The following is a 105,168-nucleotide window of genomic DNA, read 5'->3' on the forward strand; positions in this document are numbered from 1 at the left end:
AGGGTTAAACACTTCCCTCTTTTTCAAACGCCTTGTGGCGTTTAATGTGAGTTATGTTTATAGTTTTTAGGGGGGTAAATGCTTTCAAACGCTCTTTTGATTGAAGAAATCGCTCGCTTAGTCAATGTTTCTCATAGCAGCGTGCATAATTGGATCAAAACCAATCTTTTAGAGAAACTAGAAATTGATCATAAAATTTATGTGAAAACGAGTTCTTTTTTAGATTTTTGCCGCAACCATTTAGGGAAAAACAAGCTTAACAAATACGCTAACAAATCCTTAAAAGGCGCGCACAACCATCAAGAATTGATTTTAAAATACCTAGAAATGTTAGAAAATAGCTCTGATTTAGAAAAGTTGGGTTCTTATTATGAAGAAGAGCTTTCTAACACCACCAGAAATTTAGAAGGCATTTACTACACTCCTAATAGGATAGTAGAACAACTTTTCACTCTCCCTAAAGATTTTGATACCTCCCAAGCGATTTTTTGCGATCCGGCTGTGGGGATCGGGAATTTTGTCATGCATGCTTTAAAACTGGGTTTTAAGGTTGAAAATATCTATGGCTATGATACAGACGCTTTTGCTGTCGCTTTGACTAAAAAGCGTATTAAAGAGCGTTATCATTTAGATTGCCCTAATATTGTGCAAAAAGATTTTTTGAGTTTAAAACATGCCCCGCAATTTGATTGCATTTTCACTAACCCGCCATGGGGTAAGAAATACAACCAAAACCAAAAAGAAAATTTCAAACAGCAATTCAACCTCTCTCAAAGCCTAGATAGCGCATCGCTCTTTTTTATAGCGAGTTTGAATTGCTTAAAAGAAAACGCTCATTTGGGGCTATTATTACCCGAAAGTTGTTTGAATATTGATGCGTTTAAAAAAATGCGAGAAATGGCTTTAAAGTTTCAAATTAGAAGCCTGATTGATTTTGACAAACCTTTTAAAAATCTAATGACTAAGGCTGTGGGTTTGGTGCTTAAAAAAACCCCTAACAAGGATCAAAAAATCTCATGCTTTTATCAAAATAAACTATTCAAACGCTCACCCTCTTCTTTTTTCAACAACCCTAAAAAGATTTTTAATATCCATTGCTCTCACCAAAAAAATAAAATTTTAGACCACCTTTTTTCCCTTCCTCATATCACTTTAAAAAATAACGCTCATTTTGCTTTAGGGATTGTTACAGGCAACAATAAAGAAAGATTACACTTCAAACAAGAAAAAAATACCATTCCTATTTTTAGGGGTTCAGATATTTTAAAAGACAGATTAAAAGCCCCTAGCCAATTCATTAACGCTGATTTAAAAGACTGCCAGCAAGTCGCTCCCTTAAGCCTTTATCAGGCTAGAGAAAAAATCGTGTATAAATTCATTTCTTCAAGGCTTGTCTTTTTCTATGATAATGAGCAACGCCTTTTTTTAAACAGCGCGAACATGTTTGTTTTAAAAGAAAATTTCCCTATCAACGCTCATGCGTTAAAAGAATTGTTAAACAGCGATTTAATGCAATTTATTTTTGAATCGCTTTTTAAAACGCATAAAATTTTAAGAAAAGATTTAGAATGTTTGCCCCTATTTGCGCAATTTATCAACAATAGTTTTGATGAAAAATTTTATTTAAAAAATTTAGGGATAGAAAAAAAAGACCCTAAACATTTCACCATCAGGAAAAACCATGCATGTTGCTTGTCTTTTGGCTTTAGGGGATAACCTCATCACGCTTAGCCTTTTAAAAGAAATCGCTCTCAAACAGCAACAACCCCTTAAAATCCTAGGCACTCATTTGACTTTAAAAATCGCCAAGCTTTTAGAATGCGAAAAATATTTTGAAATCATTCCTGTTTTTGAGAATGTCCCCGCTTTTTATGACCTTAAAAAACAAGGCGTTTTTTTGGCGATGAAGGATTTTTTATGGTTGTTAAAAGCGCTTAAGAAGCACAAAGTCAAACACTTGATTTTAGAAAAACAAGATTTTAGAAGTTTTCTTTTAGCCAAATTTGTTTCCATAACCACTCCAAATAAAGAAATTAAAAATGTTTATCAAAACCGCCAGGAGTTGTTTTCTCAAATTTATGGGCATGTTTTTGATAACCCTTTATATCCCATGAATTTAAAAAACCCCAAAAAGATTTTGATCAACCCTTTCACAAGATCCATAGACCGAAGCATCCCTTTAGAGCATTTAAAAATCGTTTTAAAACTCTTAAAACCCTTTTGTGTTACGCTTTTAGATTTTGAAGAACGATACGCTTTTTTACAAGATGAAGTTACTCATTATCGCGCTAAAACCAGTTTAGAAGAAGTTAAAAACCTGATTTTAGAAAGCGATTTGTATATAGGGGGGGATTCGTTTTTGATCCATTTGGCTTACCATTTAAAGAAAAATTATTTTATCTTTTTTTATAGGGATAATGACGATTTCATGCCGCCTAATGGTGGGAATAAAAATTTTCTAAAAGCTCATAAAAGCCATTTGATAGAACAAGATTTAGCCAAAAAATTCCGCCATTTGGGGCTATTATAATATTGTGTTATACTTCTAATTTCAATTTTGCTTGTTAGGACATTCATGAAAAATATTAGAAATATCGCTGTAATCGCGCATGTTGATCATGGGAAAACCACTTTAGTAGATGGCTTACTTTCTCAATCTGGCACATTTAGTGAGAGGGAAAAAGTGGATGAAAGGGTGATGGATAGCAATGATTTAGAAAGAGAAAGAGGGATCACTATCCTGTCTAAAAACACCGCTATTTATTACAAAGACACTAAAATCAATATCATTGACACTCCCGGGCATGCTGATTTTGGGGGCGAAGTGGAGCGCGTTTTAAAAATGGTGGATGGGGTGTTGCTTTTAGTGGACGCTCAAGAAGGGGTCATGCCTCAAACTAAATTCGTGGTTAAAAAGGCTTTGAGTTTTGGGATTTGCCCTATTGTGGTGGTGAATAAAATTGATAAGCCTGCCGCTGAGCCGGATAGAGTGGTGGATGAAGTTTTTGACTTGTTCGTAGCGATGGGGGCTAGCGATAAACAATTGGATTTCCCTGTGGTCTATGCCGCCGCACGAGATGGCTATGCGATGAAAAGTTTAGACGATGAAAAGAAAAATTTAGAGCCTTTGTTTGAAACGATTTTAGAGCATGTGCCAAACCCTAGCGGGAGTGTGGATAAGCCTTTGCAAATGCAAATTTTCACGCTTGATTATGACAATTATGTGGGCAAAATCGGTATCGCTAGGGTGTTTAATGGCTCGGTTAAAAAGAATGAAAGCGTGCTGTTGATGAAAAGCGATGGGAGTAAAGAAAATGGCCGTATCACTAAGCTTATAGGTTTTTTAGGGCTGGCTAGGACTGAGATTGAAAACGCTTATGCGGGCGATATTGTAGCGATTGCCGGGTTTAATGCGATGGATGTGGGCGATAGCGTCGTTGATCCCACTAACCCCATGCCTTTAGATCCCATGCATTTAGAAGAGCCTACGATGAGCGTGTATTTTGCTGTCAATGATTCGCCCTTAGCCGGGTTAGAAGGAAAGCATGTTACTGCTAATAAGTTGAAAGACAGGCTCTTAAAAGAAATGCAAACCAATATCGCTATGAAATGCGAAGAAATGGGCGAGGGCAAGTTTAAAGTGAGCGGGCGTGGGGAATTGCAAATCACTATTTTAGCTGAAAATTTGCGCCGTGAAGGGTTTGAGTTTAGCATTTCACGCCCTGAAGTCATCATTAAAGAAGAAAATGGCGTTAAATGCGAGCCTTTTGAGCATTTAGTGATTGACACGCCCCAAGATTTTAGCGGGGCTATCATTGAGAGATTAGGCAAAAGAAAAGCCGAGATGAAAGCGATGAATCCCATGAGCGACGGCTATACAAGATTGGAATTTGAAATTCCTGCAAGAGGGCTTATCGGCTATAGGAGCGAGTTTTTAACCGACACTAAGGGCGAAGGCGTGATGAATCATAGCTTTTTGGAATTCCGCCCTTTTAGCGGGAGCGTGGAATCGCGCAAAAATGGGGCGCTAATCAGCATGGAAAATGGCGAAGCGACCGCTTTTTCCCTTTTCAATATCCAAGAAAGAGGCACGCTTTTTATCAACCCCCAAACGAAGGTTTATGTGGGCATGGTCATTGGCGAGCACAGCCGGGATAATGATTTAGATGTCAATCCTATCAAATCCAAGCATTTAACCAACATGAGAGCGAGCGGGAGCGATGATGCGATCAAACTCACCCCACCTAGGACTATGGTGTTAGAAAGAGCGTTAGAATGGATTGAAGAAGATGAGATTTTAGAAGTTACCCCCTTGAATTTAAGGATCAGAAAAAAAATTCTAGACCCCAACATGAGGAAAAGGGCGAAAAAATAAATAAAACTTTTTGGAATGCATGCCAATTTATTCAACCAAAACGCTAGCAAAAAAGATGTTTTTTTGCACAATTTGCGTTCTAATAATGGGCGTTACAAACGCTATGTAAAAGCCCCTTTAAGATATGGTGGGGGCAAGTCTTTAGCTGTAGGGTTAATAGTGGAGTATATACCTAATGGTGTGCGTAGGGTTATTAGCCCTTTTATAGGTGGGGGGAGCGTAGAAATTGCATGCGCGACAGAGCTAGGTTTAGAAGTGCTAGGCTTTGATATTTTTGATATTTTAGTGAATTTTTATCAAGCGTTACTCAAAGACAAACAAGCTCTTTATAACAGCTTGCTTTCTTTAGAACCTAATCAAGAAACTTACAACACCATCAAGCAAGAGTTAAAAGCCCATTATAAAAAAGAATGCGTTTTAGACCCTTTGATTTTGGCTAGAGATTATTACTTTAACTTTAATTTAAGCTATGGGCCGGGATTTTTAGGGTGGATGAGTAAAATTTATACCGATAAACAACGCTATCTAAACACCCTTTTAAAAATTAAAGATTTTAACGCCCCTAGTTTAAAGGTGGAATGCTCTAGCTTTGAAGAAGTGTTGCTCGCTTATCCTAATGATTTTTTCTATCTTGACCCCCCTTATGTGTTAGAAAATTCTAAAATGTTTAAGGGGATTTACCCTATGCGTAATTTTCCTATCCACCACAATGGTTTTAAACATGAAGTATTGGCTCACATGCTAAAAAGGCATAAAGGGCCATTTATTTTAAGCTATAATGACTGCGAATTTGTAAGGAATGCTTATAAGGATTTTAAAATTTTAGAACCATCTTGGCAATACACTATGGGACAAGGCGAAACCAGAATGGGTAAAAACCGCTTAGAAAGAGGCGATAATAATCATGTCAAACAATCTCATGAGTTATTGATTATCAAGGAGTAAAAATGCATATTAGCGGAGTCAAAACTGCCTTTAAAATCGCTGATGTAGAATACGTGAAAGACAGCACAAAGTTAAATTTCAACTATCTTAAGGATTTAAAAGATGAAAACAATCAATCTTTATCTCAAAATATTTTAACTCAAAATGTGGCTAGAGTGTATTTAATTGTAGTGGATGGTGAGATTAAAAAAATCGGTGGCTCTCAAGCAGATGGTGGGATAAAAAGCACGCTCAATATTTATAAAGATGGAGGAGTTAAAGGGAGGCCTAGTATTAGAAGTTTTGGTGTGTGGTATTTTCTTTACCATACGATACTTACAGGGGCTAAAATAGAATTTTACATGATTTATCAGCCTAATTTTGAAACTCAAGTGAAAGGCTTGTTTGGTTTTTGTGCAATCAAAGACGCAAGCATCAGTTATAAACTTTTAGAGCAAGCTTGCCTGACGGATTATAGAAACAATAGCCATGACGCATTACCCGAATGGAATGTGCAAGAGCAAGGTAAAGATTGGCCAAACGATATTAAAGATGAGCATGCCAATATCACTCAAAAAGCTCAAAACAGAGAAAAAGCCGTCCATAGAAAAGCGATTGACAAACCTAGCAAAACTTAAAAGATTGAATAAATGGTTTTAACCCAATCTTAAAAAAGGGCTTTAAGTTTTACTCCATTCAAAAAGTGTGGGTCTAGGTGAAAGGAAGAAATAAAACTTGTATAAAGTAGCCGATATTTTTTGTGGTGCTGGAGGGTTGAGTTATGGCTTTTCTGTGCATCCCCATTTTGAATTAATATGGGCCAACGATATAGACAAGGACGCTATTTTAAGCTATCAAGCCAATCATAAAGAGGCACAAACCATTTTATGCGATATTATGCAACTTCATTGCCACAACTTGCCATGCATTCCAATTGACATTCTATTAGGCGGACCACCATGCCAGAGCTATTCTACCCTTGGCAAAAGAAAAATGGATGAAAAAGCGAATCTGTTTAAAGAATATTTGCGGATCTTAGATTTAGTGAAACCAAAAATATTTGTTTTTGAAAATGTGGTGGGTTTAATGTCTATGCAAAAAGGGCAATTGTTCCAACGAATCTGTAACGCTTTTAAAGAGAGAGGTTATATTTTAGAGCATGCCATTTTAAACGCCCTAGATTATGGTGTGCCTCAAATAAGAGAGCGAGTGATTTTAGTGGGTGCGCTTAAACGCTTTAAACAAAAATTTTACTTCCCTAAACCCATAAAAACGCATTTTTCTCTAAAAGACGCTTTAGGGGATTTACCACCCATTCAAAGCGGTGAAAATGGCGATGCTTTAGGTTATCTTAAAAATGCGGATAACGTTTTTTTGGAATTTGTGCGAAATTCTAAAGAATTAAGCGAGCATAGCAGTCCTAAAAACAATGAAAAACTGATAAAAATCATGCAAACGCTAAAAGACGGACAGAGTAAAGACGATTTGCCAGAAAATTTACGCCCCAAAAGCGGTTATATTAATACCTATGCCAAAATGTGGTGGGAAAAACCAGCCCCCACCATTACAAGAAATTTTTCTACCCCAAGCAGTTCTAGGTGTATTCATCCAAGAGACTCTAGAGCGTTAAGCATTAGAGAGGGGGCAAGATTGCAAAGCTTTCCTGATGATTATAAATTCTGTGGGAGTGGTAGCGCTAAAAGATTGCAAATTGGTAATGCTGTGCCGCCTTTATTGAGTGCAGTGCTCGCTCATGCTATCTTTGATTTTTTAGAGGGTAAAAATGTTTGATAATAACGATTTTAAAGGTTATAGAAATTTACTGGGTTTTAATTCTCAAAATGCGTCTAAGGAATTTTTAGGCACTAAAGACACCTTGCGTTGATTTCAATGATTTAAACGCGCTCAAAAAAAAAGGCTTATTGAGATTTTTAGCGCTATCAATAGTATTTATTGTTTTAAATATAATGAGTATGAATTGGAATGCTTTTTTAAAAACTCCATAGAGCGAGTGTTTTCAAAGATAGCGGACACTCATATTATTTATAAGCTAAATAATCAAGGCAGAAGAGTTGAAGAAGTTTGTTTTTCGTGGATGCGTGGGTTTTTGGTAGCGGAGTTTTTTAAGGATTTTATCGCTTGTCTTTTTAGCACGCAAAAAGAAACCATTAAATTTTTTGGTGGTGGTAATTTTGAGAGCATAGAAATCTTTAAAAGAAGTCCTAAAGCCGATTTTTTGTTGGACAATCATTTATTGCTAGAAGTTCAAAGCGGGTTTCAAGGGATCGATGATATTAAAGAACATAAAGTTTTAGAAGCTAAAAGGCGTTTGATAACGGATAAAATTCCTACTATTGTGGTGCATTTTGACCTGTTTAACGGGCAAGTAGCGTGCGTAGAAATTTCTAAAATCAAAGACAATGATTTGAATTGGATAACCCGCCAACAAATGGAAGGGCAGAGCGTTTTTAATATTTCGCAAAACTTTTTTGATTACAAAATTACAGAAATACCTAATAAGCCGCTTTCATAAAAACCCATAATACGGCCTAAATAAAATACAAGATAAGAGTATTAAAAAGGTGGTAGGTGGATTGAATGTTCGTTATTTTTGCCCAATATTCAGCGTGAGTGTGTGTGCCTCAAATAAGAGAGGAAGTGTTTTAGTGGGTACGCTTAAACGCTTTAAACAAAAATCCCACTCCCCCCTTATATTTTGATTCGCCTTAGCCTTTTTATTGCCTTCTGCTAAAAGTGATCCCATAAACTTCATTCCTGATTTGGAATAAGGGATCAGTAGGGGCTTCTACGCCTTTAGGGAGATCGGCTGGGAAATACACGTCTTTATTGCAACCCATTCCTTCGTATTTTTCAACTTTCAAGGTCCCCACTAATAATTCCTTGTGTTTGCCTTTCCAAAGCGCGGTCGTGTCGTTGGTGGCATCATTTTGATTCGCAAACACCAGATACATTTGGTATTCTATGGGCTTAGTTTTAAGGTGTTGTTGGAATGAAGAAAGCAGATAATTTGAATCTTTTTGCTTTAATTCTTGGGGGTTAAGATACTTAATGCCGTCTTTAGGCACAAATTTCCACCTCGCATGCAATAATTTTTCTTCCTTATCTTTAAACTTGAACGCATGCACGCTATAATAAGGCGTGTTAGCCACGCTTGAGCTAATCCCTATCGTTTTCATATAGGCGGCAAAATCCCTATAAGAGGGGACTTCTTCGTAAAGCTTTTTGATTCTTGCTTCATCCACCTTGCCATTTTTAGGAAGTCTCATTTCAAAAAATTGGGCGAATTCTTCAGGGTTTTTGGCAAAATTGATTTCTGTATTGAGCATCACCATTGTCCAGCTAGCGTTTTGATTTTCCAATTTTAACGCCATTCCCCTAACCTTGCTTTTATCGTCCATCATCGCGCCTCCTAAAGAATACCTTACAGACGCAGGGATTTCTTTTTCATTGAGTAGTGGCACATTTAAATCCTTTTTTGCTTGCGCATTAGGGAGGAACACGCCTTTAGCGCAAAATCCTTTCGTGTGGTTGATTTTCATTTTAGGCTCTTTGGCGTTGAGTTTGTAGAAAATATCCGCGATCTCTTCAGCGCTCACTTCATGGGCTTTTAAAAAACCCAAACTCAAAACCAAACACAAGCTCAAACCAATTTTTTTCATTTTTGCTCCTTATTGTCATTTTTTTAATCTATGTATTGATGTAAAAACCATTTTTAGCTTTAAAATATTATCATATCATATACTATCAATGCAGATAGTTTTTAAAGCGACTATGTAAAATAGAAGCTTTTTCACTAGCAAACTGGCGTTTGAAAATTTAAATTTTGTAAATTTTGAGAAAAACTAGCTTGATTTTAAACTAAATCTATATTCTTTTATGCTACAATTATTTTTACAGGGTAATTTATCTATTCTCAGGTAAAGTAAGGAAGAGGAATGAAATTAAAGAAACGAAAAGTTGCGGCTGCATTGCTAAAGCGTTTGACCTTGCCACTATTGTTCACTACGGGTTCATTAGGGGCGGTTACTTATGAGGTGCATGGGGATTTTATCAACTTCTCCAAAGTGGGTTTTAACCGTTCGCCTATTAACCCTGTTAAAGGTATCTATCCTACAGAGACTTTTGTTAACCTTACGGGTAAGCTAGAGGGGTCTGTGCATTTAGGTAGGGGATGGACCGTGAATTTAGGCGGTGTTTTGGGCGGACAAGTTTATGATAACACTAGGTATGATAGGTGGGCAAAGGATTTTACTCCCCCAAGCTATTGGGATAAGACTTCTTGCGGCACGGATTCTTTGAGTCTTTGTATGAATGCGACTAAAATGTGGCAACAATCAGGGCCAGGTGGTATTATTGACCCTAGGGGTATTGGCTATATGTATATGGGTGAGTGGAACGGCTTGTTCCCTAACTACTATCCGGCTAACGCCTACTTGCCCGGGCATTCAAGGCGCTATGAAGTTTATAAAGCGAATCTTACCTATGACAGCGACAGAGTCCATATGGTCATGGGGCGCTTTGACGTTACGGAGCAGGAGCAAATGGATTGGATTTACCAATTGTTCCAAGGTTTTTATGGGACTTTCAAGCTTACGAATAAGATGAAATTCTTGCTCTTTAGCTCTTGGGGTCGTGGTATCGCTGATGGTCAGTGGTTGTTCCCCATTTATCGTGAAAAGCCTTGGGGTATTCATAAGGCGGGTATTATTTATCGCCCTACAAAAAATTTAATGATCCACCCTTATGTGTATCTTATCCCAATGGTAGGTACATTGCCCGGTGCTAAAATAGAATACGATACCAATCCTGAGTTTAGCGGTAGAGGTATAAGGAATAAAACGACTTTCTATGTGTTGTATGACTATCGTTGGAATAACGCTGAATACGGCCGTTACGCACCCGCTCGTTATAACACTTGGGATCCGTTCTTGGATAATGGTAAGTGGCGTGGCTTGCAAGGTCCTGGTGGTGCGACGCTCTATTTGCACCACCACATAGACATTAACAACTACTTTGTGGTTGGTGGTGCTTACCTCAACATCGGTAACCCTAACATGAACTTGGGTACTTGGGGTAACCCTGTGGCTCTTGATGGTATCGAACAATGGGTCGGTGGCATCTACAGCTTAGGCTTTGCAGGGATTGACAACATTACCGATGCTGACGCGTTCACCGAGTATGTTAAAGGTGGAGGCAAGCATGGTAAGTTCAGTTGGAGCGTTTATCAACGCTTCACTACCGCTCCAAGGGCATTGGAATATGGTATCGGTATGTATCTAGACTATCAGTTCAGCAAACATGTTAAAGCGGGTCTCAAACTCGTGTGGTTAGAGTTCCAAATTCGTGCGGGTTACAACCCTGGAACCGGTTTCCTTGGGCCAAACGGTCAGCCGCTCAACTTGAATAATGGTTTGTTTGAATCTTCTGCATTCGCGCAAGGCCCTCAAAACATAGGTGGTATCGCAAAAAGCATTACTCAAGACAGAAGCCATTTGATGACACACATCAGTTATAGTTTCTAAGGGAGTTCCCCTATTCTCTTAGATATGCCTTTTTTTGCATTTTTATTTTAATATCTTTGGGAGTTAGGGTTTTGGAAATTAAGAAATATTTTCTTTACGCTCTATTTTTTTTGCTTTTTTCTGGTCTTTTTTTATCCAAACTTCAAGCTTATAAATTCAACATGAGTATTGTTGGAAAGGTGAGCAGCTATACCAAATATGGTTTTAACAACCAAAGATACCAACCTTCTAAAGACATTTATCCTACAGGTAGTTACACTTCTTTACTCGGCGAATTGAATTTGAGCATGGGGTTATACAAGGGCTTGAGGGCAGAAGTGGGGGCGATGATGGCAGCGCTTCCCTATGACTCTACCGCCTATCAAGGCAATAATATCCCTAATGGCCAGCCCGGCTCTAGGACGGATCCTTTTGGGGCGGGTATCTTTTGGCAATACATTGGCTGGTATGCAGGGCATAGCGGTTTAAACGTGCAAAAACCTCGTTTGGCTATGGTGCATAACGCTTTTTTGAGCTACAACTACAAGAAAGACAAATTCAGTTTTGGCGTGAAAGGGGGGCGCTATGATGCTGAAGAGTATGATTGGTTCACTTCTTACACTCAAGGGGTTGAAGGCTTTGTCAAATACAAAGACACCAGGTTAAGGGTGATGTATTCAGACGCTAGGGCTTCAGCGTCAAGCGACTGGTTTTGGTATTTTGGGCGTTACTATACAAGCGGTAAGGCTCTAATGGTAGCGGATTTGAAATATGAAAAAGACAACCTAAAAATCAACCCTTATTTTTATGCGATCTTTCAAAGAATGTATGCACCAGGCATTAATATCACTTATGACACCAACCCTAATTTCAACAATAAAGGCTTTCGTTTTGTAGGCACTTTCGTGGGGTTTTTCCCCATTTTTCCCACTCCGGCTAATCAAAATGATATTATCCTCTTCCAACAAGTGCCGTTAGGCAAGAGCGGGCAAACTTATTTCTTCCGCACCCGTTTTTACTATAATAAGTGGCAATTTGGGGGTAGTGTCTATAAAAATATCGGTAACGCTAATGGCGATATAGGTATTTATGGGGATCCTTTGGGGTATAACATTTGGACGAATAGTATTTATGACGCAGAAATTAACAATATTGTTGGCGCTGATGTTATTAACGGGTTTTTGTATGTAGGCTCACAATATAGAGGGTTTAGTTGGAAAATTTTAGGCCGTTGGACGGATAGCCCAAGGGCTGATGAAAGGAGTCTCGCACTCTTTTTGAGTTATTTTTCTAATAAGTATAATATTAGAATGGATTTAAAACTAGAATATTATGGCAATATCACCAAAAAAGGCTATTGTATTGGGTATTGTGGCATGTATGTTCCAGTCGATCCTAATGGGCCTGGCACGCAACCTTTAACACACAATGTGTATTCTGACCGAAGCCATATCATGTTTAACATCACTTATGGTTTTAGGATTTACTAGCATTTTATCCTTAATGGATATTTTTGATTAGCCTTTTTAAAATATTAAAAGGCTCTGCTCCAATCAAATATCAATACTCAAAAAGCCTTATTTAAATTTATTATTCAATATTTAATACACTAGAACAAAACACCACCCCCTACGCAGTTTTTAAACAAGCTAAACGAGTTTAAAGAGGATGTTTTTACCACACCCAAAGCTAAAGAATACATTGACATAGCGAGCGGTTTTCATAAGCTTTTTAAAAACGACGCTAAGATCGCAGAAAGCCTAAAACCCGCTATTACGAAGAACTTAAGCCAAGGATTAGCGACCACTTTAAGCGGAGCGTTAAAGTATCAGTGGACTAAATTTACATTAGGAACGCTATACAGGAACGCGCCCGATCGCATTTTAGGCGTGAAATTACCTAAAGCCCTAAACGAAGCCACCGCAGGCGCGGCCTTAAAGTATCACATTAAAAGAGTGCTTGAGAGAAGCCACTCTATAAGCGAGTTTAGTAAGAATTTAGAACTCAGCGCGCAAAAATCACACTTTAGCAACAACACGCTTAAAATCATTGAAGAGCTTACTAACGGGATCAAGAAAGCCAGCGAAGAACTCAAAGAAAAAGCGTTTGATTTTTCTAATCAAAAACTCACTAACGAGCAAATCAAAGAGTTATTAAATAACGCAGAAATCCCTACAAGCGGGAGAGATGCGATCACTTTTGGAGTGAATAACCTAAACCCTGAAATGGTTGAATTTCTACACAAAAACAACAAGAAAATGATTATAGAAAAAGCCTCTAACAAAGAATTAGAACTTTTAAAAGACGCTAACTTTAAGCACCCTGAAAACATAAGAGCGAGTTTAGATCATGATGCTATCGCTCACATACTCAAAAGGCATGGCGTTAATTCTGTTAATGTTAAAAATGGAGAAAGCCCTATTACTTACGAAGATATAGCGAATTATAGATATATCGTCAATAACGCTGATGCTATTCTTAGGACTATAGACAAATACAATCAAGAAGCTATAACGGCGTTTAAACAAATCAACGGCTATGCGGTAGTGGTAGAGCAAGCGGTCAATAAGAAAAATGAATTAGTTTTAAAAACGATGTTCAAGAGTAACGGAGATTATAAAAATAATGATATTTATAAAGAATTTTCAAGCACCTCACTCGACGCTAATGCGAAGGTGCACCATAGGTTGAGTTCCTATAGTGGTGCTACAGATAATCCTACACCAAAACCTTTAACAAGTCAAGAGGATTTATTAAAAACAAGCGAGAATTTAAACGAAACCACACAAGAAGCTACAAATTTAAGCCCCTTAGAACAAGCCAACGTCGAAAAGCTTGCGAAATTACAAAGAGAGCAAGAACAAAGCGAACAGGAATTTTTAAAAGCTAAAGAGCAAGAATTAAAGCGTAAAGAAGCCCTAAAACGCAAATTAGAACACGAGCGAGACTAGGGACTTAATGATAAGTGGGTAGTAAGCAGTTATGAAATCTATAATAGCGAGAGTGAGCCACCGAGTCTCCTTATGGCTCAATTACAAGGGGTAGGTTTGGAAACCCCTAAACTCACAGAACCTAATCCTAACACAAACGTGCTTAAAACGCAAGAGCCTTTAAGCCCCTTAGAACAAGCCAACGCTGAAAAGTATGAATTAATACTAAAAACGAAGCATAAAATGAAATTATAAGGATAGTGTAGCCCATAGAAAAACATTAGAAAAATCTCAGAATAGCGATTGAACATCAGTTATGAGCTGAGTGCTAGACATATTTGATAAAGCTAATGTGTTTTGAAACTTTAACATAAAAAATTAAACACAAGGAGTAAGGAATGAAAAGTATTAAAAAGCCTCACCTTGACCATACACAAGCCCTTGCGTCTTATGTGTCAGGGTCTCTTGGCACACTTAAAGTGTTTTTAGTGTGGGTTAGAAAATTATTCTCTAATCCATGCCTTGACAATATTAGTGCAAAAACATTAAACAATAGAAAGAATGAATTAGTTTTAAAAACAATGTTCAAGAGTAACGGAGATTATAAGAATAACAATGCTTATAAGAAGTTTTCAAGCACCTCACTTGACGCTAATGCGAAGGTACCCCATGGGTCGAGTTCCCATGGTGGTGCTAAAAAGAACAATACTTTAAAAAACTTTAATGAGTCAATGGGTAAAAAATGAATTAATCTTAAAAATGATGCATCAATCAAAGCTTTAATGCAAGACACCAAACCCTCTAAGGGGCAACCATAGGTTGAGTTCCTATAGCGATGTCTGTAAGAATGTTACCATAAAAACCCCAATAAAGTCAAATAACGATCTAAATCTTTTCAAGGAGAACGCAAGGAGAATAGATGAAAAACAAAAAATGATGTTAAAGCAGAGATTGACAAGGCGGACATTATCCACTCTTTCATTCCGCAGGCAAGAACGCTTAAAGAATAAGCCGATGGAGCGGGCTTGCATTGAAACTATAAAACAAAAACTTTAATAAGTCAAGGATTAAAGAAAGATGATTAAAAAGCCTCACCCACCCATTCAAAAAGAGAAATCTTTTTCGTTAGGGACTTTTGGCACACATACGGCTAGCTTTAAGTGTTTTTATCAAGTTTATCAAGGTTTAGAGCAGGGGTTTTCTAAATCAAGGCTTGAATGATAGTTGGAAAGGTGAGACCTTAAATAATAGGTGCGTTATTACAAGCTATGAAGTGGATAAATCAAGGAATGGGCTAACTCAGTCGCCTTTAGTGCCAAATTACAAAGGGAAAGATACTAATCCCCTAAACCTTGATAACCCCAATCCTACCACAAAAAAATAAGCAAGAAGTAACGAACTACCCGAGCTTACCCAGTCAGTATGAGAAAAATAAGCCTAAAAACCCCTTTAAAAATTCTGGCTTTGTTCTGATCAAACGCCAATAATTGAGTTTTTAAAAAATGATTTTTAAAACTCTATAAAAATGAAGTAAGCCTTTTTATGGTTTAGTTTAAGCCCAGTTGGTTTTAGTGAGGTTTTCTCTGATGGAAAAAAGCTTGTCTTTGACTTCGTTGCTGCTCAATTTCCTCACTTTATCCGAATTGTATTTCAAATCCTGGCTAAGAAGAGACAATCTGTTAGACAAATCGGCAATATCCACCCTTAACCCCTCATCTCTGGCTAATTTGAGCGCTGGGATTAGATCCGTATCTTTTGAAAATATCAAAATCCTATCAGCTATTTTTTTAAAGGCTATCCTTTGAATGTCAAGACCCATGAGCATATCCACCTGCTTTTGTTCTAATAACGCCTTATAACTCCCATCAAACTCCACTCTTATTGCGTTTAACTTAGTCCTCCCCAACCTCAATTCCACTTGATCCAATGAAGCCAGATCGTGTTGGAAATTTTCCACATCGCTATAAATCTTCTCCCATTTAGTCGCTTCACTGCTTTGTAAGATCTCTTCAATGTCGCTGCTTGTGAAGATTTTCATTTCTGTTCCCGGATTTTTTTCATTTTGGAGAGTGTCATTCCTCTTATCCCATAACGCATGTTCAAAATCAAAGGGTGGGGTGGTATAAAAGTAAATACGACTGATCCTCTCATCATCTAGTAAAAAAGCCCTAATAGTAACGATCACATCTAAAGCGATATTATAATTAACGCATTTTGTTTGTTTAATATCGCGTCTGAAATTCTCCCAATCTACTAGTATGATTGTGTTTGCTTTCATTTATTGCTCCCTTATTTATACGCTAAATTTTTTAAAAGTTCTTAATGCAATCTTGTATTTTGTGCCAACAAGAAACATGGATATAATAATAGCGTTTTTTAAACCTTGCAATTAAATAATAGGAATGATTGATGCGTATTTTAGGAATAGATCCGGGCAGTAGGAAATGCGGGTATGCTATCATTTCTCATGCTTCTAACAAGTTTTCTTTAATCACGGCTGGGTTCATTAATATCACCACGACACGCTTGCAAGAACAAATATTAGATTTGATAGAAGCCTTAGATTGCTTATTGGATCGTTACGAAGTCAATGAAGTGGCGATTGAAGATATTTTCTTTGCGTATAACCCTAAAAGCGTGATCAAGCTTGCGCAATTCAGGGGGGCGTTGTCCTTAAAGATTTTAGAAAGGATCGGCAATTTTAGCGAATACACGCCCTTACAAGTCAAAAAAGCCCTGACCGGTAACGGGAAAGCCGCTAAAGAGCAAGTAGCCTTTATGGTCAAACGCTTGCTTAACATCACAAGCGAAATCAAGCCTTTGGATATTAGCGATGCGATAGCTGTTGCTATCACGCATGCGCAATGCTTAAAGCCCCGCTAACTACCATTTGTAAGCCACTTCAAAACGCGCATTAAACCCGGGCTCTGCGATCGCTCTTTTAACAGCATCAGTGCCTGGCATATCCGGGCTCATGACATAAGGGCTTGTTTGATCCACATAGAATTTGTTGAAAACATTATTAAACACGGCTGAAAGCAACAAACCTTTCCAGCGGCTTTTGGTTTTAGGACTCCAATTGATATAAAAATTACTCACGCCATAGCCCGGTTTATGCATATGCACTAACCCTAATTTAGATCCGCATTTGGCTAAATCGGTAGGGGTTTTGGGTTTTTCAGCCGTCCCGTAATCAGGCAAGTAAATATCAAACCCGCAATAATCTAAACCGGTAACAAAGCGGCTAAGCCATGCAAGATTGATCCCTGTTTTGGGGATGGTGTAATCCAATTTGATGATAAAAACATTACCGGTGCTTGCGGCAAGCTCATAGCTATCCGCCATTAAATACCCCTTGGTGGTGGGCCAAGTGCGCGAGATCCCTACATTCAAACTCACGCCCTTGTATCTAAAAGTCCCACCCACTTCATAGCCATAAATCCTAATCGCTTGACTCAAATTGGTTACAATCAAATTTTGCGCGTATTGGGAGATGAAATTATCCAAAGCCTGATAAAACGCCGCAGCCCTCCCGCTAAAATACTGGCTTGAATAATCAATATTAAATTCAGCGTTAGATCCCACTTCAGGCTTGATGTTTTTAGCGTATCGTAAATCGTTTTGGCGCATATACACGCCATCTCCTGGCATAACCCCCCTTGTAACTTGAGAATAAGTGATTTTTAAAGATAAAGGCTCAATGGGGCTTAGCACAAGAGCCGCGCTAGGGCTAAAGCCTTGAGTGTAGCGGTGGTTCCAATCTTTATCATAAAGCGTGTAGGCGTCCCACCTAACCCCCGCTCCAAAAGTGATGATTTTATGAGGCGAGTAATTCGCTTGCACATAGCCTCCATAAATATTCCCATTGGCTTTCCCTCTTTGGCATAGCGTAGGGTCATTAGGGTTATTATCCACAAGACTGCAAGCGATTTGTTTTTGCCCTTTATCGTCAGTATAGACTTGATTGGGCCTGTATAATTCTGATTTGGGGATACGAGCGTCAAAAACGCTTAAATTTTGGTAGTTGAATCCGTATTCAAAAAGGCTGTCTGTGGCTTCATCAATCACATGCGCGACTTTAAGGTTTAAGCCGGTGTTGTTTAAAAACAAATCCCTAGGCTGTGAGCTTGGTTTATCCACATCAGAAAAGCTTGGGGTGCAATAAGCGCCTTCAACGCATGGGTAATTTTCTTTTTCCCATGCGCTCGCTAAAGAAGTGGGGAATTTAGCATAAACGCCATTAGGATCAAATAGGGGATCAAACTGAGCGTTCCTGATGCTCGTATAAAGGGTAAAATCTAATCGTGGGTCGCCAAAAGAATTTCCCGCTTCCCTTTTGTATTGTAAGGAAAGATTGTTAGCGCTATTAATGGAGTGATACATGTATCTTGTGAAACTATCTAACACATTAGGACACCCTTGAGCGCCATCAGGGCTAAAAGGGGCTTCACAAGGATAGGCTAACCCTATAGCGTTACTCCTTAAAGGGCGTGTGGCGTTATCTCGTGTCATGTTCCAGCTGAAAGTGAGCGTGTCTCTGTCGCTCAAATAACCATTCATTTTAATCAAAGCGTTGTTTTGCTCGCTAGGGGTTCCTGGCTCTTTATCGGCTTGTGTGGGATTGAAAAGGTTTTTCATCGCTGTAGCGCCGCTCCTATAATAGAAAATATTTTGGTGCGTGTAGTAAGCGATAATGTCAAAATGCGCGTTTTGATAGGCCGATCTAAAAGTCTCTCGATCGCCAAAATTGGTATAAAAACTCACCGCCCCACTAGCCGCATAACTTTTCCCCCTAGGGATAAAATCAGCCGCTCCTTTAGTCTCCATTTTAATCACTCCCGCAATCGCTCCTGGCCCCGCGCTCGCATTCGCTGCGCCTTTGGTAACTTCCACGCTTTTGAGCATGCCAGGGTCAATCACGGTGTTGCCTTGGTGGTGGTAGATATTGCCATTTTGCGCAGCCCCATCCACCGTAACCCTTAAAAGCCTGTCTTCAACGCCTCTCACGTAGATTTTCTGCCCCATCACGCTCCCTCCGCCCACATTCACATCAGGGTTAGTCCTAAACAGGTCTTTGACTTCATTGCTTTGTCGTTGATCCAATTCTTTAGAAGTAACCTTAAACTCATTGTTGTAAGTGAAAATCCTTTTGGCTTGGGTGGTAACCTTATCTAAAGTGCGCTCCTCGCTATAGCAAGTCTCAGTGAGTAGGGGTAAACATAAAGCGTATCTAAGCTTTGGGTATGATCTTAAAAACATCCAACAACTCTCCTTAAATTTAAAAATTCAAAAAATAAAAATCAAAAAAAAAAAACAAAATCCGCTAAAACATTGAGATAGATTAGTATGATAATTATTATTAAAACTAGATTAAAAATAAAATTTTGTTTTTAATCTTTCTTATTTTTTTCATTAATTGTTACGAATAGAAATACTTAAAGGGGTTTTTTATTCTTAAAAAAAAGATTTTTTAAGGAAATTGAATCTCGTTAGTCTTTGTATAACAAATTATGTAATAATCACCACAAGTAATTGGCTTAGTGTCATATTACGAAGATTTAAGATCAAATAAAGGAAAAAAGATGGTTAATAAAGATGTGAAACAAACCACTGCTTTTGGTGCTCCCGTTTGGGATGACAACAATGTGATTACGGCCGGCCCTAGAGGTCCTGTTTTATTACAAAGCACTTGGTTTTTGGAAAAATTAGCGGCGTTTGACAGAGAAAGGATCCCTGAAAGGGTGGTGCATGCTAAAGGAAGCGGGGCTTATGGCACTTTCACCGTGACTAAAGACATCACTAAATACACTAAAGCGAAAATTTTCTCTAAAGTGGGTAAAAAAACAGAATGCTTCTTTAGGTTTTCTACCGTGGCTGGTGAAAGAGGTAGCGCGGATGCGGTGAGAGACCCAAGAGGTTTTGCGATGAAGTATTACACTGAAGAAGGTAACTGGGATTTAGTAGGGAACAACACGCCTGTTTTCTTTATCCGTGATGGGATCAAATTCCCTGATTTCATCCACACTCAAAAACGAGATCCTCAAACCAATTTGCCTAACCATGACATGGTATGGGATTTTTGGAGTAATGTTCCTGAAAGCTTGTATCAAGTAACATGGGTTATGAGCGATAGAGGTATCCCTAAATCTTTCCGCCATATGGATGGTTTTGGCAGCCATACTTTTAGTCTTATCAACGCTAAAGGCGAACGCTTTTGGGTGAAATTCCACTTTGAAACCATGCAAGGCGTCAAGCACTTGACTAATGAAGAAGCCGCAGAAGTTAGGAAATATGATCCGGATTCAAACCAAAGGGATTTATTCGATGCGATCGCTAGAGGGGATTTCCCAAAATGGAAAATGAGCATTCAAGTGATGCCAGAAGAGGACGCTAAGAAGTATCGATTCCATCCATTTGATGTCACTAAAATCTGGTATCTCCAAGATTATCCATTGATGGAAGTGGGCATTGTGGAGTTGAATAAAAATCCTGAAAACTATTTCGCAGAAGTGGAGCAAGCGGCATTCACTCCGGCTAATGTGGTTCCTGGAATTGGCTATAGCCCTGATAGGATGTTACAAGCCCGCTTATTCTCTTATGGGGACACACACCGCTACCGCTTAGGGGTTAATTATCCTCAGATACCGGTTAACAGGCCAAGATGCCCATTCCACTCTTCTAGCAGAGATGGTTACATGCAAAACGGATACTACGGCTCTTTACAAAACTATACGCCTAGCTCATTGCCTGGTTATAAAGAAGATAAGAGCGCTAGGGATCCTAAGTTCAACTTAGCTCATATTGAAAAAGAGTTTGAAGTGTGGAATTGGGATTACAGAGCTGAAGATAGCGATTACTACACCCAGCCAGGTGATTACTACCGCTCATTGCCAGCTGATGAAAAAGAAAGGTTGTATGACACTATTGGAGGGTCTTTAGCTCATGTTACCCATAAGGAAATTGTGGATAAGCAATTGGAGCATTTCAAGAAAGCTGACCCCAAGTACGCTGAGGGAGTTAAAAAAGCTCTTGAAAAACACCAAAAAATGATGAAAGACATGCATGCAAAAGACATGCATCACATGAAAAAGAAAAAGTAACTCTTTTCTTTGAGCGTTCTTATTTTTTAGGGACGCTTTGTCTTTCACAATTTAGGTTTTTGGATACTCATCAATCCTTTAGGGGTTGGTGGCGTGTCCTACTTTTTCATTCATTCAACGAATTTAGAAATTACAATAAAGAGTTATAGTTATGAAACGAAGGGATTTTATTAAAACGACTGCTTTAGGCGCTACAAGCGCTGTTTTAGGAGTGCAGATTTTGCAGGCAGAAGAAAGCAAAGGGAGTGTTGCAAGAAAATATAAAATAGAGGCTGAGTACAGCATTGATTTTGATTCTGCAGAACACACTTCACTTTTCATTCCCATGCCGAGCGTTGCAGCGAGCAATGTGAATTTACAAGGCAATCATGCTAGCTATGAAAGCATGCTCAATTTTGGAGTGCCTTATTTGCAAGTGGAATTTTTAAAAAGCGCTCAAAAAAAACGAGTCCATTTGTCGTATGAGATCGCTAGCTATCAATTGAATGAGCGTTTGTTTGATGCGAGCGATTTTGTAGCAATGGGGCGTTATGAAAGAGACGATGCGAGCGTGGCTAATATCGCCAACCAACTCAAGGGAACAACCCCTAAAGAAAGCGTTCGTAATTTTTATGCGTTCATCAAGCATGAGATGCCCAAGAGACAAAAGGCTCTAGAGGGTAAAGAAAATTTACCTAAACGAGATAGTTTGCCTTGGTTTGCAACTATCTCTAAAGAGAGCATGTTTGTGTCCTTATGCCATGCGTGCGGGATTAAAAGCGCTGAAGTGCAAGGCTTGAAATTGGCTCAAAACAGCGTGGTGGAAAACGCTTCTAGAGTGGAAGTGTATTTGAAAGATTCCTTGTTAGCGTTTGATTTTCAAAATAATCACAAGGAAGTCTTTATCCCATTGAACCGCCATAAAGACATGCAATTAGATACTGCCTTGTTGGCGACTTTTGGCGATGCCTTTGCTCTTGTAGATGGTAGGGATTTGAATAACTATGAGAGCAAGTTATTTGAAAAAAGAGTAACCTATAGCGCTGTCTAAAGGCATGGGATTTAGGAATCTTCCTTAATGGTGAGCTTTCCTTTTTAGGAGGGTTTGCAAAAAGGATTTGAAAGGGTTGTTTTATGCGAGAATTTTTTAAGAAACTTGGCACAGAATACGCTTCCAAGCTGTTTTTGGTTTATTGGCTTAGATGGATGTTGAGCGCGTTGGTGATGTTGCCTTTTATGGAGGTTTTTTATTATTTCAATTTTCCGTTGTGGCTCAATCTTTTCTTGGGGCAAACCATTGGAGCGGTGATTTTTTTCAAGTTGGATAAGTTGATTTTTTCTAAAAAATGATTTTTACAAGTCTAAAAAGCCACTAAGTTTTTTCTTAAGCTTTTGTATTTTCCTAAGCTTTTTTGAGGAATTCAGATTTTAAAGACAGGCTCTGCCCTTCCACTTTACAATCCACATTGTGATCGCTATTGACAAGTTTGATGTTTTTGATCTTGGTGCCTTTTTTAAGCACTAAAGATGAGCCTTTAACCTTTAAATCCTTAATGAGAATGACCGAGTCCCCATTTTGTAAAAGATTATTATGGCAATCTTTAACGATCAATTCTTCATTACTAATTTCATTTTCATTCCATTCATACAAACAGCTAGAGCAAACCAATTGCGTGCCATCATGGTAGGTGTAGGCGTCGTTGCATTTAGGGCATGGGGGTAAATCTTGCATGATAATTATCCTTATCGTGGTGTTATCGCTACCATGTTATCTAAATCAAGGTTATAAAACGCTTTAATTTGATAAGTATCAACCCCCTAAGATCGCTTTTTAAGTTTTTTGTAGTTGGTATTCAAAAAGCCCTTTTTTAAAAATAGGTTACTAAACGTTACTAATAAGTCAAAATTCATTAAAATAATCATAATGATTAAAGATTTTAACCGCTATTGTAGAAAAATAACGAGAGGGTTTGTAAAAACTCTCATTAAAAACAAGGAGCAAAAAAGATGAAAAAAGCGGGCTTTCTTTTTTTAGCGGTGGTGGCTATCGCTGTTGTGAGTTTAAGTGCCAAAGATCCAAACGTGTTGCGTAAGATTGTTTTTGAGAAATGTTTGCCTAATTATGAGAAAAATCAAAATCCTTCACCATGCATAGAAGTCAAACCCGATGCCGGGTATGTGGTTTTAAAAGATATTAACGGCCCGTTGCAATATTTGTTGATGCCAACAACTCACATTAGCGGTATTGAAAGCCCTTTGTTGCTTAATCCTTCTACGCCTAACTTTTTTTATTTATCCTGGCAAGCGCGCGATTTTATGAGTAAAAAATACGGAAAACCCATTCCTGATAGCGCGATTTCTTTGACGATCAACTCTAAAAAAGGGCGATCGCAAAACCATTTTCACATCCATATCTCTTGCATTAGCCTTGATGCACGCAAACAGCTGGATAATAATCTAAAAAAAATCAACAGCCACTGGTCGCCATTATCAGGGGGCTTGAACGGGCATAAATATTTGGTGCGTCGGGTAACAGAGAGCGAATTGGCGCAAAAAAGCCCGTTTGTCATGCTTAATAAAGAAGTGCCTAATGCGCACAAACGCATGGGGGACTATGGCTTGGCGGTGGTGCAACAAAGCGATAACTCCTTTGTTTTGCTAGCGACACAATTTAACCCATTGACTTTAAATCGCGCTTCAGCCGAAGAGATTCAAGATCATGAATGCGCGATTTTGCGTTAAGGTGGGCTAGATTTTGAGCGATAACCTTTAAAAAGCGTTATGGGGGTAGTGTTGCAAAACCCCCCCCTATCCCCTTATGAATTTGACCGATCTTTTTGATTAACAAAACTTTAAAATCCACAATCAATCATTCTAAAAAGCTATTTAGGAACAACTTTTGCTTTATTTTGCATAGATTGAATTTCTTTAAATTAAAGGATAACCATGCTTAGGTCTTTATGGTCTGGTGTCAATGGGATGCAAGCCCACCAAATCGCTTTGGATATTGAGAGTAATAATATTGCGAACGTGAATACCACTGGGTTTAAATATTCTAGGGCTTCTTTTGTGGATATGCTCTCTCAAGTCAAGCTCATCGCTACCGCACCCTATAAAAACGGGTTAGCAGGGCAGAATGACTTTTCTGTGGGGCTTGGGGTAGGCGTGGATGCGACGACTAAAATCTTTTCACAAGGCAATATCCAAAACACAGATGTCAAAACCGATCTAGCGATTCAAGGCGATGGCTTTTTTATCATTAGCCCTGATAGGGGGATCACGCGCAATTTCACTAGAGATGGGGAGTTTCTTTTTGACTCGCAAGGGAGTTTGGTTACCACCGGCGGGCTTGTGGTGCAAGGGTGGGTGAGAAACGGGAGCGATACCGGCAATAAAGGGAGCGATACGGACGCTTTAAAAGTGGATAACACCGGTCCTTTAGAAAACATTAGAATTGATCCAGGAATGGTGATGCCAGCTAGAGCGAGTAACCGCATTTCTATGAGGGCGAATTTAAACGCCGGAAGGCATGCCGATCAAACAGCGGCGATATTCGCTTTGGATTCTTCAGCCAAAACCCCTTCAGATGGCATTAATCCGGTGTATGATTCAGGCACGAATTTAGCTCAAGTCGCCGAAGACATGGGTTCTTTATACAATGAAGATGGCGACGCTCTTTTATTGAATGAAAATCAAGGGATTTGGGTGAGCTATAAGAGCGCAAAAATGGTCAAAGACATCCTCCCTTCTGCAGAAAACAGCACGCTTGAGTTGAATGGGGTTAAGATTTCTTTCACGAACGATTCAGCGGTGAGCAGGACTTCAAGCTTAGTAGCGGCGAAAAATGCGATCAATGCAGTCAAAAGCCAAACGGGCATTGAAGCTTATTTAGACGGCAAGCAATTGCGTTTGGAAAACACCAATGAATTAGACGGCGATGAAAAGCTTAAAAACATTGTGGTCACTCAAGCCGGGACCGGAGCGTTCGCTAACTTTTTAGACGGCGATAAAGACGTAACGGCTTTCAAATACAGCTACACGCATTCTATTAGCCCTAATGCGGATATTGGGCAGTTTAGGACCACTGAAGACTTGCGTGCCTTAATCCAGCATGACGCTAATATCGTTAAAGATCCTAGTTTAGCGGACAATTACCAAGACTCAGCCGCTTCTATAGGAGTTACTGTCAACCAATACGGCATGTTTGAAATCAACAATAAAGACAATAAAAATGTCATTAAAGAAAATCTTAATATCTTTGTGAGCGGGTATTCTTCAGACAGCGTAACGAACAATGTTTTGTTTAAAAATGCCATGAAAGGGCTTAATACCGCTTCTTTAATTGAAGGGGGAGCGTCAGCCAGCAGTTCTAAATTCACCCACGCTACGCATGCGACAAGCATTGATGTGATAGACAGCTTAGGCACTAAACACGCCATGCGCATTGAGTTTTATAGGAGTGGGGGAGCGGAATGGAATTTTAGAGTGATCGTGCCTGAGCCTGGGGAATTAGTAGGGGGGTCAGCGGCTAGGCCTAATGTGTTTGAAGGAGGCCGTTTGCATTTTAATAACGACGGATCGCTCGCAGGCATGAACCCGCCTCTTTTGCAATTTGATCCTAAAAATGGCGCTGATGCCCCCCAACGCATCAATTTGGCCTTTGGTTCCTCAGGGAGTTTTGACGGATTGACAAGCGTGGATAAGATTTCTGAAACTTATGCGATTGAGCAAAACGGCTATCAAGCGGGCGATTTGATGGATGTCCGCTTTGATTCAGACGGGGTGCTTTTAGGGGCGTTCAGTAATGGCAGGACTTTAGCGCTCGCTCAAGTGGCTTTAGCGAATTTCGCTAACGATGCGGGCTTACAGGCTTTGGGTGGGAATGTCTTTTCTCAAACCGGAAACTCTGGGCAAGCCTTAATCGGTGCGGCTAATACGGGGCGCAGGGGTTCGATTTCAGGATCTAAATTAGAATCTAGTAATGTGGATTTGAGCCGGAGTTTAACGAATTTGATTGTGGTTCAAAGGGGATTTCAAGCAAACTCTAAAGCGGTAACCACATCCGATCAAATCCTTAACACCCTATTGAATCTCAAGCAATAAACCAAAGGATTACTCTAATACAATATAATAGGGGCTAATTTAAAGATTAAGGTTTAGCATGCATGAATACTCGGTCGTTTCTTCTTTAATCGCTCTTTGCGAAGAGCATGCGAAGAAGAATCAAGCCCATAAGATTGAAAGAGTCGTGGTCGGTATTGGTGAAAGAAGTGCTATGGATAAGAGCTTGTTTGTGAGCGCGTTTGAGACTTTTAGAGAAGAATCTTTGGTGTGTAAGGACGCTGTTTTAGACATTGTGGATGAAAAGGTTGAATTAGAGTGTAAGGATTGTTCGCATGTTTTTAAGCCTAACGCCCTAGATTATGGGGTGTGTGAGAAATGCCACAGCAAGAATGTTATTATCACTCAAGGCAATGAAATGCGTTTGTTGTCTTTAGAAATGTTAGCGGAATAAAAACTGATGCAAGAAGAATTGAACGCTTACCAACAAGAAATTGAAGACACTAGAGAAGTTTTAAAAAAAATCCGTTTGGAATTGAAGCAAGTCCAAGAAATCTTGCGTAAGAAAAAGAGCGCTTTAAAAGGTTTGAAACAAGAAATCTGTCAAAAAAAATTAGAAAAAGAAAACTCCCGCTTAAACAAAGAAACACAAAACACAGGAGAAGAATGGATTTTCCCTAAAGCTCTTGAAGAAGTGGAGGTTTTCACTAGTGATAATCAGGTTATCATGGCAAAACCAAGCAAGCGTGTGTTTGATGAAGGGATTTACTTGCAATACCGCAGCGTTTTGCGCGAAAACAGGCTTTTAAAAAACCATCTTTCTAAAAAAGATTTTGAAAATTTGTTGCTCAAAATTGAATTGAGGGATTTGCACAAAGAAATCAAGCTCTATCAAGTCCAAAACCTTTTGAAAGACAAATAATGCCCACGATTTTAGTGAGCGCTTTAGAAGCGAGCTCTAATGTGCATTTAGAGAAGTTACGGCGCAATTTGCCCAAAGATTATCGTTTCATTGGGGTGTTTGAAGGGAAAGACGCGCTCTATAGCCCTAGAGAATTTTCTGTCATGGGTTTTAGAGATGTGATAGGCCGTTTGGGGTTTTTACTCAAAGCCCATAAAGAAATGGTCCAATTAGCCAAGCAAGCGGACTTGGTGCTTTTAATGGATTCTTCTTCTTTCAATATCCCCCTAGCCAAAAAAATCAAAAAACAAGACCCTCATAAAAAAATCATGTATTATATTTTACCGCAAGTTTGGGCATGGAAAAAATGGCGCGCTAAAAGCCTTGAAAAATACTGCGATTTTTTGGGGGCGATTTTGCCTTTTGAAGTGGGCTATTACCAAAAAAAAGCCCAATATGTGGGACACCCTTTATTAGATGAAATTAAATACTATAAAAAAGATATTAAGGGCGAAACTCTAGTGTTTATGCCAGGAAGCAGGAAAAGCGAAATCGCTAAAATGTTCCCTTTGTTTGTCAAAGTAGCTCAAATTTTAGAACAAAACGAAAGGTTTAAAAGGCGTGTGTTGGTGGTGCCGAGTTTCTTTAAGGGGTTGGATTTGAAAGCCCTTTATGGAGAAGACATTCAATTATTTGAAATTTCTTATGATGCGCATAAGAGTTTGTTTGAAGCGGAATTTGCGTTCATTTGCAGCGGCACAGCGACTTTAGAGGCCGCTTTGATTGGCACGCCTTTTGTGTTAGCGTATAGGGCTAAAACGATGGATTTTTTGATCGCTAGAATGTTGGTCAATTTGCATTATATAGGACTCGCTAATATTTTTTATAACGCCTTAAATGATGAAACTCCAGGGCTTGGGGAGAGCCAATTGCACCCGGAATTGATCCAGCATTTTTTGAGCGTAGAGGGTTTGTTAAAAGCGTATGAAGAAATGGATAGGGAACGCTATTTTAAAGAAAGTTTGAGATTAAGGGAATATTTAGCCAGTGGGAGCGCGAGAAAAATCGCTAATGAAATGGCTTTTTTGCTGAATTTAACTTAATTTTTACTATAATCTCTACTGAATAAGCTTAGGAGATTAAATGAATAAAGAACCTATGAGTATGCATGGATACAATAAAATTTGCGCGGAATTAAAGCAATTAAAAGAGGTGGAACGGCCTAATATTGTGAAAGAAATTGATATTGCTAGAGGGCATGGGGATTTGAAAGAAAACGCTGAATACCATGCCGCTAAAGAAAAACAACGCTTCATTGAAGCGAGAATCGTGGATTTAAGCGAAATTGTCGCTAACGCTCAAGTGATTGATCCGAGCGTTTTAGCCCATAATAAAGTGAGTTTTGGCAGCACGATTAAAATCCTTAATTTGGATAACGATAAAGAGTTTTCTTACACGATAGTAGGGAGCGTGGAGAGCGATCCGGCTAAAGGGTTAATCTCTTTTGGTTCGCCGATCGCTAAGAGTTTGATCGGTAAGAGCAAGGGCGATGCGGTGAGCATTCAATTACCCAATGGCGAGAGCGATTTTGAAATTTTAGACATTTATTATAAAGAGATTTGTTTTGATGAAAATTAAAATCCAAAAAATCCACCCAAACGCCCTTATCCCTGAATACCAAACCGAGGGTTCTTCAGGCTTTGATTTGCATGCTGTAGAAGAAGTAACGATCAAACCTCATAGCGTGGGGTTGGTGAAAATAGGGATTTGTTTGTCTTTAGAAGTGGGGTATGAATTGCAAGTGCGCACCCGTAGTGGCTTGGCTTTGAATCATCAGGTGATGGTGTTAAACTCTCCTGGCACGGTAGATAATGATTATAGGGGCGAAATTAAGGTCATTTTAGCGAATTTAAGCGATAAAGATTTTAAAGTCCAGGTAGGGGATAGGATCGCTCAAGGGGTGGTTCAAAAAACTTATAAAGCCGAATTTATAGAATGCGAACAATTAGATGAAACTTCAAGGGGTAGCGGAGGATTTGGCAGCACAGGAGTGAGCAAGGCATGAATATTAAGGAAAATTTAGAGCAGGTTAGAAACGAATTTAAAAGCGATGAAAAGCTTTTAGAGGGGGCGTTTAGGTTAGAAAAGTTTTTCAAACGCTACAAGTGGGTGTTGTTGTTTATTGTGGTGGCTTTTATCGCTTATTTGGGGGATACAAAATTACAAGATTATAAGCATGAGCAAACGAGAGAGCGGATCACTCAAATTTATAATGAAGTGCTAGAGAGTCCTAATAATATAGCCTTGCAAAAAAGATTGAAAGAAGTCGCCCCAGAGTTGTATGACTTGTATCAATTCGCCAGAGCGAGTGAAAGAAACGATGCAAACGAGTTTAAAAAGCTTTCGCAATCTTCTAATGAAATCGTTAAAACTTTTGCACAATATTCTTACGCATCGCTCTCTAGAGATAAAAACTTGCTTGAAAAAAGCCCCGTTCTTAAAGAAATGAGCGCTTTACAAGAAGTGAACTTGTTGTATGAGGAAAATTCTAAAGACGCGATCAAAAAAGCGCATCAAAGTTTATCCGCTATCCCTCTAAGTTCTTCACTCTATGCTATAATCTCTGTTTTAAAACACTATGGAATGTTAGAAGATATTCAGCAAAACCCTTCCAAACCAACCAATCTAAAGAAAGAAACCATTCAAGGAACGCATTGATTTGATGAATAAACCATTTTTAATCTTACTCATAGCCCTAATTGTCTTTAGCGGCTGTAACATGAAAAAATACTTCAAACCCGCTAAACACCAGGTTAAAGGCGAAGCGTATTTCCCTAACCATTTGCAAGAAAGTATCGTTTCGTCTAATCGTTATGGAGCCATTTTGAAAAATGGAGCGGTTATAGGCGATAAAGGTTTAACGCAGCTAAGAATCGGTAAGAATTTCAATTACGAAAGCAGTTTTTTAAATGAGAGTCAAGGGTTTTTCATCCTTGCGCAAGATTGTTTGAACAAAATTGATAAAAAAACAAGCAAAAGAAAGGTGGCTAAAACTGAAGAAACGGAATTGAAATTAAAGGGCGTTGAAGCGGAAGTCCAAGATAAAGTCTGTCATCAAGTGGAATTGATTAGCAATAACCCTAACGCCAGCCAACAATCTATCATCATTCCTTTGGAAACTTTTGCCTTGAGCGCGAGCGTTAAAGGGAATCTTTTAGCGGTGGTGTTAGCGGACAATTCAGCGAATTTATACGACATCACTTCTCAAAAATTGCTTTTTAGCGAAAAAGGTTCCCCAAGCACCACGATCAATTCTTTAATGGCGATGCCTATTTTTATGGATACGGTCGTGGTGTTCCCTATGCTAGATGGGCGCTTGTTGGTCGTGGATTATGTGCATGGAAACCCCACGCCTATTAGAAACATTGTTATCAGCAGCGATAAGTTTTTCAACAACATCACTTACCTTATCGTAGATGGCAATAACATGATCGCTTCTACAGGGAAAAGAATACTCTCAGTCGTGAGCGGTCAAGAGTTCAACTATGATGGGGATATTATAGACTTGCTTTATGATAAGGGGACTTTATATGTGCTCACGCTAGACGGGCAGATTTTGCAAATGGATAAGAGTTTGAGGGAATTAAACAGCGTGAAACTGCCCTTTGCTTCGCTCAATACCATTGTATTAAACCATAATAAATTGTATTCTTTAGAAAAGCGCGGGTATGTGATAGAGGTGGATTTGAATGATTTTGATTCGTATAATGTCTATAAAACGCCGTCTATAGGCAGTTTTAAGTTTTTTTCATCTAATCGTTTGGATAAAGGGGTGTTTTATGATAAAAATCGGGTGTATTATGATCGCTACTATTTAGATTATAATGATTTTAAACCAAAACTTTATCCCGTTGTGGAAAAATCTGCATCTAAAAAATCTCAAAAAGGCGAAAAAGGGAACGCTCCTATTTATTTGCAAGAAAGGCATAAAGCTAAAGAAAAGCCTTTAGAAGAAAACAAAATTAAGCCAAGAAATAGCGGGTTTGAAGAAGAAGAGGTTAAAACCAGAAGGCCTGAGCCTATTAAGGATCAAAATAACGCCACCCAACAAGGCGAAAAACAAAACGCTCCTAAAGAGAACAAGGCTTCTAAAGAAGAGAATAAACCAAATTCTAAAGAAGAAAAACGCCGCTTGAAAGAAGAAAAGAAAAAAGCCAAAGCCGAACAAAGGGCTAGAGAATTTGAACAAAGAGCGAGAGAGCATCAAGAAAGAGATGAAAAAGAGCTTGAAGAAAGAAGAAAAGCTTTAGAAATGAATAAAAAGTGAGTCTATGCCAGCTAGGCAATCTTTTACAGATTTGAAAAACCTAATTTTATGCGATATAGGCAACACGCGCATCCATTTCGCACAAAATTATCAGCTCTTTTCAAGCGCTAAAGAAGATTTAAAGCGTTTGGGTATTCAAAAGGAAATTTTTTACATTAGCGTGAATGAAGAAAATGAAAAAGCCCTTTTAAATTGTTACCCTAACGCTAAAAATATTGCAGGGTTTTTTCATTTAGAAACCGACTATATAGGGCTTGGGATAGACCGGCAAATGGCGTGTTTGGCGGTAAATAATGGCGTGGTGGTGGATGCGGGGAGCGCGATTACGATTGATTTAATTAAAGAGAGCAAGCATTTGGGAGGGTGTATTTTACCCGGTTTAGCCCAATATATTCATGCGTATAAAAAAAGCGCTAAAATTTTAGAGCAACCTTTCAGGGCCTTAGATTCTTTAGAAGTTTTACCTAAAAACACTAGAGACGCTGTGAATTACGGCATGGTTTTGAGCGTCATTGCTTGTATCCAGCATTTAGCCAAAGATCAAAAAATCTATCTTTGTGGGGGCGATGCGAAGTATTTGAGTGCGTTTTTACCCCATTCTGTTTGCAAGGAGCGTTTGGTTTTTGATGGGATGGAGATCGCTCTTAAAAAAGCAGGGATACTAGAATGCAAATGATGCAGAATTTGAGTTTTTTGGGCATGTTTTTAGCCGCTTTGAGCATGTCTTTAGGGCATTGTGTGGGCATGTGTGGGGGGATTGTGAGCGCGTTTAGTCAAATAAGATTTTCTAAAGTTACAAGCTTTTCTTACCAGCTCACTTGCCATGCCCTCTATAATTTAGGGAGGATCAGCACCTACATGCTTTTAGGGGCTATAACGGCAGGTTTAGGGCATAGTCTTAGCGTGGGTATGGGCTTTAGGGGTGTTTTATTGATGAGCATGGGGATTGTTTTAATCCTTTTAGCACTCTTGGGAGCTAAAGCGGAAAAATTAAGCTTTCAAATCCCTTTCATCTCTTTTTTGATGAAAAAAACCTTGCAATCTCAAAACATTCTAGGGCTGTATTTTTTAGGCGTGCTGAACGGGTTTTTACCTTGCATGATGGTGTATTCGTTTTTGGCGATCGTGATTCTCAGTCATAGCGCGTTTATGGGAGCGATGTTAGGCCTTTCTTTTGGGCTTGGCACCAGCGTGCCGTTGTTTTTAATGGGGATTTTTTTAAGCAAAATTTCTATTTCTTACAGGAAATTTTTCAATCTTTTGTCTAAAGGCTTAATGGGGGTTTTTGGGCTTTATGTCCTTTATATGGGGATCATGCTCATTAGCCACCAAACACCCCATGCGATGCACCACCAAAGCGATATGATGCGCCATCAAAACAACGCCACACCACAGCAAGAGAGCCACTTCCATGATCACCACTAACAAAGCCCTTTTTTTGGACAGAGACGGCATTATCAATATTGATAAAGGCTATGTGAGCCAAAAAAAAGATTTTGAGTTTCAAAAAGGGATTTTTGAATTGCTAAAGCATGCGAAAACTTTAGGCTACAAATTGCTTTTAATCACCAACCAATCCGGGATCAACCGGGGCTATTACACCCTTAAAGATTTTGAAAACCTCACCGCATATCTCCAAGAAAGCTTACTCAAAGAATTAGGTTTTAATTTGGATGGCGTCTATTTTTGCAGGCACGCCCCAGAAGAAAATTGCGCTTGCAGGAAGCCAAAGCCCTTTTTGATTTTACAAGCCGCTAAAGAGCATCAAATTTGCTTGGAGCGATCTTTTATGATAGGCGATAAAGAGAGCGACATGTTAGCCGGCTTGAACGCTAAAGTTAAAAACAACCTTTTATTGACTACAAATTTTTTAAAAACTCCTCATTCTTGGATACAATGTAAAAATCTTAAAGAGATGATTGATTGGATTAAATAAGGATAGTAATGCGTTATATTGATGATGGATTAGAAAATCAAACGATTTTAATCACCGGTGGGGCTGGCTTTGTAGGCAGTAATCTGGCCTTTTATTTTCAAGAGAACCACCCTAAAGCTAAAGTAATCATTTTGGATAAGTTTCGCAGTAACACGCTTTTCAGTAATAACCGCCCCAGTTCTTTAGGGCATTTTAAGAATTTAATCGGTTTTAAGGGCGAAGTGATCATAGCTGATATTAATAATCCCTTAGATTTAAGGCGTTTAGAAAAATTGCATTTTGATTATTTGTTCCACCAAGCCGCTGTTTCTGATACGACCATGCTGGATCAAGAATTAGTGATGAAAACCAATTATCAGGCTTTTTTAAACCTTTTAGAAATCGCTCGATCAAAAAAGGCTAAGGTGATTTACGCTTCTTCAGCGGGCGTTTATGGCAACACCAAAGCCCCCAATATAGTAGGCTCAAACGAAAGCCCTGAAAACATTTATGGCTTTTCCAAACTTTGCATGGACGAATTTGTCCGATTCCATTCAAGCGATAACGTTGTGGGCTTAAGGTATTTTAATGTCTATGGGCCTAGGGAATTTTATAAAGAAAAAACCGCTTCCATGGTTTTGCAGCTCGCTTTAAGCGCGATGGCGTTTAAGGAAGTTAAGCTCTTTGAATTTGGCGAGCAGTTAAGGGATTTTGTCTATATTGAAGATGTGATTCAAGCGAATGTGAAAGCAATGAAGGCTCAAAAAAGTGGGGTTTATAATGTGGGTTATTCACAAGCCAGGAGTTATAATGAAATCGTTAGCATTTTAAAAGAGCATTTAGGGGATTTTAAAGTGAGCTATATTAAAAACCCTTATACTTTTTTCCAAAAGCACACCCAAGCGCACATTGAACCCACTATTTTGGATTTAGATTACACCCCTTTATACGATTTGGAAAGCGGTATTAAAGATTATTTGCCCCATATCCATGCGATTTTTAAAGGACAGCGTGCATGAAAAAAATCCTAGTCGTAGGCGATCTAATCGCTGATTATTATTTGTGGGGGAAGAGCGAGCGGCTTTCGCCTGAAGCCCCTGTACCTGTTTTAGAAGTCAAAAAAGAGAGCAAGAATTTAGGCGGAGCGGCCAATGTGGCTAATAACCTTACCTCTTTAAAAGCTAAAGTCTTTTTATGTGGGGCAGTGGGCGATGATTTAGAGGGCAAGCATTTCATTAGCGCTTTAAAAACAAGAGGGATTGACACTTCAGGCATTTTGATAGATAAAACCCGTTGCACCACGCTTAAGACGCGCATTATCGCGCAAAACCAGCAAATCGTGCGCGTGGATAAGGAAATCAAAGACCCCTTAAACGCTGATTTAAGAAAAAAACTTTTAGATTTTTTCACAGAAAAAATCCAAGAAATAGATGGCGTGATCCTTTCAGATTACAATAAGGGCGTGTTGGATTTTGAACTCACTCAAACTATCATCACGCTAGCCAACCAACACCACAAGCTCATTTTATGCGACCCTAAAGGGAAAGATTATAGCAAATATTCTCATGCGAGTTTGATCACGCCTAATCGCGCTGAATTAGAGCATGCGCTCCATTTGAAGTTAGACAGCCATGCTAATTTATCAAAAGCGCTCCAAATCTTAAAAGAAACTTATCAAATCGCTATGCCTTTAGTAACTTTGAGCGAACAAGGCATCGCTTTTTTAGAAAAAGGCGAGCTAGTCAATTGCCCCACTATCGCTAAAGAGATTTATGATGTCACGGGGGCAGGCGATACGGTGATCGCGTCTTTAACGCTCTCTTTATTAGAATCGATGAGCCTAAAAGATGCTTGCGAGTTTGCCAATGCGGCTGCGGCGGTGGTGGTGGGTAAAATGGGGAGTGCATTAGCGAGTTTAGAAGAAATCGCTTTGATTTTAAACCAAACGCACCCCAAAATCCTCCCTTTAGAAAAGCTGTTAGAAACTTTAGAACACCATCAGCAAAAAATCGTTTTCACCAATGGCTGTTTTGATCTCCTCCATAAAGGGCATGCGAGTTATTTGCAAAAGGCTAAAGCTTTGGGGGATATTCTTGTTGTGGGGTTAAATAGCGACGCTTCCATCAAAAGGCTTAAGGGGGATAAACGCCCCATAGTGAGCGAAAAAGACAGAGCGTTTCTTTTAGCGAGTTTGTCTTGCGTGGATTATGTTGTGGTGTTTGAAGAAGACACGCCCATCAAATTAATTCAAGCCCTAAAGCCTGATATTTTAGTCAAGGGAGCGGACTATCTCAATAAAGAAGTCATAGGGAGCGAGTTTGCTAAAGAAACCCGCTTGATGGAGTTTGGAGAAGGTTATTCCACAAGCGCTATCATAGAAAAAATTAAAAGGACATGCAATGATTGATGGTTTAATTAAAAAAGAATTTTTAGCCCATAAGGAAGCGTTAGAAAAAAGTTTAGAGGGTTTGCAAGAAGCGTTAAAGCAAAGCGTTTATCTTTTGATAGAAACTTTAGAAAATCAAGGGAAAATCCTTATTTGCGGTAACGGGGGGAGTGCTAGCGATGCGCAGCATTTTGCCGCTGAATTGACTGGGCGCTATAAACTAGAAAGGAAAGGCTTGAGCGCAATAAGTTTAAGTACGGATACCTCAGCTCTCACCGCCATTGCGAACGATTATGGTTATGAAGAAGTGTTTGCCAGACAAGTGGAAGCACTAGGGGTAAAAAACGATGTTTTGATAGGGATTTCTACAAGCGGTAATTCCAAAAATGTCCTAAAAGCTTATGAAAAAGCCAAAGATTTAGGGGTAAAAACGCTTAGTTTAGCGGGGCGTGATGGGGGGAAAATGAAGCCTTTAAGCGATATGGCTTTGATTGTCCCTAGCGATGACACCCCACGAATCCAAGAAATGCACATTCTTATGATCCATATCTTATGCGACTGCATTGAAAGGCATTTCGCTCGTAAAAATTAGTTTTATTGTTTCATTGATTTTTTTAGATCGTGTCCCCATTGAAAATTGAATTTTTCACAATCACATAATCCACTTTCCGGATCGCTTCAAGGTCTCTCCCACCTGCATAGGAGATTGAAGATTGCAAATCTTGTTGCATTTCAATCAGCGTGTCTTTTAGTGATCCTTTATGTTGGATCCAAATTTTCTTACCTTCTATATTTTTCTTTTCACCTTTTTGAAACTCTGATGCCGAACCGAAATATTCTTTGTATGCGATACCATTTTCTATTTTTGTTTCTCCAGATGATTCTTCATGCCCTGCAAAAAGCGAGCCAATCATCACCATTGTCGCTCCAAAGCGTATGGATTTTGCAATATCCCCATGCGTGCGAATGCCACCATCTGCAATAATGGGCTTTCTTGCCGCTTTAGCGCACCACCTAAGAGCCGCCAGTTGCCAACCACCCGTGCCAAAGCCTGTTTTGATTTTAGTGATACACACCTTCCCAGGCCCGATGCCAACTTTCGTAGCGTCAGCACCGGCGTTCTCTAATTCACGGACCGCTTCTGGCGTGCCTACATTCCCGGCAATCACAAAAGTTTCGGGCAAACGCGTTTTGATGCGTTGGATCATTTCAATGACAGAATTTGAATGGCCATGCGCAATATCGATTGTGATATAGTCTGGCGTTAATCCTTGTTTGGCTAACTCTTCTATCAAAAGATATTCTTCCTTTTTCACCCCAACGCTGATTGAGCTGATCCATTGGCGTTCCTTCATCTTTTTGACAAACGGGATTCTTGCCGATCCATTAAAGCGGTGCATGATATAGAAATAGCCATTTTCTGCTAGAAATTCTGCGATCGATTCGTTGATGATTGTTTGCATGTTGGCTGGAACTATGGGCATTTTAAACGCATGTTTGCCTAGAATAACAGTCGTATCGCATTCTGAACGGCTATTCACAATGCATTTATTAGGAATGAGTTGGACATCTTCGTAATCAAATACTTTCAATGACTTGATCCTTTTTTGCTTTAAAACATTATTTTTACCTTAAATTTAATAAAAAATCAAGAGGAAATGATATGGGCTCGATCAAATTTTGGGCGTCAAAGGCCTTATGAATAACCATAATAAGCAAGGGTTACAATATTGCAAAGAAAACGCTACAATAAACTTTCTCTAATTACAAAAAATAAGGAAATCATAAGATGCTGCAAACCATCAACTTAACGCAACGCTATGCGACTAAAAAATTGTTTGAAAACGTGAATATCAAGCTGGATAAAAACAAGCGCTACGGGCTGATTGGGGCTAATGGGGCAGGGAAGTCCACTTTTTTAAAGATTTTAAGCAAGAGCATTGATTGCAGCAGTGGCGAAGTCATCATCACAAGCGGGATGAGAATGGGGGTTTTAGGGCAGGATCAATACGCTTTTGAAGATTTGAGCCTTAAAGATGCGGTTTTGATAGGCAATAAGCGTTTGTATGACGCTATCAAAGAAAAAGAGCGCTTATACACCGAAGGGGATTTGAGCGATGATAAAGTGAATGCGAGACTAGGGGAGTTAGAAACCATTTGCGTGGAAGAAGATCCCATGTATGAATGCGAAGTGGCGATTGAAAAAATCCTAGAAGATTTAGGCATTCCTAGCTCTAAACACAACGATTTGATGAAAACCTTGCCAAGCAGCGATAAATTTAAAATCCTTCTCGCTCAAGTCTTGTTCCCTAAACCGGATATTTTGCTTTTAGATGAGCCTACGAACAACCTGGATTTAAACGCCATTGAATGGCTAGAAAACAACCTCAAACGCCATGAAGGCACGATGGTAGTCATCAGCCATGACAGGCATTTTTTAAATGCGGTATGCACGCACATTTTGGATTTGGATTTTTACAGCGTGCGCGAATTTAGCGGGAATTACGACGATTGGTATATCGCTTCTACCTTGATCGCTAAACAGCAAGAAGCCGAACGCAATAAAAAACTCAAAGAAAAAGAAGAGCTAGAAAAATTCATCGCTCGTTTTAGCGCTAACGCTTCTAAAGCCAAGCAAGCCACCAGCCGCCAAAAACAACTGGATAAATTAGACATTCAAAGCTTAGCGGTATCTAGTAGAAGAGACCCTAGCATTATTTTTAAACCCAAACGCACCATTGGTAATGAAGCTTTAGAGTGCGAAAACATCTCTAAAAGTTATGATGGGCAAATCGTTTTAAATCAAGTGAGCTTGAAAGTGATGCCTAAAGACAAGATCGCCCTCATAGGGCCAAACGGCGTGGGTAAATCCACGCTTTGTAAAATTTTAGTAGAAGAATTAAAGCCGGATACGGGCGTGGTGAAGTGGGGAGCGACCGTTTTAAGAGGGTATTTCCCTCAAAACGTGAGCGAAGAAATCAGCGGCGAAGAGACCTTGTATCAATGGCTTTTTAATTTCAATAAAAAGATTGAAAGCGCAGAGGTTAGGAACGCTTTAGGGAGGATGCTTTTTAATGGCGAAGAGCAAGAAAAGTGCGTGAACGCTTTAAGCGGGGGCGAAAAACACCGAATGGTTTTATCCAAGCTCATGCTAGAGGGGGGGAATTTTTTAGTCTTAGATGAGCCAACCAACCACTTGGATTTAGAAGCCATTATCGCACTAGGCGAAGCGCTCTTTAAATTTGATGGGGCAGTGATTTGCATAAGCCATGACAGAGAGCTCATTGATGCGTATGCTAATAGGATCATTGAATTAGTCCCAAGCCCTAAAGGCGCTTCAATCATTGATTTTAAAGGCAGTTATGAAGAGTATTTAGCGAGTAAAAAATGAAACCGCAGGACATTGAAATCGTTCAAAGCGTTTTAGAGATTACAGGACCGATTAAGGTTACTGAAGTTTATGATAAAGCCAAAGAGCTTTTTGAAAAAGGTGAGATTACAAACATGTTTGATTATGGGGGCAACACTCCAGATAGAAGCGTTAGTGCCTTTATTTATACAGTTTTAAGCAAGGGCGAAGAAGTGCCTTTTTTGAAAGTGCAAGAAAAGCCGGTCTTAATCGCTTTAAAAGATGTGGCTAAAGAGCCGGTTTTAAATACTGAAAAAATAAGCGTTTCAAGCGCTAAAATCGCGCATAATAAAATCATGCATGAAATCATGCATGAAAGGGATTTACACCCCTTTTTAACTTACATGGCTATTCATAATGAAAATTTGAAATGCTACACGAAAACCATTTTTCACGAAGAGAGTGTGAAATCGCCAAAAGGCATGGACAGGTGGCTTTATCCGGACATGGTGGGGGTTAGGTTTTTGCATGCTGAATTGTCTAATGAAAATTTAATCGCTTTTTCTAAGAAATTTGACACTTTGCCCGTTAAACTGGTGAGCTTTGAATTGAAAAAAGAAATCAGCGTGAATAATTGCAGGGAGTGTTATTTTCAAGCGATTTCTAACAGCTCGTGGGCTAATGAAGGGTATTTAGTGGGTCGTCATATTGATACGCATAACCCCCAACTCATAGATTTATTGAAGCGTTTGCATGCGAGTTTTGGGATTGGCGTGATTGATTTAAGAACTGATGAGAATAAAAGCGCTATTTTATTGAACGCTAAATACAAAGAAAAAATTGATTACACCGTGGCTTTGGAGCTTAGCAACAAAAATGAAAAATTCAGCGGTTTTTTAAAGAGCGTTGTGGATTATGACCCGGATTTCCCAAACCGCTATAAAGATGAATTTGATGAGGTTAAAAAGAAAGAGGAGTTATACCCTAACTCATAAACTTTCTTTTTAAAAAACGAGATTTTTAAAAACACTTCAAGCGTTTTTATAAGGGCGTTTCAAAAACCCTAAATAAAGCGCTAAAGAGCAACACGACCAAGCAATCCCTAATAAAAACCCTCCTAAAACATCGCTAGGGTAATGCACCCCTAAATAAACCCTATCATACGCCATTAAAAAAATCCAAAAAAGCAAAACCACAGCAATAATCGTTTTAATGCGAGCATTTGCGTTAGAATAGCATAACAACAACGCCAAAGAGCCGTAAAAAAGCGCTGAAGCCAAAGCATGCCCGCTGGGGAAACTAAAGCCATGCGCAAAAACCAATTCGCCATTGGTTACAGGCCGTGGGCGCGCCACTAAAAGCTTAAGGGATTTTAAGGTGAATTCACCCAATAAGATGCTAAAGAAAAACCACACCCCCAAAGCGATGCGTTTTTGAAACCCAAACCACAAGCCAATGAGTAAGGCTATAGGAGTGGTGAGCTTGCTTTGCGCAAACCATGTGCTAAAAAACACGAAAGAAAGCCACGCGCTTTTTTGAATGGGGGCAGGGTTGCGGATCAAGTCTATAAAAAATAAATCCAATTGTTGGATCCACTCTTTTTGAAAAGCCACCCCGCTTATCACGATGCCAAACAAAATAAAAAAGACGATCCCAATAATCCCAAGCGTTTTAGCCGCTTTTTTTTCTCTTACGCTGATTGTTCTGTCAAATACCATTCAAACCCCTTTTAAAAAATGAATTTTAAAAGGGTGATTATAGCTTATTTACCCCACAAACGCACACAAAACGCAAGGAATAAAAAATAATATTCTTTGATATAATGAAGCCTTTAAAGGGCGCACTGACAACGCCAAACAAAACCGCCAATCAAAACACAAAAAAGGGGCTTATACCATCATGGAAAACAAAAACACTCAAGCGAATGGGAAAAACAACGAGCATGCATCTTCTTCATTAGAGCGCAACGAATTGCACAACACCATTTGGAAAGTGGCTAATGAATTGAGAGGCTCAGTGGATGGCTGGGATTTTAAGCAATACGTTTTAGGCATTCTTTTTTACCGCTACATTTCAGAAAACATGACTCGTTACATCAATCAGCGAGAAAGCGATCCGAGTTTTGATTACGCTTCATTAAGCGATGAAGTGGCCGAGCGTGCAAGAGAAGGGCTTATTGAAGAAAAAGGCTTTTTCATCCCGCCAAGTGCTTTATTTTGTAACGCGCTAAAAAACGCACCCACTAATGAAGATCTCAATGTAACCTTACAAAATATTTTTAACGAAATAGAAAAATCCAGCCTAGGGTTTAAATCAGAAGAAAATGTCAAAGGCTTGTTTGCGGATTTAGATGTCAATAGTAATAAATTAGGGAGCTCTCATAAAAATAGGGTTGAAAAACTGACTAAAATCCTTCAAGCCATAGGGGGCATGCAATTAGGCGACTACCAAAAAAGCGGGATTGATGTTTTTGGCGACGCTTATGAATATTTAATGACCATGTATGCGAGCAATGCCGGCAAAAGCGGAGGGGAATTTTTCACCCCCCAAGAAGTGAGCGAATTACTCGCTAAAATCGCCCTGCACGACCAAGAGAGTATTAATAAAGTTTATGATCCATGCTGTGGGAGCGGGAGCTTGCTCTTACAATTTTCTAAAGTGCTAGGCGATAAAAACGTCTCAAAAGGGTATTTTGGGCAAGAAATCAATTTGACCACTTACAACCTTTGCCGCATCAACATGTTTTTGCATGACATCAATTACTCTAAATTCCACATAGCACTAGGGGATACGCTTTTAGACCCAAAGCATGAAGACGATGAGCCTTTTGACGCGATCGTTTCCAACCCTCCTTATTCCACTAAATGGATAGGCGATAACAACCCCCTTTTAATCAACGATGAGCGCTTTAGCAAAGCCGGTGTGCTAGCGCCCAAAAACGCCGCCGATCTCGCATTCACCATGCACATGCTTTCTTATCTCTCCAATCAAGGCACGGCTGCGATCGTGGAATTTCCCGGGGTGCTTTATAGAGGCGGTGCCGAAAAGAAAATCAGAGAGTATTTAGTCAAGGAAAATTTCATTGACTGCGTGATCGCTTTACCAGACAACCTCTTTTTTGGAACGAGTATCGCTACTTGCATTTTAGTGCTTAAGAAAAACAAAAAAGACGACACCACGCTTTTTATTGATGCGAGTAAGGAATTTGTCAAAGAGGGCAAGAAAAACAAGCTCAAAGCGCGCAACCGAGAAAAGATTTTGCAAACCTATATTGAAAGAAAAGAGGTTAAGCATTTTTGCACTCTAGCTAATATTGAGAAAATCCAAGAAAACGATTACAACCTCTCGGTGAACCGCTATGTGGAGCAAGAAGACACGAAAGAAGTCATTGACATTAAGGCGCTTAATGGTGAAATTGCTCAAATCGTAGAAAAACAGAGCGCTTTAAGAAACAGCCTTGAATCCATCATCAAAGAGTTAGAAGCTTAAAGGGGGCCAAATGCATAAAATAGAGCAACTCCTCCAAACTCTAGCGCCTAAGGGGGTGGAGTTTAGGAAATTGGGGGATATTGGGGAATTTTATGGCGGACTTGTTGGAAAAAGTAAAAAATCTTTCTCTCAAGGGAATAAATTTTATGTTCCTTATGTCAATGTTTTTAATAATCCACAATTAGATCTAAATGCTTTAGAAAGCGTTCAAATAGGGGATAAAGAAAAACAAAATACAATTCAATTAGGCGATGTGCTTTTTACTGGTTCATCTGAAAATTTAGAGGATTGTGCGATGTCTTGCGTAGTTACTCAAAAGATTGAAAAAGATATTTATCTTAATAGTTTTTGTTTTGGTTTTAGATTTTTTGATGAGAATTTATTTAATCCATCGTTTCTTAAACATTTTTTAAGAGACTACAATTTTAGGAAAAATATTTCAAAAGTTGCTAATGGTGTAACACGCTTCAATGTTTCAAAGCAATTACTTTCTCAAATAACAATCCCCATCCCGCCCCTAGAGATCCAACAAGAGATCGTTAAGATTTTGGATCAATTTTCAATTTTAACCACCGATTTATTAGCCGGTATCCCCGCTGAAATAAAAGCTAGGAAAAAGCAATACGAATATTACCGAGAAAAACTACTGACTTTCAAACCCCTAACCCCAAATAAAGAACAAAGAGCTTGCGTAAGCAAGTGATAGCCTCTTGAAAAAAAGCGGTCTTGGGGGGTTAGGGGGATCTTAAGGGGGTTGTAGGGGGAGAATTATTTCAAAATACCCCCCTATCCCCTTATAAAATGAATTTGAAATATTTTTCTTATAAAATGAATTTGAAATATTTTTTAAAAGGAATAACATGAATTACGAAACCATCGCAGAAAGCAATGAAAGCACGGTAGTAGCGCAATTTCATAGCGATAATGAAAAAAAAGGCGCTTATGAGAGCGAAGCAGAGCTAGAAAGGGCGTTTATGGCGCTTTTACAAAAACAAGGCTATGAATTTAAAAACATTCACAAAGAAGAAGAATTAAAAGACAATTTAAAAGAGCAGTTAGAAAAGCTTAATGATCATCATTTCACGCCCAAAGAATGGGACACTCTTTATTTTCAATTCATCGCTAATAAAAACGAGGATTATAAGGCTAAAACGAGAAAAATCCAAGAAGATCCGATTTTTAATTTAACCCTAGAGAACGGGAAAACCAAAAACATTAAAATCATTGATAAGAAAAATATCCATAGAAACGCCTTGCAAGTGATCCACCAATACAGCAATAAAGGGGGGAAGTATCAAAACCGCTATGACGTGAGCGTCCTTGTGAATGGCTTGCCTTTAGTGCATGTGGAATTGAAAAAAAGAGGCGTGGCGATCAGAGAGGCGTTCAATCAAATCAAGCGCTATAAAAGGGATAGTTTTAGCGCTGAAGACGGGCTTTTTGAGTTCGTGCAGATTTTTGTCATCAGTAACGGCACGAGTAGTAAATACTATTCAAACACCACAAGAATAGCCCAAATGGAAAAAAACCATAAAGCCGATACTTTTGAATTCACGAATTACTGGGCGGATAGCAAGAATAATAATATTGAGGATTTAATGGATTTTGCCCAGTCGTTTTTTGCGAAGCGCAGCCTTTTGAATATTTTAACGCGCTATTGCGTTTTTACTAGCGAAGAGGTTTTATTGGTGATGCGGCCTTATCAAATCGTGGCGGCCGAAAGGATTTTGGAAAAAATCAAAGCCACGCAAAATAGTAAAACTTATGGGAAAAGTGAAAACGGAGGCTATATCTGGCACACGACAGGGAGCGGTAAAACCTTAACGAGCTTTAAAAGCGCCACTTTGGCTAAAGAATTAGAACATGTTTCAAAGGTTTTGTTTGTGGTGGACAAGAAGGATTTGGACTATCAAACCATGAAAGAATACGATAAATTCCAAAAAGATTGCGCTAATTCCAACACAAGCACCAAGATTTTAAAACAACAGCTTGAAAACCCTAGCGCTAAAATCATTATCACCACGATCCAAAAATTAGACAAATTCGTTAAAGCCCACCTTAAAGGGCATGCGATTTTTAATGAAGAGGTGGTGATGATTTTTGATGAATGCCACAGGAGTCAGTTAGGCTCAATGCATCAAGCTATCACTAAAGCGTTTAAAAAATACCACCTTTTTGGCTTCACTGGCACGCCCATTTTTGCAGCTAATTGCGATAAAAACAACCCGTTAGGCACGACGGAGCAAAAATTTGGGAGATGCCTCCACCAATACACCATTATTGATGCGATCAGGGATAAAAACGTTTTGCCCTTTAGAGTGGAATACCACAACACCATTAAAGCTAAAGAGGGCATTATAGATAATAAGGTTAGAGCGGTTGATGAAAAAAGTGCGCTTTTAGATAGTAGGAGGATTAAAGAAATCGCTAAATGCATTGTAGAGCGTTTCAATCAAGCCACTAAAAATAAAAAGTTCAATTCCATTCTGGCATGCTCTGGTATAGAAGCGCTGAAAAAATACTACCAAGCCTTTAAAGAAGAAAAACACGACCTTAAAATCGCTACCATTTTCAGTTATAGCGCTAATGAAGAAATTGAAGCACTAGAAGATGAAAACAATGAAAGCGCTAGTGGGCTAGATAAAAGCTCAAGGGATTTTTTAGAGGGTGCGATTGCGGATTATAACGGGATGTTTAAAACTTCTTTTGACACTTCGGATCAAAAATTCCAAAGCTATTATAAGGATCTTTCTCAAAAAATGAAAGAGCGCCAAATCGATCTTTTACTGGTGGCAAACATGTTCCTTACCGGGTTTGACGCTACAAGGCTCAACACCCTTTGGGTGGATAAAAACTTGAAATACCATGGGCTAATTCAGGCTTTTTCACGCGCAAACCGCATTTTAGATAGCGTTAAAACGCATGGGAATATCGTGTGTTTTAGGGATTTAGAGCAGGATTTAAATGACGCTCTCATGCTTTTTGGCAATAAGGACGCTAGGTCTATTGCGCTATTAAGAAAATATGAAGATTATTTGAAAGGCTACACGGATAACAATAAAGAATACGAGGGCTATGAGGGTTTGATTGGAAGGCTCTTAAGCGAATTCCCGTTAAAAGAGCCGATTATTTCAGAAAGCCAGAAAAAGGATTTCATCAAGCTTTTTGGCAAGATTTTGAAATTAGAAAATATTTTAAACAGCTTTGAAAATTTCAACAAAGACGATCACATCAATCCCAGGGATTTTCAAGACTATCAAAGCAAATACCTTGATTTTTACGATGCAATGAGGTCAGAAAAAGGGAGGGATAAAGAAGAGATTAATGATGATTTGATTTTTGAAATTGAACTCATCAAGCAGGTGGAAGTCAATATTGACTATATTTTGAATTTGATTGAAGAGTTCGCTAAAGGGCATGGGGTGGAAATTCAAGGCGTTAAAACCAAAATAGAGCCAATCATCAACTCCAGCATAGAGTTAAGGAATAAAAAAGATTTGATCATGGATTTCATTGACAAATACAACAAAGACCAAGAAGTCCATGCGTATTTTCAAGATTATATCCACCAAAAAAGAGAAGAGGAATTCCAAAATATCATAGAAGAAAACCGCTTGAATGAAGAAAAAGCCTATTCGTTCATGCAGCATGCCTTTAAAGGGGGCGAAATTAATTTTAGCGGGACAAAATTTCCTGAAATCATTGAAGAAAAACCCTCCAGATTTGACAAAAATTCGCGCTATCAAGAGGTGAAAGAAAAAGTCGCTGCAAGCCTTTCTCGTTTTTTCCACCGCTTTTGTGATCTCACTAGCGCTATATTTAAGAAAAATGGGGTTAAGAAAGATGAGGTTAATGAAAAATAATTCATTGTTGAACGCTTTTGTATTAAAACTCAAAGACAGCACCGCTTAATGGATTTTTTTGTAAAATAAATTAATGGATTTTTTTGTAAAATAAAAGAAAATTTAAGGAGGCTTGTGGTGTTAAAAGAATTACGCCAAAAACGCCCTTTAGTGCATAATATCACCAATTATGTGGTGGCGCAATTTGTGGCTAATGGTTTATTAGCCTTAGGGGCATCGCCTTTAATGAGTGATGCGATTGATGAGATGCAAGATTTGGCAAAAATTTCTGACGCGCTCGCTATCAATATTGGCACCCTTAATGATCGCACCATTTTATGCGCTAAAGAGGCGATCAAACATTACAAGGCTTTGAATAAACCCATCGTGTTAGATCCTGTGGGGTGTTCAGCGAGTGCTTTGCGCTATGACACCAGTTTAGAGCTTTTGAAAAGTGGTGGGATTAGCGCGCTTAGGGGTAATGCTGCAGAATTAGGCTCTTTAGTGGGTATTTCTTGCGAAAGTAAGGGGCTAGACTCTCACTATGCCAATACGCCTGTAGAAATAATCAAACGAGCGGCTCAAAAATATTCTGTGATAGCGGTAATGACGGGTAAAACAGATTACGTGAGCGATGGGAAAAAGGTTTTGAGTATTACTGGAGGGAGCGAATATTTGGCTGTGATTACTGGGGCTGGGTGTTTGCATACAGCAGCGTGCGCGAGCTTTTTGAGTTTGAAAAAAGACCCCTTAGATTCTATGGCGCAACTTTGCGCTTTCTATAAACAAGCCGCTTTTAACGCACAAAAAAAAGTGTTAGAAAATAACGGCTCTAATGGTTCGTTCTTGTTTTATTTTTTAGACGCTCTAAGTTTGCCCATAGAGTTAGAAAATAGCCTTATTAAGGAAGTATTGTGAAAATTTATCCGCAAGTTTTAAGCATTGCTGGCAGCGATAGCGGTGGGGGTGCTGGGATACAGGCCGATTTGAAAGCGTTCCAAACTTTGGGCGTGTTTGGGACAAGCGTGATCACTTGCATCACCGCGCAAAACACACAGGGCGTGCATGGGGTTTATCCGTTGAGTGTAGAGAGCGTGAAAGCGCAAATCTTAGCCATTAGAGATGATTTTTCTATCAAAGCGTTCAAAATGGGAGCGTTATGCAACGCTAAAATCATTGAATGCGTGGCGGACGCTTTAGAAACTTGTGATTTTGGGTTGTGCGTTTTAGATCCGGTGATGGTGGCAAAAAATGGGGCTTTGCTTTTAGAAGAAGATGCGATTTTAAGCTTAAAAAAACGCCTTTTACCCAAAACCAATTTATTAACCCCTAACCTCCCTGAAGTCTATGCGCTCACAGGCGTTCAAGTGCGAGACGATAACAGCGCTTCAAAAGCGATGGGCGTTTTAAGGGATTTAGGCGTTAAAAACGCTGTGATTAAGGGGGGGCATACAGAGCGTTTTCAAGGGGAATTTAGCAACGACTGGGTGTTTTTAGAAGACGCTGAATTTATCCTAAACGCCAAGCGCTTTAACACGAAAAACACGCATGGCACGGGTTGTGTTCTGTCTAGCTTGATTGTGGGCTTATTCGCTCAAGGGTTGGATTTAAAAAACGCTATTTCAAAGGCTAAAGAGCTTTTAACCATCATCATTCAAAACCCTTTAAACATTGGGCATGGGCATGGGCCTTTGAATTTATGGAGCGTTAAAAATCTTGTTTGATGCGAATTGTTTGAAACTCATGTTTGTGGCTGGTTCGCAAGACTTCTACCACATAAGGGGCGGTAAAAACGATAGGATAAACGCGCTTTTAGAGACTTTAGAATTAGCTTTAAAATCTAAAATCACAGCGTTTCAATTCCGCCAAAAAGGCGATTTAGCCTTACAAGATCCTACTCAAATCAAGCAATTAGCCCTAGAGTGTCAAAAATTATGCCAAAAATACGGCGCGCCTTTTATTGTCAATGATGAGGTGCAACTCGCGCTAGAATTAAAGGCTGATGGCGTGCATGTGGGGCAAGAAGACATGGCCATAGAAGAGGTAATAACTTTATGCAAAAAGCACCAATTTATAGGTTTGAGCGTCAATACTTTAGATCAAGTCCTAAAAGCGTGCCATTTAGACGCCGTAGCCTATTTTGGGGTAGGCCCTATTTTCCCCACACCATCTAAAAAAGACGCTAAACAAGTTGTAGGCATAGAGCTTTTAAAAAAAATACGAGACAGCGGGGTAAAAAAACCCCTCATAGCGATTGGGGGCATCACGACGCATAACGCTTCAAAATTGCAAAAATTCAGCGGTATCGCAGTCATTAGTGCGATCACGCAAGCCAAAGATAAAGCCTTAGCAATTGAAACACTTTTAAAAATGCGTGAGGAATTTTAAAATTCCGCATGGATTAACATAAAAAAGGGTATCGCTTTTTATTGGATTTAAAAGCGTTTAAATCCATCATAAAGGCGTTTTAAAACGCTAAAAACTACCCTATCGTGTCCAATAAGCGCTCTTCAAAGGCAAAAAGCATAGGGGTTTTTTCGCACGCAATTTCCACAAAAGAAAAGCCTAAAAGGGTATTTTGAGCCTCTTTTAAAACCTCTTTGGTCCTTTGGAGGGTGGTTTTTAAAAAAAGTTGTTTTTCTTTTTCCTTCAAATAAATAACGCCGCCAATTTCGCCCAAGTTAGGATACAGAGCGTAAAAATCAACGCTTTGTTTTTTGGCTTTCACTTGCAAAAAGGCTTTTTTGCGTTCGTTTTCAACCACAAAGCTTAAAACCTGCGATTGCAAGCTTAAAAGCATGTTGGCTGTATTCAAAAACTCTTGCGAATTTTTAGCATGGATTAATTTTTCGCTCAAAAGTTCTTTGTATTCTTTTAAAGGGGTGTTGTCTTTGGCGTTTAAGATTTCTTTTAATTTATGTATTTCAATAGCGGGCAAATCGTTTAATGCGTCTAAGATTTTTGGGGCAGGCACTAAATTTTTAAGCACAATATCGCCTAGCTGATTTCTTTGCATAGTCGCAAAATAAGGCTGATTGATTTTTAATTCCTGTTCGCTTTTGGTGGGGATAATTTTATTGCCCACTTGCAAAAGAAAAAGATCTTTATCTTGTTTTTCTAGCACTTTTAAAAGAATGGGTAAAGTGGCGTTAAAATGGTGTGCGGCGTTTTTGGAATGAAGGGCGTTAAGCTGGTTTAGGGCGTTTAGGGCTTCTAGCATTAAAGGGCGTTGTCTTTGATAAAATCAAGGATTTTAAAACTCGCTTCTAATTTATTCATAGAAGGGATTTTTTGGGTTTTTTGATGGCTAAAAAGCCACAATTCATTCTCTAATGAGCCAAAGGGGCGTGAATCTTTAATGAGATTCAAAGCAACCACAGAGCAATCCTTGCCGTTATCTTGAAAAGGTTTTAAAAGATTTTGTGCATTTTGCATGGCGTTTTGTTGATCGTCTTCGGCTTTAAAACCGATTTTAACGAATTGGTTAGGATTGACAGAAGCCAGTAAATCCTTATTTTGAACGCATTCAATGTTTAGGGTTTCGCCGATTTCGCTTTTTTTAAGCTTGTGGTTAAAAGAAGTTTTAGGCACATAATCGCTAATGGCAGCTAAATTAAAGAGCAGGGGTTTTAAGGCATGCTTTTGTAGGTTTTTAGTGGCGTTATTTAAGGCGTTTTCATAAGAAGCGGTGTCGCTAACGGGAACGCTTGTGATTTCTTTAGGCAAAGGAGTGGGGAAGTTGGATGCAATCAAAGTTACTTTCGCTCCCTTAAAATATAACGCTAGGGCTAACGCACTCGCTTGAATCCCGCTAGAAAGATTGCTAATAACTCTAACGCTGTCAATCTTTTCTATACTTGCGCCGCCCATGATTATGACTTCTCTGTTTTCAAAATAAGCGTCTTTTAGGAGCGTTTGAGCGGCTTTAAAAAGGATTTCTAAAGGCTCAGCCATCGCCCCATCACCTTTAGTGTCGCATGCTAAAAGGGCGTTTTTGGTGTCTAAAATAATGTGGTTGGAATCTTTCAAGCGTTTTAAATTACTTTGAGTGATAGGGGAATTGAGCATGTTAGTGTTCATGCTGGGGGTTAGGATTTTAGGGGAAGCGCAAGCTAAAAAAGTCGCACTGATAATATTATCCGCTAAAGCGTGGGCGATTTTAGACAGGCTGTTAGCGCTTAAAGGGGCAAAGATGAGCAAATCAGCATCAGCAGCGCATGCGATGTGGTTGTGGTGCAACTTGTTTTGGTGGTTGTAATACCATTTTTCATTACAATCATGCAAGACTTTATGGTGGCTCAAGGCTTCAAAGCTTAAGGGTTTGATGAATTTTTTTGCTCCCTTACTCATCACCACTTGGATACTAGCCCCGCTTTTAAACAACAAGCGCGTTAATTCTAGGGATTTATACGCCGCAATAGAACCGCTCACGAGCAATAAAACGCGCTTGTTTTCTAATAACCTTAAGGGGTAAAATAAATCTTCTAAAAAATTCATAATAATTTCAATAAATCATCAGGCTCTAGCCATTGGTTATTATTATGGCTGCTGTATTCAAAATCGGGGGCGACTTTTTGGCCTTTTTCGTGGAGTTTGGTGAGCGTGTAATCTTTAGGCGTTTGGAAGCTTATGGTGGGCTGAATGATGAAAAAGTCTTCAAATTCTAGGGCCAAATGGCTTTCATCTTTAGGGATCATCACTTCATGGAGTTTTTCGCCCGGGCGAATCCCTATGATTTTAGTAGGGGTATTGGGGGCTAGGGCTTTAGCGAGATCAGTCATTTTCATGCTAGGGATTTTAGGCACAAAAATTTCACCCCCATGCATTCTTTTCAAGCTTTTAAGCACAAAAGAAACCCCCTCATCTAAAGTGATCCAAAATCGTGTCATGCGAGTGTCTGTAATGGGGATTTCACTCGCTTTGTTTTGGACTAATTTTTTAAAAAAAGGCACCACGCTCCCACGACTCCCCACCACATTACCATAACGCACCACGCCAAATTGCGTTTGAGAAGAGCCTTTAAAGTTATTCGCGCTCACAAAGAGCTTGTCGCTGCACAATTTCGTTGCGCCGTAGAGGTTAATGGGGTTAGCGGCTTTATCAGTGCTTAAAGCGATAACCTGGCTGATTTCATTTTTTAGGCATGCGTTAATCACATTGCTCGCTCCCATGATATTGGTTTTAATGCATTCTAGGGGGTTGTATTCAGCGATGGGCACATGCTTGAGCGCAGCCGCATGGATACAAATATCCACGCCCTCTAAAGCGTAATTCAAGCGCTCTAAATCCCTGACATCGCCAATAAAAAAACGCATCCTAGGATCATTGAATTCCATGGCCATTTCGCTTTGTTTCAATTCATCTCGGCTATAAACGATGATTTTTTTAGCGTTGGTGGTATCTAAAACTTTACGAACAAAGCGTTTGCCAAAACTCCCAGTGCCACCGGTGATTAAAATCGTTTGGTTATCCAACATGTTTTGATGATTTGGCATGTTTTACCAGCGATAGCCTAAAGAGGCGCTAAAGATTCTCAATTGCCCAATGGTTGGGGATTGATACAAACTAGAGCGATTGCTTTTAAAAGTGAAACTCCCCGCTACGCCCAAATCAAAGCCCCTAAAATTGTATTTCGTCCCAAAAGCCACGGTATAGCCATTAGAATCCGGAATGCCTATCGCGTCTTGGGGGCTTGGGGCTTGGTCATAATCAATAGCACCCATTAAACGAAGGCTTTTACCCATGTAAGTTACCCCTAATCTAAAGGTGTTGGTGTCCCTCCAGCCAGCCCCCATGTTCATCACGCTTTTAAAATTCGCTAAGCCTACCATTTTTTTAAGCGTTTCAGAGTCTAGTGAAGCCACCGTCCCGCTTAAGCCCTTGTAAGTAGCGTTCGCAAAATCAGGGGTTACTAAAAATTTATTCCCTTGACTCCAAAAGGTGTGCTCAAATACCCCCTCTATTCTTAAATGGTCTTTAAAAAATTGGTGGGCGTAGGCTAGGCTTAGGGTTTGGGGGAGTGAAACATTGATATTCAAGCTGCCTTTAGTCAAAACGCTCCCTAAAGAAGGGCCAAGCTCTGTGATAGCCACTAAACCGCCTTTCATGTTAAAGGTAACTGAAGAATTATACACCACAGAAAACATGCCATGATCAAACACACGCAAACTCGAACCCACTCTATAGCCCCCTGATACGCCTTGCCCGTTAGATTTTTGCACGACTTGAGTCGTGCCATAAAGATTCGCGCTCGCTTTGATTAAGCCGCTATAACCCATGATTTTTTTCAAGCCGTTATAAAACTCTTGACAGCTCTGATCGTTCATATCCCCACCGGCTTTTTGGCAATTAAGCACTGGTTGGTAGCCGATATTGCCTAATAAAGTCATCATATTGCTTGGCACTTGATCGGCAAAAACATTGTTGGGTAGATTTAAAATTTGCTCTGCGCTCAAAACCGAAGCGCCCTCTAAAGGCACATAAACGGTGTTATTAAAGCTCCCGGTCGCATAAAGCCCCCTTAAACCCACGCCCACGGAAAAGCGCTTATTAATAGTATAGCTCATGCTAGGGGCAAGCTCTACCATCATGATAAACACATCATGCAAAAATTCCCCCCCCTTACCATTCCATTTCATGCCTAGTCCGCTAGGAGCGGTAAAACTCCCCCCAAAAGTGAAGCCGTTATGCGTGCGGGTTTTATAAAAGAATTTGGGTAAAACAAAATTAGTCGTGCCCGTCCAACCATTCACGATTTGAGAATCAGGATTTGAAGCGAGGGTTACGACTTTTTGATTGGTTAGATTCATAAGCCCTTGAACACGATTGATTGCTTGTGATAAGCCATTGGTAGCGGCCGTATTGCCAAGCGCTTTAAGGATATTGCCAAGCCCTATAGTGTTGATGATGCCTAAAATATTTTGTTGGCTTTTATCAATTTCTAAACTCGTAACCGAATACAAGCCTTGATTGGTCGTAGGGACTTTAAAGCTAAAGGCTGGAATGTTAATCACGGTGGTGGTCATTTCAAATTCGCTTCTGTTTTCGCCCCAATCGTTAGTAAAGCCCATGTTAGCCGGGTTGTAAAAAGAAGCGTCAGCACCCCTAGCCCCAGCGACATACGCCGAGCCTAAAGCCGTGCCATTTAGGCTTTGCTCTTGGATTTTAAAGCCATTCGCATAAGAAAGCAAGGGCAGGCTCAAAGCGATTAAATGGCGTTTTTTGAGCTTTTTAAAACAACAAAGTGGGGAAAAGTTTTTCATTGGAGCTCGCTGTCAGCGTTTTCATTATCTTCTAAATCTTGCAAAGAAGGCTCATAGGGCTCAATCCTAATAGCAATTTTTTGCGTCAAATTCTGGAAAGAAATCAGGCCATTTTTTCTTTCATAAAGGATAATTTCCCCGCTTTTTTGAAACCTTTGGATCACGTATTCAGGGGTTAGGTGGCGTTTCCCTAAACCTTTAAAAATATCCCTCCCTAAAACAATGTCATCAAACAAATCCCCATAGCTCACCTTACCAAACAAATCCCTTGCAGCAATCCATTTGGCCGAACATTTTTGGCTAAAACAAATGCTCCGTTTAGTCATGTAAATATCGCCCACTCTTTGGCTGAGCTTGTAAAGGGTTACTTCAATATTATGGTCTTTATCGGTTTTAATCGTGCCGTAATCATAAAAGCGAAAAACCGGCGTGTTAATATAAATGAGTCTGAATTGGCGCAAGGCATTCAAAGTCTCTTCTCTTTTTTTACGAGCCTCTTCTTGTTTGATCTGCTCCCTAGTTTTGGGGGTTTGCTTAGAAAAAGGGTGCTTGGAGCAAGAGATCAAAAAAAGCGTCATGAAAAATAATAAAAAAGCGTTTTTAAAATACCGCATGATTATAGAGTAAGAGAGTTTATCCTCTCGCTCCGCTCAAAATACGATACCAAATCCTGCCGTCTAATTTAAGCTCCATGCTCACTTGACACAAGCCGTCTTTATAGATGGTCTCAGTGATTTCAGCGTTACGAATGAGGGCATTCACCCTCGTTTTAATCACGGAATTTTGTAAAACCATGTCTTTGACGGTGTCTTGAGCGTTCACTCTGATGCCATACATTTTTTCACCCAACTGGCGGTAGCCATCAACAATAGCCGCTCGCTTAGCTAAAGCTAGGGCTTGAGAGGGCGAAATGGTGGATTCTGGAGCCACACCCATGCCCACTGCGTTCAATTCAATGACATTATTAGGCGTGAGAATGGGGGTGTTAGGGATAGCGTTAGTGGGGTTAGAGCTAATGATGGGCTGATCGTTATTCTCAAGGCGAGGGCTAGGGAGAGGCTGAATGCTCTTTCTGGGGGTGAAATTGGTTGGGGGATAAATGGGGGCTTGTAAGCCGTTAGCTGAAGGGGGGATTAGCTGGGCGTTAGTGTTACGCTTTTTAAAGAGACTGCAACCGCTTATCAAAAGAGTGGCAACAAGCAATGAATTAATACCAAAAAAGGCAGAGTGCAAACGCATGGGCATTTCCTTAAAATGAGTTGATCAAGTCTATTATATCATTTTTGAATGGATTTGTCATGCGGATATTCTTAACTAATCTTATAAGGCTAGTGAGCTTTAAGTTTAAAGTCTAGGGGGTTATGATTTATTTTTTGGCTTTCCTAAAATTTTTAATAGGGATCACTCAATTTTTTAAAAAAAGGGATTTTAATGGCTTGATTGTATCGTTTTAAGATTTTATTTTATGATAAAACTCATTTTTTAAGTTTGATTTTTAAATTCATTTTTTTAATAGGATAGGGGGTATTTTGAAAAATTCTCCCCTACAACCCACAACTAAAAACCCCTTAAAGAGCGCTTTTTTAAGAGGTTATCGCTTGCTTTTTACAAGCTCTTTTGTTGTAAAAAAATACTTTGAATATTTTTTAAATAAGATGAGAAATAAAATAAAATTTTTTGAGCGCTTTTTAAGGATAAGGTTAAATTTTTAACTACCTTATTTCATCAAAAATATAAACAACGATTATTGTAAATCCCTATGATAGTGAAAATAGTGCGAGTGGTGTCCTTGGCGGGATTCGAACCCACGACCTTACGATTAGGAATCATACGCTCTATCCAGCTGAGCTACAAGGACATTTTATAAGAAAGCAAGAAACTCTATTGATAAGCCCCTTGCTGAGTGGATTAGATTTACTTGCCTTCTTCAACTTTTTGTTTAAGGGTTTTGCCGGGTTTGAATTTAGGTACTCGTTTGTCTTCGGTTTTATAAGTTTTATCGCTTCCTGGAACTTTACCCTCTTTGCCTTTTTGCTCTGCGGTTTCAAATTTGCCAAAACCAATCAACTCCACGCTCTCACCCTTGCTTAAAGCTGTTTGTACCGCTAGAGTAAAGGCACTGATCGCTTCTTCGGCTTCTCTTTTGCTGTTGTATTTACCCGCTTCTTTAACCAAATCAATAAATTCCGCTTTGTTCATGTGGATAACCCCTTTTCTAATAGATGCCAAAACCAAGCGGTTTAATCGCTTAGCCTGACTGATTGAGCGATAATTATAATCAAATCCTAAAGATAAATCAAGCAAAAACGCTTTTTTAAGGGGGTTTAACGCATAAAAAATTTAATTTTGTTGGGCGCTTTTTTTATCTTTAGCGTTAAGGATTAAAGGCGTGCCTAAAAAATTAAATTCTTTCCTTAAAGTGTTAATCAAATAGCGCTTATAACTGAAATGCAAGGCTTTAGGGCGATTCATTACGAGCGAAATTTGAGGGGGTTTGGTGGCAAATTGCGTGGCGTAATACACTTTCACTAATTTCCCTCCATCGCTTGGTAAGGGGTGTTTTTGGGTGGCTTGAAAAATCACGCTATTGAGCAAGCTCGTGGGAATGCGTTTGGAAAAACACTCATAGACTTCTATAATTTTATGCTTGATTTCATCTATATGGCGCGCTTTTAAGCAGCTGGTTGTGATCACAGGGGCGTATTCTAAAAAGCGGAATTTCCTTTTTAAGGTTGCCATGATCTCTTCATAAGGGGCGTAGCGGATGTCCCATTTGTTTAAAATGAGAATGATGCCTAAAGAGTGTTTATCCGCTAAAGAGCTGATCTTTTCATCCAATTCCACAAAAGGAGCGCTCACGTCTAAAACTAAAAGCGCGATGTGGGATTTTTCTAAGGCTTTTTGCGTGCGTTCTAGTGCGTATTTTTCAATGCCTAAGATTTTACCCCTATGCCTGATGCCAGCGGTATCCACAAAGCAGATTTTTTGATCGCCTATGAGAATGGTTTCATCTATAGGATCAATGGTAGTGCCAGCCACGCTAGAGACAAGGCTCCTTTCTTTTTTCGTGAGCGCGTTTAAGAGCGAGCTTTTGCCCACATTCACTCTCCCAATGATGCCTACTTGAATGATTTCTTCTTCTTTATTTTCTTCTAAAGCGTTATTAGGGGTTTCTAAGCTTTCTAAAATATCCGCATCCAAATCTTGCTCTATGATTTGGTTTAAATTCAATGCGTTCAATACCGCATCAATTAATGCGCTAATGCCTCTATTGTGCGAAACGGAGATGTTAAAACTCTTTGGCATGCCAAAAGAAGAAAACGCATAAGCTCGCTCTTTTTCTTTGTCGTTATCAATCTTATTGATCACTAAAAAGCAGTTAGGGTTGATCTTAAAAACCTCTCTAAAAAGCTTGATGTCTTCATCGCTAGGGATAGACTTGCCATCCACAACGTATAAAATCAAATCGCTCATTTGAGCGGCTTTTAAATTAAGGGCTTTGATTTCTTTAGACAAAAGAGCGTCTTTAGCCATGCCCCCTGTGTCTAGCAATTCCACTTCATGGCCATTTAGTGCGATTTTTCGTTTGTTAATGTCTCGTGTAGTGCCTGCAAAATCTGAAGTGATAGCGATCCTTTCTCTAGCCAAGCGGTTAAATAACGAGCTTTTCCCCACATTAGGCTGGCCTAAAATCGCAATGGTTTTTAAAGTTTTATGGCTTGTATTCATCTTTTTTATCGCTTCAATTTAATCAAAATTAGATTACAATATTATAGTTATTTAAAGCTTAAATAAGGGTCTAGCGTTGTTTTTAGTCAAAAAAATAGGCGTGGTAATAATGATTTTAATATGCTTTTTAGCTTGCTCGCAAGAGAGGTTTATCAAATTGCAAAAAAAAGCCCAAGAGCAAGAAAATGACGGCTCTCAACGCCCTAGCTATGTGGATTCGGATTACGAAGTCTTTAGCGAAACGATTTTTTTACAAAACATGGTGTATCAGCCTATAGAGGAAAGAAACGCTTTTTTCCAACTAACCAACGACGAAGACAATGACCCTAAAGAAACTCCTTTGATTTTATTGAATGAGCCAAGCGATAATAATGAAAAAAACCCGCTCTTATACCCAAATGAGTCTCACAACAACACTAATAATGCCAATAATGATATAAAAAACCCGTTCCTTTACAAACCAAAAAGAAAAACAAAAGATCCAAAACTCATTGAATATTCCCAACAAAATTTCTACCCCCTAAAGGACGGGGATATTGTTATGAGTAAAGAAGGGGATCAATGGCTGATAGAAATCAAATCCAAAGCCTTGAAGCGTTTTTTAAAAGATCAAAACGACAAAGATCGCCAGATCCAAACTTTCACTTTTAACGACACTAAAACGCAAATCGCGCAATTTAAGGGCAAAATTTCTTCGTATGTTTATACCACCAATAACAGCAATTTGAGTTTAAGGCCTTTTTATGAATCCTTTCTCTTAGAAAAAAAGAGCGATGATTTTTATACGATAGGGGCGATAGGGGATAAGGCTTTAGACGCCATTGAAATTCAAAAGTGTCAAATGGTGTTAAAAAAGCATTCAACCGATAAATTAGACAGCCAGCATAAAGCCATCAGTATTGATTTGGACTTTAAAAAAGAGCGCTTTAAGAGCGATACGGAACTTTTTTTAGAATGCCTTAAGGAAAGTTAGGGCGTTTATTACGACAATTTAGATTTTTTTGGGTAGCATGTTAGCGTTTCAAAGGCATGGATATTATTAAAAAGTAAGCTAAGGAATGTTTATGTGGATCACCCAAGAAATCACGCCGTATTTGCGTAAAGAATACACCATAGAAGCGAAATTATTAGATGTTAGAAGCGAGCATAATATCTTAGAGATTTTTAAATCTAAGGATTTTGGTGAAATTGCAATGCTTAACCGCCAGTTGCTGTTCAAGAATTTTTTGCACATTGAAAGCGAGTTGCTCGCTCATATGGGGGGTTGCACTAAAAAGGAGCTTAAAGAGATTTTAATCGTGGATGGGTTTGATTTGGAATTAGCCCACCAGCTTTTTAAATACGACACGCATATAGATTTTGTGCAAGCGGATGAAAAGATTTTAGACAGCTTCATTAGTTTTTTCCCCCATTTCCATGAAGTGAAAAACAACAAGAATTTCACGCACGCTAAACAACTCTTAGATTTAGACATTAAAAAATACGATTTGATTCTTTGCTTGCAAGAGCCAGATATTCATAAAGTGGATGGCTTAAAAAGAATGCTTAAAGAAGATGGGGTGTTTATTTCTGTAGCCAAACACCCATTATTAGAGCATGTGAGCATGCAAAACGCCCTTAAAAACATGGGCGAGTTTTTTTCTGTTGCCATGCCTTTTGTAGCGCCTTTAAGGATTTTGAGCAATAAGGGTTATATTTACGCTTCTTTTAAAACCCACCCCTTAAAAGATTTAATAGCGCCAAAAATAGAAGCGCTAAAAAGCGTGAGATACTATAACGAAGACATTCATAGGGCTGCATTCGCTTTGCCTAAAAATTTACAAGAAGTCTTGAAAGACAATATCAAATCTTAAAATGGTTTTAAAAAACGCTATCGCTCTAACAGGGGGGATAGGCACCGGTAAAAGCACCACCATTAAAATATTAGAATCGCAAGGTTATCAAATTTTAGATGCGGATAAGATCACCCATCAATTATTGCAAGAGCATCGGTTTAAAATCGCCCAACATTTTGGATCAGATATTTTAGAAAAGGATATTTTGAATCGTAAAAAACTTGGCGCTATCGTGTTTCAAAATGCTAATAAATTAAAGTGGCTAGAGGATTTTTTACACCCCTTAATCCGTGAATGCATGCTTAAAAAAGCCTATGAATTAGAAAAAAATCATCAAGCGTATTTTTTAGACATCCCTTTATTTTTTGAAGTGGGAGGTAAAAAATGCTATCCTGTGAGTAAAGTGGTTTTAATCTATGCACCAAGAGCTTTACAAATTGAGCGCCTTTTAGAGCGAGACAAACTCAAAGAATCTGAGATTTTGCAGCGCTTAGCTTGTCAAATAGATATAGAGCAAAAACGCGCCATGAGCGATTACATTATAGACAACAGCTCCAGTTTGAAAGATTTAAATAAGCAAGTTGAACGCTTTTTAAAAACGCTCTTATAAGCTCGTTTTATCTCTAAGCATGTTAAACTACCATTAAATTTTTTGTAAGGCTAAACACATGATCACTTTAAAACAAGCCCTTTCTTTATCTCAAGATGAATTAGAAACCCTTAAAAACGAAATTGACGCTAAGGTTAGAGCTTCAGATTTGAACGCTTATATTAAAGCCCCTAGCCTTAATGGCGCTAGCGCTAAGGGGGTGCCAATCCTTATTAAAGACAATATCAGCGTTAAGGGGTGGGAAATCACCTGTTCTAGTAAGATTTTAGAAGGCTATATTGCCCCTTATCATGCGAGCGTGATGGAAAACTTGCACCAAAACAGCATGGCAGGGTTTGGGCTTTCTAACATGGACGAGTTTGCGATGGGAAGCACCACAGAGTCTAGTTGCTATGGGATCACTAAAAACCCACGAGATAAAAACAGAGTGCCTGGGGGGAGCAGTGGGGGGAGTGCAGCAGCCGTGGCTGGGGGCTTAGCGGTGGCGGCTTTAGGGAGCGATACGGGCGGGTCTATCAGGCAGCCGGCGAGCTATTGCGGGTGCGTGGGGTTAAAACCCACTTATGGGAGGGTGAGCCGTTATGGTTTGATCGCGTATTGTTCTAGTTTTGATCAAATCGGGCCTATCACGCAAAATGTAGAAGACGCTTCTATTTTATTTGACGCCATTAGTGGGTATGATAGCAAGGATTCCACGAGCGCTAATCTCAAACCCACGCAAACCTTTAAAAACCTTAACAGAGACAAACGCTTTAAAATCGCTATCTTAAGGGATCACATTAAAGACGCGAGCAATGAAGTGCAACTCGCTTATGAGAACACTCTTAAAGCCTTGAAAGAAATGGGGCATGAGATTGTGGAAAAAAAGATGTTGGATTCGCATTATCAAATCTCTATTTATTATATTATCAGCATGGCTGAAGCGAGTTCGAATCTGGCCAGATTTGATGGGGTTCGTTATGGGAGGAGGGCTCAAAATATTAAAGATTTGAAAGAATTGTATCTCAAAAGCCGCAGTGAAGGTTTTGGCGATGAGGTGAAACGGCGCATCATGTTAGGGAATTTTGTCTTAAGCAGCGGGTATTATGACGCTTATTATTTGAAAGCCCAGCAAATGCGTTTGATAATTAAAGAGCAATACAACAAGATTTTTGAAGAAGTGGATTTGATTTTTACCCCTGTAGCCCCTACGAGCGCTCATTTATTCAACTACCATGCAAGCCCTTTAGAAATGTATTTGAGCGATATTTACACGATTGGGGCGAATTTGAGCGGTTTGCCAGCCCTTGCCCTGCCGGTCGCTAAAGATCCTTTAGGCTTGCCAATAGGGATGCAATTCATTGCTAAGGCTTTTGATGAGCAAAGCCTTTTAGACGTTTCTTACGCTTTAGAGCAAGAATTAGATTTAAAATTAGATTAAGGATAGAAAATGAGAATTTTACAAAGGGCTTTGACTTTTGAAGACGTGTTGATGGTGCCTAGAAAATCCAGCGTTTTACCTAAAGATGTGAGCTTAAAGTCTCGCCTAACTAAAAACATTCGTTTGAATATCCCCTTTATTAGTGCGGCTATGGATACGGTTACAGAGCATAAAACCGCTATCGCTATGGCGCGCCTTGGGGGTATTGGCATCGTGCATAAAAACATGGATATTCAAACGCAAGTCAAAGAAATCACTAAAGTTAAAAAAAGCGAGAGCGGGGTGATTAATGATCCTATTTTTATCCACGCGCACAGGACGCTAGCGGATGCTAAAGTCATAACGGATAATTACAAGATTTCAGGCGTGCCTGTGGTAGATGATAAGGGGTTGTTGATTGGGATTTTAACCAACAGAGATGTGCGCTTTGAAACCGATTTGAGTAAAAAAGTGGGCGATGTGATGACTAAAATGCCTTTAGTTACCGCTCATGTGGGCATTAGTTTGGATGAAGCGAGCGATTTGATGCACAAGCATAAGATTGAAAAATTGCCTATTGTGGATAAAGATAATGTCTTAAAAGGCTTGATCACGATCAAGGATATTCAAAAACGCATTGAATACCCTGAGGCTAATAAAGATGTTTTTGGGCGCTTGAGAGTGGGGGCGGCTATTGGAGTGGGGCAGTTGGATAGGGCTGAAATGTTAGTTAAAGCGGGGGTGGATGCGTTGGTGCTAGACAGCGCGCATGGGCATTCAGCCAATATCTTACACACTTTAGAAGAGATTAAAAAAAGTTTGGTAGTTGATGTGATTGTGGGGAATGTGGTGACTAAAGAGGCCACAAGCGATTTGATTAGCGCGGGAGCGGACGCTATTAAAGTGGGTATTGGGCCAGGAAGCATTTGCACCACTAGGATTGTGGCTGGGGTGGGAATGCCCCAAGTGAGCGCGATTGATAATTGCGTGGAAGTAGCGTCTAAATTTGATATTCCTGTGATTGCCGATGGAGGGATCCGCTATTCAGGCGATGTGGCTAAGGCTCTAGCCTTAGGGGCATCAAGCGTGATGATAGGCTCTTTACTCGCTGGCACAGAAGAATCTCCAGGGGATTTTATGATCTATCAAGGGAGGCAATATAAAAGCTATAGGGGCATGGGTAGCATTGGGGCTATGACTAAAGGGAGCTCTGATAGGTATTTTCAAGAGGGCGTGGCGAGTGAAAAGTTAGTCCCAGAAGGTATTGAGGGGCGTGTGCCTTATCGTGGTAAGGTTTCGGATATGATTTTCCAATTAGTAGGGGGCGTGCGCTCTTCTATGGGGTATCAGGGGGCGAAGAATATTTTGGAATTGTATCAAAACGCTGAATTTGTAGAAATCACTAGCGCGGGGTTAAAAGAAAGCCATGTGCATGGCGTGGATATTACTAAAGAAGCCCCTAATTATTATGGGTGAATTTTAAAAGAAAACAAGACAAATCGTTAAAAAACTCGTTAAAAAGCTTGGTTTAATGAGTTTTTAAAACTTAATTGCTACAATTAAGGAAATTTTCAATAAGGCTTAGAGAAACTTTTTCATGGAACACAGAGTATTTACTATTGCTAATTTTTTTAGCTCCAATCATGATTTTATCACCGGGTTTTTTGTCGTTTTGACAGCGGTTTTGATGTTTTTCATTTCGCTTGGTGCGTCGCGCAAAATGCAGATGGTACCTATGGGTTTGCAGAATGTGTATGAGAGCATTATTAGCGCGATTTTGAGCGTGGCTAAGGATATTATAGGCGAAGAATTAGCCCGCAAATACTTCCCCCTAGCAGGCACGATCGCTTTGTATGTCTTTTTTTCTAACATGATAGGCATCATTCCTGGTTTTGAATCCCCTACGGCTAGCTGGAGCTTTACGCTGGTTTTAGCGCTGATTGTGTTTTTTTATTACCATTTTGAAGGCATTAGAGTGCAGGGCTTTTTTAAGTATTTCGCTCATTTTGCAGGTCCTGTGAAGTGGCTCGCTCCTTTCATGTTCCCTATTGAGATCATCTCGCATTTTTCTAGGATTGTGTCTTTATCGTTTCGTTTGTTTGGGAATATTAAGGGCGATGACATGTTCTTGCTCATCATGCTTTTATTAGTGCCTTGGGCGGTTCCTGTAGCGCCCTTTATGGTTTTGTTTTTCATGGGGATTTTACAAGCTTTTGTTTTCATGATTCTCACTTATGTGTATTTGGCAGGGGCTGTTTTAACCGATGAAGGGCATTAAGCGAAACATTCTTGTTCGGATTTAATATTGTTTTTTAAAACTTTGTTTTATGGTAAAGCTTAAAAGGATAGGGGGGTGGTTTTGAAACCATGTTCCCCCTTATCCTTTGATAACGCTTTTTAAAATTACCGCTTGCTTGTGTAAGTTCTATTTTATTATCAATACCCAATTTTAATAGCTTTTATAATTTTTTAAGCAATCATTAGATAAAATCCACCATACTTCTGTTTTGGATGTGTTTGGGTTTTAGAAGTGTTACTTTTTTATAACTTTTTCATATTCTTATGGGTATGTTGTCATTTTTTTACCGGAGAATTTTATCTTGAAAAACATTTATGTAGGGAATTTGGTTTATAGTGCTACTAGTGAGCAAGTTAAGGAGCTTTTCAGTCAATTTGGCAAAGTTTTTAATGTCAAGCTGATCTATGACAGAGAAACGAAGAAACCTAAAGGTTTTGGCTTTGTAGAAATGCAAGAAGAGAGCGTTAGCGAAGCGATTGCTAAATTGGATAATACGGATTTTATGGGCAGAACGATTAGGGTAACCGAAGCCAATCCTAAAAAGTCTTAATCTTAAAGCATTAGAAAATTAGAAAATAATTTTCTAATGCGTTTCATTCTCTTAATGCGTCTTATTTAGATTGCTTATAGAAGCTAAAAGGGGTTAAAACCCTTTTAAAATCCATTTAAAGATTGTAATCCATTCTTAAAAGCGATTAAAAACGAGCTTTACTCTAATCAAATAGGGGCAGCTAAAGCTTTAAAACGCTCTTTAGTATTTTTTATTATTAATTATACAAACTGCCAATATTTCAAGTATTTGAAATGGAGTTCTCTCATTAGAGCGATTTTGGGGCTGTAGGACTCTTCTTTTCGCGCTATCGTAGAGATTTGCTCATCATCAGCGATCACAAAAGGTTGTAACACCAGATTTTTCACGCCATGGATAAAAGTAGCGTCCATTATCGTATCCACAGGAACAACCCATTTTCGGCTGTGTTTCAAAAAAACTTTGGCAATCTTGGGCGTGATCACATAGCCTTGCGTCCCCACCCCATGACTATAAGCTTTAATAATCCCCACACGCTCTTGTATCTCGTGGTTTTTATGGCTCAATGGCTCACTTTTCACGCTGGGGTCATACAACAAATGCATCAAACGCACATAGCCTAGTTCTTGGATGTGTTTTTCTAAAAAATCCAAGCCCTCTTTAAAATTCTCTTTCAAGGTTATATCGTCTTCTAAAATACAGATCGCTTCATTGAGTTCTATGCATTTTTCCCATAAGGAATAATGGCTCGCATAGCACCCAAGCTCCCCCAAGCTCATAAACTTCGCATGGTATTTTAAAGCGTAATAAAACTTAGAAACCTCACTGATGAGATTGGTTGTAATCCCCATGTCTTTGATGTTTTGCGTGATGAAATAAGGGTGTAAATGCTTTTTCACTAAGGGGTGCAACCCGCCTTCAAAAGTTTTAGAATAAATCGCATCAAAAATTTGCGCTTGGTGGTGGGTGGCATTGATGCTATTGAGTAAAGTCGTGGTGTCTCTAAAAACCAAACCAAATGTATCGCACACTTTTTGATTTAAAGAAATGATAAAAACACGCAAAGCTTAAACTCCCATAATTTTTAATAGAGTATATCGTTTTTAGGCTCTGTTTTACAATAAAACTCTTAAGAGAATAGGGGTATTAAAGTAGTTCTCCCCCCTACAACCCCCAACTAAATCCCCACAACCCCCTAAGGAGCGCTTTTTTGATCAAACAAGTTCTTTTATTATATTGATTGTAAAAAATGTTTTAAGCGTTTTTAAATTTTGTGATCAATACCCAACTAAAAACCAATAGCAAGAGAACGAAATAATATTGCGGCTAAAATAAGATTAAAATAACAAAACCTAAAATACCTTACAAGCTTTGAAAATCCAATGAATGTTTGAAGCGAGAACTTATAGCCCTAAAATCTAGGGCTATGAGCTTGATTTAATGGTGTTCTAAATAAGAAATCACGCTTAAGGCTGCCGTAGCACCATCGCTTGCAGCACAAACCACTTGCTTAGGGGCAAAAATGCGAATATCTCCTGCCGCAAACAAGCCCTGAACATTCGTTTTCATGGAAAAATCCACGACAATAGAGCCGTATTCATCGCATTCGCATAGCATGGAGTTATCTTCTTGTTTTAACACAGCGTTATTCACATCATAACCCACAAAAATAAAAAACCCCGGCACAACTAATTCTCTTTTTTCGTTAGTGGCTGTGTTTTTAATGCTTAAAGAAGACACGCCAGAAGCATCGCCCTTGATTTCTTCCACCACATAAGGGGTTAAAAACTCAATCTTATCATTGTTTTTGGCATGTTCTAAAGTGATAGGTGCACACCTAAAACCATCTCTTCTGTGGATGAGATAGACTTTTTTGCAGATGTTGGCTAGATAAATCGCCTCTTCTACGGCGGTATCGCCCCCACCAAGCACCGCTACTTCCTTATTTTTGTAAAAGAAGCCATCGCATGTCGCGCAAGTGCTAACGCCTTTACCCCAATATTCTGACTCGCCCTTGATGCCTGTGCGTTTAGGGCTACCACCGGTAGCGATAATCACGCTCTTAGCTTCAAAAGTCTTGCCATCTTCTGCCAAAATAACAAAATGAGAGTCTTTTTTAGAAACCCTTTGAATAGCGGTCATCTCATGCTTTAAGCCAAAGCGAAAGCATTGCTCTTGCCATGGTTGCATGAAATCCAACCCGCTCACCACTTCCTTAACGCCCGGATAGTTTTCAATCTCACTACTGCCAGTGATTTGCCCTCCAGGCATTCCTTTTTCAAATAAAACGGCGTTTTTAACACCGCCTCTAGTCGCATAAAGCCCCGCGCTCAAACCCGCAGGACCACCTCCAATAATCGCGCAATCTATCATGGCTACTAGCCTAGAAGTTTGTTCAATTGCTCTTTTAAAGCAACTTTAGTTTGCACGCCCACCAACTGATGGACGACTTCGCCATCTTTTGTGAATAAAAGCGTAGGAATGCTTCTAATACCAAATTTCGCACTCAATTCTTCTTGCTCATCGGTATTGACTTTACAAATCTTAGCCTTACCTTCATATTCGCTAGCTAATTCATCAATCACAGGGGATAGCATCTTACAAGGACCACACCATGGCGCCCAAAAATCCACTAACGCAACCCCTTTTTTAATGGTGCTTTCAAAATTTTCTTCAGTTAATTCAATATAGTGACTCATTGGTTACTCCTAATTATTCTATGATTTTGATTAACGAGAACTATCTTATCCTAAGAATGTTAATGAAACCGCATTGATTTTTTATAAAAATCTAAAAAGTGATATTTTCTAAAAGCTCAAATTTACCATTTTTCACAATAAGAGCGTCAATGCAAAAATCGCTATTGGGATCTTTTTGAGACAAATAACAGCGGATCGTTTTAATCATCTTTCTTAATTTACTCGGCGTGATCGCATAAATGGGATCAAAATTTTCCCCGCTTTTGACTTCAATGAAATGCAAAACCCCTTTTTTCAAAGCGATAATATCAATTTCGCCAAATTTTGAGAAAAAGTTCCTCTCCACCATTTCAAAGCCCAGTGTTTTTAAAAACCCGCAAGCTTCTTCTTCAGCCTTCAAGCCCTTTGCCCTGTGCTTGTTATTTAAAAAACGCATTCAATTTTCCAAACGGATCATTTTAGGGGTATCCAACACGCTTTGTAAATTTTCAAGCTCTTTAAGGGCGTTCAGCATAGACTTTTCGTTGGTGGTGTGCGTGGAAAATAAGATTTTAGCCTTGTTGGAATGCAAGATTTCTTTTTGCAAGACATTGTTGAGCGAAATATCATTTTGAGCTAAAATCGCACTAATTTGAGAAAAAACCCCTTTTTCATCGCTCACTAATAAGCGTGCATAATAAGCGCATTGGATTTCTTCTTTGGGTTTTAGGGGGAGTTTTTGAGGGGTTTCAAAGCCTAGCATTAGAGAGCTTTTTTTCCTTGCGATTTCTATAATATCGCTAATGACCGCGCTTGCGGTAGGCTCTCCCCCAGCCCCAGCCCCATAATACAAAGTCTCGCCCACCTTATCCCCTATAACGCTGATAGCGTTCATCACCCCATCCACTTTAGAGAGCATGCATTCGTTTTTAATCATGCTTGGATGCACCCTTAATTCAATGCAATCTGGGTGTTTTTTAGCGATGCCTAAAAGTTTGATGCTATAACCAAACTCTTTAGCAAACTCCATGTCATCTGGCTCTATTTTTTCAATGCCTTCAATCAAGATTTCTTCTAATTTCGCATCAATGCCATACGCTAAAGACGCTAAAATCAACAATTTGTGCGCCGCATCAATGCCTTTAATGTCAAATTCAGGGTTCAATTCCGCATAGCCTAAATGCTGCGCGTCTTTCAAAGCGTCCTTAAAGCTCGCTTGATTTTTAAACATCTGGCTTAAAATGTAATTGCTTGTGCCGTTTAAAATCCCTTTAAAAGAAAGGATGTGATTAGCGCTCAAGCCGTCTTTTAAAGCCTTGATAATAGGGATACCCCCACACACGCTCGCTTCAAAGCCTATGGGGGTGTTTTTAGCGGTTTGCTCTAATTCATAGCGGTGGTACGCTAACATGGCTTTATTGGCTGTAACGAAGGCTTTTTGTTTGCCTAAAGTTTTTTTAGCTAAAAGATAAGGCGCTTCCACCCCACCCATAAGCTCCACGATAATATCAATTTCTTTATCTTCTATCAAGCTTTCTAGATCATCGCTGATTTCAAAAGCATAGCCCTTGTGCTTTTTCACGTCTCGCACCACCGCTTTTTTAATTTTAATTCCCACACCGGCTCTGTCTTTGATGATTTCTTGATTTTCTTGTAAGATTTTAGCGACCGCGCTCCCCACACACCCTAAACCCACAAGCCCTATATTCAATCTTTTTTTCATGTTTTTTCCTTTAGATTCGTTTTTTTAACACGGCGTTTTTTTCCTGCTCGCTCGCTTTTTCTATCGCTTCAAAACTCCCAAAATAATCCAACAATTTTTTCACGCTGGCTTCTCCTATACCCTTTTCTTTTAAAAGAGCGATTTGTTTCATGTTTTTAAGTTTAGTGGATCTATGGAAGTTTATCGCATACCGGTGGCTTTCATCGCGCAATTTTTGCACCCACTGCAAGCGTTTGTCGCTAGGGAGCAATTTAAAAGTATCGCTAGGCGTATGGATGATGTCTTTAGCGCCCCCTTTAGAGCGATAAGCTTTAGAATCCCTTTTTTCTTTAGAAATAGCGATCACTTCTACAAAACTCCCGCTGCTTTTTAAAATTTCTAAAGCGATGTTTAATTGCGCTCTCCCTCCATCGATCACCCACAAATTAGGCGGTGGCTCTTTGGCAAAGTCTAAGGCTCTTCTGGTGAGCAACTCGCTCATTTGAGCGTATTCGTTAGAGCCTTTTAAATGGTAGCACCGATAAGAGTTTTTTTGAAATGCATTGTTTTCATACACGACCATTCCTCCCACGCATTGGCTGTTTGAATGGTGGCTTGTGTCAAAGATTTCCACTCTATAAGGCACGCACTCTAAATTAAAAAGCGATCGCGCTTCTTCTAAAATCCGATCTTCACTAGAGGTTTTTTCTTGGCTAAAAATCTCTTGAGCGTTTTTCATAGCGATTTCTATTAAAGCGAGCTTATCGCCTTTTTTAGGAATGCTAAGAGCGATTTTTTTAGAGTATTGGTGGGAGATAAATTCTTGCAATTCTTTAAGCGTTTCATTAGAGCAAGCGCTCAATAAGATCTGTTCAGGCATCAAAGGCAAATGCGATTGGTAATGATTGATAATGGCTTGTTTCATCGCTTCATCAGTGTCAAACCCATTAAGAGAGTGGATTTTTTCAAACGCTGAAGAAATGATTTTACCCCCACGCATAAACATCTTCACCAACACCGCCTTATTGCTTGCGCCATAAAAAGCAAAAATATCCAAATCATAGAGTTTGGCCAAATCCATGCAAGTGAAAGGGGCGATTTTTTGGATTTTAGCTATCCTGTCCCTGTAAATGAGAGCTTCTTCAAAACGCAAGTTACTAGAAAGGCGCTCCATTTTTAATTCAAGCTCCTTGATGAGTCTGTCTTTATTTTCAATCATTTCTAAACATTTTTTAGCGATTTTCAAATACTCTTCTTTGGTGATTTTATCCTCGCATGGGGCTTTACAACGCTCTATTTGATAAAACATGCACGCCTTTTTATCTTTGATGCAATTTTTCTTTTGAACCAACGGGAGCAATTCATACAAGCTGTCCAAAATATCCTTAGCCCCGCTCGTAAAAGGGCCAAAATATTTAACGCCAGGCTGTTTTAAAATTTTTCGTGTGATTAAAGGGATAGGGAAATCAGTGGAAAAATCCATGTAAATATAAGGGTAAGTTTTATCGTCTCTTAAAAGAATATTGTATTTGGGCTTGAGCTGCTTGATTAAAGAATTTTCTAAAATCAAAGCGTCTTGCTCGTTTTCCACTAAAATGGTTTCTAAAAAAGCGATTTGTTTGACCATCATTTGGATGCGTAAGCTTATGCGATGATTGGGCGTGATTTCATTATTGCGGATAGAAAAATAGCTTTTGATGCGTTTTTTTAAGTTTTTCGCTTTACCGATATAGAGTAATTGGCGGTTTTTATCAAAATATTGATACACGCCACTGCTATTAGGAAGGTTTTTCAAACTGGACAATAAATCAGCCATTCATTCCTCAAAAAAACTTCGTTGGTAGTGGATCAAAGCGCGCGCTTTTTCAAAACATTCATGCAAACGAGCGTCTTTAATGGGGTTATGGAACAACCCTAAAGTGCTAGGGCGAAAAAAACGGGCTTGTTTTTTAATGGGGGCATAAAAATTGGCTTTTTTTAGCGCGTCTTTAGGCACATAACCTAAAATTTCTAACCCATTCAACCCGTCAAACCCATAAGCATGCCCTTGCGTGTTTAAAAAATGGCTGATTTCTTTAGCGAATCGCTGGTTAAATTCTTTAGAAGCCCAAAGATCTTTAAACGCAAAAAGCAATTTAGAGTCTCTTATGAAGATAAAAAGCAAATTTTCTTGTAAACTTAAAGGCATAAAAACCTTAAGCTTTTTGAGTTTCAAAAGGGTTTCAAGCTTTTTATAAGACTTTTTTTGAATGAGTAAGGAGAAAATATTTTGTTCCATAAACTGATCTTAACATGCTTTTTAACGCTTGTGGCAATAACGATTCAAGCTTGCGGCTATAAAGCCCCCCCATTCAATGAAAAACCCGCTAAAAAAACTTCAAACAGCTCTAATTCTTCTATGCAAACGCCCACCAACAGCACCACTCCAGAATTTTTAAACGAGCCTTAAAATCATTGCTCTTATTTAAGGGCTTTGATTTCTAGGGTTTTTGTGGCTAACTTTTGCACCTCGCTCTCATCATGCGTTACCATAATGAAAGTAGCGTGAGAATTTTGGTGTATCTCTTTGATGAGATCTTGCAAATTCTTACGATTAAAACTATCTAAAGCGCTAAAAGGCTCGTCTAATAAAATGAGTTCTGGCCTGTGGATAATCCCCCTAATAATGCCCACTCTTTGGGCTTGCCCCCCGCTCAATTCGTTAGGGAATTTATCCATAAGGCTCTCATCTAACCCCATTTTTAACGCTAAGGCTTTGGCTTCTTTTTGAGAGGCTTCTTTTTCCATGCCTTGCAGATTAAGGCAAAAAGTCATGTTTTGCATGGCGTTTAAATGAGAAAATAAGGAATTGCCTTGAGCGATATAGCCTATTTTTTGGCGTAAAAAAGCGTTGTTTGAAAGGGTCTCATTAAAGATTTTAACGCTCCCCAAACTGGGTTTTAAAAGCCCTAAAATCAAGCCTAAAAGCGTGCTTTTACCGCTCCCGCTCTCCCCTAAAACGCATAAAAAATCCCCTTCTTGAATGCTTAAATTAAAATCTTTAAAAACAGCACGATTGTGGTAGTTAAAAGACACATTCTCTATTGTAACGATTTCTTTCATGCTTATAACCCCAAGCTTTCTAAAAAATCTTTAGCTACGATTTGGGGGCTTTTTTTCAACGCTTCCACCTGATAATTTAAATCTTGCATTTTTTCATCGCTAATTTTTGAATCCAATTTTTCTAAGATTTTTAATACTTCAGGATACTTTTTTATCATTTCTTTTCTTATAACAATACCGGCCTGATAATTAGGGAAAAACCCTTTATCGTCCTTAAGCACCTTTAAATCCAACTCTTTGATTTGAGCGTCTGTAGTGAAGACATCTAAAGCGTTGATTTTATGGGATTCAAAACTTTTATAACGCAAATTAATATCCATTTCATGCAAACTTCTAAAACGAAAGCGGTAAGCTTTCACTAAGCCCTTAAAAGCGTCCTCTCTTTCAAAAAAGTCAAACTCCGCTCCAAAATCAAAATTTGGGCTATGAAGGGCTAAATCGCTGAAAGTTTCAATCGCGTATTTTTGAGCGTCTTCTTTAGAAATCGCTAAGGAATAGGTGTTGTTAAAGCCCAAAAGCCCCACCCATAAAAGATTAAATTCCTTCTCATAACGCTTTTTAATCGTTTCAAAATCCACTTTTTGCGTCAAAGGGTTTTTGAGCGTATTCACCCAAGCGGTGCCGGTATATTCCACATACAAATCAAAATCGCCCCTAATTAATGCCGGATGGATATTCATCGTCCCCCCACCAATGCTAAACGCTCGCTTGATAGGAATGTGGTGTTTTTCTAACAAAAGGCTTAAAATCTCGCCCAAAATATACTGCTCGCTGCTAGGTTTTGTGGCCACGACTAAGGGCTTTTCTTCTATGGCGTTTCTAGGAATGAGCCATAAAGCGCTCGCTAGCAATAAAAAAAGAAACACCGCTAAATTAGTATAAACTCTTCTTTTTTGTTTTTTGGTGGCGTTTTGAGAAAATAGGCGTTGTAAGGCGTTTTCATGCTGAAAGACGCTCACAAATTTATCCGCTAAAACACTAAAAAGAGCTATGATCAAACTACCTGCTACTAAAAGCGTGGTGTTTTGCGTGTTTAGCCCTCTAAAAATCGCCTGCCCTAAGCCTCCAGCCCCAATGAGCGCCCCAATCCCAGCCATCGCTACTAACATCACCACCGCAATCCTTAAGCCCGCTAAAATTTGGGGGATAGCGAGCAAGAATCGCACCCTAAAAAACAACTCTTTGGGGTTACACCCTAGCCCAATAGCGGCTTTAATGATCTCTTCTCTCACCTCTTTTAAAGCGTTATAAGTGCTATGGACAATGGGTAATAAGCCGTATAAGACCAACACTAAAAGCGCGTTTTTTAGCCCCACCCCAATCACAGGAATGAATAACGCAAATAACGCAAGCGATGGGATGGTGTAGAGGAAATTCACCACAGGGAGCAAAAACGCTCTAGCCTTTGAATTATAAAACACAAAAACCCCAATCAAAACCCCAAACACCAGCACGAGAAAACCAGAAAGTGCAACGATGATAAAATGTTGCGCAATCAAATCTATAAAATAAATGAAGCGATCATGAAATCCTTGTATCAAATGTTTTACCACGCTTATTTTTAACACTATGGCAACTAAATGCTGTGTGATTACATCTATAGAATGGAGCAACCATTCATACAATTCTTTGAATAAATGTTTAAAAACGCCCATGCTTGGCATTATAACTAAACTTATTTGAATAAAGGGGTTTTAAAACGCTAAAGGCATTCTTTAATGTTGGTTGCAGGTTAAAACTGAAAGGTGCGTTTGCCTAAATTGGTGCTAACTTCTATCCATAGGGGCTGGTTTTCGCATAAAATTTCATAGGCTACGCTTTGATTCCTCACTAAAGAAACGCTTTTAGGCGTGGGGTAGAGCGAGCAAGAACGCCCTTGATTGATGTCAATCTTTAAAATAACCACGCTCTCCACTACAGCGCTCACCTTTAAATAATACGACTCCCTAGCCCCTTGCCATTCTAAATAGGGCGTTTCTTGGGGGACAATCTCTAACGCTACTAAAGGGCTTTGAGCCAGTTTCAAGCGCGTTTTTTGCTCCTGCTCTTTTAGTTCTTGTTCTCTGTTGATCCCCTTATCAATCAAATCAAAAAGGTTTGAAGAAGCGTCCTTTTCTCTAGCAATAAGGCTCGCTAACAACAAAAAGATTAACAAAAAAATTCGTTTCATGCGATTCATTCTTGCTGTTTGTGGGGATTGAATTCTTCATCTAAAATAGAGTGGATCTTACTCAAATCGTTCGCATCGGTTGAAAAAAAGATTTCCACACGATTGTTTTTCATTCTGTTTTCTAGGGAGTCATTAGGCGCGATAGGGTTGGTAGAGCCGTAAGAAGAAAAAGACAATTGGTTAGGATCCACGCCGTATTGTATAAGGACTTTCATCACCCTATAAGCGCGATTGGCGGCTAATTCATAGTGGCTTTTAAAACGGGTTTTAGTTAAAGGCGTGTTGTCTGTAAAACCTCTCACATTAATATGCACCCTTTTAGGGAGTTTTTGAATGATTTTAGCGATCCGTTCAAGATAAAGCATCATGTCTTGATTGATGGCGTCTGAAGTGGCGTTTTCAAACAACAAACTAGAGGGGAGCTTTAAAACAGAGCCTTGATCAATTTGCTCTAAAACACTGCCTTCGCCTTTGCGAGCGATAGTGGCTTTTGTTTCGGTATTTTGCGAAGCCGGTTTGGAGCTTTCGCTCGCCATTTGCTCTTCTTCTTTCCCTGAATCAGGGGGGATCACTACAACCGGCTGCATCGCCTCTGGCTTAGGGGCGTAATTAAAAATCTTAATAAATTCGGTTTTTAAGGCTTCCACTTTAGATTTATTGACCGCTGAAATGGCATAAAGAGCGATAAAAAGCGCGAGCAACAACGACAAAAAGTCTGCATAAGGAACCGCCCATTTTTCGCCGGCGGGGCATTCGGTGGGTTTGTTTTTCTTAGCCATCTTTAGCCCTCAAATTGAGATTTTTTAGGCTCACCGGGAGCGATGTAGTTTAAGAGTTTGTTTTCTAAATCCCTTGGGTTTTCCCCATTAGCGATGCCTAAAATCCCCTCTAAAAGAACGGTTTTTTCTTTGATAATGTCTTTAGATTTAGCCTTGAGCTTATGCCCAAAAGGGCCAAAAATCGCATAAGCACACATAATCCCTGTAACAGTGGCTGTAAAAGCCCCAGCGATCCCTGCTGCCATTTCAGCCGGGTTGTCTAGTTTTTGCAAGGCTAACATAAGCCCCATAACCGCCCCCACTAACCCCATAGTAGGAGCGGTCTCACCGGCCGTCTCCCAATAATGAGCGGCGCCGTGGTAATACTCTTCCATTTCTTCAATGCTGATTTCTAAGCTTTCCTTAACGGATTTTAAATCCTTGCCATCTATGATCATAGACAAGCCATTACGGGTGAAATCGTCTTCAATTTGCGCCACTCGCCCCTCTAAACTCAACACCCCATCTTTTCTGGCTAAAGTGGCTAATTCCACTAAATTTTTAATGGTTTCGTTTAAATTGATTTTAGGGTTTAAAAAAACAATTTTTATTTCTTTGTAAGCGGCTTTCACGTAACGAGCATGCGTGCCTGTCATGGCGGCAAAAAGCGAAGTGGGCACGATGATAATGACTGAACTCAAATGGATAATGTGTAACGGGTTACCATCTTCTAAAATATCGCCTAATGAAATAGAAGCGACCGCCAATACCAAGCCTAGTATGGTTGATAGATCCAAAACTTACCCCTTAATCTAAATTTCATAATCTTGTAAATGCGTGATTTTATGCGTGCCACAAACCCTACATTCAGGGTTTTTGGGTGCTTGAATTTTTTTAAAATCCATCGTTTTAATATCGGCTATAAGTAAAGTATTTATAAGTAAAGTTTCAAACCCTAAAAAATATTTAAGGCATTCGCTCGCTTGGATACACCCTAAAACCCCGGGTAAAACCCCAAAAAGCCCTGAAGTAGGATTCAATCCCTTTTTAGGGGGCTTATCAAAAACACACGCTAAGCATGTGCTATTAGGCAAAACGCTCATGCTTTGCCCCCTGTATTTTAAAACCCCGGCGTGCGAATAGGGTTTTTGGGCTAACACGCAAGCGTCATTGATCAAAAATTTAGCGTTGAAATTGTCTGTAGCGTCTATGATAAAATCATAAGGTTCTATGAGAGAAAGAGCGTTATGAGCCTTAAAGCGTTCTTCAAAAGCCTCTATTTCAATACCCGCATTGAGTTGTTTCAAGCGCGCTTTCGCGCTAGAGGCTTTAGATTGGTTTAAAAAATCCTGTGAATGGATGATTTGGCGTTGCAAATTACTCATATCTAGCACATCAAAATCTACAATGCCTATTTTTCCTATCCCAGCGGCACACAAATACATCAAAACCGCCGATCCAAGACCCCCAGCCCCAATGACTAAAACGCTAGATTTTAAAAGCTTCAATTGGCCTTCTTCGCCCACATCTTCTAGCATGATATGGCGCAAATAACGCTCTTTGTCTAGCCGGCTTAACAATTAAGCCATCCTTGAAACCCAAATTTTAGAATGCTCTCTTTCAGCAAAAAAACTCGTCTTATCCCCATGCCCTGGATAAATCTCTATGTCTTTAGAAAAATCTAAATTTTGAAACCTTAACAGGGACTCTTTCATGTCTTTTTCATTAGAATAAGGGAAATCATAACGGCCAATGCTGCGATAAAAAATAAAATCCCCGCTAAAAATCACCCCTTCTATTTCTATGATAGAGCAACCGGGCGTGTGTCCGGGAAAATGCCAGTATTTAATGGTAGTGTTTTCTATCTCTAAAGTGGTGCAACCCTTATTGCAAGGCACGCTAAAATTGGGGCTAAAAACCGGCATGCCTAAATGGAAAATATCATTTTCTAGCATGAACACATCGTCTTTTGGGGCGTAAATGGGGGTGTCTTTAAGGGTTTTTAACAATTGAGCGCTATCCCATACATGATCATAATGCCCATGCGTGATTAAAATCGCCTTAGGATTCTTGGCGTTTTCTAACACCCATTCGCTGCTAGAAAATCCGGGATCGATAATAAAATCCATCCCACTAGAAAGCTTCACAATATAAGCGTTTTCTTCCACCGCCCCGCATTCTCGCCTTAAAATTTCCACACTACTAACTCCCTACTAAACTAGCCTAAAAAGTCATTATAATTATAATATCATAGCGCAAAAATAAGGCGATTTTGACTAGAATAGCACTCTCTTATTGTTGGTTGAGATGAGTTTGAATGAAAGGAAAATCGTGCGATCGTTTGGGAATTACATGCAAGAGTGGCTTTATGGAGAAAAGGGGTATTACCGAAAAGCGCTAATCGGTCAAAAAGGGGATTTTTACACTTCGGTGTCTTTGAGTAAGTTTTTTGGGGGCGCTATGGCGTTTTATATCATCAAGCTTTTAGAAGAAGAAAAATTATTTTTGCCTTTAAAAATTGTAGAAATTGGCTCTCATCATGGGCATTTTTTGAGCGATATAGCCAGTTTTTTAAACGATTTGAGCGTGGGCGTAATGGAAAAATGCGAGTTTGTCAGCTGTGAGCCTTTAAAGGAATTGCAAAAACTCCAACGAACCATTTTCAAACAAGCCACGCAATTGGATCTGATGATCTGCGATCTGAAAGATCTAGATTTCAAGGGGCATGAAAGCGCGTTTGTTGTCTCTAATGAATTGTTTGACGCGTTCGCTTGCGAGATCATTAAAGACGATCAAATGCTTTTTATCACCCATGATCATCAGGGCGTTTGGGGCGATATTGATGAACCCACTAAAGAACTTCTTAAAAATTTGAATTTAAAACAAGGGTGCGCGCCGTTGTTTTTAGAGGCTTTTATTAAGGATTTGTTAGAGAAATTAAATCAGGCTTCTTCTTGGGTGTTTTTGAGCTTTGATTATGGCGATGAATTAGAGCGGAAAGACATGCATTTAAGGGCTTTTAAAAACCACCAAGCGCTGGATTTTAAGGATATTTTAAACCATCTGGCTTCTTTGTATCAGCAAAGCGATTTGACCTATGATGTCAATTTTTCTCTGGTGCGCTTTTTGTTTGAAAAATACCACGCGCAATTTTCATTCTTCAAATCGCAGGCTAACGCTTTGATTGATATGGGGATTATGGGGTTGTTAGAAACGTTTTCAAAGAGCGTGAGTTATGAAAGGTATTTAAAAGAAGCGGCTAAAATCAAGCCCCTAATTAGCCCTGGGGGTTTAGGGGAGCGTTTCAAAGCGTTAGAGTTTGTGAAAAAAAATAAAATGTAAATTAAAAGCGTTTTGACAATCTAATAATAATTAATAATAAAGAGTTTGTGTTTTTTTAAAGGGGGATTTATTTATTTAATATTGGTGTTTAAAAGAAAGAATCGCTATAATTTTGAAACAATTTAAGCCTATTGATGGGATAAAGGGGTTTTTTGAAAATTTTTCTTTCTTGTAAGTCTTTGTTGATCCAAAAGAGTTTGGAATTTTATTTGAGCGATTGCCTTTCTTCTGTGGAAGTTTGCGATCTTGTTTTAAGCGATGATGAAACGCTAGAGATTAATAAGCCCCTATGCTTTATAGAAGAGCGCTTAAGAAAGCCTTTCACCAAACAGAGCGTGAAAGAAGATGTAAAAAATTTTTATTGCGCTTTAAAGACGAGCGAAAAACCTTGCGAAGAAATGAAAATTTCTAAAGAGCAAAAGATTAAGCAATTGCTAGAAGAATACACCCAAAAATTATGCCAAATCATCAGCCAGTAAAAAAATTTAAGATTATTGGGGGGGCTTGTAAGGGATTGGGCTTGAATTTGCCTAACGTTTCTAGCACGCGCCCCACCAAAGCGATCGTAAGAGAGTCGTTTTTTAACACCTTGCAAGCAGAAATTATAGGAGCGCATTTTATAGAAGTGTTTTCAGGCAGCGCTTCTATGGGTTTAGAGGCTTTGAGTAGGGGGGCTAAAAGTGCGGTGTTTTTTGAGCAAAATAAAGACGCTTATAAAACGCTTTTAGAAAATATTTCCCTTTTTAAAAACCGCTTGAAAAAGGAAATGGAAATTCAAACCTTTTTAGATGACGCTTTCAAGCTTTTGCCCACGCTGTGTTTAAAAAATGGCGTTTTGAATATTATTTATTTGGATCCTCCTTTTGAAACGAGCGGGTTTTTAGGGATTTATGAAAAATGTTTTCAAGCTTTAGAAAGGTTATTAAACCGCTCTCATTCAAAAAATCTTTTAGTGGTTTTTGAGCATGAAAGCCTGCATGAAATGCCTAAAAGTCTTGTAACTTTAGCTATAATCAAACAGAAAAAATTCGGGAAAACCACTTTAACTTATTTTCAATAGGAATAGGCATGGCAGAAGAACAAGAAAATACCGCGCAACAACCCCAAAAAAAAAGCAAAGCCCTTTTATTTGTCATCATTGGAAGCGTGCTAGTGATGCTTTTATTGGTGGGGGTGATTATCATGCTGCTTATGGGGAATAAGGAAGAATCTAAAGAAAACGCTTCTAAAAACACCCAAGAAGTTCAAGCTAATCCTATGGCGAACAAGAATCAAGAAGCCAAAGAAGGCTCTAATATCCAGCAATATTTGGTGCTTGGGCCTTTGTATGCGATTGATGCGCCTTTTGCGGTGAATTTGGTCTCTCAAAATGGCAGACGCTACCTTAAGGCTTCTATTTCGTTAGAATTGAGTAATGAAAAGCTTTTAAATGAAGTCAAGGTTAAAGACACAGCGATTAAAGACACGATTATAGAAATTCTGTCATCTAAAAGCGTGGAAGAAGTGGTTACCAATAAAGGCAAAAACAAGCTTAAAGATGAAATTAAGAGCCATTTGAATTCGTTTTTGATTGATGGCTTTATTAAAAATGTCTTTTTCACTGATTTTATCATCCAATAATTTTAAATGGTTGGCATAGATATTGTCTCTATTGCTAGGGTAGAAAAGTGCGTGAAACGCTTTAAAATGAGGTTTTTAGAGCGTTTTTTATCCCCAAGTGAGATTGTTTTATGCAAGGATAAATTTAGCAGTATCGCCGGGTTTTTCGCGCTTAAAGAGGCTTGCTCTAAAGCCCTTCAAGTGGGCATTGGTAAGGAGTTGAGCTTTTTAGACATGCATATTTCTAAAAGCCCTAAAAACGCCCCCTTAATCACCCTTTCCAAAGAAAAAATGGATTATTTCAACATCCAAAGCTTGAGCGCGAGCATCAGCCATGACGCTGGTTTTGCGATAGCGGTTGTGATGGTTTCTTCGTCAAATTGATAAATAACGCATTCTAAAACTCCCGTAACATTCTGTTTTAAAAAACGCTTAGCGGCTTGTTTAAAAAACACTAAAAACCTTTTTCAAATCGTTTTGATAACAAATTGTAAATAAATAAAATCAAACTTCAAAATTTAAGTTAATTATAATAATTATTGTTATAGTATGCATCGGTTTGAATTAAATGAGAAAGGTTATCATAATGAATGGTTATTTGAGGGTAAAAACCCCGTATTTTTTAGCGTCGGTCGTTTTGACTTTTTGGACTTTTAATTCTTTGGTGGGCGCAAAAGATAAGCACTATTTTTTAAAAAAAGTTACAACCACCGAGCAAAAATTCAATTCCAGAACACCGCTTTCATATCAAAGCGAAGAAGTGCGTAATTCCACAAGCTCTCGCACGGTGATTTCCAACAAGGAACTCAAAAAAACGGGGAATTTGAATATTGAAAACGCTTTGCAAAACGTGCCAGGGATTCAAATCAGAGACGCTACAGGCACGGGCGTGTTGCCTAAAATTTCGGTGCGCGGTTTTGGTGGGGGCGGTAACGGGCATAGCAATACGGGCATGATTTTAGTCAATGGTATCCCCATTTATGGCACGCCGTATTCCAATATTGAATTGGCGATTTTCCCTGTTACTTTCCAGTCAGTGGATAGGATTGATGTGATTAAGGGGGGAACGAGCGTCCAATACGGCCCTAACACTTTTGGAGGCGTGGTGAATATCATCACCAAAGAAATCCCTAAAGAGTGGGAAAATCAAGCGGCTGAAAGGATCACTTTTTGGGGGCGATCCTCTAATGGGAATTTTGTAGATCCCAAAGAAAAAGGCAAGCCCTTAGCCCAAACTTTAGGCAATCAGATGCTGTTTAACACTTATGGGCGAACGGCTGGGATGTTGGGTAAGTATATAGGAATTAGCGCCCAAGGCAATTGGATTAATGGGCAAGGTTTCAGGCAAAACAGCCCTACAAAGGTGCAAAACTACTTGCTTGATGCGGTTTATAAGATTAATGCGACCAATACTTTTAAAGCTTATTACCAATATTATCAATACAATTCTTACCATCCAGGCACTTTGAGCGCGCAAGATTATGCTTATAACCGCTTCATTAATGAGCGCCCTGACAATCAAGATGGAGGGCGAGCCAAGCGCTTTGGGATCGTGTATCAAAATTATTTTGGCGATCCGGATAGGAAAGTGGGGGGAGATTTTAAATTCACTTATTTCACGCATGACATGAGCAGGGATTTTGGCTTTTCCAACCAATACCAAAGCGTGTATATGAGCAGTCAAAATAAGATTTTACCCTTTAAAGGAAAAGGAAAAATTAGCGCGAAAAACCCTAATTGCGGTTTGTATTCTTATAGCGACACGAATAGCCCTTGCTGGCAATTTTTTGATCAGATCCGCCGCTTCGTGGTGAATGCCTTTGAGCCAAAACTCAATCTCGTTGCCAATACCGGTAAAATCAAACAAACTTTTAACATGGGAATGCGGTTTTTAACCGAAGATTTATACCGCCGATCCACCACCAGGAAAAACCCTAGCATGCCTAATAATGGCAGTGGGTTTGATGCAGGAACTTCACTCAATAATTTCAACAATTATACCGCCGTGTATGCCAGCGATGAAATCAATTTCAATAACGGCATGCTAACGATCACGCCGGGCTTGAGATACACTTTTTTAAATTACGAAAAAAAAGACACTCCCCCTTTTAAAGCAGGCCAAACAGGAAAAACCATTAAAGATCGTTATAACCAATACAATCCGGCGCTAAATGTCGGCTATAAACCCATTAAGGATTGGTTGTTTTATTTCAATTATCAAAGAAGCTACATCCCGCCCCAATTCAGCAATATCGGTAGTTTTGTAGGCACAAGCACGGATTATTTTCAAATCTTTAATGTCATGGAAGGCGGCTCAAGATATTATTTTAACAATCAAGTGAGTTTTAACGCGAATTATTTTGTGATTTTTGCGAATCATTATTTTACCGGGCGCTATGGGGATAATAAAGAGCCGGTCAATGCGAGATCGCAAGGCGTGGAGCTGGAATTGTATTACACGCCAATTAGGGGGCTTAATTTCCATGCGGCTTACACTTTTATAGACGCTAATATCACCAGCCACACAATGGTTACTAACCCCGCTAATCCTAAAGGGCCTAAAAAAGATATTTTTGGCAAAAAACTCCCTTTTGTCAGCCCGCACCAATTCATTTTAGACGCGAGCTACACTTACGCTAAAACCACGATTGGGTTAAGCTCTTTCTTTTATAGCCACGCTTATAGCGATGTGTTAAACACCGTGTCTTTTACAGAATACGCGCCCACGATCAAAAACGGAGCTATCGTTACCAAAACAGCGGGCATGACGCCATACTATTGGGTGTGGAATTTGCAAATTTCTACCACTTTGTGGGAACTCAAAAAGCAAAGCGTTAGTGCGAGCTTGCAAATCAATAACATTTTTAACATGAAATATTGGTTTAGCGGGATAGGCACTAGCCCTAACGGGAAAGAAGCCGCGCCTCCTAGGAGCATCACAGCGTATGTGAGCTATAATTTTTAATTTTAGGGTTGTAATGTTTTGAGAAGTTGGGTGTAAAAAATGATATTTTGTTTTAAATACTCTCTTAGAGCGCGGTAATTAGGGCAAAAGATTTTTACGCAACGCCAGAAATTTTTGGAATGGTTTTTGTGGATCGTGTGGGCGAGTTCATGGATGATGACATAATCAATCGCTTCTTTTTGGGCGCAAACCAATAATAATGCAAAACTCAAGCGGTTATGATAAGAGCAGCTCCCTAAAACTTTAGCGTTGTTTCTAATGCTGAAATGGGTGTATGAAGTTTGCATTTTTTGAGCGATCAAAGGGAGTTTTCGCTCCAAATAAGTTTTTAAGATTTTTTTAAGATCTGTTAGGGTGTAATCGTTGGCGTTTTTCACCTCATCAAACACAAGGATTTTGTTTTGATAGGTTTCTAGGCGCGAGTGTAAGAGGGAGTGTTTTTCTTGCATGCTTAAAAAGGTTTTTTTTAGCCAAGCTTCTTGTTCTTTTAGAAAAGCATGCACTCTAGCTTGAGAGCAAGAATCAGGCATTTTGAGAATCACTTCTAAAGAGGGCGTGATATTCAAGCTCAGGGTTTTAATTTTTTCACTTTTTTGAATGGTAATAGGAATATCATCTAACATGGTGCGTATTTTACTAAAATTTGCGCTAGAATGTGAGTCTGTTTAATATTGATTTTATTTGCATTAAGAATTAAGGCTAACATGCGTGTTTTTATTATTCATTTAAGCCCCAAAACCTGTCAAAATTTTTCTTTAAAAGAAACTCATATAACCCCCCTTTTAGAGAGCCTTAAACTTCAAGGGATCTCTTATGAAATTTTTGATGCGATCTATTCTAAAATCTCTCCCACTCAATTACACCCCTTGATTTTGGAGCATTTGCACCCTTCTTTTGTGATTGAAGATTTATGGGCTTTTTGTAAGAATGAAAAACACCCCCCTTGCGCGTTAAAAAATTTCTTTTACGCGCTCAAGCATTGCGGGAAGAGGATGGGGTTTGGGGAGCTTGGGTGCTATGCGAGCCATTATTCATTGTGGCAAAAATGCATAGAACTCAATGAAGCGATCTGTATTTTAGAAGATGATATTATTATAAAAGAGCGTTTTAAAGAGAGCTTAGAGTTTTGTTACCAACACATCAACGAATTAGGCTATATCCGTTTGATGCATTTAGAAGAAAATGTGGCTAAACAAAAAACTCTTATTAAAGGGGTTTCTCAAATCTTAAATTTTAAAGATGGCATTGGCACTCAAGGGTATGTTTTAGCCCCAAAAGCCGCGCAAAAATTGTTGAAATACAGCGCGAAAGAATGGGTGATGCCTATAGATTGCGTGATGGATAGGCATTATTGGCATGGGGTCAAAAACTATGTGTTAGAAGAATTTGCGATTGCTTGCGATGGAATGAACACTCAAAACTCCAACACAGAAAAACAAAGGCCTAAAAAATTACCTTTAAGCATTAGGATTGGCCGTTTTTTGCATAAAAGCACGCTTAAACAATGGAATGTTTTGAGATCATTTTTCCCCCATCAATAATCAAGTAATAATCGTTATTAAACATGCTATATTTGTTGTTTTTATAACACTTAATAATTGAATAAAACTAGGGAGTTAGAATGATCTTAAAACGAGTTACTGAAGCTTTAGAAGCGTATAAAAATGGCGAAATGCTTATTGTTATGGATGATGAAGACAGAGAAAATGAGGGGGATTTGGTTCTAGCTGGGATTTTTTCCACCCCTGAGAAAATCAATTTCATGGCCACGCATGCTAGGGGGTTGATTTGCGTGTCTTTGACCAAAGATTTAGCGAAAAAATTTGAATTACCCCCTATGGTTAGCGTGAATGATTCTAATCATGAGACCGCTTTCACGGTGTCCATTGACGCTAAAGAAGCCAAAACTGGGATTTCTGCTTTTGAAAGGCATTTAACGATTGAATTATTGTGTAAAGACACCACCAAACCGAGTGATTTTGTGCGCCCAGGGCATATTTTCCCTTTGATCGCCAAAGATGGAGGCGTTCTAGCGCGCACCGGTCATACTGAAGCGAGCGTGGATTTGTGCAAATTAGCCGGATTAAAGCCCGTGAGCGTGATTTGTGAAATCATGAAAGAAGATGGCTCTATGGCGAGGAGAGGGGATAAATTTTTGAGCGACTTTGCCCTTAAACATAATCTTAAAACCCTCTATGTTTCTGATTTGATTAGCTATCGTTTGGAAAATGAAAGTTTATTGAAAATGTTTTGCCAAGAAGAGAGAGAATTTTTAAAACACCAAACGCAATGCTACACTTTTTTAGACCACCAGCAAAAAAACCATTACGCTTTTAAGTTTAAAGGTGCAAAAACCAATGATTTAGCCCCTTTAGTGCGTTTCCACCCTATCAAAGAGGATTTTGATTTTTTAACGACTGACGCGTTTGAAGTGTTTTTTAAAGCGTTAGAATATTTGAAGCGCGAAGGGGGTTATTTGATCTTTATGAACACCCATTCTAAAGAAAACAATATCGTTAAAGATTTTGGGATCGGGGCGTTGGTGTTAAAAAATTTAGGGATAAAGGATTTTAGGCTTTTAAGCTCTTCTGAAGACAGGCAGTATAAGGCTTTGAGCGGGTTTGGGCTTAAGCTTGTAGAAACGATTAGCCTTTGAGGCTTGTTAAGTTTTATTGAATGTGTTGTAATGTTTTTAAGATATAATAAACTCTTTTTAAGTCAAGCAATAAAGTTTGCAACCTGATGAGAGTAATAATAGAGTTTATGCTGATTTCATTAAAAACATTCCTAAAAATATTATTGAAAATATTCCTAAAAACCTTCCAAAAGATTTGGATGGTTTGCGTTATTATTTGGGGGTTAGGCTGTAGTTTTTTAAACGCCAACAGCATTCAATTAGAAGAAACGCTCAAACGAAGCCCTAAAAATCTTATTTGGCAACACTTTAAAAAGAAGTTTAAAAAGAGCAACACGATCCCTTATGCCCCAAATAGCCGTTGGAAATATCTAGGCGCAAGTATAGGGATTTTGGGCGTGTCGTTGGTGATAGGGATTGTGGGGTTATATCTCATGCCAGAGAGCGTAACGAATTGGGATAGAGAAAAGTTTGGGATCAAAAGTTGGTTTGAAAATGTCCGCATGGGGCCAAAACTAGACAATGATAGTTTTATTTTTAATGAAATTTTGCACCCTTATTTTGGGGCTATGTATTATATGCAACCGCGCATGGCTGGGTTTAGTTGGATGGCTTCAGCGTTTTTTTCTTTTATCACTTCCACGCTTTTTTGGGAATATGGCTTGGAAGCGTTTGTGGAAGTGCCTAGCTGGCAGGATTTGGTGATCACGCCTTTATTAGGCTCCATTTTAGGGGAAGGGTTTTACCAGCTCACGCGCTATATCCAACGCAATGAAGGCAAGCTTTTTGGCTCTTTATTTTTAGGGCGTTTAGTTATCGCTCTTATGGATCCTATCGGTTTTATCATTAGGGATTTAGGGCTTGGGGAAGCTTTAGGGATTTATAATAAACATGAAATCCGTTCTAGTTTAAGCCCCAATGGTTTGAATTTGACTTACAAATTTTAAGAATTTAAAATTTAAGAAAATTATAAAGAGTTTTGATAGAATACCTTTTTTTAAAAGACGCGTTTTAAAACTAATTTTAGGAGTATCCTTGAAACGATTAGAAGTCTCTAACCAAGCCAAATTACCCACTCAATTTGGGGAGTTTTATATCCAATGTTTTAGAGAAAAGGGTTCTAATGGCTCTAAAGATCATTTAGTCATTTTCACCCCTAATTTTTCTCAAAACCCTTTAGTGCGTTTGCATTCAGAATGCTTAACGGGTGATGCTCTAGGCTCTCAAAAATGCGATTGCGGGGGGGCGTTGCAAATGGCGTTAGAAAGGATTTCTAAAGAAGGGGGGCTAGTGATTTATTTGCGCCAAGAAGGGCGTGGGATAGGGCTATTTAACAAAGTCAATGCCTACGCTTTACAGGATAAAGGCTATGATACCATTCAAGCCAATGAAATGATAGGGTTTAAAGACGATGAAAGGGATTATAGTATTGCGGGTGAGATTTTAGAATATTACCATATTAAAAAAATGCGCTTGCTCACGAACAACCCTAAAAAAATCGCCGCTTTAGAAAAATACGCTGAGGTAACAAGGGAGAGCTTGATCGTGTGTGCTAATGAACACAATCAAGGGTATTTGGAAGTCAAAAAGCTCAAAATGGGGCATTTATTGTGAAAACTAAAAGCGCTTTTCAAAGAGGTTTTAAAAATATTAAAATCATGCTTTAAAAGATTGAATATAAGGGTAAATGATGGTAGAAGTGCGGTTTTTTGGACCCATAAAAGAAGAAAATTTTTTCATCAAAGCGAATGATTTGAAAGAATTAAGAGCGATTTTACAAGAAAAAGAGGGCTTAAAAGAGTGGTTGGGCGTTTGCGCGATAGCCCTTAATGATCGTTTAATAGACAATTTAAACACGCCTTTAAAAGATGGCGATGTGATCAGTTTGTTGCCACCGGTTTGTGGAGGCTAGGTGTTAAAAATCATTCAAGGGGCATTAGATACTAGCGAGCTTTTGAAAGCCTACCAAGAGGAAGCTCGCATTAAAAACTTTGGAGCGTTTTGTGTGTTTGTGGGGATTGTGAGAAAAGAGGGTAACATTCAAGGCTTGAGTTTTGATATTCATGAAGCACTATTAAAGACTTGGTTTGAAAAATGGCACCATAAAGCCAAAGATTTGGGCGTGGTGTTAAAAATGGTGCACAGCCTGGGCGATGTTTTGATAGGACAAAGCTCATTTTTATGCGTTTTAATGGGAAAGAATAGAAAAAATGCCTTAGAACTATACGAAGATTTTATTGAAGATTTTAAGCGTAACGCTCCTATTTGGAAATACGATTTGATTGATAATAAACGCATTTACGCTAAAGAAAGAAGCCACCCTTTAAAAGGGAGTGGGCTTTTAGCTTAAAAAGGAGTTCAAATGCAAACGATTCATATAGGCGTTTTGAGCGCAAGCGACAGAGCGTCAAAAGGGATTTATGAAGATTTAAGCGGGAAAGCGATACAAGAAGTGTTGAGCGAATATCTGCTCAATCCTTTAGAATTTCATTATGAAATTGTCGCTGATGAAAGGGATTTGATTGAAAAATCGCTCATTAAAATGTGCGATGAATACCAATGCGATCTAGTCGTTACTACAGGAGGCACAGGCCCTGCTTTAAGAGACATAACCCCAGAAGCCACAGAAAAAGTGTGCCAAAAAATGCTTCCTGGTTTTGGAGAGCTTATGCGAATGACTAGTTTAAAATACGTGCCTACAGCGATCCTGTCGCGCCAGAGCGCTGGCATTAGGAATAAGAGTTTGATCATTAATCTTCCTGGTAAGCCAAAAAGTATTAGAGAATGCTTAGAAGCGGTTTTTCCAGCGATTCCTTATTGCGTGGATTTGATTTTAGGGAATTATATGCAAGTGAATGAAAAAAACATTCAAGCGTTTCGCCCCAAACAATGAGGTAAAAAATGCCGCTCACTCATTTGAATGAAGAAAATCAGCCTAAAATGGTGGATATAGGGGATAAAGAAACCACTGAAAGAATCGCTCTAGCGAGCGGTCGTATTAGCATGAATAAAGAGGCTTATGACGCTATTATCAATCATTGCGTTAAAAAGGGTCCGGTGTTACAAACCGCTATTATTGCTGGGATCATGGCGGCTAAAAAGACAAGCGAGCTCATCCCCATGTGCCATCCAATCATGCTCAATGGGGTGGATATTGATATTTTAGAAGAAAAAGAGACTTGCAGTTTTAAACTCTATGCGAGAGTCAAAACTCAAGCTAAAACGGGCGTAGAAATGGAAGCGCTAATGAGTGTGAGCGTAGGGCTTTTAACCATTTATGACATGGTGAAAGCCATTGATAAGAGCATGACAATTAGCGGTGTGATGTTAGAATATAAGAGTGGAGGCAAAAGCGGGGATTATAACGCTAAAAAATAGAAAAAAACTAATAATCTAAAGATGTTAGGGTAAAATAACATTTTGACAACAAAAGCGTGTTGGTTGCTTCGTGTTTGTTGTTATGGAAGTCTAAAATATTACAATCAAGGATAGAACGATGAAAACAAATGGTCATTTTAAGGATTTTGCATGGAAAAAATACCTTTTAGGTGCGAGCGTGGCGGCTTTATTAGTGGGGTGCAGCCCGCATATTATTGAAACCAATGAAGTCGCTTTGAAGTTGAATTACCATCCAGCTAGCGAGAAAGTTCAAGCGTTAGATGAAAAGATTCTACTTTTAAGGCCAGCTTTCCAATATAGCGATAATATCGCTAAAGAGTATGAAAACAAATTCAAGAATCAAACCACGCTTAAGGTTGAAGAGATCTTGCAAAATCAGGGCTACAAGGTTATCAATGTGGATAGTAGCGATAAAGACGATTTTTCTTTTGCACAAAAAAAAGAAGGGTATTTGGCTGTCGCTATGAATGGCGAAATTGTTTTACGCCCCGATCCTAAAAGAACCATACAGAAAAAATCAGAACCTGGGTTATTATTCTCCACCGGTTTGGATAAAATGGAAGGGGTTTTAATCCCGGCTGGGTTTATTAAGGTTACTATACTAGAGCCTATGAGTGGGGAATCTTTAGATTCCTTTACGATGGATTTGAGCGAGTTGGACATTCAAGAAAAATTCTTAAAAACCACCCATTCAAGCCATAGCGGAGGGTTAGTTAGCACTATGGTTAAGGGAACGGATAATTCTAATGATGCGATCAAGAGCGCTTTGAATAAGATTTTTGCAAATATCATGCAAGAAATAGACAAAAAACTCACTCAAAAGAATTTAGAATCTTATCAAAAAGACGCCAAGGAATTGAAAAACAAGAGAAACCGATAAAGACAAATAACGCATAAGAAAAGAACGCTTGAACAAACTGCTTAAAAGGGGGTTTTTAGCGTTTTTTTTGAGCGTGTATTTAAAGGCTGATGATTTGGTTACTTATACGATCGCCAAAGAAGAAGATCTAGGATACCAGCGGTTTTTAGCCAAGAAGTGTTTAAGGGGTAAAACCCACCCTCCATGTTTTGCTGAGTCTAAAAAGCCCAAAAAAAAACTTTTTAACATAGACAAAAGCTCCCACTATTATGGCACAAGCGTGGTGCAAATGTCATGGCTACAGAGCAGGGAAAAATTTGAAAACCATTCAAAATACCGAGACATTCCTTTTGCTGAAGTCAGTTTGATTTATGGCTATAAACAATTTTTTCCTAAAAAAGAGCACTATGGTTTCCGCTTTTATATTTCTTTGGATTACGCTTATGGCTTTTTTCTTAAAAATAAAGGCGCATTAGGCGATAGTTTGAGGGAGAGTTCGCAAATCCCTAAAAGCTATAGAGAAAAGTTACAAAGAAAAGAGACTTTTATCAACACTATTTTTTATGGCGTGGGGGCTGACTTTTTATACAAACGCGCTTTTGGAACGCTGATTTTAGGGATGAATTTCGTGGGAGAAACCTGGTTTTATGAAACAAAGATTTTTAAAAAGTGGGCTAAAGATCCTTCAAGCGTTTATCACCCTTACATGTTTCAAGTGATGTTAAATGTAGGGTATCGTTACCGCTTTTCAAGGTATAAGAATTGGGCGATAGAATTTGGCGCGCGCATCCCTTTTTTAACCAATGATTATTTTAAAACCCCTTTATACACCCTTCATTTCAAGCGCAATATTTCTGTCTATCTCACTTCAACTTATGATTTTTAGTTTTTTCAATTTTTGAAAACTAGAATTAAAACCGCTTTTTATAAACCAGAATTAAAACAAATTAAGCTATAATGATACAAAAATTTAATTTTTTAGCCATTAAGGAAAAAAATGAATCTTGAAGTGAAAAAGATTGACACCGCTAACGCCCGTTTGAGCGCTAAACTTTCCATTGAAAATTTAGAGAAGCGTTATGATAAGATCGCTCAAAAAATCGCCCAAAAAGTTAAAATTGATGGCTTTAGAAGAGGTAAAGTCCCCCTTAGTTTAGTGAAAACCCGTTATCAAGCCCAAATTGAACAAGACGCTCAAGAAGAAATGATTCAAGAGGTTTTAAAAAACGCTTTTAAGGAATTAGGGATTGAAAATAAGGATCTCATCGGCAGCCCCAATCTCACTAAATTTGAAAAAAAAGACACGCATTTTGAAATAGAAGCGGATATTGGCTTAAAACCCACGATTGTTTTAGACAACATCAAGGAGTGTGTGCCTAGCGTGGGAGTGGAAATCCCCAATGAAGAAAAAGTTAATGAGCGTTTGAAACAGCTCGCTAAAGACTATGCAAAATTTGTGGATACTAACACTCAAAGAAAAGCTCAAAACGACGATAAATTAACGATTGATTTTGAAGGCTTTATAGATAATGCGCCTTTTGAAGGGGGCAAGGCTGAGAATTTCAGTTTGATTTTAGGCAGTAAGCAAATGCTAGAAGATTTTGAAAAGGCCCTTTTAGGCATGCAAGCGGGCGAAGAAAAAGAATTCCCTTTGACTTTCCCTAGCGAATACCACGCAGAGCATTTGGCCGGCAAAGAAGCCCTTTTTAAAGTGAAATTGCACCAGATTCAAGCGCGTGAAGTGTTAGAAATCAATGACGAACTCGCTAAAATCGTGTTGGCTAATGAAGAGAATGCGAATTTAAAGCTTTTAAAAGAAAGGGTTGAGGGGCAGTTGTTTTTAGAAAATAAAGCCAGGCTCTATAACGAAGAGCTGAAAGAAAAATTGATTGAAAATTTAGATGAAAAGATTGTTTTTGATTTGCCTAAAACGATCATAGAGCAAGAAATGGATTTGTTGTTCAGGAATGCTCTTTATTCCATGCAAGCTGAGGAAGTCAAGTCCTTACAAGAAAGTCAAGAAAAAGCCAAAGAAAAGCGTGAGAGCTTTAGGAATGATGCGACAAAAAGCGTGAAAATCACTTTTATCATTGACGCTTTAGCGAAGGAAGAAAAAATTGGCGTGCATGACAATGAAGTCTTTCAAACCTTGTATTATGAAGCGATGATGACAGGGCAAAACCCAGAAAATCTCATTGAGCAATACCGCAAAAATAACATGTTAGCGGCGGTGAAAATGGCGATGATTGAAGATAGGGTGTTAGCTTATTTGTTGGATAAAAACCTGCCTAAAGAACAACAAGAAATTTTAGAGAAAATGAGGCCCAACGCTCAAAAAACTCAAGTGGGTTGAACGGCTAAAAAGGAGAGATGATGGGATACATTCCTTATGTAATAGAAAATACAGAGCGTGGCGAACGCAGTTATGATATTTACTCACGCCTTTTAAAGGATCGCATCGTTTTATTGAGCGGTGAGATTAACGATAGCGTGGCGTCTTCTATCGTGGCCCAACTCTTGTTTTTGGAAGCCGAAGATCCTGAAAAAGACATTGGCTTGTATATCAATTCTCCCGGTGGGGTGATAACGAGCGGTCTTAGCATTTATGATACGATGAATTTTATCCGCCCTGATGTTTCCACGATTTGCATCGGTCAAGCGGCTTCTATGGGGGCGTTTTTATTAAGCTGTGGGGCTAAGGGCAAGCGCTTTTCATTGCCTCATTCAAGGATTATGATCCACCAGCCTTTAGGGGGGGCTCAAGGGCAAGCGAGCGATATTGAAATCATTTCTAACGAAATTCTCAGGCTTAAGGGTTTGATGAATTCTATTTTGGCTCAAAACTCAGGGCAGAGTTTGGAGCAAATCGCTAAAGACACGGATAGGGATTTTTATATGAGCGCTAAAGAAGCTAAAGAGTATGGCTTGATTGATAAAGTGTTACAGAAAAATGTGAAGTGATTGCATGGCGTTATTAGAGATTATCCATTACCCTTCTAAAATTTTAAGAACGATTTCTAAAGAGGTCGTTTCTTTTGATTCAAAACTCCACCAACAGCTAGATGACATGCATGAGACTATGATCGCTAGTGAGGGGATAGGCTTAGCCGCTATTCAAGTGGGCTTGCCTTTAAGGATGCTCATTATCAATCTCCCGCAAGAAGACGGCGTGCAACACAAAGAGGATTGCCTAGAAATCATTAACCCTAAATGGATAGAAACTGAGGGGTCAATGATGTATAGAGAAGGGTGCTTGTCTGTGCCGGGGTTTTATGAAGAGGTGGAGCGCTTTGAAAAAGTTAAAATAGAGTATCAAAACCGCTTCGCTGAAGTGAAAATTTTAGAAGCGAGCGAACTTTTAGCGGTAGCCATTCAGCATGAGATAGATCACCTTAATGGCGTGTTGTTCGTGGATAAATTATCCATTTTGAAGCGTAAGAAATTTGAAAAAGAACTCAAAGAGCTGCAAAAACAACAAAAACACAAGTAACAACCATGATTAACACGATATTTTGCACGACCATGCAAAGGGGGGTGGCAGAAATCGTGGCTGTGGAAGCGACTTTCACAAGGGCTTTGCCGGCGTTTGTGATTTCAGGCTTGGCTAATAACTCTATCCAAGAAGCTAAACAGAGGGTCCAATCGGCTTTACAAAATAACGATTTCACTTTCCCGCCTCTAAAAATCACCATCAACCTTTCCCCCTCAGATTTGCCTAAATCCGGGAGCCATTTTGACTTGCCTATCGCTCTTTTAATCGCTTTGCAAAAACAAGAGTTGGCTTTTAAAGAGTGGTTTGCTTTTGGAGAGTTAGGGCTTGATGGCAAGATCAAACCCAATCCTAACATTTTCCCCATGCTTTTAGACATTGCCATTAAACGCCCCCATGCTAAAGTCATTGCGCCTAAGGCGAATGAAGAGCTTTTTTCGCTCATCCCTAATTTGCAATGCTTTTTTGTGGATCATTTTAAAGAAGCGTTAGAAATCTTGCAAAACCCTGAAATCAAAGCAGACACCCACACGAAAAAACTACCCTTTAAAACGATAGAATTGAACGATAAAGAGTATTATTTTTCAGACGCCTATGCCTTAGATTTTAAAGAAGTTAAGGGGCAAGCTGTCGCTAAAGAAGCCGCTTTGATCGCTAGCGCTGGGTTTCATAACTTGATTTTAGAGGGAAGTCCAGGGTGTGGGAAAAGCATGATCATTAATCGCATGCGCTATATTTTGCCTCCCTTAAGCCTGAATGAAATCCTAGAAGCGACAAAATTACGCATTTTAAGCGAGCAAGACAGTGCCTATTACCCCTTAAGGAGCTTTAGAAACCCTCACCAAAGCGCTTCAAAATCCAGCATTTTAGGCTCAAGCTCTTTAAGAGAGCCAAAACCCGGCGAAATCGCGTTAGCACATAACGGCATGCTTTTTTTTGATGAATTGCCTCATTTTAAAAAGGATATTTTGGAAGCTTTAAGAGAGCCTTTAGAAAACAATAAATTAGTGATCTCACGAGTGCACAGCAAGATTGAATACGAAACCTCTTTTTTATTTGTGGGGGCTCAAAACCCTTGTTTGTGCGGGAATTTGCTTAGCGCTACCAAAGCATGCCGTTGCCAAGACAGAGAAATCATGCAGTATAAAAACCGCTTGAGCGAGCCTTTTTTGGATAGGATTGATTTGTTTGTGCAAATGGAAGAGGGGAATTATAAAGACACGCCATCGCATTCTTGGACTTCAAAAGAGATGCATGAACTGGTATTATTAGCTTTCAAACAGCAAAAGTTAAGGAAACAGAGCGCTTTTAATGGTAAGCTTAACGAAGAGCAGATAGAACGATTTTGCCCTTTAAACGCTGAAGCAAAAAAGTTGTTAGAGCAGGCGGTTGAAAGGTTTAATCTGTCCATGCGTTCTGTCAATAAGGTTAAAAAAGTCGCTAGGACGATTGCGGATTTAAACGCTTGCGAGGATATAGAAAAATCTCACATGCTTAAAGCGCTGAGTTTTAGAAAGATTTCTTAAAAGGATTTTTATAAGGGAGAGAAAATGCAAGAATACCACATTCACAATTTGGATTGCCCTGATTGCGCGGCTAAATTAGAAAGGGATTTAAACAAACTGGACTATGTGAAAAAGGCTCAAATCAATTTCAGCACCAGTAAGTTGTTTTTGGACACGAGCGATTTTGAAAAAGTTAAGGCTTTTATCAAGCAAAATGAACCGCATTTGAGCCTGTCTTTTAAAGAGGCTACAGAAAAGCCCTTGAGTTTTACCCCACTCATCATTACGATCGCTGTCTTTTTAGGCGCGATTTTAATCTTACACCTAAACCCTAGCCCTTTGATTGAAAAAGCGGTGTTTGTGGTGCTCGCTTTAGTGTATCTAGTGAGCGGTAAAGATGTGATTTTAGGGGCGTTTCGTGGGCTTAAAAAAGGGCAATTTTTTGATGAAAACGCTTTGATGCTCATTGCGACTATTGCGGCTTTTTGCGTGGGGGCTTATGAAGAGAGCGTGTCTATTATGGTGTTTTATTCAGCGGGCGAATTTTTGCAAAAACTCGCTATCGCTCGCTCTAAAAAATCCCTTAAGGCTTTAGTGGATGTCGCTCCTAATTTGGCTTATTTGAAAAAGGGCGATGAATTAGTGAGCGTTGCGCCTGAAGATTTAAGAATTAATGACATTGTGGTGGTGAAAGTCGGCGAAAAAGTGCCTGTGGATGGCGTGGTAGTTAAGGGCGAAAGTTTGCTAGATGAAAGGGCGTTGAGTGGGGAGTCCATGCCTGTTAATGTCAGCGAACGCTCCAAAGTTTTAGGGGGGAGCTTGAATTTAAAGGCGGTCCTTGAAATCCAAGTAGAGAAACTTTATAAAGATTCTTCTATCGCTAAAGTGGTGGATTTAGTCCAACAGGCTACGAATGAAAAGAGCGAAACGGAGAAATTTATCACTAAATTTTCACGCTACTACACCCCAAGCGTTTTATTCATTGCTTTAATGATCGCTATATTACCGCCCTTGTTTTCTATGGGGAGCTTTGATGAGTGGATTTATAGGGGGCTTGTGGCTTTAATGGTGAGCTGCCCTTGTGCGTTAGTGATTTCTGTGCCTTTAGGGTATTTTGGGGGCGTGGGAGCGGCGAGCCGAAAGGGCATTTTAATGAAAGGCGTGCATGTTTTAGAGGTGCTTACCCAAGCTAAAAGCATCGCCTTTGATAAAACCGGCACTTTGACTAAAGGCGTTTTTAAAGTAACAGATATTGTGCCGCAAAACGGGCATTCTAAAGAAGAAGTTTTGCATTACGCTTCTTGTTCGCAGCTCTTATCCACGCACCCGATCGCTTTATCCATTCAAAAAGCATGCGAAGAAATGTTAAAGGACGATAAGCACCAGCATGACATTAAGAATTACGAAGAATTGAGCGGGATGGGGGTTAAAGCGCAATGCTATACGGATTTAATCATCGCAGGGAATGAAAAAATGCTCGATCAATTCCATATCGCGTACAGCCCTTCCAAAGAAAACGGCACGATCGTGCATGTGGCTTTTAACCAAACTTATATAGGCTATATCGTCATTAGCGATGAGATTAAAGATGACGCCATAGAGTGCTTAAGGGATTTAAAAGCACAAGGGATAGAAAATTTTTGCATTTTGAGCGGGGACAGAAAAAGCGCGACTGAAAGCATCGCTCAAACTCTAGGCTGTGAATATCATGCGAGCTTGTTGCCTGAAGAAAAAACGAGCGTGTTTAAAACCTTTAAAGAGCGCTATAAAGCCCCGGCGATTTTTGTAGGCGATGGCATCAATGACGCTCCAACTCTAGCGAGCGCTGATGTGGGGATTGGCATGGGGAAAGGCTCAGAGTTGAGCAAACAAAGCGCGGACATTGTGATCACTAATGACTCCTTAAATTCATTAGTGAAAGTTTTAGCGATCGCTAAAAAAACGAAAAGCATTATTTGGCAAAATATTTTGTTTGCTTTGGGGATTAAGGCGGTTTTTATCGTGCTAGGGCTTATGGGGGTAGCGAGCTTGTGGGAAGCGGTCTTTGGCGATGTGGGGGTTACGCTTTTAGCCTTAGCCAATTCCATGCGCGCGATGAGGGCTTAATGATCTTATCATCAAAGAGTTAGAAGAGGGGCAAAATGCATAAAATAGAGCGCTTACTCCAAACCTTAGTGCCTAAGGGGGTGGGGTTTAGGAAGTTGGGGGAGGTTCTAGAATACGATCAACCCAATAAATATTGCGTAACAAGTAAAGAATTTGATAAAAGTTATCCTACTCCCGTTTTAACCGCAGGAAAAACCTTTATTTTAGGTTATACAAATGAAAAAGACAATATTTATCAAGCGAGTAAAAGCTCTCCGGTTATCATCTTTGATGATTTCACAACAGCGACCCAATGGGTTGATTTCCCTTTCAAAGTAAAATCAAGCGCTATGAAAATCTTACTCCCAAAAAACCCTACAATCAACATTAGATTTATCTTTTTTTACATGCAAACTATTCCTTATAATATCGGTGGGGAACATGCAAGGCATTGGATTTCTCGCTATTCTCAATTAGAAGTCCCCATCCCGCCCCTAGAGATCCAACAAGAGATCGTTAAGATTTTGGACGCTTTCACAGAATTAAACACAGAATTAAACACAGAATTAAACACAGAATTAAACACAGAATTAAACACAGAATTAAACACAGAATTAAACGCGCGAAAAAAGCAATATCAGTATTACCAAAACATGCTTTTAGACTTTAACGACATCAACCAAAGCCATAAAGACGCTAAAGAAAGATTAGCGCAAAAACCCTACCCTAAACGCTTGAAAACCTTACTCCAAACTCTAGCGCCTAAGGGGGTGGAGTTTAGGAAATTGGGGGATATTGGGGAATTTTATGGCGGACTTGTTGGAAAAAGTAAAAAATCTTTCTCTCAAGGGAATAAATTTTATGTTCCTTATGTCAATGTTTTTAATAATCCACAATTAGATCTAAATGCTTTAGAAAGCGTTCAAATAGGGGATAAAGAAAAACAAAATACAATTCAATTAGGCGATGTGCTTTTTACTGGTTCATCTGAAAATTTAGAGGATTGTGCGATGTCTTGCGTAGTTACTCAAAAGATTGAAAAAGATATTTATCTTAATAGTTTTTGTTTTGGTTTTAGATTTTTTGATGAGAATTTATTTAATCCATCGTTTCTTAAACATTTTTTAAGAGACTACAATTTTAGGAAAAATATTTCAAAAGTTGCTAATGGTGTAACACGCTTCAATGTTTCAAAGCAATTACTTTCTCAAATAACAATCCCCATCCCGCCCCTAGAGATCCAACAAGAGATCGTTAAGATTTTGGATCAATTTTCAATTTTAACCACCGATTTATTAGCCGGTATCCCCGCTGAAATAAAAGCTAGGAAAAAGCAATACGAATATTACCGAGAAAAACTACTGACTTTCAAACCCCTAACCCCAAATAAAGAACAAAGAGCTTGCGTAAGCAAGTGATAGCCTCTTGAAAAAAAGCGGTCTTGGGGGGTTAGGGGGATCTTAAGGGGGTTGTAGGGGGAGAATTATTTCAAAATACCCCCCTATCCCCTTATAAAATGAGTTTTAAATAAAATTTTAAAATGAGTTTTAAAATGACAAAACAAAGCAACCAAAAGCCCGTTTTTAAAAATAAAAGTTTTAGTATCACAGAGCCAAAAATAGCGTAATAAAAAAATTTAAAATTCTAACGCTTTTTTAAAAACAAGCCCTAAAATAGGCGATAAAGCGTTTTTTTGATGGCTATTTTTTGCTAGGCGTTTTAACAAACCCTTAAAGGGTTGTTATTTAAAGAGGGTTTAAAGCTTCCACACGATTTCGGTGAAAATATGGCTCCTGTCTTGATCGGTGGCGGGTTGGCTGTCTAATTTTGGCCCGTTCCACCCCATTTTATAGCCTTGATGCATCAACACATTATAATATTCAAATTTAATGTCGGCTGAGAAATTTTTAGTGAATTTATAGCCCAAGTTGAGCGATAGGACTTGTTCGTTCGCCCTAGGCCCATAAGTCAAACGCCCTAATAAACCCCAAAGGAATTTCCTATGCACCCCACCGCCAAAGGCAAACACGGTAAAAGCGTTCGCATCCATCATGTAAGACAAAGAGTTAAGGGTGTTTGCATAAACGGTGTTCGTCCAAAAGTCAAAGCCCAAGCGGTTACCATGGTAGCCTATCATCCAGTTAGCGTTCCCAAAGGATTTATAAATCCCAAAACCAAAATTGTATTCATTCCATTCAAATTTTTGTTTGATCATCAAGCTGTGCGCGTTCTTACCGGCTGGCATGCCAAATTGATAGGTGCCCCAAAACCTTTTAGCATAAAAGGGATTAAGCACGGTAACATCTGTTTGAGAGCGAAACCCTAATCCAGTGAAAGTGGGGTTACTATCATAGGTGATCGTGAAGTTGGGGTCGTATTCGTTAAAGGGCGAAAAATAGACGAAAGGCTGAATGCTGAAACCCTTGTAATTCCAAATGATATAAAAGGCATGCACCCCAGGGTTTATGGTTTGCCCGTTTTTAAGGGTGTAGGTTTTAGGCGAATAGAAATTATAAAGCCACTCGTTATAGGCAAAGCCACGACCAAACGAGCTAAACCACCAGAATTTGAAATTCCCTAAATTTAAGGTCATGTCCAAGCCTTGGTTGTAACCACTCATGTAATCCGCTGGGGATTCGTACCTCCCGCCCCTAATTTCAAAAATATCCTTGTAGTTGTAGCGCAAGTAAGCGTTATAAATCACATAATTTCTGGTGTGATCGGCATAGGTTTTTGCACAAGTGGAAGCCGCTAAAGCTTCTTGATTAGACAACTGCGTCATTTCAGCTTGAGTTATCTTATCGTATTGGTCTTGAGTCAAATTCCCTGTGGCTAACCCGCAACTAGCCCATGGTTTTTGCCCTACAAGACCGCCCCAATAGCCCACATAGTTCCAAGTCATAGCCCCATAGGGTTTTCCTGTAACTTCGTTAATAAAATCCTTAGTGGTATCATAAATTACAGCACCCCCCCAACCCCCAAGACTCCCGTCTAAATGGTGCCCGTTAGCCGTAGCGCTTTTGGGCAAGAGCTCCGTAAAATCCACTTGCATGTAAGCCATGACCGTCATAAAGGTTTCGGTAGGGTAAAGCCCTTTATTAGTGTTGATAGGTTTGTTATTGAAACCGACTTTAGAGAAACTTTCAGCACCCGCTTTAATTTTAGCGATTTTACCCAAATCAAAAGCTTGACTTTGAGAAGAGAGTAAAAAAAGAAGCGTTGCGATATTTTTAGCAGATGCAACTTTATAGTTCATGCGTTTAACCTTTAGTATAAACCAAAAAATCTAAATAGAGTAATCCAACACCATTCAAAGAAAATTTTTTCTTACAGATCTTAAACATCTAATCAGTCTGTTCATCTTCCGTCCTTTTTTCTACGAAGTCCGACTTACAAAGTTAATTCTTAACTAAGTCGTGCGTTAATACTAGCATAATATTATGGTTTTTTTTAATTTTGAGAATAAAATTTTTCTTTGTTAGTCAAATATGGACAATCAAAGCCTTATTTCATCTCAATATTATTTAATTTTTTAATTTATTCATTCCTTAACACGCTTAAAGCGTCAATAGTAGAAGCTTTTTTAGACGGATAATAAGAAGAAAGCCCTACGATAATCACAGAGCCTATTAAAGTGAGCGTAAAATCCATTAAAGACAAATCTAAAGGCAAAGTGTTAATGCCATAGACATCCGCCGGGAGCGAAATGATAGGGAACACGCTTAAAAGATACATGCTGATAAACGCTAAAACCACCCCAAGAATCACACCGCCCAAACCAATGATATTACCCAAATAAAAAAAGGTTTTTTGGATTTCTTTCTGGCTGCTCCCCATGCTAAAGAGTAGGGCGATTTCTTTACGCCTGTTCATCACCACCATTAAAAGCGAGCTGATGATATTCAAAGACGCCATTAAAATAATGAGCATGAGCACAATGAATAACGCTCTTTTTTCTAATTCCATCGCCGAGAAAAAATTCCCATTTTGTTGCCACCACCCTTCAATGCCTATGCCATGGTGGTTGATCGTTTTTAAAGCGTTGCGTAAATTTTCAATATCCTTCATGGGCGTTTTAGAATAGACATGCACCCCATCATAAAGCCCTAAGGGTAACCTCCTGATCGCGCTTATGGCTTGAAGGCTCGCATACATGTAACTCATGTCATAAGATTTTAGCCCTGAATCAAAATCGCCTTTGATAGTAAAACGCTTCATGATAGGGGAGAGCGTGAGACCTGTTGGCTCTAGTTCGGTGAAAAACAAATCGGCTTTTTGATTGAGATCTAAATTCAAGCTGTATCTCAAGCTTTTCCCCACGATCAAATTAAAAGGGTTTTTAAAAAGATCGTTTGTATTGGTGTTTTTTAAAGCGTCGTTTAAAACTTCATTGATGCGCCTTTCTTTAGAAAAATCAACCCCAAACACCACGCCACCATTCATGGAATGCGTGCTTTTAATCAGGCTTTGAGTTTGCAAATAGGGGCTAAAAAGCAAATTAGGGAACTTTTTTTCTAAAGCTTGAACCACTTCTTCGCTGATCCCATAAGGGCTTGTGGTATAGAGCGTTAAGGGGTAGTTCATCACAAAAAGCTTTTTTTCAAATTCCTTACTCATGCCGTTCATGATCGCCATAGCCACAATCAAAACCATCACGCCAACCGCCACGCCAAAAAAGGCTAATAAAGCGGTGATACTAATAAATGGCTGGCTTTTATCAAAACGCAAATAACGCTTGATAAGGAAAAAGATTAAGGATCTATTTGGCAAATAAGCCCTTTTTAGGCCCGCTTTTAGCGCAACAATCTTTGTATTTTTTGCCGCTCCCGCAAGGGCAAGGCTCGTTTCTTTTAGGGGTTTTAGAAAAAGCTTTCATGGACATATTCAAATCTTCATCTAAAGTTTCTTCATGGCGGTAAGTTACGCTCTCATGCTCTCTTTCTTCGCTAAAGTTATCCAAATAACGCTCCGCATCGCTAGAATCTTGCTCATTTTCAAACTGGATCTTAGAAAAGGTTTTGATCGCTTCTATTTTAATGTCTTCAATGAGTTCTAAAAAGAGGTTATAACTCTCTTTTTTGTATTCTACAAGAGGGTCTTTTTGGTTATAGCCTCTCAAATTGATACCGGTTTTGAGATTATCCATCGTGTAAAGGTGCTCTCGCCATGCGTTGTCTAAAATCTGCAAATACACGATGCGTTCAATCCGGCTTCTTTGTTCGCTATCCAAAACTTTCATTTTGTTTTCATAATCGCTTTTTAATTTTTCAGCCACAAACTTTTCAATAGGAGCGGCTTTTTTTAAATCTTCTAATGCAACATGAGCGTTAAAATCTTCTTTTAAGACGTTTTTAAGCCCTAAAAGTTCCTCTTCAGACAGGTTTTGATGGTCAAAGGCTTTGAGTTTAGAAAAGATTTGATTGAGCGCGTATTCTCTGTTTTCAGCGATTTTAGCGCTAATATCGTAATTAACATCTAATAATTCATCTCTAAATTTATACACGCTTTTTCGTTGCTCATTAGCGACATCATCGTATTCTAACAAATGCTTACGGCTTTCAAAATGCAAGTTTTCCACTTTTTTTTGCGCGTTTTCCACCGCTCTTGTTACAAGCTTGGATTCAATGTGTTCGCCGTCTTTAAGCCCTAATTTTTCCATCACCCCCTTAATCCTATCACTCCCAAAAATGCGTAACAGATTGTCTTCTAAACTCAAATAAAATTGGCTTATTCCCGGATCACCCTGGCGCCCGCTTCGCCCCCTTAATTGGTTGTCAATCCTGCGGCTCTCATGCCTTTCAGTGCCAATGATATACAGCCCCCCAAGCTCTTTAACTTCATCAGTGAGTTTAATATCAACGCCCCTACCTGCCATGTTAGTCGCAATCGTAACCGCCCCCTTAAGCCCGGCGTCTTTGATGATTTCAGCTTCTTTGGTGTGCTGCTTGGCGTTTAAAACGGTGTGAGGGATGCGTTCTTTTTTGAGTAAAGCGTGCAGGGTTTCACTCTTTTCAATGCTAGCCGTGCCAACTAGAACGGGCTGTCCCTTATCGTGCAATTCTTTAATCTTAAGGATCACGGCGTCAAATTTTTCTTTTTCACTCTTATAGATGAGATCGTTCAAATCTTTTCGCTTGATCGCTAGATTAGTAGGGATAGACACTACTTCTAAATTGTAGATTTCTAAAAATTCTGTGGCTTCGGTTTGAGCCGTGCCTGTCATGCCTGAAAGTTTAGAAAACATCCTGAAATAATTTTGGAAAGTAATATCGGCTAAGGTTTGGCTCTCTTCTTTAATGCTCACGCCCTCTTTAGCCTCTAAAGCCTGGTGTAAGCCCTCACTAAAGCGCCTCCCCTCAGACAAACGGCCGGTAAATTCATCTACAATCACCACTTCATTATTGGCTACAATATAATCTTTATCAATAAAAAAGAGGTAGTTCGCTTTCAAAGCTTGGTCTAAATGGTGCGATAAGGCGGCGTTTTCAATCTTGTATAAATTATCCACGCCAAAGAGGTTTTCGGCTTTTTTAATCCCCTCTTCAGTGATTAAAATCGCGCGGTTTTTTTCATCTATGGTGAAATCGGTTTCCACTTGCATGCTTTTAGCGACTTCATCAGCCTTGTTGTAATTTTCCATGCGCCTATCCACAGGCCCTGAAATGATTAAAGGGGTTCTCGCTTCATCAATTAAAATGGAATCCACCTCATCAACAATAGCGAACGCATGGGATTTTTGCACTTTATGTTCTAAAGAATATTTCATGTTATCCCTTAGATAATCAAAGCCAAATTCATTATTAGTGCCATAAACAATGTCTTTAGAATAAATTTCTAAGCGTTCATCATCATCTCGCACGCTCGCAGTGATCGTGCCTACGCTATAACCTAAGAATTGATACAACGGCTCCATTTCTTTAGAATCCCTATGGGCTAGGTAATCATTAACGGTTACCACATACACGCTCTCGCCCTTTAAAGCGTTCAAAGCCACCGCTAAAGTAGCGACTAAAGTCTTACCCTCCCCGGTTTTCATTTCAGCGATTTTGCCATCGTTTAAGACCATGCCCCCAATGAGTTGCACGTCAAAATGGCGCATCTTTAAGATCCTTTTGCTCGCTTCTCTAGTGATGGCAAAACTTTCTGGTAAAACTTCTAAAAGGGTTTTTTCTTGCAAATCTTTTTCTGTGGATCGCACGCGTTTTTTTAACTCTTCAAAAGCGTTTTGCAACTCATCATCGCTCATTTTTTCATAAGTAGGCTCTAAAGCATTGATAGTTAGGACTTGTTTTTTGTATTGTTTGATCCAGCGATCGTTTCTGGTGCCAATGATTTTTCCAATTATTGCTTTTATCATAGTAGTAATAACCTTATTAAGAGTGCTTTAATCTTATTTATTTTATTAAAGCGTCAGTTTTTAATCCCATTTTAGCATGGATAAAATAAAAGTCATGTAAAATAAAGGGTTTTATTGAGATGAGAGATTGTTTTAAGGTTTGGATAATGAAAGCTTTTTTAAAGATTTTAATGGTTTTGATTTTTATGAGCGTTGCTTACGCTAAAAATCCTTCAACGCTTTCTAAAGAAGAAGAGGTTTTAAAGCATTTGCAAAGTTTTAGCGCGCATTTCAAGCAGGTTTTAAAAAATGAAAAACCCTTAGTTTATTACGGGGTTTTAAAGGCTAAAGCCCCTAATTGGGCTTTATGGGTTTATGAAAAGCCTTTAAAAAAAGAAATTTACATGAACGATAAAGAAGTGGTAATTTATGAGCCTAATTTGTTTCAAGCGACCATCACGCCCTTAAAAGACAAGACGGATTTTTTCACCATTCTCAAGCGCTTAAAAAAGCAAGATGACGGCTCTTTTAAAACGACTATCAACAAAACCACTTATCGTTTGATCTTCAAAGACGGCAAGCCTTTTTCATTGGAATTTAAAGATGGAATGAACAATCTTGTAACGATCACTTTTTCTCAAACAGAAATTAACCCCACCATTGCTAATGAAATCTTTGTTTTTAAGCCTAAAGATGAAAACATTGATATTGTGCGCCAATGATTTTTGATGACTCATTGCATTTTGTTAGCAAAAGTTGGCTAAAATAGACAAGCTTTTAAAATTATGGGGCTGACTTGGATTTCGACAGATTTCTTGTCGCACAGACAGCATGCCAAGTGCTGCTTGTAAAACAGCAACAAAAATAACTGTAAACAACACAGATTACGCTCCAGCTTACGCTAAAGTTGCGTGAGTTAATCTCCTTTTGGAGCTGGACTGATTAGGATTTCTAGCGTTTTAATCACTCCATAACCTTAAGCTAGACGCTTTTAAAAGGTGGTTCGCCTTTTAAACTAAGAAATAAGAACTCTTGAAACTACCTCAAGGTTTTAGAAAGTTGGACCAGAGCTAGTTTTAAGGCTAAAAAACCAACCAATTTTCTAAGCATTGTAGAAGTTTGTGTTTAGGGCAAGATTTTTGGACTGGGGTTCGATTCCCCACAGCTCCACCATATTAAAAAGTATCATTTTTAAGCGTATTTAAGGAAGGTAAATGCAGAAGTTTTTCTCTCGTTTTAGAAGGTGGGCGTTGCCCTTTTATTTTGTGAGCGCTTTAGCAGCGATTGATATTGATGAAGTAACAGAAGCTCAAGCCAACAGCATTAAATTAAGCGATCAGCTGGTAAGCCTGAGCGATAAGCTTTTAGAAAAAGCGGTTGATAGGGGGCGCAATACCGATCACTTAAAAGATCTTAACGATTTGCATGAAAAAATCAAACATTTGCGCTTGATCTTAGAGCCTAAACCTAAGGATAAAGAAAATAATCCTAACTTAAAAGATCATCAAGGCTCTGAAACGATTGAAATCGGCGAAGCGATTAAAAAGGCTTTAGGCGATCCGGTATTCCCCCAAGACGCGCTAGACGCCGCTTTGCAAATTGACAAACAGCTGGATTCTTTCAAGCAAGACAATTTGATTGATGTTAAGCCCTTAAAAGATGTTTTATCCCAACTAGAAGCCGAATTGAGAAAAGCCATTAATTTCCAAAAACAATGGCTCAATTCTACCAAGCCTAACTAATAGGGTTTAAAAAAAGAATTTCACGCTAACTATAAGGT

Annotated in this window: 102 protein-coding genes, 1 tRNA gene, 1 other RNA gene and 5 pseudogenes; 75 read left to right on the top strand and 34 right to left on the bottom strand. The window is 39.1% G+C overall.

Features of this window, described 5'->3' with window-relative positions; genetic code table 11:
• Positions 1–78 precede the first annotated feature (78 nt).
• The 7 genes and pseudogenes from I6852_RS03930 to I6852_RS03960 all read left to right on the top strand — a co-directional run bounded on the left by I6852_RS03930 (position 79) and on the right by I6852_RS03960 (position 7,832).
• Positions 79–1,716, top strand: a complete 1,638-nt coding sequence (locus I6852_RS03930) for a class I SAM-dependent methyltransferase (RefSeq protein ID WP_197291349.1) — start codon at positions 79–81, stop codon at positions 1,714–1,716.
• A complete protein-coding gene (locus I6852_RS03935; protein ID WP_197291348.1) occupies positions 1,682–2,530 on the top strand; it encodes a glycosyltransferase family 9 protein in 849 nt (282 codons plus the stop codon). The genes I6852_RS03930 and I6852_RS03935 overlap by 35 nt, the downstream gene beginning before the upstream one ends.
• A gap of 45 nt (positions 2,531–2,575) precedes the next feature.
• A complete protein-coding gene (typA, locus tag I6852_RS03940) occupies positions 2,576–4,375 on the top strand; it encodes a translational GTPase TypA (RefSeq protein ID WP_197291347.1) in 1,800 nt (599 codons plus the stop codon).
• A 15-nt stretch (positions 4,376–4,390) separates the two neighbouring features.
• Entirely contained in the window at positions 4,391–5,320 is a 930-nt protein-coding gene (locus tag I6852_RS03945) for a DNA adenine methylase (RefSeq protein WP_079354915.1), read from the top strand.
• A 2-nt stretch (positions 5,321–5,322) separates the two neighbouring features.
• A complete protein-coding gene (locus I6852_RS03950) occupies positions 5,323–5,937 on the top strand; it encodes a GIY-YIG nuclease family protein (protein ID WP_078289171.1) in 615 nt (204 codons plus the stop codon).
• Positions 5,938–6,034: 97 nt separating this feature from the next.
• On the top strand, positions 6,035–7,090 hold the full coding sequence (locus I6852_RS03955; RefSeq protein WP_079354914.1) for a DNA cytosine methyltransferase: 1,056 nt from the start codon (positions 6,035–6,037) through the stop codon (positions 7,088–7,090).
• Positions 7,083–7,832, top strand: a pseudogene (locus tag I6852_RS03960) (restriction endonuclease). Before I6852_RS03955 ends, I6852_RS03960 begins: the two are co-directional and overlap by 8 nt.
• Before the next feature lie 202 nt (positions 7,833–8,034).
• Here I6852_RS03960 and I6852_RS03965 read toward each other — a convergent pair.
• Positions 8,035–8,979 (bottom strand): catalase family peroxidase, encoded by a 945-nt coding sequence (locus tag I6852_RS03965; RefSeq protein ID WP_197291346.1) that lies wholly within the window; start codon positions 8,977–8,979, stop codon positions 8,035–8,037.
• Positions 8,980–9,255: 276 nt separating this feature from the next.
• Here I6852_RS03965 and hofC point away from each other — a divergent pair, with 276 nt between their 5' ends.
• Both hofC and hofD read left to right on the top strand, forming a co-directional pair.
• Positions 9,256–10,842 carry an outer membrane beta-barrel protein HofC gene (gene hofC, locus I6852_RS03970; protein WP_197291345.1) on the top strand — a complete coding sequence of 529 codons (1,587 nt, stop codon included), beginning with the start codon at positions 9,256–9,258 and terminating at the stop codon, positions 10,840–10,842.
• 71 nt (positions 10,843–10,913) lie between these two features.
• Positions 10,914–12,311 carry an outer membrane beta-barrel protein HofD gene (gene hofD, locus I6852_RS03975; protein WP_197291344.1) on the top strand — a complete coding sequence of 466 codons (1,398 nt, stop codon included), beginning with the start codon at positions 10,914–10,916 and terminating at the stop codon, positions 12,309–12,311.
• A 230-nt stretch (positions 12,312–12,541) separates the two neighbouring features.
• Here hofD and I6852_RS08185 read toward each other — a convergent pair.
• A pseudogene (locus I6852_RS08185) lies at positions 12,542–12,742 on the bottom strand (hypothetical protein).
• Here I6852_RS08185 and I6852_RS03985 point away from each other — a divergent pair.
• The 5 genes and pseudogenes from I6852_RS03985 (at position 12,711) to I6852_RS04000 (ending at position 15,135) form a co-directional block, all read left to right on the top strand.
• Entirely contained in the window at positions 12,711–13,772 is a 1,062-nt protein-coding gene (locus tag I6852_RS03985) for a DUF3519 domain-containing protein (RefSeq protein WP_462491160.1), read from the top strand. The pseudogene I6852_RS08185 and the gene I6852_RS03985 overlap by 32 nt on opposite strands.
• Before the next feature lie 96 nt (positions 13,773–13,868).
• Positions 13,869–14,006: a hypothetical protein gene (locus I6852_RS08305; RefSeq protein WP_462491159.1), complete on the top strand. Its 138-nt coding sequence runs from the start codon at positions 13,869–13,871 to the stop codon at positions 14,004–14,006.
• 296 nt (positions 14,007–14,302) lie between these two features.
• Positions 14,303–14,467 (top strand): annotated as a pseudogene (locus I6852_RS08275) (DUF3519 domain-containing protein); the annotation flags it as partial.
• Between the two features lie 361 nt (positions 14,468–14,828).
• Complete coding sequence (locus tag I6852_RS03995) at positions 14,829–14,972, top strand: hypothetical protein (protein WP_197291342.1); 144 nt, start codon at positions 14,829–14,831, stop codon at positions 14,970–14,972.
• Positions 14,965–15,135 carry a hypothetical protein gene (locus I6852_RS04000; protein ID WP_197291341.1) on the top strand — a complete coding sequence of 57 codons (171 nt, stop codon included), beginning with the start codon at positions 14,965–14,967 and terminating at the stop codon, positions 15,133–15,135. Before I6852_RS03995 ends, I6852_RS04000 begins: the two co-directional genes overlap by 8 nt.
• 168 nt (positions 15,136–15,303) lie before the next feature.
• On the opposite strand, the gene I6852_RS04005 is transcribed toward I6852_RS04000, so the two are convergent.
• Positions 15,304–16,029 (bottom strand): NYN domain-containing protein, encoded by a 726-nt coding sequence (locus tag I6852_RS04005; protein ID WP_197291340.1) that lies wholly within the window; start codon positions 16,027–16,029, stop codon positions 15,304–15,306.
• A gap of 131 nt (positions 16,030–16,160) precedes the next feature.
• Between I6852_RS04005 and ruvC the strand changes: the two genes are divergently transcribed.
• Positions 16,161–16,634, top strand: coding sequence for a crossover junction endodeoxyribonuclease RuvC (ruvC, locus tag I6852_RS04010; protein WP_197291339.1), 474 nt, complete (start codon positions 16,161–16,163; stop codon positions 16,632–16,634).
• Here the strand turns inward: ruvC and I6852_RS04015 are convergent, their stop codons facing one another.
• On the bottom strand, positions 16,635–19,010 hold the full coding sequence (locus tag I6852_RS04015; protein WP_197291338.1) for a TonB-dependent receptor: 2,376 nt from the start codon (positions 19,008–19,010) through the stop codon (positions 16,635–16,637).
• Positions 19,011–19,333: 323 nt separating this feature from the next.
• Between I6852_RS04015 and I6852_RS04020 the strand changes: the two genes are divergently transcribed.
• From I6852_RS04020 to I6852_RS04030, 3 genes are all read left to right on the top strand, one after another.
• A complete protein-coding gene (locus I6852_RS04020; RefSeq protein ID WP_000247390.1) occupies positions 19,334–20,851 on the top strand; it encodes a catalase in 1,518 nt (505 codons plus the stop codon).
• Positions 20,852–21,002: 151 nt separating this feature from the next.
• Positions 21,003–21,881 carry a twin-arginine translocation signal domain-containing protein gene (locus I6852_RS04025; RefSeq protein ID WP_197291337.1) on the top strand — a complete coding sequence of 293 codons (879 nt, stop codon included), beginning with the start codon at positions 21,003–21,005 and terminating at the stop codon, positions 21,879–21,881.
• An 83-nt stretch (positions 21,882–21,964) separates the two neighbouring features.
• On the top strand, positions 21,965–22,180 hold the full coding sequence (locus I6852_RS04030) for a hypothetical protein (RefSeq protein ID WP_001206523.1): 216 nt from the start codon (positions 21,965–21,967) through the stop codon (positions 22,178–22,180).
• 52 nt (positions 22,181–22,232) lie between these two features.
• On the opposite strand, the gene I6852_RS04035 is transcribed toward I6852_RS04030, so the two are convergent.
• A complete protein-coding gene (locus I6852_RS04035; protein ID WP_077645442.1) occupies positions 22,233–22,562 on the bottom strand; it encodes a zinc ribbon domain-containing protein YjdM in 330 nt (109 codons plus the stop codon).
• Positions 22,563–22,676: 114 nt separating this feature from the next.
• Between I6852_RS04035 and cdh the strand changes: the two are divergent.
• The 15 genes and pseudogenes from cdh to gmhA all read left to right on the top strand — a co-directional run bounded on the left by cdh (position 22,677) and on the right by gmhA (position 36,012).
• Positions 22,677–23,572 (top strand): annotated as a pseudogene (gene cdh / locus I6852_RS04040) (CDP-diacylglycerol diphosphatase).
• A 204-nt stretch (positions 23,573–23,776) separates the two neighbouring features.
• Complete coding sequence (gene flgE / locus I6852_RS04045; RefSeq protein ID WP_000946407.1) at positions 23,777–25,933, top strand: flagellar hook protein FlgE; 2,157 nt, start codon at positions 23,777–23,779, stop codon at positions 25,931–25,933.
• Positions 25,934–25,991: 58 nt separating this feature from the next.
• Positions 25,992–26,345 (top strand): hydrogenase/urease nickel incorporation protein HypA, encoded by a 354-nt coding sequence (hypA, locus tag I6852_RS04050; RefSeq protein ID WP_000545287.1) that lies wholly within the window; start codon positions 25,992–25,994, stop codon positions 26,343–26,345.
• 6 nt (positions 26,346–26,351) lie between these two features.
• The gene (gene mua / locus I6852_RS04055) at positions 26,352–26,813 is read left to right on the top strand and encodes a nickel-binding protein Mua (protein ID WP_197291336.1); all 462 of its coding nucleotides are present in this window, start codon (positions 26,352–26,354) and stop codon (positions 26,811–26,813) included.
• Positions 26,813–27,895: a lipid-A-disaccharide synthase gene (lpxB, locus tag I6852_RS04060; RefSeq protein ID WP_197291335.1), complete on the top strand. Its 1,083-nt coding sequence runs from the start codon at positions 26,813–26,815 to the stop codon at positions 27,893–27,895. The genes mua and lpxB overlap by 1 nt, the downstream gene beginning before the upstream one ends.
• A 40-nt stretch (positions 27,896–27,935) precedes the next feature.
• Positions 27,936–28,430, top strand: a complete 495-nt coding sequence (gene greA, locus I6852_RS04065) for a transcription elongation factor GreA (RefSeq protein WP_001031343.1) — start codon at positions 27,936–27,938, stop codon at positions 28,428–28,430.
• Positions 28,420–28,857 (top strand): dUTP diphosphatase, encoded by a 438-nt coding sequence (gene dut / locus I6852_RS04070; protein ID WP_000694136.1) that lies wholly within the window; start codon positions 28,420–28,422, stop codon positions 28,855–28,857. The genes greA and dut overlap by 11 nt, the downstream gene beginning before the upstream one ends.
• Positions 28,854–29,510, top strand: coding sequence for a hypothetical protein (locus I6852_RS04075; protein ID WP_197291334.1), 657 nt, complete (start codon positions 28,854–28,856; stop codon positions 29,508–29,510). Before dut ends, I6852_RS04075 begins: the two co-directional genes overlap by 4 nt.
• 4 nt (positions 29,511–29,514) lie before the next feature.
• Positions 29,515–31,119 (top strand): plasminogen-binding protein PgbB, encoded by a 1,605-nt coding sequence (pgbB, locus tag I6852_RS04080; protein ID WP_197291333.1) that lies wholly within the window; start codon positions 29,515–29,517, stop codon positions 31,117–31,119.
• 4 nt (positions 31,120–31,123) lie between these two features.
• Positions 31,124–31,795 (top strand): type III pantothenate kinase, encoded by a 672-nt coding sequence (locus I6852_RS04085; protein ID WP_197291332.1) that lies wholly within the window; start codon positions 31,124–31,126, stop codon positions 31,793–31,795.
• Positions 31,786–32,544, top strand: coding sequence for a sulfite exporter TauE/SafE family protein (locus I6852_RS04090; RefSeq protein WP_150144026.1), 759 nt, complete (start codon positions 31,786–31,788; stop codon positions 32,542–32,544). The genes I6852_RS04085 and I6852_RS04090 overlap by 10 nt, the downstream gene beginning before the upstream one ends.
• The gene (gene gmhB, locus I6852_RS04095) at positions 32,531–33,055 is read left to right on the top strand and encodes a D-glycero-beta-D-manno-heptose 1,7-bisphosphate 7-phosphatase (protein ID WP_187300897.1); all 525 of its coding nucleotides are present in this window, start codon (positions 32,531–32,533) and stop codon (positions 33,053–33,055) included. Before I6852_RS04090 ends, gmhB begins: the two co-directional genes overlap by 14 nt.
• 8 nt (positions 33,056–33,063) lie before the next feature.
• The gene (rfaD, locus tag I6852_RS04100; RefSeq protein WP_197291331.1) at positions 33,064–34,053 is read left to right on the top strand and encodes an ADP-glyceromanno-heptose 6-epimerase; all 990 of its coding nucleotides are present in this window, start codon (positions 33,064–33,066) and stop codon (positions 34,051–34,053) included.
• On the top strand, positions 34,050–35,441 hold the full coding sequence (gene rfaE1, locus I6852_RS04105; protein WP_197291330.1) for a D-glycero-beta-D-manno-heptose-7-phosphate kinase: 1,392 nt from the start codon (positions 34,050–34,052) through the stop codon (positions 35,439–35,441). Before rfaD ends, rfaE1 begins: the two co-directional genes overlap by 4 nt.
• Complete coding sequence (gene gmhA / locus I6852_RS04110; RefSeq protein WP_197291329.1) at positions 35,434–36,012, top strand: D-sedoheptulose 7-phosphate isomerase; 579 nt, start codon at positions 35,434–35,436, stop codon at positions 36,010–36,012. The genes rfaE1 and gmhA overlap by 8 nt, the downstream gene beginning before the upstream one ends.
• 22 nt (positions 36,013–36,034) lie before the next feature.
• Here gmhA and I6852_RS04115 read toward each other — a convergent pair whose 3' ends face one another.
• Complete coding sequence (locus tag I6852_RS04115; protein WP_197291328.1) at positions 36,035–37,012, bottom strand: GMP reductase; 978 nt, start codon at positions 37,010–37,012, stop codon at positions 36,035–36,037.
• A gap of 197 nt (positions 37,013–37,209) precedes the next feature.
• Here I6852_RS04115 and I6852_RS04120 point away from each other — a divergent pair, with 197 nt between their 5' ends.
• Positions 37,210–38,811 (top strand): ABC-F family ATP-binding cassette domain-containing protein, encoded by a 1,602-nt coding sequence (locus I6852_RS04120; RefSeq protein ID WP_197291327.1) that lies wholly within the window; start codon positions 37,210–37,212, stop codon positions 38,809–38,811.
• Positions 38,808–39,764 (top strand): COG2958 family protein, encoded by a 957-nt coding sequence (locus I6852_RS04125; protein ID WP_197291326.1) that lies wholly within the window; start codon positions 38,808–38,810, stop codon positions 39,762–39,764. Before I6852_RS04120 ends, I6852_RS04125 begins: the two co-directional genes overlap by 4 nt.
• 36 nt (positions 39,765–39,800) lie before the next feature.
• Here the strand turns inward: I6852_RS04125 and I6852_RS04130 are convergent, their stop codons facing one another.
• On the bottom strand, positions 39,801–40,487 hold the full coding sequence (locus I6852_RS04130) for a phosphatase PAP2 family protein (RefSeq protein ID WP_197291325.1): 687 nt from the start codon (positions 40,485–40,487) through the stop codon (positions 39,801–39,803).
• An 18-nt stretch (positions 40,488–40,505) separates the two neighbouring features.
• Here I6852_RS04130 and I6852_RS08000 point away from each other — a divergent pair.
• The 7 genes and pseudogenes from I6852_RS08000 (at position 40,506) to thiE (ending at position 48,488) form a co-directional block, all read left to right on the top strand.
• Positions 40,506–40,729 (top strand): annotated as a pseudogene (locus tag I6852_RS08000) (type I restriction endonuclease).
• The gene (locus tag I6852_RS04135; RefSeq protein ID WP_197291324.1) at positions 40,669–42,258 is read left to right on the top strand and encodes a type I restriction-modification system subunit M; all 1,590 of its coding nucleotides are present in this window, start codon (positions 40,669–40,671) and stop codon (positions 42,256–42,258) included. The pseudogene I6852_RS08000 and the gene I6852_RS04135 overlap by 61 nt, the downstream one beginning before the upstream one ends.
• 10 nt (positions 42,259–42,268) lie before the next feature.
• Complete coding sequence (locus I6852_RS04140) at positions 42,269–42,961, top strand: restriction endonuclease subunit S (RefSeq protein ID WP_197291323.1); 693 nt, start codon at positions 42,269–42,271, stop codon at positions 42,959–42,961.
• Positions 42,962–43,118: 157 nt separating this feature from the next.
• Positions 43,119–46,121, top strand: a complete 3,003-nt coding sequence (locus I6852_RS04145; protein ID WP_197291322.1) for an HsdR family type I site-specific deoxyribonuclease — start codon at positions 43,119–43,121, stop codon at positions 46,119–46,121.
• A 117-nt stretch (positions 46,122–46,238) separates the two neighbouring features.
• Positions 46,239–47,018, top strand: a complete 780-nt coding sequence (gene thiM, locus I6852_RS04150) for a hydroxyethylthiazole kinase (RefSeq protein ID WP_197291321.1) — start codon at positions 46,239–46,241, stop codon at positions 47,016–47,018.
• Positions 47,015–47,824, top strand: a complete 810-nt coding sequence (gene thiD, locus I6852_RS04155) for a bifunctional hydroxymethylpyrimidine kinase/phosphomethylpyrimidine kinase (protein ID WP_197291320.1) — start codon at positions 47,015–47,017, stop codon at positions 47,822–47,824. Before thiM ends, thiD begins: the two co-directional genes overlap by 4 nt.
• A complete protein-coding gene (gene thiE, locus I6852_RS04160; protein WP_197291319.1) occupies positions 47,817–48,488 on the top strand; it encodes a thiamine phosphate synthase in 672 nt (223 codons plus the stop codon). Before thiD ends, thiE begins: the two co-directional genes overlap by 8 nt.
• 94 nt (positions 48,489–48,582) lie before the next feature.
• Here thiE and I6852_RS04165 read toward each other — a convergent pair whose 3' ends face one another.
• The 9 genes from I6852_RS04165 to der form a co-directional block, all read right to left on the bottom strand.
• Positions 48,583–49,320 (bottom strand): hypothetical protein, encoded by a 738-nt coding sequence (locus I6852_RS04165; protein WP_197291318.1) that lies wholly within the window; start codon positions 49,318–49,320, stop codon positions 48,583–48,585.
• Positions 49,320–50,597 carry a bifunctional phosphopantothenoylcysteine decarboxylase/phosphopantothenate--cysteine ligase CoaBC gene (gene coaBC, locus I6852_RS04170; protein ID WP_197291317.1) on the bottom strand — a complete coding sequence of 426 codons (1,278 nt, stop codon included), beginning with the start codon at positions 50,595–50,597 and terminating at the stop codon, positions 49,320–49,322. Before coaBC ends, I6852_RS04165 begins: the two co-directional genes overlap by 1 nt.
• A complete protein-coding gene (pseB, locus tag I6852_RS04175) occupies positions 50,594–51,577 on the bottom strand; it encodes a UDP-N-acetylglucosamine 4,6-dehydratase (inverting) (protein WP_031250742.1) in 984 nt (327 codons plus the stop codon). The genes coaBC and pseB overlap by 4 nt, the downstream gene beginning before the upstream one ends.
• A 21-nt stretch (positions 51,578–51,598) precedes the next feature.
• Complete coding sequence (locus I6852_RS04180) at positions 51,599–53,362, bottom strand: OmpP1/FadL family transporter (RefSeq protein ID WP_197291316.1); 1,764 nt, start codon at positions 53,360–53,362, stop codon at positions 51,599–51,601.
• On the bottom strand, positions 53,359–53,976 hold the full coding sequence (locus tag I6852_RS04185; protein WP_197291315.1) for an HP0838 family lipoprotein: 618 nt from the start codon (positions 53,974–53,976) through the stop codon (positions 53,359–53,361). The genes I6852_RS04180 and I6852_RS04185 overlap by 4 nt, the downstream gene beginning before the upstream one ends.
• Positions 53,977–53,995: 19 nt before the next feature.
• Positions 53,996–54,601, bottom strand: coding sequence for an LPP20 family lipoprotein (locus I6852_RS04190; RefSeq protein ID WP_001236582.1), 606 nt, complete (start codon positions 54,599–54,601; stop codon positions 53,996–53,998).
• A gap of 542 nt (positions 54,602–55,143) precedes the next feature.
• A tRNA-Arg gene (locus I6852_RS04195) sits at positions 55,144–55,220 on the bottom strand.
• A 56-nt stretch (positions 55,221–55,276) separates the two neighbouring features.
• The gene (locus I6852_RS04200; protein WP_120896103.1) at positions 55,277–55,561 is read right to left on the bottom strand and encodes an HU family DNA-binding protein; all 285 of its coding nucleotides are present in this window, start codon (positions 55,559–55,561) and stop codon (positions 55,277–55,279) included.
• A 141-nt stretch (positions 55,562–55,702) separates the two neighbouring features.
• On the bottom strand, positions 55,703–57,091 hold the full coding sequence (gene der / locus I6852_RS04205; RefSeq protein WP_197291314.1) for a ribosome biogenesis GTPase Der: 1,389 nt from the start codon (positions 57,089–57,091) through the stop codon (positions 55,703–55,705).
• A 76-nt stretch (positions 57,092–57,167) separates the two neighbouring features.
• Between der and I6852_RS04210 the strand changes: the two genes are divergently transcribed.
• From I6852_RS04210 to I6852_RS04240, 7 genes are all read left to right on the top strand, one after another.
• The gene (locus I6852_RS04210) at positions 57,168–58,064 is read left to right on the top strand and encodes a hypothetical protein (RefSeq protein WP_197291313.1); all 897 of its coding nucleotides are present in this window, start codon (positions 57,168–57,170) and stop codon (positions 58,062–58,064) included.
• Positions 58,065–58,155: 91 nt separating this feature from the next.
• Complete coding sequence (locus I6852_RS04215) at positions 58,156–58,944, top strand: spermidine synthase (protein ID WP_197291312.1); 789 nt, start codon at positions 58,156–58,158, stop codon at positions 58,942–58,944.
• Position 58,945: 1 nt separating this feature from the next.
• Positions 58,946–59,536 (top strand): dephospho-CoA kinase, encoded by a 591-nt coding sequence (gene coaE / locus I6852_RS04220; protein ID WP_197291311.1) that lies wholly within the window; start codon positions 58,946–58,948, stop codon positions 59,534–59,536.
• A gap of 58 nt (positions 59,537–59,594) precedes the next feature.
• Positions 59,595–60,956: an Asp-tRNA(Asn)/Glu-tRNA(Gln) amidotransferase subunit GatA gene (gatA, locus tag I6852_RS04225; protein ID WP_197291310.1), complete on the top strand. Its 1,362-nt coding sequence runs from the start codon at positions 59,595–59,597 to the stop codon at positions 60,954–60,956.
• Between the two features lie 9 nt (positions 60,957–60,965).
• Positions 60,966–62,411, top strand: a complete 1,446-nt coding sequence (guaB, locus tag I6852_RS04230) for an IMP dehydrogenase (RefSeq protein ID WP_197291309.1) — start codon at positions 60,966–60,968, stop codon at positions 62,409–62,411.
• Positions 62,412–62,532: 121 nt separating this feature from the next.
• Entirely contained in the window at positions 62,533–63,213 is a 681-nt protein-coding gene (locus I6852_RS04235; RefSeq protein WP_000401209.1) for a F0F1 ATP synthase subunit A, read from the top strand.
• Between the two features lie 322 nt (positions 63,214–63,535).
• On the top strand, positions 63,536–63,784 hold the full coding sequence (locus tag I6852_RS04240; RefSeq protein WP_000790561.1) for an RNA-binding protein: 249 nt from the start codon (positions 63,536–63,538) through the stop codon (positions 63,782–63,784).
• 221 nt (positions 63,785–64,005) lie between these two features.
• Here I6852_RS04240 and I6852_RS04245 read toward each other — a convergent pair whose 3' ends face one another.
• From I6852_RS04245 to I6852_RS04275, 7 genes are all read right to left on the bottom strand, one after another.
• On the bottom strand, positions 64,006–64,827 hold the full coding sequence (locus tag I6852_RS04245; protein ID WP_197291308.1) for a glycosyltransferase family 25 protein: 822 nt from the start codon (positions 64,825–64,827) through the stop codon (positions 64,006–64,008).
• A 373-nt stretch (positions 64,828–65,200) separates the two neighbouring features.
• On the bottom strand, positions 65,201–66,136 hold the full coding sequence (gene trxB / locus I6852_RS04250) for a thioredoxin-disulfide reductase (protein ID WP_001943586.1): 936 nt from the start codon (positions 66,134–66,136) through the stop codon (positions 65,201–65,203).
• Between the two features lie 5 nt (positions 66,137–66,141).
• Positions 66,142–66,462, bottom strand: coding sequence for a thioredoxin (trxA, locus tag I6852_RS04255; protein ID WP_000020199.1), 321 nt, complete (start codon positions 66,460–66,462; stop codon positions 66,142–66,144).
• A gap of 91 nt (positions 66,463–66,553) precedes the next feature.
• Positions 66,554–66,898, bottom strand: a complete 345-nt coding sequence (locus tag I6852_RS04260; RefSeq protein ID WP_127964101.1) for a YraN family protein — start codon at positions 66,896–66,898, stop codon at positions 66,554–66,556.
• A complete protein-coding gene (locus I6852_RS04265; protein WP_197291307.1) occupies positions 66,899–68,164 on the bottom strand; it encodes a homoserine dehydrogenase in 1,266 nt (421 codons plus the stop codon). It abuts the gene before it with no gap.
• A gap of 10 nt (positions 68,165–68,174) precedes the next feature.
• Positions 68,175–69,959 (bottom strand): excinuclease ABC subunit UvrC, encoded by a 1,785-nt coding sequence (uvrC, locus tag I6852_RS04270; RefSeq protein ID WP_197291306.1) that lies wholly within the window; start codon positions 69,957–69,959, stop codon positions 68,175–68,177.
• Entirely contained in the window at positions 69,960–70,421 is a 462-nt protein-coding gene (locus tag I6852_RS04275) for a hypothetical protein (RefSeq protein ID WP_197291305.1), read from the bottom strand.
• On the opposite strand from I6852_RS04275, the gene I6852_RS04280 reads away from it, so the two are divergent.
• The gene (locus I6852_RS04280) at positions 70,413–70,592 is read left to right on the top strand and encodes a hypothetical protein (protein WP_001847249.1); all 180 of its coding nucleotides are present in this window, start codon (positions 70,413–70,415) and stop codon (positions 70,590–70,592) included. The two genes, I6852_RS04275 and I6852_RS04280, sit on opposite strands and share 9 nt — an antisense overlap.
• An 11-nt stretch (positions 70,593–70,603) precedes the next feature.
• On the opposite strand, the gene egtV is transcribed toward I6852_RS04280, so the two are convergent.
• The 7 genes from egtV to I6852_RS04315 form a co-directional block, all read right to left on the bottom strand.
• A complete protein-coding gene (gene egtV, locus I6852_RS04285) occupies positions 70,604–71,245 on the bottom strand; it encodes an ergothioneine transport ATP-binding protein EgtV (RefSeq protein WP_197291304.1) in 642 nt (213 codons plus the stop codon).
• Positions 71,246–71,247: 2 nt separating this feature from the next.
• Positions 71,248–72,909: an ergothioneine transport permease/ergothioneine binding protein EgtU gene (egtU, locus tag I6852_RS04290; RefSeq protein ID WP_197291303.1), complete on the bottom strand. Its 1,662-nt coding sequence runs from the start codon at positions 72,907–72,909 to the stop codon at positions 71,248–71,250.
• Positions 72,910–72,977: 68 nt separating this feature from the next.
• Positions 72,978–73,415, bottom strand: coding sequence for a hypothetical protein (locus I6852_RS04295; RefSeq protein WP_025444993.1), 438 nt, complete (start codon positions 73,413–73,415; stop codon positions 72,978–72,980).
• Between the two features lie 5 nt (positions 73,416–73,420).
• Entirely contained in the window at positions 73,421–74,194 is a 774-nt protein-coding gene (gene motB, locus I6852_RS04300; protein ID WP_001085364.1) for a flagellar motor protein MotB, read from the bottom strand.
• Positions 74,195–74,196: 2 nt separating this feature from the next.
• Positions 74,197–74,970, bottom strand: a complete 774-nt coding sequence (gene motA / locus I6852_RS04305; RefSeq protein WP_000366184.1) for a flagellar motor stator protein MotA — start codon at positions 74,968–74,970, stop codon at positions 74,197–74,199.
• Between the two features lie 15 nt (positions 74,971–74,985).
• Positions 74,986–75,753, bottom strand: coding sequence for a HesA/MoeB/ThiF family protein (locus I6852_RS04310; RefSeq protein ID WP_197291302.1), 768 nt, complete (start codon positions 75,751–75,753; stop codon positions 74,986–74,988).
• On the bottom strand, positions 75,754–76,371 hold the full coding sequence (locus tag I6852_RS04315; RefSeq protein ID WP_197291301.1) for an MBL fold metallo-hydrolase: 618 nt from the start codon (positions 76,369–76,371) through the stop codon (positions 75,754–75,756).
• A gap of 133 nt (positions 76,372–76,504) precedes the next feature.
• Between I6852_RS04315 and I6852_RS04320 the strand changes: the two genes are divergently transcribed.
• The 6 genes from I6852_RS04320 (at position 76,505) to I6852_RS04345 (ending at position 82,079) form a co-directional block, all read left to right on the top strand.
• On the top strand, positions 76,505–77,515 hold the full coding sequence (locus I6852_RS04320) for an SAM-dependent methyltransferase (protein WP_197291359.1): 1,011 nt from the start codon (positions 76,505–76,507) through the stop codon (positions 77,513–77,515).
• A 152-nt stretch (positions 77,516–77,667) separates the two neighbouring features.
• Positions 77,668–77,994 (top strand): dihydroneopterin aldolase, encoded by a 327-nt coding sequence (locus tag I6852_RS04325; RefSeq protein WP_197291300.1) that lies wholly within the window; start codon positions 77,668–77,670, stop codon positions 77,992–77,994.
• The gene (gene rsmD / locus I6852_RS04330; RefSeq protein WP_197291299.1) at positions 77,973–78,575 is read left to right on the top strand and encodes a 16S rRNA (guanine(966)-N(2))-methyltransferase RsmD; all 603 of its coding nucleotides are present in this window, start codon (positions 77,973–77,975) and stop codon (positions 78,573–78,575) included. Before I6852_RS04325 ends, rsmD begins: the two co-directional genes overlap by 22 nt.
• 8 nt (positions 78,576–78,583) lie before the next feature.
• Positions 78,584–79,135, top strand: a complete 552-nt coding sequence (gene fliL / locus I6852_RS04335; protein WP_000797032.1) for a flagellar basal body-associated protein FliL — start codon at positions 78,584–78,586, stop codon at positions 79,133–79,135.
• Between the two features lie 6 nt (positions 79,136–79,141).
• A complete protein-coding gene (gene acpS / locus I6852_RS04340) occupies positions 79,142–79,498 on the top strand; it encodes a holo-ACP synthase (RefSeq protein ID WP_197291298.1) in 357 nt (118 codons plus the stop codon).
• A gap of 202 nt (positions 79,499–79,700) precedes the next feature.
• On the top strand, positions 79,701–82,079 hold the full coding sequence (locus I6852_RS04345) for a TonB-dependent receptor family protein (protein WP_197291297.1): 2,379 nt from the start codon (positions 79,701–79,703) through the stop codon (positions 82,077–82,079).
• Positions 82,080–82,081: 2 nt separating this feature from the next.
• Here the strand turns inward: I6852_RS04345 and I6852_RS04350 are convergent, their stop codons facing one another.
• On the bottom strand, positions 82,082–82,702 hold the full coding sequence (locus tag I6852_RS04350; protein WP_197291296.1) for a M48 family metallopeptidase: 621 nt from the start codon (positions 82,700–82,702) through the stop codon (positions 82,082–82,084).
• A gap of 81 nt (positions 82,703–82,783) precedes the next feature.
• Here I6852_RS04350 and I6852_RS04355 point away from each other — a divergent pair, with 81 nt between their 5' ends.
• The 16 genes from I6852_RS04355 (at position 82,784) to I6852_RS04430 (ending at position 97,470) form a co-directional block, all read left to right on the top strand.
• Positions 82,784–83,620 carry a glycosyltransferase family 25 protein gene (locus I6852_RS04355; protein ID WP_197291295.1) on the top strand — a complete coding sequence of 279 codons (837 nt, stop codon included), beginning with the start codon at positions 82,784–82,786 and terminating at the stop codon, positions 83,618–83,620.
• 80 nt (positions 83,621–83,700) lie between these two features.
• Entirely contained in the window at positions 83,701–84,735 is a 1,035-nt protein-coding gene (locus tag I6852_RS04360) for a bifunctional 3,4-dihydroxy-2-butanone 4-phosphate synthase/GTP cyclohydrolase II (RefSeq protein ID WP_120908047.1), read from the top strand.
• Positions 84,736–84,914: 179 nt separating this feature from the next.
• Positions 84,915–85,661 (top strand): DUF3943 domain-containing protein, encoded by a 747-nt coding sequence (locus I6852_RS04365; protein WP_231626120.1) that lies wholly within the window; start codon positions 84,915–84,917, stop codon positions 85,659–85,661.
• Between the two features lie 88 nt (positions 85,662–85,749).
• Complete coding sequence (ribA, locus tag I6852_RS04370) at positions 85,750–86,328, top strand: GTP cyclohydrolase II (protein WP_000825057.1); 579 nt, start codon at positions 85,750–85,752, stop codon at positions 86,326–86,328.
• A gap of 76 nt (positions 86,329–86,404) precedes the next feature.
• Positions 86,405–86,626, top strand: coding sequence for a MoaD/ThiS family protein (locus I6852_RS04375; RefSeq protein ID WP_000230575.1), 222 nt, complete (start codon positions 86,405–86,407; stop codon positions 86,624–86,626).
• Complete coding sequence (locus tag I6852_RS04380; protein WP_197291294.1) at positions 86,627–87,064, top strand: molybdopterin synthase catalytic subunit; 438 nt, start codon at positions 86,627–86,629, stop codon at positions 87,062–87,064.
• A gap of 12 nt (positions 87,065–87,076) precedes the next feature.
• Positions 87,077–87,607, top strand: coding sequence for a molybdopterin adenylyltransferase (mog, locus tag I6852_RS04385; RefSeq protein WP_001193314.1), 531 nt, complete (start codon positions 87,077–87,079; stop codon positions 87,605–87,607).
• 8 nt (positions 87,608–87,615) lie between these two features.
• Entirely contained in the window at positions 87,616–88,092 is a 477-nt protein-coding gene (moaC, locus tag I6852_RS04390; protein WP_165557959.1) for a cyclic pyranopterin monophosphate synthase MoaC, read from the top strand.
• A 118-nt stretch (positions 88,093–88,210) separates the two neighbouring features.
• Positions 88,211–88,993 carry a flagellar sheath lipoprotein HpaA gene (gene hpaA / locus I6852_RS04395; RefSeq protein ID WP_197291293.1) on the top strand — a complete coding sequence of 261 codons (783 nt, stop codon included), beginning with the start codon at positions 88,211–88,213 and terminating at the stop codon, positions 88,991–88,993.
• A gap of 28 nt (positions 88,994–89,021) precedes the next feature.
• Positions 89,022–89,858 (top strand): outer membrane protein, encoded by an 837-nt coding sequence (locus I6852_RS04400; RefSeq protein WP_197291292.1) that lies wholly within the window; start codon positions 89,022–89,024, stop codon positions 89,856–89,858.
• A 111-nt stretch (positions 89,859–89,969) separates the two neighbouring features.
• Positions 89,970–91,325, top strand: a complete 1,356-nt coding sequence (gene tig / locus I6852_RS04405) for a trigger factor (protein WP_197291291.1) — start codon at positions 89,970–89,972, stop codon at positions 91,323–91,325.
• Positions 91,326–91,345: 20 nt separating this feature from the next.
• On the top strand, positions 91,346–91,933 hold the full coding sequence (clpP, locus tag I6852_RS04410) for an ATP-dependent Clp endopeptidase proteolytic subunit ClpP (RefSeq protein ID WP_000540576.1): 588 nt from the start codon (positions 91,346–91,348) through the stop codon (positions 91,931–91,933).
• Between the two features lie 4 nt (positions 91,934–91,937).
• A complete protein-coding gene (def, locus tag I6852_RS04415) occupies positions 91,938–92,462 on the top strand; it encodes a peptide deformylase (protein ID WP_197291290.1) in 525 nt (174 codons plus the stop codon).
• Positions 92,463–92,467: 5 nt separating this feature from the next.
• Positions 92,468–93,988 carry a YifB family Mg chelatase-like AAA ATPase gene (locus I6852_RS04420; protein WP_197291289.1) on the top strand — a complete coding sequence of 507 codons (1,521 nt, stop codon included), beginning with the start codon at positions 92,468–92,470 and terminating at the stop codon, positions 93,986–93,988.
• Positions 93,989–94,012: 24 nt separating this feature from the next.
• The gene (locus I6852_RS04425; RefSeq protein ID WP_197291288.1) at positions 94,013–96,073 is read left to right on the top strand and encodes a heavy metal translocating P-type ATPase; all 2,061 of its coding nucleotides are present in this window, start codon (positions 94,013–94,015) and stop codon (positions 96,071–96,073) included.
• A gap of 35 nt (positions 96,074–96,108) precedes the next feature.
• On the top strand, positions 96,109–97,470 hold the full coding sequence (locus tag I6852_RS04430; protein WP_197291287.1) for a restriction endonuclease subunit S: 1,362 nt from the start codon (positions 96,109–96,111) through the stop codon (positions 97,468–97,470).
• A 338-nt stretch (positions 97,471–97,808) separates the two neighbouring features.
• On the opposite strand, the gene hofF is transcribed toward I6852_RS04430, so the two are convergent.
• From hofF to secA, 3 genes are all read right to left on the bottom strand, one after another.
• A complete protein-coding gene (gene hofF / locus I6852_RS04435) occupies positions 97,809–99,308 on the bottom strand; it encodes an outer membrane beta-barrel protein HofF (protein WP_197291286.1) in 1,500 nt (499 codons plus the stop codon).
• 281 nt (positions 99,309–99,589) lie between these two features.
• Positions 99,590–100,822 carry an ABC transporter permease gene (locus tag I6852_RS04440; protein ID WP_139520751.1) on the bottom strand — a complete coding sequence of 411 codons (1,233 nt, stop codon included), beginning with the start codon at positions 100,820–100,822 and terminating at the stop codon, positions 99,590–99,592.
• Positions 100,812–103,409, bottom strand: coding sequence for a preprotein translocase subunit SecA (secA, locus tag I6852_RS04445; protein ID WP_197291285.1), 2,598 nt, complete (start codon positions 103,407–103,409; stop codon positions 100,812–100,814). The genes I6852_RS04440 and secA overlap by 11 nt, the downstream gene beginning before the upstream one ends.
• Before the next feature lie 146 nt (positions 103,410–103,555).
• Here secA and lolA point away from each other — a divergent pair, with 146 nt between their 5' ends.
• The 3 genes from lolA (at position 103,556) to I6852_RS04460 (ending at position 105,130) form a co-directional block, all read left to right on the top strand.
• Positions 103,556–104,110 carry a LolA-like outer membrane lipoprotein chaperone gene (lolA, locus tag I6852_RS04450; protein ID WP_197291284.1) on the top strand — a complete coding sequence of 185 codons (555 nt, stop codon included), beginning with the start codon at positions 103,556–103,558 and terminating at the stop codon, positions 104,108–104,110.
• A gap of 65 nt (positions 104,111–104,175) precedes the next feature.
• Positions 104,176–104,561, top strand: a transfer-messenger RNA (tmRNA) gene (gene ssrA / locus I6852_RS04455).
• Between the two features lie 41 nt (positions 104,562–104,602).
• A complete protein-coding gene (locus I6852_RS04460; protein ID WP_197291283.1) occupies positions 104,603–105,130 on the top strand; it encodes a hypothetical protein in 528 nt (175 codons plus the stop codon).
• Positions 105,131–105,168 lie beyond the last annotated feature (38 nt).

Origin of the sequence: Helicobacter pylori (assembly GCF_015904775.1) — a bacterium.
In the GTDB taxonomy this organism is placed as follows: Bacteria; Campylobacterota; Campylobacteria; order Campylobacterales; family Helicobacteraceae; genus Helicobacter; species Helicobacter pylori_DM.

What these genes read in the sequence shown, in the direction of transcription:
- I6852_RS04120 (WP_197291327.1), top strand. Translation starts at nt 37,210, where the DNA reads ATGCTGCAAACCATCAACTTAACGCAACGCTATGCGACTAAAAAATTG.
- I6852_RS04185 (WP_197291315.1), bottom strand. Translation starts at nt 53,976, where the DNA reads ATGCGGTATTTTAAAAACGCTTTTTTATTATTTTTCATGACGCTTTTT.
- rfaD (WP_197291331.1), top strand. Translation starts at nt 33,064, where the DNA reads ATGCGTTATATTGATGATGGATTAGAAAATCAAACGATTTTAATCACC.
- def (WP_197291290.1), top strand. Translation starts at nt 91,938, where the DNA reads ATGGCGTTATTAGAGATTATCCATTACCCTTCTAAAATTTTAAGAACG.
- I6852_RS03965 (WP_197291346.1), bottom strand. Translation starts at nt 8,979, where the DNA reads ATGAAAAAAATTGGTTTGAGCTTGTGTTTGGTTTTGAGTTTGGGTTTT.
- I6852_RS04090 (WP_150144026.1), top strand. Translation starts at nt 31,786, where the DNA reads ATGCAAATGATGCAGAATTTGAGTTTTTTGGGCATGTTTTTAGCCGCT.
- I6852_RS04350 (WP_197291296.1), bottom strand. Translation starts at nt 82,702, where the DNA reads ATGTTAGATGATATTCCTATTACCATTCAAAAAAGTGAAAAAATTAAA.
- I6852_RS03950 (WP_078289171.1), top strand. Translation starts at nt 5,323, where the DNA reads ATGCATATTAGCGGAGTCAAAACTGCCTTTAAAATCGCTGATGTAGAA.
- I6852_RS04460 (WP_197291283.1), top strand. Translation starts at nt 104,603, where the DNA reads ATGCAGAAGTTTTTCTCTCGTTTTAGAAGGTGGGCGTTGCCCTTTTAT.
- rfaE1 (WP_197291330.1), top strand. Translation starts at nt 34,050, where the DNA reads ATGAAAAAAATCCTAGTCGTAGGCGATCTAATCGCTGATTATTATTTG.
- egtV (WP_197291304.1), bottom strand. Translation starts at nt 71,245, where the DNA reads ATGAAAGAAATCGTTACAATAGAGAATGTGTCTTTTAACTACCACAAT.
- I6852_RS04275 (WP_197291305.1), bottom strand. Translation starts at nt 70,421, where the DNA reads ATGGAACAAAATATTTTCTCCTTACTCATTCAAAAAAAGTCTTATAAA.
- I6852_RS04430 (WP_197291287.1), top strand. Translation starts at nt 96,109, where the DNA reads ATGCATAAAATAGAGCGCTTACTCCAAACCTTAGTGCCTAAGGGGGTG.
- pgbB (WP_197291333.1), top strand. Translation starts at nt 29,515, where the DNA reads ATGAATAAACCATTTTTAATCTTACTCATAGCCCTAATTGTCTTTAGC.
- secA (WP_197291285.1), bottom strand. Translation starts at nt 103,409, where the DNA reads ATGATAAAAGCAATAATTGGAAAAATCATTGGCACCAGAAACGATCGC.
- uvrC (WP_197291306.1), bottom strand. Translation starts at nt 69,959, where the DNA reads ATGGCTGATTTATTGTCCAGTTTGAAAAACCTTCCTAATAGCAGTGGC.
- I6852_RS03930 (WP_197291349.1), top strand. Translation starts at nt 79, where the DNA reads ATGCTTTCAAACGCTCTTTTGATTGAAGAAATCGCTCGCTTAGTCAAT.
- I6852_RS04020 (WP_000247390.1), top strand. Translation starts at nt 19,334, where the DNA reads ATGGTTAATAAAGATGTGAAACAAACCACTGCTTTTGGTGCTCCCGTT.
- trxB (WP_001943586.1), bottom strand. Translation starts at nt 66,136, where the DNA reads ATGATAGATTGCGCGATTATTGGAGGTGGTCCTGCGGGTTTGAGCGCG.
- ruvC (WP_197291339.1), top strand. Translation starts at nt 16,161, where the DNA reads ATGCGTATTTTAGGAATAGATCCGGGCAGTAGGAAATGCGGGTATGCT.
- I6852_RS04260 (WP_127964101.1), bottom strand. Translation starts at nt 66,898, where the DNA reads ATGCGTTTTTTAAATAACAAGCACAGGGCAAAGGGCTTGAAGGCTGAA.
- egtU (WP_197291303.1), bottom strand. Translation starts at nt 72,909, where the DNA reads ATGCCAAGCATGGGCGTTTTTAAACATTTATTCAAAGAATTGTATGAA.
- I6852_RS04075 (WP_197291334.1), top strand. Translation starts at nt 28,854, where the DNA reads ATGAATATTAAGGAAAATTTAGAGCAGGTTAGAAACGAATTTAAAAGC.
- I6852_RS04180 (WP_197291316.1), bottom strand. Translation starts at nt 53,362, where the DNA reads ATGAAAAACTTTTCCCCACTTTGTTGTTTTAAAAAGCTCAAAAAACGC.
- pseB (WP_031250742.1), bottom strand. Translation starts at nt 51,577, where the DNA reads ATGTTGGATAACCAAACGATTTTAATCACCGGTGGCACTGGGAGTTTT.
- I6852_RS04360 (WP_120908047.1), top strand. Translation starts at nt 83,701, where the DNA reads ATGATCTTAAAACGAGTTACTGAAGCTTTAGAAGCGTATAAAAATGGC.
- der (WP_197291314.1), bottom strand. Translation starts at nt 57,091, where the DNA reads ATGAATACAAGCCATAAAACTTTAAAAACCATTGCGATTTTAGGCCAG.
- motB (WP_001085364.1), bottom strand. Translation starts at nt 74,194, where the DNA reads ATGGCTAAGAAAAACAAACCCACCGAATGCCCCGCCGGCGAAAAATGG.
- I6852_RS04215 (WP_197291312.1), top strand. Translation starts at nt 58,156, where the DNA reads ATGTGGATCACCCAAGAAATCACGCCGTATTTGCGTAAAGAATACACC.
- I6852_RS04030 (WP_001206523.1), top strand. Translation starts at nt 21,965, where the DNA reads ATGCGAGAATTTTTTAAGAAACTTGGCACAGAATACGCTTCCAAGCTG.
- I6852_RS04165 (WP_197291318.1), bottom strand. Translation starts at nt 49,320, where the DNA reads ATGCTAGAAGCCCTAAACGCCCTAAACCAGCTTAACGCCCTTCATTCC.
- I6852_RS04420 (WP_197291289.1), top strand. Translation starts at nt 92,468, where the DNA reads ATGATTAACACGATATTTTGCACGACCATGCAAAGGGGGGTGGCAGAA.
- I6852_RS03995 (WP_197291342.1), top strand. Translation starts at nt 14,829, where the DNA reads ATGATTAAAAAGCCTCACCCACCCATTCAAAAAGAGAAATCTTTTTCG.
- I6852_RS04235 (WP_000401209.1), top strand. Translation starts at nt 62,533, where the DNA reads ATGGAACACAGAGTATTTACTATTGCTAATTTTTTTAGCTCCAATCAT.
- fliL (WP_000797032.1), top strand. Translation starts at nt 78,584, where the DNA reads ATGGCAGAAGAACAAGAAAATACCGCGCAACAACCCCAAAAAAAAAGC.
- I6852_RS04265 (WP_197291307.1), bottom strand. Translation starts at nt 68,164, where the DNA reads ATGAAAAAAAGATTGAATATAGGGCTTGTGGGTTTAGGGTGTGTGGGG.
- greA (WP_001031343.1), top strand. Translation starts at nt 27,936, where the DNA reads ATGAATAAAGAACCTATGAGTATGCATGGATACAATAAAATTTGCGCG.
- moaC (WP_165557959.1), top strand. Translation starts at nt 87,616, where the DNA reads ATGCCGCTCACTCATTTGAATGAAGAAAATCAGCCTAAAATGGTGGAT.
- I6852_RS04005 (WP_197291340.1), bottom strand. Translation starts at nt 16,029, where the DNA reads ATGAAAGCAAACACAATCATACTAGTAGATTGGGAGAATTTCAGACGC.
- rsmD (WP_197291299.1), top strand. Translation starts at nt 77,973, where the DNA reads ATGCCAAATCATCAGCCAGTAAAAAAATTTAAGATTATTGGGGGGGCT.
- coaE (WP_197291311.1), top strand. Translation starts at nt 58,946, where the DNA reads ATGGTTTTAAAAAACGCTATCGCTCTAACAGGGGGGATAGGCACCGGT.
- lpxB (WP_197291335.1), top strand. Translation starts at nt 26,813, where the DNA reads ATGCCCACGATTTTAGTGAGCGCTTTAGAAGCGAGCTCTAATGTGCAT.
- I6852_RS04295 (WP_025444993.1), bottom strand. Translation starts at nt 73,415, where the DNA reads ATGAAACGAATTTTTTTGTTAATCTTTTTGTTGTTAGCGAGCCTTATT.
- I6852_RS04145 (WP_197291322.1), top strand. Translation starts at nt 43,119, where the DNA reads ATGAATTACGAAACCATCGCAGAAAGCAATGAAAGCACGGTAGTAGCG.
- I6852_RS04130 (WP_197291325.1), bottom strand. Translation starts at nt 40,487, where the DNA reads ATGGTATTTGACAGAACAATCAGCGTAAGAGAAAAAAAAGCGGCTAAA.
- I6852_RS04125 (WP_197291326.1), top strand. Translation starts at nt 38,808, where the DNA reads ATGAAACCGCAGGACATTGAAATCGTTCAAAGCGTTTTAGAGATTACA.
- coaBC (WP_197291317.1), bottom strand. Translation starts at nt 50,597, where the DNA reads ATGAATTTTTTAGAAGATTTATTTTACCCCTTAAGGTTATTAGAAAAC.
- mog (WP_001193314.1), top strand. Translation starts at nt 87,077, where the DNA reads ATGCAAACGATTCATATAGGCGTTTTGAGCGCAAGCGACAGAGCGTCA.
- gmhB (WP_187300897.1), top strand. Translation starts at nt 32,531, where the DNA reads ATGATCACCACTAACAAAGCCCTTTTTTTGGACAGAGACGGCATTATC.
- I6852_RS04425 (WP_197291288.1), top strand. Translation starts at nt 94,013, where the DNA reads ATGCAAGAATACCACATTCACAATTTGGATTGCCCTGATTGCGCGGCT.
- guaB (WP_197291309.1), top strand. Translation starts at nt 60,966, where the DNA reads ATGAGAATTTTACAAAGGGCTTTGACTTTTGAAGACGTGTTGATGGTG.
- mua (WP_197291336.1), top strand. Translation starts at nt 26,352, where the DNA reads ATGCAAGAAGAATTGAACGCTTACCAACAAGAAATTGAAGACACTAGA.
- I6852_RS03945 (WP_079354915.1), top strand. Translation starts at nt 4,391, where the DNA reads ATGCATGCCAATTTATTCAACCAAAACGCTAGCAAAAAAGATGTTTTT.
- dut (WP_000694136.1), top strand. Translation starts at nt 28,420, where the DNA reads ATGAAAATTAAAATCCAAAAAATCCACCCAAACGCCCTTATCCCTGAA.
- hpaA (WP_197291293.1), top strand. Translation starts at nt 88,211, where the DNA reads ATGAAAACAAATGGTCATTTTAAGGATTTTGCATGGAAAAAATACCTT.
- typA (WP_197291347.1), top strand. Translation starts at nt 2,576, where the DNA reads ATGAAAAATATTAGAAATATCGCTGTAATCGCGCATGTTGATCATGGG.
- I6852_RS04025 (WP_197291337.1), top strand. Translation starts at nt 21,003, where the DNA reads ATGAAACGAAGGGATTTTATTAAAACGACTGCTTTAGGCGCTACAAGC.
- trxA (WP_000020199.1), bottom strand. Translation starts at nt 66,462, where the DNA reads ATGAGTCACTATATTGAATTAACTGAAGAAAATTTTGAAAGCACCATT.
- I6852_RS04345 (WP_197291297.1), top strand. Translation starts at nt 79,701, where the DNA reads ATGAATGGTTATTTGAGGGTAAAAACCCCGTATTTTTTAGCGTCGGTC.
- acpS (WP_197291298.1), top strand. Translation starts at nt 79,142, where the DNA reads ATGGTTGGCATAGATATTGTCTCTATTGCTAGGGTAGAAAAGTGCGTG.
- hofC (WP_197291345.1), top strand. Translation starts at nt 9,256, where the DNA reads ATGAAATTAAAGAAACGAAAAGTTGCGGCTGCATTGCTAAAGCGTTTG.
- I6852_RS04085 (WP_197291332.1), top strand. Translation starts at nt 31,124, where the DNA reads ATGCCAGCTAGGCAATCTTTTACAGATTTGAAAAACCTAATTTTATGC.
- I6852_RS03935 (WP_197291348.1), top strand. Translation starts at nt 1,682, where the DNA reads ATGCATGTTGCTTGTCTTTTGGCTTTAGGGGATAACCTCATCACGCTT.
- I6852_RS04135 (WP_197291324.1), top strand. Translation starts at nt 40,669, where the DNA reads ATGGAAAACAAAAACACTCAAGCGAATGGGAAAAACAACGAGCATGCA.
- flgE (WP_000946407.1), top strand. Translation starts at nt 23,777, where the DNA reads ATGCTTAGGTCTTTATGGTCTGGTGTCAATGGGATGCAAGCCCACCAA.
- I6852_RS04365 (WP_231626120.1), top strand. Translation starts at nt 84,915, where the DNA reads ATGGTTTGCGTTATTATTTGGGGGTTAGGCTGTAGTTTTTTAAACGCC.
- tig (WP_197291291.1), top strand. Translation starts at nt 89,970, where the DNA reads ATGAATCTTGAAGTGAAAAAGATTGACACCGCTAACGCCCGTTTGAGC.
- gmhA (WP_197291329.1), top strand. Translation starts at nt 35,434, where the DNA reads ATGATTGATGGTTTAATTAAAAAAGAATTTTTAGCCCATAAGGAAGCG.
- I6852_RS04190 (WP_001236582.1), bottom strand. Translation starts at nt 54,601, where the DNA reads ATGCGTTTGCACTCTGCCTTTTTTGGTATTAATTCATTGCTTGTTGCC.
- I6852_RS04035 (WP_077645442.1), bottom strand. Translation starts at nt 22,562, where the DNA reads ATGCAAGATTTACCCCCATGCCCTAAATGCAACGACGCCTACACCTAC.
- I6852_RS04355 (WP_197291295.1), top strand. Translation starts at nt 82,784, where the DNA reads ATGCGTGTTTTTATTATTCATTTAAGCCCCAAAACCTGTCAAAATTTT.
- I6852_RS04375 (WP_000230575.1), top strand. Translation starts at nt 86,405, where the DNA reads ATGGTAGAAGTGCGGTTTTTTGGACCCATAAAAGAAGAAAATTTTTTC.
- hofF (WP_197291286.1), bottom strand. Translation starts at nt 99,308, where the DNA reads ATGAACTATAAAGTTGCATCTGCTAAAAATATCGCAACGCTTCTTTTT.
- I6852_RS04140 (WP_197291323.1), top strand. Translation starts at nt 42,269, where the DNA reads ATGCATAAAATAGAGCAACTCCTCCAAACTCTAGCGCCTAAGGGGGTG.
- hypA (WP_000545287.1), top strand. Translation starts at nt 25,992, where the DNA reads ATGCATGAATACTCGGTCGTTTCTTCTTTAATCGCTCTTTGCGAAGAG.
- clpP (WP_000540576.1), top strand. Translation starts at nt 91,346, where the DNA reads ATGGGATACATTCCTTATGTAATAGAAAATACAGAGCGTGGCGAACGC.
- lolA (WP_197291284.1), top strand. Translation starts at nt 103,556, where the DNA reads ATGAAAGCTTTTTTAAAGATTTTAATGGTTTTGATTTTTATGAGCGTT.
- I6852_RS04015 (WP_197291338.1), bottom strand. Translation starts at nt 19,010, where the DNA reads ATGTTTTTAAGATCATACCCAAAGCTTAGATACGCTTTATGTTTACCC.
- gatA (WP_197291310.1), top strand. Translation starts at nt 59,595, where the DNA reads ATGATCACTTTAAAACAAGCCCTTTCTTTATCTCAAGATGAATTAGAA.
- I6852_RS04200 (WP_120896103.1), bottom strand. Translation starts at nt 55,561, where the DNA reads ATGAACAAAGCGGAATTTATTGATTTGGTTAAAGAAGCGGGTAAATAC.